The organism is Saccharopolyspora ipomoeae (assembly GCF_029952525.1).
GTDB lineage: Bacteria > Actinomycetota > Actinomycetes > Mycobacteriales > Pseudonocardiaceae > Saccharopolyspora > Saccharopolyspora ipomoeae.
Window position 1 is genome coordinate 113,726 of sequence record NZ_JASAOF010000009.1, and the last position, 108,989, is coordinate 222,714.

100 protein-coding genes and 1 pseudogene (1 of these 101 cut by a window edge) are annotated in these 108,989 nt (G+C 68.5%); 59 read left to right on the forward strand and 42 right to left on the reverse strand.

The window, feature by feature from the left end:
- Positions 1-140, reverse strand: the 5' portion of a protein-coding gene (locus QFW96_RS16250) for a nuclear transport factor 2 family protein (protein ID WP_281456492.1). It extends 361 nt beyond the left edge of the window; only the first 140 of its 501 coding nucleotides appear in the window; its start codon is at positions 138-140; its stop codon lies beyond the left edge, outside the window.
- 10 nt (positions 141-150) lie between these two features.
- Positions 151-1,260 (reverse strand): NDMA-dependent alcohol dehydrogenase, encoded by a 1,110-nt coding sequence (locus QFW96_RS16255; protein ID WP_281456493.1) that lies wholly within the window; start codon positions 1,258-1,260, stop codon positions 151-153.
- Positions 1,261-1,626: 366 nt separating this feature from the next.
- On the opposite strand from QFW96_RS16255, the gene QFW96_RS16260 reads away from it, so the two are divergent.
- From QFW96_RS16260 to QFW96_RS16295, 8 genes are all read left to right on the forward strand, one after another.
- Positions 1,627-2,490: an LLM class F420-dependent oxidoreductase gene (locus QFW96_RS16260; RefSeq protein WP_281456494.1), complete on the forward strand. Its 864-nt coding sequence runs from the start codon at positions 1,627-1,629 to the stop codon at positions 2,488-2,490.
- Between the two features lie 16 nt (positions 2,491-2,506).
- Entirely contained in the window at positions 2,507-3,382 is an 876-nt protein-coding gene (locus QFW96_RS16265; protein WP_343231392.1) for a mycofactocin-coupled SDR family oxidoreductase, read from the forward strand.
- Between the two features lie 227 nt (positions 3,383-3,609).
- Positions 3,610-5,334, forward strand: a complete 1,725-nt coding sequence (locus QFW96_RS16270) for a sigma-54-dependent Fis family transcriptional regulator (protein ID WP_281456495.1) — start codon at positions 3,610-3,612, stop codon at positions 5,332-5,334.
- A gap of 244 nt (positions 5,335-5,578) precedes the next feature.
- Positions 5,579-6,484 carry an alpha/beta hydrolase gene (locus tag QFW96_RS16275; protein ID WP_281456496.1) on the forward strand — a complete coding sequence of 302 codons (906 nt, stop codon included), beginning with the start codon at positions 5,579-5,581 and terminating at the stop codon, positions 6,482-6,484.
- A 22-nt stretch (positions 6,485-6,506) separates the two neighbouring features.
- Entirely contained in the window at positions 6,507-8,120 is a 1,614-nt protein-coding gene (locus QFW96_RS16280) for a flavin-containing monooxygenase (protein ID WP_281456497.1), read from the forward strand.
- The gene (locus QFW96_RS16285) at positions 8,120-9,604 is read left to right on the forward strand and encodes an NAD-dependent succinate-semialdehyde dehydrogenase (protein WP_281456498.1); all 1,485 of its coding nucleotides are present in this window, start codon (positions 8,120-8,122) and stop codon (positions 9,602-9,604) included. The genes QFW96_RS16280 and QFW96_RS16285 overlap by 1 nt, the downstream gene beginning before the upstream one ends.
- Positions 9,601-10,845, forward strand: coding sequence for an iron-containing alcohol dehydrogenase (locus QFW96_RS16290; protein WP_281456499.1), 1,245 nt, complete (start codon positions 9,601-9,603; stop codon positions 10,843-10,845). The genes QFW96_RS16285 and QFW96_RS16290 overlap by 4 nt, the downstream gene beginning before the upstream one ends.
- Positions 10,833-11,624, forward strand: coding sequence for an SDR family NAD(P)-dependent oxidoreductase (locus tag QFW96_RS16295; protein ID WP_281456500.1), 792 nt, complete (start codon positions 10,833-10,835; stop codon positions 11,622-11,624). Before QFW96_RS16290 ends, QFW96_RS16295 begins: the two co-directional genes overlap by 13 nt.
- Before the next feature lie 109 nt (positions 11,625-11,733).
- On the opposite strand, the gene QFW96_RS16300 is transcribed toward QFW96_RS16295, so the two are convergent.
- Positions 11,734-12,225 carry an RpiB/LacA/LacB family sugar-phosphate isomerase gene (locus tag QFW96_RS16300; protein ID WP_281456501.1) on the reverse strand — a complete coding sequence of 164 codons (492 nt, stop codon included), beginning with the start codon at positions 12,223-12,225 and terminating at the stop codon, positions 11,734-11,736.
- A gap of 113 nt (positions 12,226-12,338) precedes the next feature.
- Positions 12,339-12,461 carry a hypothetical protein gene (locus tag QFW96_RS16305; protein WP_281456502.1) on the reverse strand — a complete coding sequence of 41 codons (123 nt, stop codon included), beginning with the start codon at positions 12,459-12,461 and terminating at the stop codon, positions 12,339-12,341.
- Between the two features lie 46 nt (positions 12,462-12,507).
- Here QFW96_RS16305 and QFW96_RS16310 point away from each other — a divergent pair, with 46 nt between their 5' ends.
- The 5 genes and pseudogenes from QFW96_RS16310 (at position 12,508) to QFW96_RS16330 (ending at position 19,679) form a co-directional block, all read left to right on the forward strand.
- Complete coding sequence (locus tag QFW96_RS16310) at positions 12,508-13,722, forward strand: iron-containing alcohol dehydrogenase (RefSeq protein ID WP_281456503.1); 1,215 nt, start codon at positions 12,508-12,510, stop codon at positions 13,720-13,722.
- 10 nt (positions 13,723-13,732) lie between these two features.
- Positions 13,733-15,208 carry an NAD-dependent succinate-semialdehyde dehydrogenase gene (locus tag QFW96_RS16315; RefSeq protein WP_281456504.1) on the forward strand — a complete coding sequence of 492 codons (1,476 nt, stop codon included), beginning with the start codon at positions 13,733-13,735 and terminating at the stop codon, positions 15,206-15,208.
- A gap of 203 nt (positions 15,209-15,411) precedes the next feature.
- Positions 15,412-16,790 (forward strand): annotated as a pseudogene (locus QFW96_RS16320) (MFS transporter).
- 353 nt (positions 16,791-17,143) lie between these two features.
- Positions 17,144-17,449: a hypothetical protein gene (locus QFW96_RS16325; protein WP_281456506.1), complete on the forward strand. Its 306-nt coding sequence runs from the start codon at positions 17,144-17,146 to the stop codon at positions 17,447-17,449.
- Between the two features lie 571 nt (positions 17,450-18,020).
- Entirely contained in the window at positions 18,021-19,679 is a 1,659-nt protein-coding gene (locus QFW96_RS16330; protein WP_281456595.1) for a cation:proton antiporter, read from the forward strand.
- Between the two features lie 1,304 nt (positions 19,680-20,983).
- On the opposite strand, the gene QFW96_RS16335 is transcribed toward QFW96_RS16330, so the two are convergent.
- Positions 20,984-22,159 (reverse strand): beta-ketoacyl synthase N-terminal-like domain-containing protein, encoded by a 1,176-nt coding sequence (locus QFW96_RS16335; protein ID WP_281456507.1) that lies wholly within the window; start codon positions 22,157-22,159, stop codon positions 20,984-20,986.
- A gap of 265 nt (positions 22,160-22,424) precedes the next feature.
- Here QFW96_RS16335 and QFW96_RS16340 point away from each other — a divergent pair, with 265 nt between their 5' ends.
- Positions 22,425-24,491, forward strand: a complete 2,067-nt coding sequence (locus QFW96_RS16340; protein WP_281456508.1) for a putative bifunctional diguanylate cyclase/phosphodiesterase — start codon at positions 22,425-22,427, stop codon at positions 24,489-24,491.
- Positions 24,492-24,917: 426 nt separating this feature from the next.
- Here the strand turns inward: QFW96_RS16340 and QFW96_RS16345 are convergent, their stop codons facing one another.
- The 4 genes from QFW96_RS16345 to QFW96_RS16360 are packed head-to-tail and all read right to left on the reverse strand — an operon-like array spanning position 24,918 to position 29,290.
- Positions 24,918-25,823, reverse strand: a complete 906-nt coding sequence (locus tag QFW96_RS16345) for a 2-deoxy-5-keto-D-gluconate 6-phosphate aldolase domain-containing protein (RefSeq protein WP_281456509.1) — start codon at positions 25,821-25,823, stop codon at positions 24,918-24,920.
- Positions 25,820-26,827: a zinc-dependent alcohol dehydrogenase gene (locus QFW96_RS16350; RefSeq protein ID WP_281456510.1), complete on the reverse strand. Its 1,008-nt coding sequence runs from the start codon at positions 26,825-26,827 to the stop codon at positions 25,820-25,822. The genes QFW96_RS16345 and QFW96_RS16350 overlap by 4 nt, the downstream gene beginning before the upstream one ends.
- Before the next feature lie 52 nt (positions 26,828-26,879).
- Positions 26,880-28,010 (reverse strand): 6-phosphofructokinase, encoded by a 1,131-nt coding sequence (locus QFW96_RS16355; RefSeq protein WP_281456511.1) that lies wholly within the window; start codon positions 28,008-28,010, stop codon positions 26,880-26,882.
- Positions 28,007-29,290 carry an MFS transporter gene (locus QFW96_RS16360; RefSeq protein WP_281456512.1) on the reverse strand — a complete coding sequence of 428 codons (1,284 nt, stop codon included), beginning with the start codon at positions 29,288-29,290 and terminating at the stop codon, positions 28,007-28,009. The genes QFW96_RS16355 and QFW96_RS16360 overlap by 4 nt, the downstream gene beginning before the upstream one ends.
- 187 nt (positions 29,291-29,477) lie before the next feature.
- Here QFW96_RS16360 and QFW96_RS16365 point away from each other — a divergent pair, with 187 nt between their 5' ends.
- The 3 genes from QFW96_RS16365 to QFW96_RS16375 are packed head-to-tail and all read left to right on the forward strand — an operon-like array spanning position 29,478 to position 32,739.
- Entirely contained in the window at positions 29,478-30,137 is a 660-nt protein-coding gene (locus QFW96_RS16365; protein ID WP_281456513.1) for a GntR family transcriptional regulator, read from the forward strand.
- The gene (locus QFW96_RS16370) at positions 30,134-31,297 is read left to right on the forward strand and encodes a mandelate racemase/muconate lactonizing enzyme family protein (protein ID WP_281456514.1); all 1,164 of its coding nucleotides are present in this window, start codon (positions 30,134-30,136) and stop codon (positions 31,295-31,297) included. The genes QFW96_RS16365 and QFW96_RS16370 overlap by 4 nt, the downstream gene beginning before the upstream one ends.
- Positions 31,294-32,739, forward strand: coding sequence for an aldehyde dehydrogenase family protein (locus QFW96_RS16375; protein WP_281456515.1), 1,446 nt, complete (start codon positions 31,294-31,296; stop codon positions 32,737-32,739). The genes QFW96_RS16370 and QFW96_RS16375 overlap by 4 nt, the downstream gene beginning before the upstream one ends.
- 171 nt (positions 32,740-32,910) lie before the next feature.
- On the opposite strand, the gene QFW96_RS16380 is transcribed toward QFW96_RS16375, so the two are convergent.
- Positions 32,911-34,143: a sensor domain-containing diguanylate cyclase gene (locus QFW96_RS16380; RefSeq protein ID WP_281456516.1), complete on the reverse strand. Its 1,233-nt coding sequence runs from the start codon at positions 34,141-34,143 to the stop codon at positions 32,911-32,913.
- Positions 34,144-35,034: 891 nt separating this feature from the next.
- Complete coding sequence (locus QFW96_RS16385) at positions 35,035-35,352, reverse strand: hypothetical protein (protein ID WP_281456517.1); 318 nt, start codon at positions 35,350-35,352, stop codon at positions 35,035-35,037.
- A 46-nt stretch (positions 35,353-35,398) separates the two neighbouring features.
- Between QFW96_RS16385 and QFW96_RS16390 the strand changes: the two genes are divergently transcribed.
- From QFW96_RS16390 to QFW96_RS16430, 9 genes are all read left to right on the forward strand, one after another.
- A complete protein-coding gene (locus tag QFW96_RS16390) occupies positions 35,399-36,529 on the forward strand; it encodes an MFS transporter (protein WP_281456518.1) in 1,131 nt (376 codons plus the stop codon).
- Between the two features lie 545 nt (positions 36,530-37,074).
- Entirely contained in the window at positions 37,075-37,395 is a 321-nt protein-coding gene (locus tag QFW96_RS16395; protein WP_281456519.1) for a 2Fe-2S iron-sulfur cluster-binding protein, read from the forward strand.
- Positions 37,392-38,657: an NAD(P)/FAD-dependent oxidoreductase gene (locus tag QFW96_RS16400; RefSeq protein ID WP_281456520.1), complete on the forward strand. Its 1,266-nt coding sequence runs from the start codon at positions 37,392-37,394 to the stop codon at positions 38,655-38,657. The genes QFW96_RS16395 and QFW96_RS16400 overlap by 4 nt, the downstream gene beginning before the upstream one ends.
- Positions 38,654-39,991, forward strand: a complete 1,338-nt coding sequence (locus tag QFW96_RS16405) for an aromatic ring-hydroxylating oxygenase subunit alpha (RefSeq protein ID WP_281456521.1) — start codon at positions 38,654-38,656, stop codon at positions 39,989-39,991. Before QFW96_RS16400 ends, QFW96_RS16405 begins: the two co-directional genes overlap by 4 nt.
- Positions 39,988-40,791: an SDR family NAD(P)-dependent oxidoreductase gene (locus QFW96_RS16410; RefSeq protein ID WP_281456522.1), complete on the forward strand. Its 804-nt coding sequence runs from the start codon at positions 39,988-39,990 to the stop codon at positions 40,789-40,791. The genes QFW96_RS16405 and QFW96_RS16410 overlap by 4 nt, the downstream gene beginning before the upstream one ends.
- Positions 40,788-41,360, forward strand: a complete 573-nt coding sequence (locus QFW96_RS16415) for a 3-phenylpropionate/cinnamic acid dioxygenase subunit beta (protein ID WP_281456523.1) — start codon at positions 40,788-40,790, stop codon at positions 41,358-41,360. Before QFW96_RS16410 ends, QFW96_RS16415 begins: the two co-directional genes overlap by 4 nt.
- 11 nt (positions 41,361-41,371) lie before the next feature.
- A complete protein-coding gene (locus tag QFW96_RS16420; protein WP_281456524.1) occupies positions 41,372-41,545 on the forward strand; it encodes a hypothetical protein in 174 nt (57 codons plus the stop codon).
- Positions 41,546-41,578: 33 nt separating this feature from the next.
- Positions 41,579-42,004, forward strand: a complete 426-nt coding sequence (locus tag QFW96_RS16425; protein WP_281456525.1) for a hypothetical protein — start codon at positions 41,579-41,581, stop codon at positions 42,002-42,004.
- A 115-nt stretch (positions 42,005-42,119) separates the two neighbouring features.
- A complete protein-coding gene (locus tag QFW96_RS16430) occupies positions 42,120-42,875 on the forward strand; it encodes an IclR family transcriptional regulator (protein ID WP_281456526.1) in 756 nt (251 codons plus the stop codon).
- A gap of 159 nt (positions 42,876-43,034) precedes the next feature.
- On the opposite strand, the gene QFW96_RS16435 is transcribed toward QFW96_RS16430, so the two are convergent.
- From QFW96_RS16435 to QFW96_RS16450, 4 genes are all read right to left on the reverse strand, one after another.
- The gene (locus QFW96_RS16435) at positions 43,035-43,415 is read right to left on the reverse strand and encodes a BCCT family transporter (protein WP_281456527.1); all 381 of its coding nucleotides are present in this window, start codon (positions 43,413-43,415) and stop codon (positions 43,035-43,037) included.
- A 184-nt stretch (positions 43,416-43,599) separates the two neighbouring features.
- Positions 43,600-44,184, reverse strand: a complete 585-nt coding sequence (locus QFW96_RS16440) for an MBL fold metallo-hydrolase (RefSeq protein ID WP_281456528.1) — start codon at positions 44,182-44,184, stop codon at positions 43,600-43,602.
- Complete coding sequence (locus tag QFW96_RS16445; protein ID WP_281456529.1) at positions 44,181-44,693, reverse strand: MBL fold metallo-hydrolase; 513 nt, start codon at positions 44,691-44,693, stop codon at positions 44,181-44,183. Before QFW96_RS16445 ends, QFW96_RS16440 begins: the two co-directional genes overlap by 4 nt.
- Before the next feature lie 221 nt (positions 44,694-44,914).
- Positions 44,915-45,691, reverse strand: coding sequence for an IclR family transcriptional regulator domain-containing protein (locus QFW96_RS16450; RefSeq protein WP_281456530.1), 777 nt, complete (start codon positions 45,689-45,691; stop codon positions 44,915-44,917).
- Between the two features lie 158 nt (positions 45,692-45,849).
- Between QFW96_RS16450 and QFW96_RS16455 the strand changes: the two genes are divergently transcribed.
- The 17 genes from QFW96_RS16455 to QFW96_RS16535 all read left to right on the forward strand — a co-directional run bounded on the left by QFW96_RS16455 (position 45,850) and on the right by QFW96_RS16535 (position 62,082).
- Positions 45,850-46,401, forward strand: a complete 552-nt coding sequence (locus QFW96_RS16455) for a flavin reductase family protein (RefSeq protein WP_281456531.1) — start codon at positions 45,850-45,852, stop codon at positions 46,399-46,401.
- A 65-nt stretch (positions 46,402-46,466) separates the two neighbouring features.
- Positions 46,467-48,041: a 4-hydroxyphenylacetate 3-hydroxylase family protein gene (locus QFW96_RS16460; RefSeq protein ID WP_281456532.1), complete on the forward strand. Its 1,575-nt coding sequence runs from the start codon at positions 46,467-46,469 to the stop codon at positions 48,039-48,041.
- A gap of 26 nt (positions 48,042-48,067) precedes the next feature.
- Entirely contained in the window at positions 48,068-48,922 is an 855-nt protein-coding gene (gene catA / locus QFW96_RS16465; protein ID WP_281456533.1) for a catechol 1,2-dioxygenase, read from the forward strand.
- A 64-nt stretch (positions 48,923-48,986) separates the two neighbouring features.
- Positions 48,987-50,108, forward strand: coding sequence for a muconate/chloromuconate family cycloisomerase (locus QFW96_RS16470; protein WP_281456534.1), 1,122 nt, complete (start codon positions 48,987-48,989; stop codon positions 50,106-50,108).
- 5 nt (positions 50,109-50,113) lie between these two features.
- Positions 50,114-50,401 carry a muconolactone Delta-isomerase gene (gene catC, locus QFW96_RS16475; RefSeq protein WP_281456535.1) on the forward strand — a complete coding sequence of 96 codons (288 nt, stop codon included), beginning with the start codon at positions 50,114-50,116 and terminating at the stop codon, positions 50,399-50,401.
- On the forward strand, positions 50,398-51,201 hold the full coding sequence (locus QFW96_RS16480; protein ID WP_281456536.1) for an adenylyltransferase/cytidyltransferase family protein: 804 nt from the start codon (positions 50,398-50,400) through the stop codon (positions 51,199-51,201). Before catC (QFW96_RS16475) ends, QFW96_RS16480 begins: the two co-directional genes overlap by 4 nt.
- On the forward strand, positions 51,198-51,692 hold the full coding sequence (locus QFW96_RS16485; protein WP_281456537.1) for a nuclear transport factor 2 family protein: 495 nt from the start codon (positions 51,198-51,200) through the stop codon (positions 51,690-51,692). The genes QFW96_RS16480 and QFW96_RS16485 overlap by 4 nt, the downstream gene beginning before the upstream one ends.
- On the forward strand, positions 51,689-52,459 hold the full coding sequence (gene pcaD, locus QFW96_RS16490) for a 3-oxoadipate enol-lactonase (protein ID WP_281456538.1): 771 nt from the start codon (positions 51,689-51,691) through the stop codon (positions 52,457-52,459). Before QFW96_RS16485 ends, pcaD begins: the two co-directional genes overlap by 4 nt.
- An 8-nt stretch (positions 52,460-52,467) precedes the next feature.
- The gene (locus QFW96_RS16495) at positions 52,468-53,211 is read left to right on the forward strand and encodes a CoA transferase subunit A (protein WP_281456539.1); all 744 of its coding nucleotides are present in this window, start codon (positions 52,468-52,470) and stop codon (positions 53,209-53,211) included.
- Positions 53,211-53,867, forward strand: coding sequence for a 3-oxoacid CoA-transferase subunit B (locus QFW96_RS16500; RefSeq protein ID WP_281456540.1), 657 nt, complete (start codon positions 53,211-53,213; stop codon positions 53,865-53,867). The genes QFW96_RS16495 and QFW96_RS16500 overlap by 1 nt, the downstream gene beginning before the upstream one ends.
- Positions 53,860-55,071, forward strand: a complete 1,212-nt coding sequence (locus QFW96_RS16505) for an acetyl-CoA C-acetyltransferase (protein ID WP_281456541.1) — start codon at positions 53,860-53,862, stop codon at positions 55,069-55,071. Before QFW96_RS16500 ends, QFW96_RS16505 begins: the two co-directional genes overlap by 8 nt.
- Positions 55,071-56,297, forward strand: coding sequence for a CoA transferase (locus tag QFW96_RS16510; RefSeq protein ID WP_281456542.1), 1,227 nt, complete (start codon positions 55,071-55,073; stop codon positions 56,295-56,297). The genes QFW96_RS16505 and QFW96_RS16510 overlap by 1 nt, the downstream gene beginning before the upstream one ends.
- 79 nt (positions 56,298-56,376) lie before the next feature.
- The gene (locus QFW96_RS16515; protein ID WP_281456543.1) at positions 56,377-57,753 is read left to right on the forward strand and encodes an MFS transporter; all 1,377 of its coding nucleotides are present in this window, start codon (positions 56,377-56,379) and stop codon (positions 57,751-57,753) included.
- A 47-nt stretch (positions 57,754-57,800) separates the two neighbouring features.
- A complete protein-coding gene (locus QFW96_RS16520) occupies positions 57,801-58,997 on the forward strand; it encodes an acyl-CoA dehydrogenase family protein (RefSeq protein WP_281456544.1) in 1,197 nt (398 codons plus the stop codon).
- A gap of 52 nt (positions 58,998-59,049) precedes the next feature.
- Complete coding sequence (locus QFW96_RS16525; RefSeq protein WP_281456545.1) at positions 59,050-59,958, forward strand: HpcH/HpaI aldolase/citrate lyase family protein; 909 nt, start codon at positions 59,050-59,052, stop codon at positions 59,956-59,958.
- Positions 59,955-60,923 carry a MaoC family dehydratase gene (locus tag QFW96_RS16530; RefSeq protein WP_281456546.1) on the forward strand — a complete coding sequence of 323 codons (969 nt, stop codon included), beginning with the start codon at positions 59,955-59,957 and terminating at the stop codon, positions 60,921-60,923. Before QFW96_RS16525 ends, QFW96_RS16530 begins: the two co-directional genes overlap by 4 nt.
- Before the next feature lie 157 nt (positions 60,924-61,080).
- Entirely contained in the window at positions 61,081-62,082 is a 1,002-nt protein-coding gene (locus tag QFW96_RS16535) for a LacI family DNA-binding transcriptional regulator (RefSeq protein ID WP_281456547.1), read from the forward strand.
- A 90-nt stretch (positions 62,083-62,172) separates the two neighbouring features.
- Here the strand turns inward: QFW96_RS16535 and QFW96_RS16540 are convergent, their stop codons facing one another.
- Positions 62,173-63,708 carry a PucR family transcriptional regulator gene (locus tag QFW96_RS16540; RefSeq protein WP_281456548.1) on the reverse strand — a complete coding sequence of 512 codons (1,536 nt, stop codon included), beginning with the start codon at positions 63,706-63,708 and terminating at the stop codon, positions 62,173-62,175.
- 103 nt (positions 63,709-63,811) lie between these two features.
- On the opposite strand from QFW96_RS16540, the gene QFW96_RS16545 reads away from it, so the two are divergent.
- Together QFW96_RS16545 and QFW96_RS16550 are read left to right on the forward strand one after the other, a co-directional pair.
- Positions 63,812-65,278 (forward strand): purine-cytosine permease family protein, encoded by a 1,467-nt coding sequence (locus tag QFW96_RS16545; protein WP_281456549.1) that lies wholly within the window; start codon positions 63,812-63,814, stop codon positions 65,276-65,278.
- Positions 65,275-66,156: a polysaccharide deacetylase family protein gene (locus QFW96_RS16550; protein WP_281456550.1), complete on the forward strand. Its 882-nt coding sequence runs from the start codon at positions 65,275-65,277 to the stop codon at positions 66,154-66,156. Before QFW96_RS16545 ends, QFW96_RS16550 begins: the two co-directional genes overlap by 4 nt.
- A 41-nt stretch (positions 66,157-66,197) precedes the next feature.
- On the opposite strand, the gene QFW96_RS16555 is transcribed toward QFW96_RS16550, so the two are convergent.
- The 10 genes from QFW96_RS16555 to QFW96_RS16600 form a co-directional block, all read right to left on the reverse strand.
- Positions 66,198-66,983 (reverse strand): IclR family transcriptional regulator, encoded by a 786-nt coding sequence (locus QFW96_RS16555; protein ID WP_281456551.1) that lies wholly within the window; start codon positions 66,981-66,983, stop codon positions 66,198-66,200.
- 68 nt (positions 66,984-67,051) lie between these two features.
- Positions 67,052-68,272, reverse strand: a complete 1,221-nt coding sequence (locus QFW96_RS16560) for a M24 family metallopeptidase (RefSeq protein WP_281456552.1) — start codon at positions 68,270-68,272, stop codon at positions 67,052-67,054.
- Between the two features lie 315 nt (positions 68,273-68,587).
- Complete coding sequence (gene uidB / locus QFW96_RS16565; RefSeq protein ID WP_281456553.1) at positions 68,588-69,937, reverse strand: glucuronide transporter; 1,350 nt, start codon at positions 69,935-69,937, stop codon at positions 68,588-68,590.
- Between the two features lie 40 nt (positions 69,938-69,977).
- A complete protein-coding gene (gene uidA, locus QFW96_RS16570) occupies positions 69,978-71,765 on the reverse strand; it encodes a beta-glucuronidase (RefSeq protein ID WP_281456554.1) in 1,788 nt (595 codons plus the stop codon).
- A gap of 664 nt (positions 71,766-72,429) precedes the next feature.
- Positions 72,430-72,705, reverse strand: a complete 276-nt coding sequence (locus QFW96_RS16575; RefSeq protein ID WP_281456555.1) for a cation:proton antiporter domain-containing protein — start codon at positions 72,703-72,705, stop codon at positions 72,430-72,432.
- Between the two features lie 175 nt (positions 72,706-72,880).
- On the reverse strand, positions 72,881-74,464 hold the full coding sequence (otsB, locus tag QFW96_RS16580) for a trehalose-phosphatase (protein ID WP_281456556.1): 1,584 nt from the start codon (positions 74,462-74,464) through the stop codon (positions 72,881-72,883).
- 155 nt (positions 74,465-74,619) lie between these two features.
- Entirely contained in the window at positions 74,620-74,910 is a 291-nt protein-coding gene (locus tag QFW96_RS16585; protein ID WP_281456557.1) for a YrhK family protein, read from the reverse strand.
- A 158-nt stretch (positions 74,911-75,068) separates the two neighbouring features.
- Positions 75,069-77,489 carry a glycoside hydrolase family 65 protein gene (locus QFW96_RS16590; protein WP_281456558.1) on the reverse strand — a complete coding sequence of 807 codons (2,421 nt, stop codon included), beginning with the start codon at positions 77,487-77,489 and terminating at the stop codon, positions 75,069-75,071.
- The gene (locus tag QFW96_RS16595; RefSeq protein WP_281456559.1) at positions 77,486-77,755 is read right to left on the reverse strand and encodes a universal stress protein; all 270 of its coding nucleotides are present in this window, start codon (positions 77,753-77,755) and stop codon (positions 77,486-77,488) included. The genes QFW96_RS16590 and QFW96_RS16595 overlap by 4 nt, the downstream gene beginning before the upstream one ends.
- A gap of 72 nt (positions 77,756-77,827) precedes the next feature.
- Complete coding sequence (locus QFW96_RS16600) at positions 77,828-78,703, reverse strand: universal stress protein (protein ID WP_281456560.1); 876 nt, start codon at positions 78,701-78,703, stop codon at positions 77,828-77,830.
- 337 nt (positions 78,704-79,040) lie between these two features.
- Between QFW96_RS16600 and QFW96_RS16605 the strand changes: the two genes are divergently transcribed.
- Entirely contained in the window at positions 79,041-80,054 is a 1,014-nt protein-coding gene (locus tag QFW96_RS16605) for a zinc-binding alcohol dehydrogenase family protein (RefSeq protein ID WP_281456596.1), read from the forward strand.
- Between the two features lie 127 nt (positions 80,055-80,181).
- Here QFW96_RS16605 and QFW96_RS16610 read toward each other — a convergent pair whose 3' ends face one another.
- A complete protein-coding gene (locus tag QFW96_RS16610) occupies positions 80,182-80,373 on the reverse strand; it encodes a ubiquitin-like protein Pup (protein ID WP_281456561.1) in 192 nt (63 codons plus the stop codon).
- Between the two features lie 318 nt (positions 80,374-80,691).
- On the opposite strand from QFW96_RS16610, the gene QFW96_RS16615 reads away from it, so the two are divergent.
- From QFW96_RS16615 to QFW96_RS16625, 3 genes are all read left to right on the forward strand, one after another.
- On the forward strand, positions 80,692-81,534 hold the full coding sequence (locus QFW96_RS16615) for a universal stress protein (protein WP_281456562.1): 843 nt from the start codon (positions 80,692-80,694) through the stop codon (positions 81,532-81,534).
- A gap of 282 nt (positions 81,535-81,816) precedes the next feature.
- On the forward strand, positions 81,817-82,515 hold the full coding sequence (locus tag QFW96_RS16620) for a DUF4386 family protein (RefSeq protein WP_281456563.1): 699 nt from the start codon (positions 81,817-81,819) through the stop codon (positions 82,513-82,515).
- A gap of 42 nt (positions 82,516-82,557) precedes the next feature.
- Entirely contained in the window at positions 82,558-83,067 is a 510-nt protein-coding gene (locus tag QFW96_RS16625; RefSeq protein ID WP_281456564.1) for a universal stress protein, read from the forward strand.
- 32 nt (positions 83,068-83,099) lie between these two features.
- Here QFW96_RS16625 and QFW96_RS16630 read toward each other — a convergent pair whose 3' ends face one another.
- Positions 83,100-83,936 (reverse strand): universal stress protein, encoded by an 837-nt coding sequence (locus QFW96_RS16630; protein ID WP_281456565.1) that lies wholly within the window; start codon positions 83,934-83,936, stop codon positions 83,100-83,102.
- A gap of 630 nt (positions 83,937-84,566) precedes the next feature.
- Between QFW96_RS16630 and QFW96_RS16635 the strand changes: the two genes are divergently transcribed.
- From QFW96_RS16635 to QFW96_RS16645, 3 genes are read left to right on the forward strand one after another with little or no spacing between them, the layout of a single operon-like run.
- Positions 84,567-85,214: a hypothetical protein gene (locus tag QFW96_RS16635; RefSeq protein WP_281456566.1), complete on the forward strand. Its 648-nt coding sequence runs from the start codon at positions 84,567-84,569 to the stop codon at positions 85,212-85,214.
- Positions 85,215-85,266: 52 nt separating this feature from the next.
- Positions 85,267-85,761 carry a universal stress protein gene (locus tag QFW96_RS16640; RefSeq protein WP_281456567.1) on the forward strand — a complete coding sequence of 165 codons (495 nt, stop codon included), beginning with the start codon at positions 85,267-85,269 and terminating at the stop codon, positions 85,759-85,761.
- 11 nt (positions 85,762-85,772) lie between these two features.
- Positions 85,773-86,765, forward strand: coding sequence for an Acg family FMN-binding oxidoreductase (locus tag QFW96_RS16645; protein ID WP_281456568.1), 993 nt, complete (start codon positions 85,773-85,775; stop codon positions 86,763-86,765).
- Between the two features lie 102 nt (positions 86,766-86,867).
- Here QFW96_RS16645 and QFW96_RS16650 read toward each other — a convergent pair whose 3' ends face one another.
- Positions 86,868-87,767, reverse strand: a complete 900-nt coding sequence (locus tag QFW96_RS16650) for a universal stress protein (protein ID WP_281456569.1) — start codon at positions 87,765-87,767, stop codon at positions 86,868-86,870.
- Between the two features lie 141 nt (positions 87,768-87,908).
- Here QFW96_RS16650 and QFW96_RS16655 point away from each other — a divergent pair, with 141 nt between their 5' ends.
- Together QFW96_RS16655 and QFW96_RS16660 are read left to right on the forward strand one after the other, a co-directional pair.
- Positions 87,909-88,472 carry a ferritin gene (locus QFW96_RS16655; RefSeq protein WP_281456570.1) on the forward strand — a complete coding sequence of 188 codons (564 nt, stop codon included), beginning with the start codon at positions 87,909-87,911 and terminating at the stop codon, positions 88,470-88,472.
- Positions 88,473-88,564: 92 nt separating this feature from the next.
- Complete coding sequence (locus QFW96_RS16660) at positions 88,565-89,968, forward strand: bifunctional aminoglycoside phosphotransferase/ATP-binding protein (protein ID WP_281456571.1); 1,404 nt, start codon at positions 88,565-88,567, stop codon at positions 89,966-89,968.
- Between the two features lie 151 nt (positions 89,969-90,119).
- Here the strand turns inward: QFW96_RS16660 and QFW96_RS16665 are convergent, their stop codons facing one another.
- The 6 genes from QFW96_RS16665 to QFW96_RS16690 form a co-directional block, all read right to left on the reverse strand.
- A complete protein-coding gene (locus tag QFW96_RS16665; RefSeq protein ID WP_281456572.1) occupies positions 90,120-90,392 on the reverse strand; it encodes a DUF3040 domain-containing protein in 273 nt (90 codons plus the stop codon).
- A gap of 479 nt (positions 90,393-90,871) precedes the next feature.
- Entirely contained in the window at positions 90,872-92,140 is a 1,269-nt protein-coding gene (locus QFW96_RS16670) for an MgtC/SapB family protein (protein WP_281456573.1), read from the reverse strand.
- A 107-nt stretch (positions 92,141-92,247) separates the two neighbouring features.
- The gene (locus QFW96_RS16675) at positions 92,248-92,490 is read right to left on the reverse strand and encodes a DUF1918 domain-containing protein (RefSeq protein ID WP_281456574.1); all 243 of its coding nucleotides are present in this window, start codon (positions 92,488-92,490) and stop codon (positions 92,248-92,250) included.
- Between the two features lie 108 nt (positions 92,491-92,598).
- Positions 92,599-93,003 carry an Hsp20/alpha crystallin family protein gene (locus QFW96_RS16680; RefSeq protein ID WP_281456575.1) on the reverse strand — a complete coding sequence of 135 codons (405 nt, stop codon included), beginning with the start codon at positions 93,001-93,003 and terminating at the stop codon, positions 92,599-92,601.
- A gap of 277 nt (positions 93,004-93,280) precedes the next feature.
- Entirely contained in the window at positions 93,281-94,564 is a 1,284-nt protein-coding gene (locus QFW96_RS16685; protein WP_281456576.1) for an Nramp family divalent metal transporter, read from the reverse strand.
- Positions 94,565-94,684: 120 nt separating this feature from the next.
- Positions 94,685-95,596, reverse strand: coding sequence for a dihydrodipicolinate synthase family protein (locus tag QFW96_RS16690; RefSeq protein WP_281456577.1), 912 nt, complete (start codon positions 95,594-95,596; stop codon positions 94,685-94,687).
- Between the two features lie 118 nt (positions 95,597-95,714).
- On the opposite strand from QFW96_RS16690, the gene QFW96_RS16695 reads away from it, so the two are divergent.
- Entirely contained in the window at positions 95,715-96,692 is a 978-nt protein-coding gene (locus tag QFW96_RS16695) for a LacI family DNA-binding transcriptional regulator (protein ID WP_281456578.1), read from the forward strand.
- Positions 96,693-96,773: 81 nt separating this feature from the next.
- Here the strand turns inward: QFW96_RS16695 and QFW96_RS16700 are convergent, their stop codons facing one another.
- From QFW96_RS16700 to QFW96_RS16730, 7 genes are all read right to left on the reverse strand, one after another.
- Positions 96,774-97,247 carry a GNAT family N-acetyltransferase gene (locus QFW96_RS16700; protein ID WP_281456579.1) on the reverse strand — a complete coding sequence of 158 codons (474 nt, stop codon included), beginning with the start codon at positions 97,245-97,247 and terminating at the stop codon, positions 96,774-96,776.
- 69 nt (positions 97,248-97,316) lie between these two features.
- Complete coding sequence (locus tag QFW96_RS16705; RefSeq protein ID WP_281456580.1) at positions 97,317-97,874, reverse strand: hypothetical protein; 558 nt, start codon at positions 97,872-97,874, stop codon at positions 97,317-97,319.
- 57 nt (positions 97,875-97,931) lie between these two features.
- Positions 97,932-99,182, reverse strand: a complete 1,251-nt coding sequence (locus QFW96_RS16710) for a benzoate/H(+) symporter BenE family transporter (protein ID WP_281456581.1) — start codon at positions 99,180-99,182, stop codon at positions 97,932-97,934.
- 300 nt (positions 99,183-99,482) lie between these two features.
- Positions 99,483-99,764, reverse strand: a complete 282-nt coding sequence (gene catC, locus QFW96_RS16715) for a muconolactone Delta-isomerase (RefSeq protein ID WP_281456582.1) — start codon at positions 99,762-99,764, stop codon at positions 99,483-99,485.
- Positions 99,765-99,776: 12 nt separating this feature from the next.
- Positions 99,777-100,622, reverse strand: a complete 846-nt coding sequence (gene catA, locus QFW96_RS16720; RefSeq protein WP_281456583.1) for a catechol 1,2-dioxygenase — start codon at positions 100,620-100,622, stop codon at positions 99,777-99,779.
- A 31-nt stretch (positions 100,623-100,653) separates the two neighbouring features.
- Positions 100,654-101,757, reverse strand: coding sequence for a mandelate racemase/muconate lactonizing enzyme family protein (locus tag QFW96_RS16725; protein WP_281456584.1), 1,104 nt, complete (start codon positions 101,755-101,757; stop codon positions 100,654-100,656).
- Positions 101,757-102,662 (reverse strand): LysR substrate-binding domain-containing protein, encoded by a 906-nt coding sequence (locus QFW96_RS16730; RefSeq protein ID WP_281456585.1) that lies wholly within the window; start codon positions 102,660-102,662, stop codon positions 101,757-101,759. Before QFW96_RS16730 ends, QFW96_RS16725 begins: the two co-directional genes overlap by 1 nt.
- 232 nt (positions 102,663-102,894) lie before the next feature.
- On the opposite strand from QFW96_RS16730, the gene benA reads away from it, so the two are divergent.
- The 4 genes from benA (at position 102,895) to QFW96_RS16750 (ending at position 108,958) form a co-directional block, all read left to right on the forward strand.
- Positions 102,895-104,253, forward strand: a complete 1,359-nt coding sequence (benA, locus tag QFW96_RS16735; protein ID WP_281456586.1) for a benzoate 1,2-dioxygenase large subunit — start codon at positions 102,895-102,897, stop codon at positions 104,251-104,253.
- A gap of 26 nt (positions 104,254-104,279) precedes the next feature.
- Positions 104,280-104,786, forward strand: a complete 507-nt coding sequence (benB, locus tag QFW96_RS16740) for a benzoate 1,2-dioxygenase small subunit (RefSeq protein ID WP_281456587.1) — start codon at positions 104,280-104,282, stop codon at positions 104,784-104,786.
- Between the two features lie 11 nt (positions 104,787-104,797).
- Positions 104,798-107,494, forward strand: a complete 2,697-nt coding sequence (gene benC, locus QFW96_RS16745) for a benzoate 1,2-dioxygenase electron transfer component BenC (protein ID WP_281456588.1) — start codon at positions 104,798-104,800, stop codon at positions 107,492-107,494.
- A 120-nt stretch (positions 107,495-107,614) separates the two neighbouring features.
- Positions 107,615-108,958: an MFS transporter gene (locus QFW96_RS16750; RefSeq protein WP_281456589.1), complete on the forward strand. Its 1,344-nt coding sequence runs from the start codon at positions 107,615-107,617 to the stop codon at positions 108,956-108,958.
- The last annotated feature ends 31 nt before the right edge of the window (positions 108,959-108,989 follow it).

The following is a 108,989-nucleotide window of genomic DNA, read 5'->3' on the forward strand; positions in this document are numbered from 1 at the left end:
GCGAAGCAGCTCGCGATGCCGTCGGGGTCGTAACCGTCGTCGCAGAAGGCGGCGTAGCGGAACTTCAGTTGTTCGATCGCCCGGACGTCTTCGAGCCGGGTAATCCGGCGCGTCAGGTCGGCGAGATCGGTGTCGGTCATGCTGTCCACCTCAGTGTTCGATGTCGAGGACTCCGCGGATGTTCTTGTCGGCGAGAAGATCGTCGTAGCCCTGGTTGACGCCTTCGAGCGGGTAGCGGCTGGTGATCAGCTCGTCGAGCTTGAGCTGGCCCTTCTGGTAGAGCTGGACGATCTTCTTGATGTCGACGTGCGGTGCGCCGGAGCCGAAGAGGCTGCCCACGAGCCGCTTCTCGTAGAGGGTGAGCTCCAGGCTCGGGATCTCCAGCTTGGTCTCGGGATTGGCCAGCGCGGTCACCACGACCGTGCCCGCTTTGCGGACCAGCGCGAAGGCGTCCGAGACGACCTGCGGTTCGACGAGCCCGACGGTGACGATGCAGGAATCGGCGCCCTGTCCGCGCGTCTCGCTCCACACGAACTCGTGAGCCTCAGCGGCGTCGGCGAAGGCGTGGGTGGCTCCCAGCTTGAGCGCCATCTCCCGCTTGAACGGTGCCGGGTCGACCGCCACGACCATCTCCGCACCTGCGTGGGCGGCTCCCTGCACGGCGTTGATGCCGATCCCGCCGACCCCGTAGACGACGGTGGTGTCGCCGGGACGGGTGTCGGCCGCGTAGACCGCCGAGCCCCAGCCGGTCGGGACGCCGCAGGCCGCGATCGCCAGCACGTCGAGCGGCACGTCGGGCTCGACGACGACCAGCGACGAGTCTGGGATGACGTTCCACTGCGAGAACGTGCCCAGCACGTCGACCCCGCCCATGCCCTTGCCGCGGCCGTGCAGGCGCTGGGTGCCGTCGAGCATCGTGCCCTGCATGAGGAACGCACCGTTGTCGCACAAATTCGACTTGCCCATCAGGCAGAACCGGCATCGCCCGCACTGCGGCATCCACGAGCTGATGAAGTGGTCGCCCGGCTTGACGTGGGTGACGCCCGGGCCCACCTCCTCGACGACACCGGCACCTTCGTGGCCGCCCACCATGGGAGGTTCGATCACCAGGTCTCCGTGCCGGAGGTGCTCGTCCGAGTGGCACAACCCCGCGTGGTCGTAGCGGACGAGGACCTCGCCGGCCTTGGGCGGGTCCAGCTCCAGTTCGGTGATCTCGAAGTTCCCGGTGCTCTGCCACATCACGGCGGCTTTGGTCTTCACAGGTCCCACTCCTTCCGGTTCTCCACGCTGAGTCCCGGGCCCCCGGGGCCCGGCGTAGCGGGCGCGTACGGGCGGGCCGAGTAGCTCGAAGCTAGACGAACGGGCGCTCGTTTTTCAAGGGAATCGTCGGATGGTGTCTCGGTGCAACCGAATCGGGTCGCGTGCGAACGATTGTTCGCCTAAGTGGCGTCGGGCGGAAATCTTGACGGGGCCGGGCAGCGACCTTAAGTTCCGAACGAGCGACCGTTCTCTGGTTCCCCTCATCCACCCGGTAGCGGGTCCTCGCGTCCTGGTACGCGGACCGAGCCGGGGTTCACGCGTGCACGTATTCCGCAATCGACATCGAACGCTCGGAAGGTGACGATCATGAAGCTCGGCGGTGTCTACTTCTTCACCGACGACGGGCCCGATCCCGTCGAATTCGCGCAAGCGGCTGAGGACCGGGGATTCGACTCGCTGTTCCTGCCGGAGCACACCCACTTCCCGGTATCCCGCGAGTCGGCCTACCCGGTCGCCTACGGCGGTGGCGAGCTGCCGTCGTTCTACCTGCACACGCTCGACCAGATCGTGACGCTGTCGATGATCGCCGGGGCGACCCGGAACCTGACCCTGGGCACCGGGATCTGCCTGCTCGCTCAGCACGACCCGATCGCCAAGGCCAAGGAGCTGGCCACTCTCGATCTCCTCTCGAAGGGCAGGCTGGTCTGCGGTGTGGGGTTCGGCTGGAACCGCGAGGAGGCGGAGGCCCACGGCGTGGTGTGGAAGAAGCGGTTCAGCATCATCCGGGACAAGGTCAAGGTGATGCAGGCGCTCTGGACCCAGGAGGTGGCCAGTTACGACGGGGCCGAAGCCTCGCTCGCCCCGAGCTGGTCGTGGCCGAAGCCCGCGCAGCCGCGCGGCCCCAAGATCTACCTGGGAGGAGCGGGGCCGACCACGATGCGGCACGCCGCCCAGTGGGCCGACACCTGGTACGTGGTGCCGCCGCCGCACGACCCGACCCTGGAGGAGTCGATTCCGCAGTTCTGGAAGATCGTCGACGAGGTCGGCCGCGATCGCGATTCGATCAGCATCGCCGTGGCCTCCGCGCCGCCGGACCCGGTCGTGCTCGAGAAGTACGCGGCCCAGGGCGTCGAGCGCGCCGCGCTCTGGATCGACCCGGCCACCAGCCCGTCGCAGGGCATGGCCAACCTCGCCGCCGTCGGCGACGTGGTCGCGGCCTACAAGGGCTGAACCACTCACAGCTGGAGTGGAAGGAAACGCGCGGGTTCACCGTTCGTCACGCGAAGGGAATGCGGCAATGGGTGGCAAGCTCGAAGGCAAGGTCGCCTTCATCACCGGAGCGGCACGAGGGCAGGGGCGCAGTCACGCGATCCGGCTCGCCGAGGAGGGCGCCGACATCATCGCACTCGACCTGGTCGAGCAGATGCCGCGCGTACCCTACGACATGGCCACACCCGAGGACTTCGAGAAGACCGTTGCGGCGGTCGAAGGCCTCGGCAGGCGGATCGTCACGGGCGTCGCGGACGTGCGGGACCGCGCGGCCGTGCGTGCCGTCGTTGACGACGGGGTCGCCGAGTTCGGGCGGATCGACGTGGTGCTCGCGAACGCGGGCATCGCGCCGCACTCGGCGGAGGAGCGCGATGCCGCCGCGGTCTTCGACGACGTCATTGCCGTGAACCTCGCCGGTGTGTACAACACGGTTCACGCCGCGGTGCCGACGATGATCGAGCGGGGAGAGGGCGGCTCGGTCGTGCTCACGAGCTCGATCCAGGGACTCTCGGGGCGAGCGGGCACGGGCACGGGTTCCTGGGACGGCTACGCGGCCGCGAAGCACGGCGTCGTCGGGCTCATGCGGTCATGGGCGAACTGGCTGGCGCAGTACTCGATCCGCGTGAACTCGGTGCACCCGACCGGCGTCAATACGCCGATGATCGTCAACGAGTCGCTGCCCGCGTTCTTCGAGAAGTTCCCGGACAGCGCCGTGTCGCTGACCAATCTCCTGCCGGTGGAGATGGTCGAACCGGTCGACGTCAGCAACGCGATCGCGTGGCTGGTATCGGACGAGGCCCGCTACGTCACCGGCGTGACGCTGCCCGTCGACGCCGGCTTCACCGTTAAGTAGCGGACTCGGCCGCGTTCATCACCTCTGCCCATTCAGCGAAGAATGAAACGAATGCGTGGGTGGCGCCGCCGGAGCGTCTCACTTTGAGACAGTCGGGTTCGCCACATCTGTGCTGGTCGGGTCGCGACGCGTATCTTGCGGTCAACGACAGCGCAGTCGCCGGGCCGGGCGGATGACGGTGACCGGACGGATCTCGGCGGCGCGTTCGACGTGACGAGGAGCTGCCAGTGCCGGACAACGCTGAGTACGACCGCATCGAGAAGGCGAAGGAACTGGTGCTCTCGGCGCAGGCGGCGTCGGTGGCCGGGCAGAGCGCGCAGCTGGTGGAGTCGTGGCGGCGTTCGGGGAGCGCGCTGGGCAGGCCGGAGAACGTCGCGGACGTGCCGCGCGTCAGCGAGGAAGTGCTGGACGCGCACCTGCTGGACCTCTTCCGCGACCCGCTGACCAGGTTCGCCGAAGGGGTCTCCGGCACCGGGCTGGCCGTCCTGCTGGCCGACTCTCGCGGACGGATCCTGCACCGCTGGTGCGGGGACCGCGCCGCGTCGGCCCACCTCGACCGGATCGGTACGGTGCGGGGTGCGGTGCTTGCCGAGGACGCCGTCGGCACCAACGGGGTGGGCACCGTGGCGGCCTCCGGGCGCGAAGTGCAGATCCAGGGCGTCGAGCACTTCGCCGACATCTACCGCAACGCGATCTGCACCGGGGCTCCGGTCCGGCACCCGATGACCGGGAACCTGCTGGCGGTGGTCACGTTGTCCTGCGACGTCACGCCCAGGGCCGATTTGCTGCGACCGCTGCTGAGCACCGTGACCCAGCAGCTCGAGCAGCACGTCTTGGAGATGCAGGAACCGGCCGCCCGGCGGGCGTTCAACACGTTCCTGGAGATCACGCGGGCCCGGCCCGAGCCGGTGGTGGCGTTCGGACCTGCCGGCCTGCTGATCCAGAACCCGCAGGCGGGGCGTCTGGCGGGGGAGGACCTGCGCCAGCTGCACCGGCTGTGCGCGGACGGCATCGGTACCGGCAAGTACTCGGTGGAGCTGTCGACCGGGCTCGCGCACGTGCACGTCACCGCGGTCGACTCGGGTAACCGCGTCGCGGTCGTTCAGGAGCCGCAGGCAGGACGGCTGTTGACCGGGTCGGCGCGGAGCAGTGGCGGCGTGCTGCGCCAGCTGGTCGGCCGGGCACCGGAGTGGCTGGACGCCCGGCGCGCCGTCGAGCGGTACCGGTCGTCGGGCGAACCGCTGATCATCGCAGGCGAACCGGGGGCGGGGAAGCTCTCGCTGGCACTGGGACACCCGTCGGAACCTGACGCTCCGGTTCGGCGCGAGGTCGTCGACGCCGCGCAGCGCCACGTCGTGGGCGGTCGGCAGTGGCTGCAGGACCTCGCCGCGCGCCTGGAGAACGGGCGGGACCTGGTGGTCCGAGGGGTGCAGACCCTGGAACCGCGGATCCTCGACGGCATGCGGACCGTGCTGCGGGACTCGCCCCACCGACGCTCGGTCCTGGTGACGCTGACGACCGAAGCGCGCGAGGACGCGGACGCATTCGGGCTGAAGTACGACGTCCCGGTCGTGTGGGTGCCTCCGCTGCGGGACCGGGTCTCGGATCTGCCTGCGTTGTGGAAGCACTTCGCGCCGTTTCCGGCGGTGACGCCGGACGGGGAGGCCCTGGGGCTGCTGGGCGCCTACCAGTGGCCCGGCAACGTCAAGGAGCTGCGCACGGTCGTCGGTCAGGTCGCCGACGCGGGAAAGTCGGGCACGGTGGTTCCGGGTGATCTTCCCGCTGCGGTGCGCAACGCGCCGTCGTTGACGATGATCGAGCGGGTGGAGCTCGAGGCGATCCGCAAGGCGCTGCGGGAGACCGAGGGCAATCGCGCGAAAGCGGCGCAGATCCTCGGTCTCTCCCGCGCCACCGTCTACCGCAAGATGAAGGCATACAGGCTGATCAGCTAGCCGCTCACCAGGTCGGGAAGTCCTGTCGACGGCGGTCCGTTCGGGCCGTCGCGCTTCTGTGCGTCGTGACGGTCCTTCGCGCGCGAAACTCCTCCGCATCGCCCTCCCGGTTCGGGTGACCAGGCGTCGCCGAGCGGTGAATCACCTTGAGAATGCGGTGTTTCATTCTGCGACGGTTCGCCCAACTCCCTTCCGATTCGCGTGAGAGTGCTCCGTGGAAAGCGGAACTGCGGAGGAGGAGACGATGACGTCGATTCGCCCGACCGATGTGCTCGGGGAGCTCTACGCCAAGTGGGCGGTGGAGATGACCCGCGACCCGGAGATGTCCGTCGAGCTGCTGCGGATGGTCTTCGACGACTGGCACAACGCCACCGCAGAACCCCCGGACGTGACCTACCGCGAGACCGAGGTCGGCGGCGTGCCGGGCATCGAGGTCCTTCCCGAGGGTTGCGACGTCGAGCAGGTGCTGGTGTTCATGCACGGCGGCGGGTTCGCGCTGGGGTCGCCGTCGAGCCACCGGAAACTTGCAGGCCACCTCGCCCGCGAGTGCGGGACGAGAGCGTTCGTGGCCGACTTCCGGCTGGCGCCCGAGCACCCGTTCCCCACGGGATTGCAGGACGGCGTGGCCGTCGTCGACGGGCTGCTCGGGAAGGGGCACCGCATCGAGGACATTACGCCGGTGGGTGACAGCGCGGGCGGCAACCTCGCGATCGCGATCGTCCTATCCCTGCGGGAGGAGGGCCGAGATCTGCCGACTCAGGTGATCACCATGTCGCCCTGGCTGAACATGGAGAACACCGGTCGCACGCTGGAGTCGAACGACGCCACCGACTTCCTCATCACGCGCGAGGGGTTGCAGGCCAACATCGACCGCTATCTGGGCGGTTCCACCGCGGCGACGAACCCGTTGGCCAACCCGCTTCACGCCGATCTCACCGGATTCCCCCGCCTCTACATCGACGCGGGCTCGGCGGAGTCGCTGTTCGACGACGCCGTGCAGCTGCACGCGCTCGCCGAGAAGCACGGCGTGGACGTGACCTTCACCGTCGGCGACGGGATGCAGCACGTCTACCCGTTCATGGCCGGACGCGACCCGAGAGCCGACGTCGAGATCCGCAGGATCGCGGACTGGTACCGCGCAGGCCGCTGAACTCGACTCGAAAGGAACCACGATGAAGAACAACGCGGACTACGACGCGATCGTGATCGGGGCCGGTTTCTCCGGCCTGGCCATGCTGCACCACTGCCGCGAGATCGGGCTGCGGGCCGTCGTGCTCGACTCCGCCGACGGGGTCGGCGGGACCTGGCACTGGAACACCTACCCGGGTGCGCGCACCGACAGCGAGTTCTACTACTACTCGTTCTCCTTCTCCGAGGAGGTCCGCAACGAGTGGACGTGGTCGGAGCGCTACCCGGCCCAGCCCGAGGTGAAGGCCTACCTGGAATTCCTCGCGGAACGCCTCGACCTCCACCGGGACATTCGGCTACGCACCCGGGTCGAACGCGCCGAGCACGACGAGGCGCGCAACGTCTGGGACGTCACCACCGACGCTGGCCAGACGCTCACCGCGACCTACCTGATCAGCGGCATGGGCGTGCTGGCCGAGCCGAACCTGCCGGACATCCCCGGCGCTGCCTCGTTCGCGGGGGAGAGCTACCACACGGCCCGCTGGCCGCAGGACCGCGAGGTCGACCTGTCCGGCAAGCGCGTGGGCGTCATCGGCCTGGGCGCGTCCGGTGTGCAGATCGTCCCGGTGGTCGCCGAGATGGCCGGCGAGCTGCTGGTCTTCCAGCGCACCCCCAACTACGTCGTCGCCAGCTCGAACTACGAGGTCGACGACGAGTGGATGGCCCAGGTCCGCGAGAACTACCCGGAGAACTTCAAGCGCGCGCGGGAGCACATCTTCGCGGTGCCGTTCGAGAACCCGGCCCACGGCGCCAAGGACGTCAGCGCCGCTGAGCGCGAGCGGATCTTCGAGGAGAAGTGGCGCGAGGGCGGCTTCCACTTCATGTTGGAGACCTTCAACGACCTCGCGCTCGACGAAGAGTCGAACCACTACGCCTCGGAGTTCATCCGCAAGAAGATCCGGGAGACCGTGCACGACCCGGCGACCGCGGAACTGCTGTGCCCGAAGGACTACCCCTTCAACGGCAAGCGCCCGCCGGGCGGCCACGGCTACTACGAGACCTACAACCGCGACAACGTTCACCTGATCGACATCCGCGAGAACGGCATCGAGGAGATCACCGCCCAGGGCGTGCGGGTCGACGGCCGGCTCCACGAGCTTGACGTGCTGATCTTCGCCACCGGTTTCGACGCGATGACCGGTACGCTCACCGCCGTCGACATCGTCGGCCGGGACGGTGTGGTGCTGAGGGAGAAGTGGGCCGACGGGCTGAAGACGAACCTGGGGCTCGGGGTCCACGGGTTCCCGAACTTCTTCATGATCCTCGGACCTCAGACCCCGTACGCGAACCTGCCGGTGGCGATCGAAGCAGGCGTCGAGTGGATCACCGCTGCCCTGAAGTTCGCCGCGGACAACGGTATCGAGCGCCTGGAGTCCACCAAGGACGCCGAGGAGGAGTGGGCCGAGGAGGTCTCGCGCGCGGGCTCGTCCACGATCATGGCCCAGGGCGTGAACGCCAACGCCTGGTTCATCGGGGCCAACATCCCCGGCAAACCTGTCGAGTTCAACGTCTACATGGGCGGCGCGGACGCCTACTTCAAGCGCTGCGACGAGGTCGCCGCCGGCGGCTACCGCGAGTTCCAGGGAGGTGAGCGCTGATGAGCCGCCTGGACGACCACGTGACGTTGCGCGGGCACCGGGTGCCGGTCGGCGCCTACCTCGACGGCCGGTGGACCACCACCGATGCCGCCTTCGCCGTGATCAACCCCAGCGATGCCGACCCTCTGGCCGAGGTGGCCGAGTGCGGACCCGCCGAGGCGCTGCGCGGGCTCGACGCGGCGGCCGCGAGTCAGGAAGCCTGGCGGTCGGTACCGCCACGGCAACGCGCCGAGCTGTTCCACCACGCGCACTCCCTGATGCTGGAGCGCGTTGACGCCTTCACCGATGTCATGGTGCTGGAGTCCGGGAAACCGCGAGCCGAAGCCGAGGGGGAGTTCGGGCTGTCGGCCGGGTTCTTCCGCTGGTACGCAGAGCAGATCGCCCACCTGCACGGTACCTACTCCGACGCCACCACCGGCGGCTATCGGGTGGTGACGACCCACCAGCCGGTGGGGCCCAGCTTCCTGGTGACGCCTTGGAACTTCCCGCTGCTGATGGCCGCGCGCAAGGCCGGCGCCGCCCTGGCCGCCGGCTGCACCGTGCTGATGAAATCGGCGAAGGAAACGCCGCTGACCGCAGCGCTGTTCACCCAGGTCCTGCACGACGCCGGATTTCCGGCCGGGGTGGTCAACCTCGTGCACACCACCGATTCGGCTGCCGTGTCCGAGGCGGTCCTGCCGGACCCGCGGCTCCGCAAGATCAGCTTCACCGGATCGACGGGAGTTGGGAGCACGCTGCTGAGCGCAGCCGCACGCAACATCGTCAACTCGTCGATGGAACTGGGTGGCGACGGGCCGTTCGTCGTGCTCGACGACGCCGACATCGAGCACGCCGTGGAGCAGGCGGTGGCCTGCAAGTTCCGCAACGCCGGACAGGCGTGCGTCGCGGCGAACCGAATCATCCTGCATCGCGACATCGCTGAGGAGTTCACCGAGCGTTTCGTCGAGCGGGCCGAGGCGTTGCGCGTCGGGGACGGATTCGACGGGGTCGACGTTGGCCCGATCATCACGCAATCCCAGCTGGAGCGGGTGGGAGCGCTGGTGACCCGGTTCGTGGAGGCGGGTGCCGAAGTCCTCACCGGCGGTCGGGAATTGGATGCGAAGGGGTTCTTCTACGAACCCACTGTGCTGCGAGTGTCCGGGCGCGGCGGGGAGTTCTGCAACGAGGAGCTGTTCGCGCCGGTCGCCGCGCTGTACACGGTGGACAGTGCGGAGGAAGCCGTGGATTTCGCCAACGACACCCGCTACGGACTGGCCTCGTACGTGTTCACCCGGGACCTCAACGCGGCCTTCGCGATCTCCGAACGCCTGGATTTCGGCATGGTCGGCATCAACCGCGGCATCATGGCTGATCCCGCCGCCGCGTTCGGCGGGATCAAGGAATCCGGTCTCGGACGGGAAGGCGGGCACGAGGGCATCTACGAGTTCCTCGAACCCAAGTACCTAGCGATCACGGTCGACGAGAAGCGGGTGATGAACCGATGAGCACGCGCACCACCAACGACATCGGGCTCGGACTGTTGCGGCAGCCCAAGCACCTCGCCTTCGGCCCGGGACAACGGGCACAGCTGCCGCACCTCGTGCGGGGCATCGGCGGCCGGGCGCTGATCTGCACCGACGAGCGCATGGCGAGCAGCGAGGTGTTCGCCGAGATCGTCGCTGCCCTTCGCGACAGCGGTGTCGCCGTCGAGGTGTTCGACGGGGTCGAAGCCGAACTGCCCAGGGACAACCTGCTCGGCGTCGTCGACAGGTTCTCCGGCAGCCCGGTCGACGTCGTCATCGGAGTCGGCGGGGGCAGCTGCCTGGACTTCGCCAAGGTGGCCGCGATCCTGCTCGCCCGCGGTGGTGACGTGCGCGACCTCTACGGCGAGAACCGCGTCGCCGGCCCCGGGCTGCCGATGATCGCGGTGCCGACCACCGGCGGGACGGGCGCGGAGATCACCTGCATCTCGGTGGTTTACGACGCCGATCTCGGCATGAAGGTCGGTATCGCCAGCCCGTACCTCGAGGCGCACGCGGCCGTGGTTGACCCCGAACTCACGATCAGCTGTCCTCGGGGGCTCACCGCCGCCACCGGTGCGGACGCGCTGTCGCACCTCATCGAGTCGTTTACCGCGCGCGCCAAGAACCCCGGTACCGACCACATCGAGCAGCACCTCTACGTGGGCAAGAACCTGCTCGCCGATGTCTACGCCCGGCAGGGGCTCGGTCTGCTCAACACCTCGCTGGAACGGCTGGCCGCCGACCTGACCGACCTCGGTGCCCGCTCGGACACGATGCTGGCGGCGATGAGCGCCGGCATGGCCATCAACACCGCGGGAACCGCCGCGGCCCACGCCATCCAATCGCCAATCGGAGCCCTCACCCACACCGCGCACGGCTTCGGCGTGGGCGCGCTCCTGCCCTACGTGATGCGCTACAACCTGCCCGCACGGGAACCGGAGTTCGCCGAGATCGCCGACGTGCTCGGCGTCGGCACCGGCGCAGACCAGGTGGCTCGCGCCCGAGCCGCGATCGTCCGGGTCGAGGAGATCCTCGCCGCACTGGACGTGCCGCTGAACCTCCGCGACCTCGGGCTGCGACCCGAGCACTTCGAGGTCGTAGCCGAACAGGCGATGAAGGCGACCCGGCTGACGGCGAACAACCCCCGCGAACTCACCCACGACTCCGTCGTGGAGATCCTCAAGCGCGGCTACGCCGACGATCGAAGCTGGTGGGACCTGTGACAGCGCACGAGCACCAGGAGACGAGCAGCATGAACCCGCTCAACGGCAAGACCGCAGTAGTGACCGGCGCAGCCCAGGGCATCGGCGCGGCCGTGGCCCGCAAGCTCGCCGCGCAGGGCGCGCGTGTGATCATCGCCGACGTCCAGGCCGACGCGGCCCGGGAACGCGCATCGGAACTCGCGTCGGTGACGGGCATGGAGGTCACCGCCGAGCCGCTCGACGTCACCGACTCCCGGGCGGTCAGCGGCCTGGCTGAGAAGTCCGGTCCGGTCGACATCGTGATCAACAATGCCGGGATCGCGACCAACGCCCCGACACTCGACATGACTGACGAAGCGTGGCAGCGCACTCTGGACATCAACCTCACCGGCACTTTCCTGATGTGCCGCGAGTTCGGCCGGACGATGCGAGGACGTGGTGGCGCCATCGTCAACATCTCGTCCATCGCCGGGTTCAAGGCCACCAGGCCGGAGGTGCACGTCGGCTACGACGCGACCAAGGCCGCCATCATCGGCCTGACCAGAACCCTGGCCGCCGAATGGGCGGGCGAGGGGATCCGGGTCAACGCGGTGGCCCCGGGTTACGCCAACACCGACATCCTCAAGGCGGTGGGCGCCGAGAACCCGGAGACCCTCGCGCAGTGGAAGTCCCAGGTGCCGCAGGGCAGGCTCATGGAACCCACCGAGATCGCCGAGGTCGTCGCCTTCCTGGCCGCACCGTCGTCCAGCGCGGTGACCGGCCACGTCCTGGTCGCCGACGGAGGCTACACGGCCTGGTGACGCCTGGACCCCGGAACAGCCGGGTCACGTCACCTGTCCGGTAACGTGACCCGGCACGATGCGGTCCGAGTGGTACGGACATCAGTTCGTTGTGGCTGCGCCGGGGCGTTCACACCGACTCGTTGGAGCCGTCGCCCTCGGCGAGGAGTTCCCTCGCTGCAGCCTGTTCCATGTCGCGCAGCTTCCTGACGCGGCGTCGGGTGTCCGCGTCGTCGTCGAAGCGGGCGTTGAGGAAAGCGATGAGGGCTTCGCGGGCGGTGGCCGGCCCGATCAACCACGCTCCCATCGCGATCGTGTTGGTGTCGTCGTGTTCTACCCCCTGGTGCGCCGAGAACACGTCATGCCCCAGCCCGGGGCTGATCCCGGGGATCTTGTTGGCGGCGATGACGGCACCGACCCCGGTGCCGCAGAGCAGAACCGCTCGATCGGCCTCTCCGGTGCGAACGAGCTCGCACGTGGCCCTGGTGATGTCGGGGAAGTCGACGGGCGAGTCGTCGGGCGTGCCGCGGTCGGCGATCGTGTGGCCGAGTTCGCGGAGCACGTCGATGACGTGGCCCCTGAGCGCGACACCGGCGTGGTCATTTCCGAGGGCGATCTTCACGGTGGACTTCCTCCAGAACGGGGGCGGGCACTTCCGTTGAGGTGAGATGGCGGAGACGCTGCGCAACGGGGGAGCGGCCCGGCGGGGGAGGAACCCGCCGGGCCGGTCGCCGTTCAGGTTGTCTTGCGGTCGAGCATCGCCGCCATCTTCTCCGCGTTCATCGCGTAGGGGTGGGGGTCGACGTCGAACGCGGACTCGCAGCTCTCATCCCGCTCGATGCCCAACCGGTCGAACAACAGGCCACGAGCGATCTTGTCGTTCTCCGACTCCTGGATGGCGTAGGTGAGGCCGCCCGCGGAGGTGCTGTTCGGGAACGGTTCCCGCGCGGCGCTGCCGCGAGTGCTGGCCGATCGGGGAACACGGGTCTTCGTGTGCTCGGATCCGGTGATCGCCGAGACCGATCATTTCGCGCGATTCCTCGATGCCGCGCGCGAGCGCGGTCTCCACGTCACCGCGTACTCGGACGTGCAACCGGAGCTGCCCTTGGCGGGCGTGGCCCGCGCTACCGACGCCGCCCGCAGGTGCGAACCCGACGTCGTGGTCGGATACGGCGGTGGCAGCACCGTGGACCTTGCCAAGTTGCTGGCGATCACGCTGGTGACCGACGATCCGCTGTCGAGCTTCTACGGCGAGAACCTGGTACCGGCGGGAGTGCTGCCGGTGGTGGCGGTCCCGACCACCGCCGGGACGGGTTCCGAGGCCACCCCGGTGGCGGTGGTGTCGGATCCGTCGCGCGCGCTGAAGGTCGGGATCTCGAGTCCGCGCCTGGTCCCGGTCGCCGCGGTCGTCGACCCCGAGCTGACCCATACCTGCCCGGCGACGGTCACGGCTTTCTCCGGCATCGATGCGCTGACCCATGCGATCGAATCCGCATCAGCCCGTCGGCAGGACGTGGACCTCACCGGCGAGCTCCCGGTGTTTGTCGGCGCCAACGCGCTGAGCAGCGTTCTTGCTCGCCAGGCCGCCGCGGCGATCGCCCCGAACCTGGCCGTCGCCGTTCGCGAACCGAGCAACGGAGCGGCGCGAGCGAACCTGGCGTACGGGAGCCTGCTCGCCGGGATGGCCTTCGGCTCCGGCGGCACCCACCTCTCGCACGCGTTGCAGTACCCGATCGGCGACGTGACCCGCACTCCTCACGGACTGGGGGTGGGACTTCTGCTGCCCTACGTCATGGAGTCCTGCCTCCCGTCGTCGACACCCGTGCTGGCCGACCTCGCCAAGGTGATGGGCGCGTGCGACGCCGGTGCGGACGACGACGTAGCGGCGGTCTCGGGGATCCGGGCCGTGGTCGAGTTGCGCGCGGCGATCGGGGTCCCGCACACCCTCGCCGACATCGGGGTCGCACGAAGCGACCTCGGGCGCATCGGGGAGCTGGCGGCCGGGGTCGGCCGACTCCTGAACAACGCACCGGCAGCGGATCCGCGAGCGCTGATCGAACCGGTTCCGAGCTGCGCCTGGAGCGGCCGCAGCGACACCTTTGCCCACGCCCGAACCTGAGGAGCTCGACGTGACGATCCAGACCCACCACGGCGAAGCGCTCGCCCCACTACCCGATGTCCTGCACACCGAGCTGTTCATCGCCGGAAAGTGGCGCGGCGGGACAGCGGCCCACCGCATCCGAGTGCACGATCCCGCGACCGGGGAGGCGATCACCGAGATCGCCGGTGCCGAGACGTCCGACTGCCTCGATGCGGTGGAGGCCGCCGCAGCAGCCGGCGCGTCGTGGGCCGGGAAGGCGCCTCGCGCCCGGGCGGAGGTCCTGCGACGGGCCTGGGAGATCATGCGGGCCGAACGCGCCCAGCTCGCGGCTCTGATCAGCGCCGAGAACGGCAAGGCGACCTCGGACGCGCTGGCTGAAATCGACTACGCCGCTGAGTTCTTCCGCTGGTACGCCGAAGAGGCAGTTCGCATCACCGGCGACTTCCGGCTCGCGCCCGGGGGCGACAAGCGCATCGTGGTCAGCCCCGAGCCGGTGGGGGTGTGCGTGCTGATCACCCCGTGGAATTTCCCCGCCGCGATGGCCACCCGGAAGATCGGACCGGCCCTGGCCGCCGGGTGCACGGTCGTGCTGAAACCGGCGACCGAAACTCCGCTGACGGCGGCCGCGATCGTCGACGTGCTGGATCGTGCGGGTGTGCCTGCGGGCGTGGTCAACTTCGTGACCCCGCACCGGACGGGCGAATCGGTCAGCGCGATGCTGCACCACCCCGCGGTCCGCAAGCTCTCGTTCACGGGATCGACCGAGGTCGGGCGACTCCTGCTGCGCCAGACCGCCGACGCGGTGGTCAGCACGTCGATGGAGCTCGGCGGCAACGCTCCACTGGTGGTCCTCGAAGGAGCGGACCTCGCGCTCGCGGTGCAGGGCGTGGTGCTGGCGAAGTTGCGCAACGGGGGAGCGGCGTGCACAGCGGCGAACCGCCTCTACGTGCACCGATCCGTCGCGGAGGAGTTCTGCCGACGGCTCGCCGATGAGATGGCGAAGCTGACGACCGGGCCGGGACGGATCGAGTCCAGCTCGCTCGGCGCCCTCGTGTCCGAGGTGGAGCGCGACAAGGTCGCGGCCCTCGTGGATGGTGCGGTTGCCGAAGGCGCTCGGGTGGTCACCGGAGGCACCACACCGGACGGGCCCGGGGCGTTCTACCCACCGACGGTGCTCGCTGATGTGCGCCCGGATTCGTCGATCATCCGGCACGAGATCTTCGGCCCGGTGGCGCCGATCGTGGTGTTCGACACCGAGGACGAGGCGGTTGAGTGCAGCAACGACACCGAGATGGGGATCGCCGCCTACGTTTTCGGTGATCTCGCGGCGGCGATGCGCGTGGCGCACCGGTTGCAGACCGGGATGGTCGCGATCAACCGCGGGGTGCTGAGCGATCCCGCGGCCCCGTTCGGCGGCGTCAAGCAGAGCGGTCTGGGGCGCGAAGGAAGTTTCGAGGGGATTTCGGAGTACCTGGAGACGAAGTACATCGCTGTCGACATGTGATTCCGCTGGAAAGAACGGGTTTTCGAGAACTCAAATCCCAGCGGATCACCGCAAGAAACGCACTTCCGAACTCGCCCGACGCGTGAAACCGGGTCGTCGGCCGAGTGGCGACGTGCGCTGATCAAACAACCCGATTCGCAGGAGAGAAGAGGCGCAACGTGGCGTTCAATCCTTCCTCGTCGCCGGAGAAGGCGGACGAAGACATGCGAAAGACAGTCCGGCGCAAGATCGCGTGGCGGCTGATCCCGCTTCTCGCGCCCGCGTACTTCCTGGCCAGTCTCGAACGGGCCAACCTGGGCATCGCCTCCTTGAGCATGAACGAGTCGCTCGGCCTGAGCTCGGCGACCTTCGGCCTGGCCGCAGGCATGTTCTTCATCGGGTACTTCCTGTTCGAAGTGCCCAGCAACCTCGCGATGGCCCGCTTCGGTGCGCGCAAGTGGCTCGCTCGCATCGCGGTGACCTGGGGTGTGGCGGCGACGCTGACCGCGGCGGTGCAGGGCGAGGTCAGCCTGTACGTGATGCGCATCCTGCTCGGAATCGCCGAGGCCGGGTTGTTCCCCGGGGTGGTGTTCTACTTCATGCTGTGGTTCCCCGCCCGGGACCGCGCGAAGATGCTCTCCCTGTTCGTCCTGGGAGCCACGCTCGCGAACATGGTCGGTCCACCGCTGTCGGGGGCGATCCTGGAGCTGTGGCCGAGCGGACTCCTGGGGCTTGAAGATTGGCGTGCGCTGTTCATCATCGAGGGCCTTCCTTCGATCGTCGTCGGACTGCTGATCTTCACCGTGCTCGTCGACACCCCCGACAAGACCCGCTGGCTCACGGCGGAGGAGAAGAACTGGCTCGCCGGCGAGGTCGATGATCGGCGGCGACGCGTTCGACCTCGCCGTGGTCGTGCCGAGTGCCCAAGGTGCTCGCGTACTGAACTGGTGGAAGCGGGTTTCGCGGGGCAGAAGTGGTTCTTCGCGGACGGACCTGGCCAGGGGGAGGAGGAGCTTGCTCGCAACGTCGAGCTGGCCGCACGAGCGCGCGAGGGAGCGGGCCCGCGCGCCCAGCTGATGTTCGACGCGTTCATGGGCTGGGACCTGGCCCATGCGACGGCGTGGTGCCGGGAAGCCGAGCAGTTCCGCCCCACGTGGTTGGAGGAGCCCTTCGCACCCGCCGCGGTCGCCGCGTACGCCCAGCTACGCGGCCTAACGACCGTTCCGCTGGCGGCGGGCGAACATCTCTACGACCGCTTCGACCTGCTGCCCTTCCTGCAAGGGGCCTGCTCACGGCGCTGCAAGTGGACCCCGAGTGGTGCGGCGGGGTGACGGATCTCGTCCGGATGTGCGCCCTCGCGGAGCCGTACGGCGTGGCGGTCGTCCCGCACGGGCACGGATTGCACGCGGCCCTGCACGTGGTTGCCGCGCAGTCGCCCGCGGTGTGTCCGCGACTGGAGTACCTGTACCACCACATGCCGGAACGCCACCACTTCGAGATCGATCCCCCGCGCCCAAGGGAGGCGAGTTCAGGCTTCCCGCAGCCCCCGGGTTCGGCATCGAATTCAACACCGATCGGATCCAGTCGAGCACCGACGTGGTGAACATCGGATGAGGAGGCGCGGAACCGGCCTCGCACCCGGAAGGCTCGGGGCCGGTTCCGCGCCGTCCGAACTCGCGCGGGACGTCAGCACGGTGCAGGGAGTGGGGACCGCACATCTGGACGGTCCCCCACGTGAGGTGTGCGCGACACAGCCCTCGTACTACCACTGATCTCGTGACGTGCAAAAACTTCGGCGCGGGAGTGTGCTGGAGCTCAAAGAGCGTGTGCATCGACGTCCGTGCGCGGGGTTGGTGTGGCGAGTGCTTCGAGGCTTGGGGTGGATTGTGGAGCGCAGGACGTTCGCGTGATCGTGTTGAGGGATGTTTGCCATCGTTGTTGGAGTGCGTTGAGGAGTTGGGTTTCGACTTCTTGGGCGGCGTGGGAGTAGATGTGTTCGATTTTGTCGGGGAGGACGTGGCCCATGCGGCGGGCTTGGGCGATTTGGGGGATGGCGTCGGCGATGAGCCAGGTTTTGTGGCTGTGGCGGAGTCCGTGGAAGGTGAGTCCGGGGACGACGGGTTGGAGGTGCATGCGGGGGATGGGGTGGTGGAGGGTGCCGTCGGTGGCGGGGCGCATGGCGCGGTGGGCGTAGTTGCTGCGGCGGAGGGGCTGGGGTGGGTGGTGGGCATCGTTGGCGGGCTGACTGCTTTGTTTTTGTGATTGTTTCAGTGGTTACTGAATTTGATGTCGGATTGCTGTCTTCCTGGTCGGCTACTGGGGGAGGGGGAGAGGTCGGATCGCTCGGTTTGCTTGCGGGTCTGGAGCAGGAGTGAAACTGGAGCGCGCTTCTGTCTGTCTCTTGTGGACGGCGCTGGGGGTCAAGGGGTCGTGGGTTCGAATCCCGCCGTCCCGACGGCTGTGACCAGCGGGTTTACTGATAGGTGAACCCGCGGGTTCCGTTTTGTGGGGTGTTGTGGTCGCATCTGGATGCCGCCGCCGTGGCACGGTAACCGCTTCAGCAGTGCAACCACACCGCACCCGCCGAAACCTCACTGATCCGCTCGGGTAGCTCGTAGAGGTGGCCTGGCAGCGCTCAGTTGTATTCAGAGGGACGCGCTTTCACCACAGCAGGCTGGCGGCACACGGCTCGTTCTCCCTTGCGGCGCTAGCCTGGTAATGGGCGGAACGGTCACGCGGTCGATGTGCAGCCGGCTCTTGGCTCGGCGGCCTTGTTCGGCGTGACGTGGGCGGGGTGCGCTCGCGGCACGCGGCTTCGGGGGTGACGGTGGACATGCACGCGTTCCCGCTCATCGCGGTGGTGCTGGCCATCGGCGCAGCCGCGGGAGTGCTCGCCATCCGCCTCCATCAACCGTTGATCGTCGCCTTCATCGGCGTCGGCATCCTCGTCGGTCCAACCGGCACCGGCTGGGTGACCGGGGAGGGCACGATCGAACTGCTGGCCAGCCTGGGCATCGCGATCCTGTTGTTCCTCGTCGGCCTTCGGCTCGATCCGCACCTGATCCGCACGACAGGGTCCGTCGCGCTCGTCACCGGCCTCGGCCAAATCGTCTTCACGGCACTGCTTGGTTACCTGATCGCGAGTGCCCTGGGCATGGACCTCGTGCCAGCGCTCTACGTCGCCATCGCGCTAACCTTCTCCTCCACGATCATCGTCGTGAAGCTTCTCTCCGACAGGGGAGACCTGGAACACCTGCACGGGCGCATCGCAGTCGGCTTCCTCATCGTCCAGGACATCGTCGTGATCCTGGTGATGATCGCGCTGTCCGCATTCGGTCAGAGGACAGGCGCCGGCATGGCGCTCGACGTCGCACTTGTGCTCGGCAAGGGAATCGCGCTTCTCGCAGGTATCGCGGTGCTGATGTACTACGTCCTGCCGGTGTTGCTGCACCAGATTGCCCGTTCCCAGGAACTGCTCGTGCTCTTCGGTGTGGCCTACGCCGTCTCGATCGCCGCTGCCAGCGAACAACTCGGCTTCAACTCCGAGGTGGGGGCCTTCCTCGCCGGTATTTCCCTGGCGGGCACCCCCTACCGCGACGCGTTGGGTGCCCGCCTGGTGAGCCTGCGCGATTTCCTGCTGCTGTTCTTCTTCCTGAACCTGGGAGCCAACCTGGAGTTCGACGACGTGGGGTGGCAACTCGGCGAAGCCGCCGCGTTGTCCGCGTTCGTCCTGCTCGCGCACTCGCTCATCGTCATGGCCATCATGACGATGATGCGCTACCCGGTGCGGGTCGCTTTCCTCACCGGACTCGCGGTCTCCCAGATCTCGGAGTTCTCGCTGATCGTCGCCGCGCTCGGCCTGGAGCTCGGGCACATAGACAACACCACGGTCAGCCTCATCACCGTCGTCGGGCTCGTTACGATCGGCGGGTCGACTTATCTGATCCAGTACTCGCACCGGATCTACGACCGCCTCGAACGGGTGCTCCGCGTCTTCGAACGGGGTAGTACCCGGGCTGATCCCACCAATTCCGAGACCGAGTTCGACGGCGTGGTCTACGGTCTCGGTCGATTCGGCGGGCACGTCGCTGGCCTGCTCGGCCGTGCCGGGCACCGCGTGCTGGCCGTGGACTTCGACCCGCACCGTGTTGCGACCACCTCTGCCGAGGGGGTCACGGCGGTGCACGGCAGCGCCGAGGACGCGTACTTGCTCGAGTCGCGCTCGTTGTCACGAGCGCGATTCGTGATCAGCACCATCCCGTTGTTGGAGACGAACGCGGCGCTGCTGCACGGGCTGCGTCAGCACGACTACCCCGGCAAGATCGCGCTGACCGCGCACACCCGGCACGACTCCGAACAACTGCGCGCTGCCGGAGTCGACATCGTCCTCGAGCCGTTCACGGACGCGGCCAGGGCTGCGGCCGAGGTGCTCCACGAACTCGTTCGCGATGATGGCGAGGACGGCGCCAGCGACCGCGGAGAACAACCCTGAAGTCACCCTGCGAGCATTCACCGATCAGCAGGGCCGACTAAACACATCAGCAGGTGGGGGTCCAGCCAGAGTTCCTCGCCTCGGACGCCAGTGAACTGACGATCGACGGGGGAACGAGCATCTGAGCGATGGAGGTGGTGAGCGGGCCCGACCGCGCCCGCTCACCACCGCGGCCGGGATGGAACCGTCCACGGTCAGCGCTCGGGGCGTGCGACGTTTCGGCTTGCAAGAACCGGAAGTCGCAGCCTTACCTGCTCGACGTAGAGGTGTCGGTAACCGCGCTCGGGCCGCGGACGCGTTGGGGAGGAGAGGCGCTTGTTGCTGCGGGGTAGGTGGCCGGCGCAGGCGCGGGCGACGGCGTAGCCGAGATGGCGTTCGACCCAGGGGAAGGTGGTGCGTCGGATCCAGTGGATGCCGACCTGCTTGAAGTTCCAGTGTGGACCTCGTCCACCTCGACCGTACGTGCTGGATCCGCTCGGGTGATCAGTTCGAACACGGACAGCTGCTCGATCGGCCTAAAGCATCCCCGACGGCGTTAACGCAAGAGTGTGTTATTTGCCCGCAAGATCTACGGTGCGCCTTGCGAGGGTTCCACGTGACGTTCCATCCTCGCGATGCGCCTTGGACGTCGTTCAGGGCGTGAACAGGGCCCGACGGGGAACGGAGCCCTGCCGTTGTTCCAAGCCGTCCCCGCGCATGGGTCGAGGGCGGCGGAGCAGCAGCGAGGGGCTCCGTCTCCCGTGCCTGGCGGGGACGGGGTGCCTCGCCGCGGGCGGGGGAGTTCGGGCGCGGGCCGCCGACGGCCACCGCACCTCCGCATTCAACTCACAGGCAAGTCCCTGTGCGTAGTGGTGGGGCGGGCGACCCCCCGACTGCCGCCCGCCCCCACTAAGTGGGACCCCGACGTCCCACCCGCCACACACGCCCGGTCATCGCTGGTCAGAGGGCGTGTGTGCGAGGTGAATGCTCTGCGTCGCTGGTGTCTGCGTCAAGCTTTCACCGGGAAGTGGCTGTGATCGTGTCCGCTTGGGCCGGTGAGCCGGAACTTGTCGACCAGTGGGTGCAGGTCGTCACCTGCCGTCCTGGCGGCCTGGATGGGCGGGCGGCCGAGCGCCGGTTGCGCGCTCCCGTCCGGACAGGTGCCGGAGAGGTGCGCGGGGTGCGCAACAGGCAGAGGTCGGCTGGCGCGCCCACTGAGATCCGGCGCGGCGACCCACCGGGGTTGTCGAGGGGGAGAGCAGGCCGTCGAGAGCTTCACGCGGGGAGACCCGCTCGGCCGGGGTGAGATCGGCTGAACAGCAGGATCAGGCTGACGTGTCGAGTTGGGGTGGTTTGAGGACGACGGCGGAGTTGTGTCCGCCCATGCCGATCGAGGATTTGATCGTCAGGCCGGCAGCCGGTGGTGTGGGGCCGGAGAGCAGGCGCGGGTGCCCGTCGGCGACCAGTGGCGGTGCGGGAAGGAGCTCGTGGTCGTATCCCAGCGCGGTGGCGGCGATTTCGACGGCCGAGGCTGCGCCCTGGCAATGTCCGGCGAGTGGTTTGATCGAGTACAACTCGGCTGTGGCAGGGAACAGGGCGTCGAACACGGCTGCTTCGGCCCTGTCGCATTGTCGTGTGCCGGGGCCGTGGGCGTTGAGGTAGCGCACCTGCTCCGGGGCGATACCGGCGTTGTCCAGAGCTTGGGTGAAGCAGTGGGTGATGTCGGTCAGCTCGGGGTCGATCGAGGTGACGTGGTGGGCGTCGTGCGACATGGCTCCGCCCAGCACGTGCAGGTAGGGATGGGGCGTGCTCCGGGAGAGGACCATGGCGACCGAGCCTTCGCCCATGATGAAGCCCTGGCTGCCTTCCTGGAACGGGCGGCAGGCCTGCAATGGTTCGGTGTCGGTGATGGCGACGCCCAACTCGGCGAAGTGCCTGAGGTTCTCCGGGGTGACGGAGAGATCGGTGGCCACGAAGATCACGTCGTCGACGATGCCGCTGTCCACCCACGCCTTGGCGGTGAGCAGGCCGGCGTTGCCGGAGGCGCACATGGCGCCGACGTTCATGGCCGGCCCGTGGAAGCCGTATTCCTGCATGAGGGTCGAGATCGGTGTCGACGGCATCAGAGCGAGGTAGTTGCGCACGGACACGCGTCCGTCGTGCGCGAGGTAGAAGTCTTTCCACAGGTCGACTTCGCCGAGCACGACCGCGTGGAGCAACCCGACTCGTCGCCCGGGTTGCCACCCGCGTTGCGTGGCGTCCGCGATGGCTTCGCGGGCGGCGAATCGCATCGCCCGCTGGAATCGGCTCGGGCCGTCCGAGGGCTCGCCTCCGTCGGGAACAAGTGCCGCCCAGGCGGCCGCCTGCCCGTTCTCGCCGTAGCCCTCCTGCGGGCAAGCGGCGGGTTTCGCCGCGGCGAGTCCTTCCCACAACTGCTCCCGGCCCCAGCCGTAACCGGTGACAGCGCCCAACCCGGCGATGTCCAACTCCCGTAAGCCCATGGCGATCTCCTCGAGCTGTTTGCTAGATCACAAGTCGAAGCAGAGCGACTCTGACCTGCCTCACTCGGGAGTGTCGTTCCTCGGTCATGCAGTGCTACACACGGTGACCTCAAATACTGAAAACAATTCGAATGGGCTAATTTAGTGCTCTGGATGACCCTTTCATGATCACAAATAGTAGTATCGCCACGATGGTTCATGTCTGTGTGCACGGCGCTATGAGGGGATAGTTGCCGTGGGTCATCAGCGGTCGGAGAGGGAGCGGATGTCACGGGAGCAGGAAGCGGGCGACCGAGGCGTCGTCATGTCCGGTTCGCGGATGGATCGCGCCGTGCTGGACCTGACGCTCGCCATTCACGGGGCCGTGGCGTGGCGCTATCGCTTCGCTGACGACACGCTCACATGCTCCGGCGACGGGCTCGACCGGCTCTTGGGCATGCCCGGCGCCGGCGTGGAGTCATTGCAGGCCCGGCTGCGGGAGCTGCTGGAGCCGGTGATCGTTTCCGCTGCGACGACATCGGTGTGGCGCGATCTCGAACTCGAGCAGCCGTTGGAGGACCAGCACGGAGTGGCCCGCAGGCTCCACGTCCGAGCGCGCCCGGTCGGCCAGGGGCGTTCAACGGAGCTCGTCGGAATCGCCACGGACGCGCGGGCATGCGGGGAAGAGGCCAGGCAACTGGCCATCTTGGCTGATCGGTACCGGCTGCTGGCCGAGCTGAGCCCCGATGCGATCTGCGTGCATCAGGACGGCCTGCTCACCTACGTCAACCCCGCCACGGTGCGATTGGTGCGAGCTGAGTCCGATGAGCAACTGCTCGGGCACCCCATCAGCGAGTTCGTCGCCGAACCGTCGCTGCGCGACTTGCGCCAACGGGTGGCCAGATTGACCGAACCGGGCATGGCCTCCGAGTCGACCGAGGTGCGGCTGCGCTGCATGGACGGCGACACCGTGCTCATCGAGTCCGTCTCAGTGCGCACCGAATGGAACGGTCACCCGGCCTTCCAGGTCCTCATGCACGACATCACCGCCCAGCGCAGGGCGGAACACGCGCTTCGCGAGCAGGCCACCCACGACGATTTGACGGGGCTGCTCAACCGCCGCGGGATGAACGAGATCCTCACCTGGCTGACCTCAGGTGAATCGAAGCAGCTCGGACTCGTGTTCTGCGACATCGACAACTTCAAGCGCATCAACGACTCGCTCGGTCACGAAGCCGGTGACGAACTCCTGATCGCCCTGGCCCGGCAGCTTTCCGCATCCGTACCGCAGGAGTGCACGGTCGGGCGGCTCTCCGGAGACGAGTTCCTCGTCATCACAGCAGACCTCGACGCGGTCGGCGGACTCCAGGCGCTGACCCGGCGCATCTCCGAAGCACTGCGCATCATGGTTCCCATTCGAGATCAAATGGTCAGCGTCTCCGCCTCCACCGGCGGGGCGCTGCTGACCGGGTCCATGACCGGACAGGATCTCCTGCGCTACGCCGATGTGGCCATGTTCCACGCGAAGAGCCGCGGTCCCGGACGCATTTCCTTGGCCGACAGTCGGATCATCTCCGCTGCGGAAGGGCAGCTGCAACTCGAAGGTGAACTCCGCCACGCCATTCGCAGCGACGCGCTGACCTTGCACTACCAGCCGATCGTCGATGGTGATGGCACCACCGTGGTCGGTGAAGCCCTACTCCGGTGGTCGCACCCCGAGCGGGGCCTGCTGGATCCCGGGACCATTCTCGCGGCTGCCGAGCAAGGCGATCTGATGCGTGAACTCGACCAGTGGGTGCTGCGCACCGCGTTGGCCGACGCGGCACGTTGGCCATCGTGCAATGACACGCCTCCGGCTGTCGCAGTAAACCTCGGCGGACTCCTTCCGGGCGATCCCGATTTCCTCGATGCCGTCACCGAGATCATCGCGAATTCCGGGGTGCCGTTCGACCGGGTCGTGCTCGAAGTCGTCGAAACAGCCCTGGTGGACTTGAGTCCGCAAACGCATCAGGCCATGAGCGACCTCGCCGATCTCGGGGTGCGCTTCGCCCTCGATGACTTCGGCACTGGTTATTCCACGCTGTCCCGTCTCAAAGAGCTTCCGGTCCACATCCTCAAACTCGACCGCACCTTCGTCACAAAGATCGACACGGACCAGGTCGATCACGCGATCGCCCGCGCGGTCGTCACCATGACCCACGCCATGGACCGCATCTGCGTCGCCGAAGGAGTCGAAACCCACGAACAGCTCCAGGTGTTGCGGAGCCTGGAAGTCGACCAGTACCAGGGCTACCTGGTGGCCCATCCGCAACCGGCCGCAGCCTTCCGCGCCCGTCTCGCCACGCGTCCGTGAATGGAAGTGGCCGTGGATCGAGGTCGACCGGCCGACGCGTTGGTCGGCATCGTCGAGGAAACGTCCGACCGCGCCGCATTGCCGGAACGGTTGTGCGACGTGTTTGGCTGCGCTTCCGGTGAATGGAGTTGGGCCGCCGTTGATGGGTGGGAACCACGTCGCGCGGCGCGCTTTGCCGGGAGCGAGCGACCCGACTGGGACTCGGCTTGAAGAGCTGCAGTTCAAGGTTTGAGGAAGGCGGTGTCGATCTACGAGCATGAGAAGGTCCCCCGCCCCCTCCACCTCCGGAGTTGAAGGCCCAGCCGCGTCCTGGGGGAGACGTCGATCTAGGGTCCAAGGGATGTGGTTCGGCCCGGGGCATCCATGCGGACGCCCCGGACCGCTGTGCCGTGAGCCGAGGCTCCTGGTTTGGCGAGAACTCGTTGCTCAGGGAAGTGCGGGGAGCCCCAACGCTTCGGTCATGATCCGGCAGTAGGCGGCGTAGGTCCGCGCGATCGAGTCCGCGGCGTTGTCCCGGCTGATGCGGTGGGCGCGGAAGTCCTGCACCGCGCTCCACCAGATGCTGCGCCCGATGGCGAATCCGATGAAGCCGGCTTCGGCGGCGTTGCGCAACCACCGCTCCACCACGTCCTGGCCGGCGTTCTTGCCCAGGACCACCGCGTCGACCGGGTGTTGTGCGCCGGCCCTGCAGCGCTGGAGCAGTTCGGCGAAGCGCTCGGTGTCGGGCATGCCCTCCAGCTTCCAGATGTCGACCCTCGCCCCGGTCTCCTTGATGTGGTCGATCGCGGTGAGCGTCAGTTCGGGTAGCAGCTCGGCGTCGAATCGTGCGGTCGACCCCAGGTCGCTGAGCTGCTCCCGGGTCGGCGGAACGATGATCTCGACCAGCAGCGGTGCCCCGGTCTGCCGGACGCGATCCGATGTGGACTTGAGGTCGAGCAGCTGCTTGCGTGCGAGGTCGTCGGCGGCCTCCGGGTTGTACCGGACCAGCACCTTGGGGATCTGCGGCCGGTGCGCCAGGAGGAGTTGTCCGCTTACCGAGCGGGGTTCCTCCTCGTAGACCGACGGTTGGGACTTCTCCAGCGCCATCGACAGCCGGATCCCGGCGTTCTTGATCCGGGCCGGGCTCTCGCCCCCGAGCTCCTCATCGACGAGCACCGCAGCCGCCTCCGGGGCCACGCCGTGGTCGCGGACCGCGCGGATCGCGCCGTCGGCGATCAACTCCTTGATCGCCACCAGCTCCTCGGTCTGCGCCGTCGTGAGCTCGGTGGTGCCGAACACGGCCTCCTTGAGCCACAGCCGCTGGTCCATGGCCAGCATGAACAAGGGAGTCATCGGGGATCTCCGTTCTCCGAGGTGGGGATTCGCACCAGCGGTTTGAGCTGTTCACCGGACCCGAACGTCCGGTAGGTCTGTTCCAGGTCCGCGAAATCCGTTCGCACGCAGAGGGTGCGGGACAGGTTCGCGCCGATCGAGCGCAGGAGCGCCCAGTTGGCATCGACCTCGTGCAGCGGGAAGTAGAACGAGCGCACCATCGTCATGTCCGTGCGCCGCCAGCGAGGCCCCATCGGGAACGACAGGTCCGTCGCGCCTTCACCGAGCAGCAGCAGGACGCCGCCGGGCTCGACCAGTTCCCAGGCGAGCCGGCGCCCGGCTTCCGAACCGGATGCCTCGACGACGAGCGGGTGATCGTTGCGAGGCAGGTCGTCGGGCATCGGTTCGGCGCCGACTTCGGTCGCGGCGGCCAGCCGGGTCGCGGACAGGTCTCCGGCCAGCACCCGGCAGCCGAACAGGTGGGCGCTGACGGCCGCGGCACCCACGCCCAACGGCCCGCACCCGACGACGACCACGTGGTCGGGATCAGCGGTGAGGCCGCGCCGGGCCATGCGCAGCCCGTGGCCTGCGGTGCCCACGGTGTCGAGCGCGAGGACGGCGACGTCGGAGGGCACGTCGTCGGGCACGGGGATGAGGTTGCGTGGAGGCAGGTCCAGGAACTCGCGGAATCCGCCGTCGGCGTGCCACCCGACGAGGCTGTCCAGGTGCAGGCATCGGTTGGTGTCCTGCCGCAGGCACGCGCGGCACCGCCCGCAGAACAGCGGGATGTAGACCAGGACCCGGTCGCCGGGCGCGACATCGGCGGTGGCGGAACCGGTGTCGGTGACCCTGGCGACGATCTCGTGGCCCGGCACGAATCGCGCGCCGTCCTTGAGCAGCCGCTTGTCCGAGCCGCACAGCCCGACGAGCTCCGCGCGCACTCGGACCAGTCCGCGTTCCAACGCCGGGACCGGCCGCCGTTCGAAGCGAACGGCTCCCTCTCCCGGGAACCGTGCGACGGTCATCGTGGTCAAAACTGTCTCCTTCGCTCTCAACGGTCTGCGCCGGTCGTGGCCTTCAACCGACCGGGCTGAGCCGGTTCCACCAGCTGCGGAAGTCCGCGGGGATGTCCGGGCAACCGGGGATCAGGGGGTACGGCACCGAGCGAGTGCGCCCGGCGACCTCGTCGAGCGGCACCGCCGAGCACGCGCTCGGGGAACGGTCGTCCTCGAGCGGGTCGAGGCTCACCATGAGCCCCGACGCACCCTGGTGCAGCAGGCGCGCGGCATGGGCGCCGACCTGCCAGGCATCGGTCCGGTCCCGCTCGGGCGCCATCCACGACGCGGCGCGCTGGACCATGCCCAGCACTTCCGGCCGGGTCCGCAGGCCGAGGGCATCCGAGGTGCGGTCGGCGAGATCGCGGACGGCTCCGTTGCGCAGCAACCGGCCGTGGTGGGAGGCGTCGAACTCGGTGCCGGTGAGTTCCGGAGCGGCTCCCTCGGCGACGACGACGAGGACGTGGCCGTGCCGGGTGAGGGCGCGGTCGACCGCCGGGAGGAAGCCGGCCAGCGTCAGCGGGGCCTCCGGCGCGTACACGAGGTGCGGTGCGTCGTGCTCACCGTTGCGCGCCAGCGCTGCTGCCAAGGCGAGCCAGCCCACGCCGCGGCCGAGCACCTCGACCAGCCGGACCTGCTCCAGCGGCGCCATGGCGCGCAGATCGGCGCCGAGCGCGTGCACAGCTCGCATCGCGTAGGTGCCCGCGGTGAGGAAGCCGGGGGAGCGGTCGGTGCCGAGCAGATCGTTGTCGACGGTCTTGGGAACACCGACGACTTGCAGGCGCAGCTCCATCCGCGCGGCGGCCTCGGCGAGCCCCGCGGCCAGGGCCATCGACCCGTTGCCGCCGGTGACCGCGATGCCCCGCACACCGGCGCCGGTCAGGTGCTCGACGCTGCGTTGAAGCTCGTCGGCATCGGGAGGCCGCCGCCCGGCACCGAGCACCGCACCGGGCTCGGCCGCCAAGGTCAGCAGGTCGGGGCGATCGGTGCGCAGGGTGGAGAAGTCCTTGTCCACCAGGCCGTTGGCGCCGCCCTGCACTCCCACCACTTCCGCTTCGCCCTGCTCGGCGGCTTGCCGCAGGAATCCCGCGACGCTGGCGTTGATGACGGGGCTGGGGGCGCCGGCCTGCACGATCGCGTAGCGGGTGGTCACGTCGCGCTCCTCGCAGGTGCGGGGAAGTTCTCCGCGGCGGTGCCGCCCGATGCGGCGCCCAACTCGCGCTTCGCCGTCTCTCCCACGTAGGCGATGCACACCAGCGTGATCACGCACAGCACCAGCAGGTAGGTGCTCACCGGCCAGGACGCGCCCCCGGCCCATGCCGCGAGTCCGGTCGCGATGGCCGGGGTGGGCGCTCCGGCGATCAGCCCGGATGCCTGGTAGCCGATGGAGATCCCGGAATAGCGCACCGAGGTGCCGAACAGTTCGGAGAAGAACGCCGACTGGATGCTGAACATCAGTCCGGTGCCGACGGCGTGCATGAGGATGATGGCGGCCCACACGATCGGCACGGATCCTTGCTCCAGCGCCCAGAAGTAGCCGAAGACGCCGACGCCGCAGATGACGGCTCCCGCGGCGTAGACCGGCCGCCGGCCGATCTGATCGGAGAGCTTGCCGAACAGCGGGATCAGCACGATCTGCACGGCGGAGGAGACCATGAAACCGGTGAGCACGACGTTGCCGCCGAGTCCGAGGGTGTGCGCGGCGTACGAGATGGCGAAGACGTTGATGACGTTGAACGTCGCGGCGTCCGCGAGCCGGGCTCCCAGCGCGAGCAGCGTCTGGCGCCAGTGGGTGCGCAGCAGTTCGACGACGGGGATGGAGGTGTGCGGGACGGCGGTGGCTCGCGCGGCTTTGAACGCCTCGGTCTCCCCGACGCTCATCCGGACCCACATGCCCGCGAGCAGCAACAAACCGCTGAACAGGAACGGAACGCGCCAGCCCCAGGACATCATGTCCTGCTGCGGCAGCTGCGAGACCAGCGCGAAGGCACCCGCCGACAGCAGCAGACCGATGGGCGCGCCCAGTTGCGGCACGGAGCCGAAGAAGCCGCGCCGGCCGTTCGGCGCGTTCTCGACCGTCAGCAGCGTGGCGCCACCCCACTCGCCGCCGATCGCCACGCCCTGCAGCAGCCGCAGCACCACCAGGAGCGCCGGAGCCCAGACGCCCCAGGACTCGTAGGCGGGGAGCAGGCCGATCGCGAACGTCGACAGGCCCATGATCATCATGGTGGTCACGAGCATCGACTTCCGGCCGACGCGGTCGCCGAAGTGGCCGAACACGACGGCGCCCAGCGGGCGCGTGATGAAGCCACCGGCGAAGGACAACAGCGCCAGCAGCGTCTCGGTCGACGGGTCCGACGCGGGGAAGTAGAGCTTGCCCAGGACGAGCGCGGCGGCGGTGCCGTAGAGGTAGAAGTCGTACCACTCGAGCACTGAGCCCACCAGGCTTGCCGCGCTCACTCGGCGCATGTGTCTTGTCGCGCTCATCTGATCTCCATTGATCGGGAAGCCTCGGAGTTCGAATTGCATGTAGATTGAACCAACTGCATGTAACGTGTCAAGATGTCATCGAACCGAACACCACACGGGGCCGTGCAGGCCGGGGCCGGGAGGAATGACGATGAAGGTTTCATCCGCGGAGCGGATCGCGGACGCCGTCTACCAGCACCTGCGGGAGCAGATCTTCTCCGGCGAACTGCCGCCCGGCACGCGGTTGAGCGTCCCTGCGCTCGCCGATGAGCTGGAGGTCAGCCGCAGCCCGGTCCGGGACGCGGTGCTGCGGCTGACGCAGGAACGGCTGGCGCGCGAGGAACCTCGGCGAGGTGCGGTGGTGTCCCGGGTGGGGCCTGAAGAGCTCGCCACCCTCTACCAGGTTCGCGAAGTGCTCGAAGGCCTCGCCGCTCGGCTGGCGGTGGAGAACGCCGGACGCCGACTCGTCGACCGGCTCAGGGAGGTGATCGAGGAGCACGAATCCGCCGTCGAGTCGGCCGATCTGGACCGGCACCTGGAGACCGACATGCGCTTCCACGCCCTGATCCGCGAGGCCGGGGGGAACGAGGAGGTGGTGCGGCTGCTCGACGACATTCAGACGCAGATCCGGCTCGCGATGCGCACGACCACCGTCACCGGCGGTCCAAGGCACGCCCTGCACGACCACCACAAGATCCTGAGCGCCATCGAATCCGGAGACCCGGCAGCGGCGGAGCAGGCCGCGCGGGCCCACATCGCCCGGCTTCGGCTCGCATTGCTGGAGTCGGCGGAGGAGGTGGACCACCGGTGAGCGCCACGGCCCCGAACACCATCGTCGAGGCTCGGTTGCGCGTGCTGCGCGCCGCCACCCGGGACGGCGTCGCGATGTCGTTCGCGCCGCTGACGCACCGCTCGATGGTGCTGGTGGAGTTGGAGACCGGGGACGGCCGGATCGGTTACGGGGAGAGCTGGACCAATTACCCGTCCTGGGCGACGGTCGAGCGGGTCGCGACCCTGCGGGAGGGGGTGTTCCCGCTCGTGATCGGCCAGGATTCGCGTCACATCACCGAGCTGCAGCGACGACTGGTCGCCGAGCTCACGCCCATCGGCCGCCAGTGGGGCGCCCAAGGCCCCATCATGCAGGCGATCAGCGCGGTCGACATCGCCCTGTGGGACTTGCACGGCAGGGCCAGCGGCCGGTCGATCGCATCGCTGGTCGGCGGCCGGGTCCGAGAATCGAGCGCGCTCTACGCCAGCAGCCTCGGTCCGGAAGACGTTGTGCGGCAGGCCCGGCACTGCGCCGCCGAGGGCTACACGGCGGTCAAGGTGAAGCTGGGATTCGGCCGGGAGCACGACGAGCGCATCCTCGTCGAGGCGCGCGGAGCGCTCGGGGCCGACGTCGCGCTGTACGCCGACGCGAACCAGGCGTGGGGCGTCGACGAAGCGGTGGCGATGGCGGCGCTGTTGAGCGAGTACGACGTGGCGTGGCTGGAAGAGCCGCTCCGCGGCAACCGGCTGGACGAGCTCGAAGAGCTGCACCGGCGCACCGGGCTGGTGATCGCGACCGGCGAGAACGTCTACGGACGCGAGGAGTTCCACCGCTACGCCGCATCCCCGGCGGTCGCGATCCTGCAGCCCGACATCGCCAAGACGGGCGGGTTCACCGAAGCGCTCGCCATCTGCCAGCTCGCAGAAGCTCATCGGAAACCCGTGCTGCCGCACCTCTACGGCGGTGCGATCGCCTTCGCCGCCACCCTCCAGCTGGCCGCTTGCGCCCCAGCGGTGCACGGCATCGAGTACGACATCCGCGACAACCCGCTGCGGGACCCGCTGCTGATCGACGGACCGAGCCCGCGGCAGGGGCGGATCGCCCTCCCCGATGGTTGCGGGCTGGGTGTCGACCTGGACCTGCACGCCGCGCAGCGGCACCTCCACCCCGCACAGCAGTCCGAAGAGGAGCTCACCGCATGACCACGACCGGCACCGAAGTCGAGGCGCTCGTCGGCGCCCGCATCAACGGTCAGCCCGTGCGACCGGCGCGACCGTGGCGCACCACCGTGATCGAGCCCGCGACGGGGGACCCCCTGTTCGAGCTGGTCGGTGGCGGTGCGACCGAGGCGCGGGTCGTCCTGGACGAGGCCGAGCGCGCGGAGCGCGGCTGGGCCGAGACCGCGCCGGCGGCGAGGGCCGAAGCGCTGCGGGGAATTGCCTCCGCGCTGCGCAGCGATCCCGAGGCCGAAGGGCTCGCAGTGCTGATCAGCCGGGAGACCGGCAAGCGGATCGCCGAGTCCCGCGCTGAAGTCGGCCTGTCGGCGGCGTTCTTCGAGTGGTTCGCCGATGCGATTCGCAGCCGAAGCGGCGCGTCCCATTCGGTGGTGCCCGGCTTGCGGCACGAGGTGATCCAGCGCCCGCTCGGAATCGTCGCCGTGCTCACCCCGTGGAACTTCCCGGTGTCCATCCCGGCTCGCAAGATCGCTCCCGCCCTCGCCGCAGGTTGCCCGGTGCTGTTCAAGCCGTCCGAGGTGGCACCCGCATCCGCGCTGCGCCTGGCCGAGATCATCGAAGCCCACGTCCCCGCAGGGGTGGTGGGCACCGTGCTGGGCGACCCCGCCGAGGTGTCCGGTACCTGGCTCGACGACCCGCGGGTGCGGGGGTTGACCTTCACCGGTTCGACACGCGTCGGAAAGCTGCTGGCGGCGCAGACCGCGGCGAACTTCACCCGCAACGTGTTCGAGCTCGGTGGGAACGCGCCGTTCGTCGTGCTCGACGACGCCGACCCGGTGCGGGCAGCCGACGTGCTGGCCGTCGCCAAGTACCGCAACAACGGACAGTCCTGCATCGCCGCCCAGCAGGTGTGGGTGCCGCAGCACCTCGTCGACGACTTCACCGCGGCCTTCCTCCGCGTGACCGGCGAACTCGTCCTGGGCGATCCGCTCGACCCGGACACCACGCTCGGACCGCTCGCGCTCCCCGGTGACCCCGCCCGCATCGCCGAGATCGCCCAGGACGCGGCCCGGTCCGGTGCCGATGTCGTCACCAGCGATGTCACGTTGCCGGACCGAGGGCACTACGCGCGGCCCGTGCTGTGCGTCAATCCGGCCGGCGGCCGCGCGGTCGAAGAGGAGGTCTTCGGGCCGTTGGCAACCGTCCGGAGCTACACCGACCTCGGCGAGGTGCTCGCCGCGACCAGCGCGGACCGATGCGGGCTCGGTGGTTACGTCATCGGGGAGCCCGTCCGCGCCACAGCCGTCGCGCAGGCGCTCGACGTGGGAATCGTCGGGGTCAACAACGCCACCCCGAACGCACCGGTTGTGCCCTTCGGCGGGCTCAAGCAGAGCGGGCTCGGGTGGGAAGGCGGTCAGATCGGCCTCGACGCCTTTCTGACCTGGCACACCACCGCGGTCGGAGCGTGAACCGCGGGCGGACGGTCAGGTAGAGCGCTGAACAGGACTGGCTCGAGGCGATGAGCGCGTTGGCGAGTCAGCAACCTCGCCGCAAAGCTCGCGGCGAAGGGCCTCATCATCGAAGAATTGAGCCGCCGGTCGCAGGAAACCGGGAATTCCCTGCAACCGGACGTGCGTTTGCTATCGGCGGTCGGTCTGCTTGTGGGTGTACATGTCCAGATCTGCGTTGTGCAGCAAGTCCGAGGCTGAGGTGGAGGGGCTCTGCGTGGTGGCGAGCCCGATGCTGGCGGAGAGCCTCGTTCTGCGACCGCCGATGACGATGTCGGTGTCCAAGCTCTTCGCCACGCGAGCGCGGAAAGCTGTTGCCGCGTGCTGGTTCGGCATGCGGGTGAGGACGACGAATTCGTCGCCGCCCAGACGGGCCACCGTGTCACCGGGCCGGACCGTTCGCAGCAGCTCGTCCGCTGCGGCGATCAGGAGTTGGTCGCCGCAGCGGTGCCCGCAGGTGTCGTTGATGAGTTTGAGGCCGTTGAGGTCGGCCAGCAGCACGGTGACGACTCCACCCCGTTGGGACAGCGCGGCGAGTTCTTGGTCGAGCCGGTCCAGGAGCAGGGCGCGGTTGGCCAGACCGGTCAAGGGATCGTGCAGGGCCAGGTGCGCGATGTGGTTGTCGCGCGTCTCCCGGTCACCGATGGCCTCGTACTGCCCGATGAGGTAGGCGGGCCGGCCGTCGGGTCCGGCAACGGAGCTGGCTCGCAGGAGGATCCAGATCGGGTGCCCGTCCTTGTGGCGGTAGCGCTTCTCCAAGCTACCGGTGTCCCGTCGGCCGGCGACAAGGTCGGCCAGCAGCTCCAGCCCTGTGTTGTCGGGGTAGGTCAGGTCGGTGAAGCGCATGGTCAGCATTTCGTCGCGGGTGTATCCGACGATGTCGCAGAGCTTGTCGTTCACCTCCAGCCAGCGGCCGTTGAGGTCGAGCCGGGCTATCCCGATGGGGGCGTGGGTGAAGGTTTGGCGCCAACGCAGCTCGGCTTCTCGTCGCTCTGTGATGTCGTGGTGCTGGGCCAGGATGCACCGCGGTCGGCCGTCGGAATCTCTGATGAGCGCGTAGCTGATGAGCACCCAGACGATCTGGCCGTCGGATCGCACGGCGCGCTTTTCCACCTGGAGCTTGTCGGTGCCGTTGGCGACCATGTCGTTGATCGACTCGTCCAGCATGGGGTCATCGGGATGGTTGAAGTCACGGGCTGAGCGCCCCACCAGTTCCGTGAGGTCGTAACCGAGGAGATCAGCTAGGGCCGAGTTGGCGTAGACGATGCGTCCCTGCAGGTCGGTCACCGTTATCGAGGCGGCGGCCTGCTCCACGATCGTCTGCCATGCCAAGCCCTGCGGCATGGCGGGCCCGAGCGCCGACATGAGGCCAAGGGTAGACGTGTCGGGCGGTGCTCCGTGAACGTCGCTCAATCGGGGCAGCGGGACGTGCACCATCGCTGCAGACGGCAGCACGAGTCACGTGCAACATGACCGCCGCCGGTCGACAAGTTGTTCGGGTGACGACAGGGTCCGTCTCCCTGCTATCGGTGAACGTCCGTTCATCCTCGGCGTCTCGATCCGACCGGAGCCGCGTGAACCGCGCAGCACCGCGATAGACGTGTCGCGTGGTCAGCGCGTCCGTGCTGATCGCGACTACTTCCTCCATGACCCGGCATCGCACGCCCATCGAATCGAGTCGACCGAGTGCTGAGCCCGTGATGTAGAGGCCCAGCAACGGTGCGGGTGCACATCGGAGGTGGATCAGATGGCCGTTGGTGCAGCGGATTCCGACTCCGTTGGAGCCGGCGGCGACGGCCTTCCGTGCGTGGAATCCCGTCGTGCTGAGCGAGATTGGGTCGAACCCGGCCCGTGATCACCCAATGGTCCTCTGTGGAGCGGGTGTTGAGTGTCCGCTCCCCGCTCGGGGAGGTCGATCGGGCAGCTCCTCGTGCGCATGAAGTGGATCTGTCGTGCTCTGTCGACCCTGGGGTGGCCGCGGGGAGCCCTTCTCTTGACGCTCGCTGAAACTGGGCTTATGGTACCGAAACCATAGTGCGATATGACAATATCGCATAGTGATAGTAATCGAGTGTGACACCGTGGCGAGGGAGGTCTCCGGCGCAGCGAGAGCTGACGCTCTGCCGGCCGTCTTCAAGGCAAGAGCGAAGGCCCACCTGGATTTTCCGTCCTCGGTTCGGCGCTCCGGGTTCTCGGCTGTGAATCGGGTGGTTCGGTGGCGGCGTCGACTCACCACTGCCATCTCCTGCTCCACGATCACAACGAGTGGCTCAGCCGCGTGAACCGCGCGCGGAGAGCTGAAACTTGCCGGATTCCGGTGCTGTTGGTGAGAAGTTCACGGCACCGCCCTGCTGACGGGCCCTGCGGCTGGCGCGCCACATCGTTGCCGAAGGCTGCCCGCTCGAACGCCTCGTCCTCAATCGCAGAGCCCGGCATCTGAGCCGGGTTCTTCCTCGCGAGCAGTGCGTCCCACCGTGGAGGTTCAACGATGAACACCAAACCAGCCGGAACGAAGACCAGAGCGGGGAATCCGTACAGATGGGTCGTCCTCTTCGCCTGCTGGGCTTCCTTCACCCTCACTTCGATCGATCGCTCGACGTGGGGTCCGGCTTCGGTCTTCGTGGGCGATAGCCTCGCCGTCCCGATCGCGAGCCTCGGGGTCTTCGCCACTGCCTACTACATCGGTTACGTGGTCTCGAACGCGCTGGGCGGGATCGGAACGGATCGGTTCGGTGGTCGATCGATGCTGTCGATCTCATTGCTGGGAGCCGGTGGGTTCATGGCCCTCTTCGGCTCCACCACCTCGGCCACGGTGGGCATCGCTGTGCAGGCGCTGGTCGGCTTGTTCGCCGGTGCTGACTACTCGGCCGGCGTGCGTTTGATCGCGAGTTGGTTCAAGCCGTCGGAACTCGGTCTCCCCATGGGGATCTTCACCACGGCCACTTCGTTGGGAACCGCCATCGCCAACGCCGTGGTGCCTGCCCTCATCGCTCAACACGGTTGGGAGGCCTCCTACCACCTGTTCGGCATCATCTCGATGGTGTTGGCAGTGGTGTTGTTCTTCCTCCTGCGTCCCGGTCCGATGTTGGACGACGCATCGGAGTCGCAGCCCGCAACGGGGAAGCGGGGTTTCGCGGCGATGGCCCGCAACCGGAACCTGATCCTCGCCAGTCTTGCCGGGTTCGGTGCGTTCTGGGGGCTGTACGGCTTCGTGGTCTGGGCGAACGCACTGATGATCAAGGGTTACAAGATCTCCCCGTCCACCGCGGGTTTCGTGGTCGCGATCTTCGCGATCTCCGCGGTCGTGGTGAAACCCATCGTCGGTTTCGCGGCCGACCGCTTCTTCGGTGGCGCGCGCAAGGTGCCCGCCGTGGTCATCATGGGGATCTTCTCCCTGACCTTGGTCGCATTCGGCAACCTCAGCTCGCCCACCGCGTTCATGTGGCTGGCCCCGTTGCTCGGGGCTGCCGCGTACGGCTGGAGCCCGCTGATCGTCGCTCTGGTGCCGCGACTCGTTCCGGCCTCGGTCACCGGTGCCGCCTCTGGATTCGCCAACGCCACCTGGCAGCTCGGTAGCGTCGTGGTTCCCGTCGTGGTCGGTGCGGTCTTCTCCGCTACGAACTCGTTCAGCGCCGCCTTCGTGACGCTCGCCGCCGGTCCACTGGTCGGGCTGCTGATCATGCTCGCCGTCCGGGAGGAGAAGCCGACCTCCGAGCCCGTCGTGAACGAGCGCAGCGCTGCTCAGGGATGACGCAGGAGTAGTGCGGAGCCGCTCGATCGCAGCGGGTCGGCTCAGCGACTGGCGTGGTCGTGGTGCGGGCGTCCTCCTCCGCGAAGAGCGGCACGATCGGGAAGTCCAGGTCGAAGGTCGCCTCGTGGAGGAGGCTCTGCCCGAATGCGCGTCTGTTCCTGTGCTTTGGTCGAACCTGCTGAGCACTTCGCTCGGGTTTGGCCTGACTGGTTGCTCATTGCACGGGGGTAGAAGCCTGCTCCGGAGATCAGGATGGCCGCAGGCCGGGTGTTCGGCGGGGCTTCCGGTGCTGATGAGGGTGCCGACGCTGCGCCCCCGCGATGAAGCCCCACGCAGCCAGAGCGTTGAGGCTTGACGGCCTGCTGGCAGCCGCTTAATCTCAGTATCACTAGTTGATTCAATGCTATCGCAGAGTGATTTAAATGATCGAAATGCGCCGGTCCGAGAACCCGGTACCGGTGCGCACGGGTGAGCGTGGTGATCACGCGGGTCTTGCCGCAGATCGCGTTCCGCTCAACCCGGAGTGCGGAAGGAGCCAGCCTCTGATGCCCAGGGTTTCGTTCGTTCATCCGAAGGGTGAGTCGCAGGAGGTCGAGGCTGCTGAGGGATCGACCGCCATGCGGGCGGCGCTGCTCGGTGGCATCAGCGGGATCACCGCCGATTGCGGTGGCGAGGCCTCGTGCGCGACCTGCCACGTGTACGTCGCGGAGCCGTGGATCGAGCGGGTCGGCGCTCCGGGCCCGGACGAGGACGACATGCTCGACTTCGCCGAGTGCGAGCGCCGGCCCAGCAGTCGGCTGTCGTGCCAGATCAAGATCACCGACGAGCTCGACGGCCTCGTTCTCACCCTCCCGGAGTCGCAGTGAGCGCGGGTGTCGTCATCGTCGGGGCGGGGCAGGCCGGCGCGCAGCTGGCCATGTCGCTGCGCGAGATGGGACATGCGGGCAGCGTCACGGTGATCGGGGACGAGCACCATCCGCCGTACCACCGGCCTCCGCTGTCGAAGGACTTCCTGGACGGCGGTCTCGCGGAGTCCGAACTCGCGCTGCGGACCGAGGAGTACTACCGCGACCGCGGGATCGAGCTCGTCGCCGGAACGGCGGTGACGTCGATCGACCGCGGGCGCAACGAGGTTCTGCTGTCCTCGGGTCGCGTCGTGGCCTATGCCCACCTGGTGCTTGCCACGGGAGCGCGAAACCGGCAGTTGCCGATCGCAGACGGCGGAGCGGACAACGTCCATTACTTGCGGACGATGGAGGACGCTCGTCGGGTTCGGCACGCACTCGAGCGCGCGCAGAACGTGCTGATCGTCGGTGCCGGATTCATCGGGCTGGAGTTCGCGTCGGCGGCCGCACGGCGCGGTGCGCGAGTCACCGTCGTGGAAGCGGCCCCGCGGGTGCTGGGGCGTGCGGTCGCGGAGGAGACCTCCGCGTACTTCGCCCACCGGCACGCGGTGGAGGGCTCCACGGTGCTCTGCGGTTGTGCTGTCGACGAATTCCGGACGGATTCCCGCGGACGGGTCACCGAGGTCCGCATCGGGGACCGGGTTCAGCCCGTGGACCTGGTCCTGGTGGGGATCGGGGTCGCGCCCAACTCCGAACTCGCCGAGGAAGCGGGACTCGTGGTCAACGACGGCATCGTCGTCGACGCGCAGCTGGTGACGTCGGATCCCGCCATCTCCGCGATCGGGGACTGCGCTCGTTTTCCGCGCGCCGGCGCCGCGTCGATTCGTCTCGAATCCGTGCAGAACGCGTCGGATCAAGCCAGGTACGCGGCTCGGCGAATCTGCCGGGCCGACGAGCCGATCGCCGACTACGGCGAAGTGCCGTGGTTCTGGAGCCATCAGGCGGGAGACAAGCTCCAGATCGCGGGGCTGGCGCTGCCCACCGATTCCGCGGTCTTCCTCGGTGATCCGTCGAGCGGGCGGTTCTCGGTCTGCCGATTCCGGGACGGGTTTCTCTCCGCCGTCGAATCGGTGAACAGCCCAGGAGACCACCTGTCGGCCCGCAAGCTCTTCGCGCGCGGTGCGCGCGTCACCGAGGAGCAGCTGCGAGCGCCTGAATTCTCCCTGCGGTCGGCCGCGGCCGGCGGAACAACCCAGGCACAGCAAGAAAGGACGTCAGCATGAGCAAGTTGACCGGTGAGGCGCTCGACGGGCTCGTCGACACGGACAAGGGCTTCATCAGCCGCGAACTGTTCGTCGACGAGGACCTGTACCGCCGCGAGCTCGAATCCGTGTTCACCCGGGCCTGGCTGTTCGTGGGTCACGAGAGCCAGATCCCCAATCCCGGGGACTTCTTCACCTCCCGCATGGGGGAGGAGTCGGTGATCCTCTGCCGCGACAAGCGCGGCGAGATCCACGTGTTCCTGAACTCGTGCCGGCACCGGGGGATGAAGGTCTGCCGCTACGAGTCGGGCAACACGTCGCTGTTCACGTGCCCGTACCACTCCTGGACCTACACCACGGACGGCAAGCTGCAGGGCGTTCCGCAGTACCGGAGCCTGTACGACGGCGTGCTCGACCGCGAGGCCAACTCGCTCGCGCAGGTCGGCAAGATCGCCAACTACAAGGGCACGATCTGGGCGACCTGGGATCCGGAAGCCCCGGACTTCCTGACCTACCTCGGTGACGCGAAGGTCCACCTCGATCAAGCTCTCGACTGCCGCGATGGGCGGGAGGGCGGTTCCGAGGTGATCGGCATCCACAAGTGGGTCTTCCCTGCGAACTGGAAGTTCGCCGCCGAGAACTTCCTCGGCGACACCTACCACAACCCCAGTCACCGCTCGGTCGACCTGATCGGAATCGGACCCAGCGCGGAAGCGGGCAAGAAGGGCCGTCGCGACGACGAGCTGGAGAAGGCCCAGCACATCTGGGTCAGCTTCCCCGAAGGGCACGGCGTGCACTCCGCGGTGCAGCCCACGGCCAACGAGTACGTGGAGTCGTTCCTGGACAACCCGGTTCTGGAGGAGTACTTCCGGCACTGCTACGAGGAGCGCAAGCGGCGCCTCGGTGACCAGGCGCGGTTGCTGCCGTTCGTCGGTTCGATCTTCCCGAACACCTCGTACCACGGGCGGCAGCCGCGAGGGCTGTGCGCGTGGCACCCGCATTCGCCGACCAGCACCGAGGCGTGGCGCTTCTTCCTCGTCGACAAGGACGCGCCCGACGAGGTCAAGGACTACCTGCGCCGGTACTACATGCGGTACTCGGGCCCGGCCGGGATGACCGAGCAGGACGACATGGAGAACTGGCTCTACGCGACCAGGGCGAGCGTGGGCACGGTCGCCCGCCGGTACCCGTTCAACTACCAGCAGTCGCTCGGCAAGGCCACGGACTCCTACGACTACCCGGGTTCGGTGACGCTGCAGCCGACGGAGCAGATGGCGCGCGGCTACTACCGCACCTGGATGAAGTACATGCGGGGCGAATCGTGGGACGCGCTGCTGGGCGAGGGGGAGCGGTGACCGGATCCAAGGTCGTGATCGTCACCGGCGGCACGTTCGGGATCGGGCACGACATCACCCTCGGCCTGGCCGAGCGCGGTCACCACGTGGTGGCCTTCGGGCTCGACGCCCGCCAGATCTCGAGCACCGCGGACGGCTCGGTCACGCGTCTTCGCGACGAGGTGGCGCAGCGCGAACTCCCGGTGGACGTGCTGGAGGCCGACGTCGCCGACGCCGAGGCCGTGGCGTCGGTCGTCGACTTCACCGCCACGCGCCACGGCCGGATCGACGCGTTGGTCAACAACGCGGCGATCGGACCGCTGGGCACGATCCTCGACACCGATGAGGAGACCTTCGACCGGATCCTCGCGGTCAACCTGAAAGGACCGTACCTGTGCTCGCGCGCCGTCGTGCCCCACCTGCGGCAGGTGGGTGGCGGCTCGATCGTGAACATCGGATCCGGGTCGGGTTGGGGAAAGCCGAACATGGCGGCCTACTCGGCCAGCAAGGGCGGGATGTTCGCGCTCAGCGCCGCGACCGCCTACGACTTCTTCCACGACCGCATTCGGGTCAACACCGTCGTGCCGGGCGGCGGAGGTATCGCGTCGGGCATCACGGCAGGGCGGCTCGGCGGCAACAACCCCATGGCCGGAGCCGGCGCGCACGGGTCGGCCGCGGGGCGCCCCGTGACGGGAACCGACGTCGCGAACGTGGTCGGCTTCCTCATCAGCGACGCGGCCGAAACGGTCTCCGGCACGGTCGTCGACGTCGGCTGCTTCTCCCATCAAGGCGGACCGGTGCAAAGGAGAGAAAGCGCATGAGCAGCGGAACCATCAGCGGAACCAACCGGAAGCTCGTCCGGGACGAGGCCTACTACCGGCTCAAGTCCGACGTCGAGGACTTCCTCCACGCCGAAGCGGACCTGCTCGACGACAGGCGGTTCAAGGACTGGCTGGAGCTGTTCACCGAGGACGTCACCTATTTCATGCCGATCCGGCACAACGTCAAGTTCGGCCAGCACGCCGAGCGGGAGAACACCAGGTCGGGAGAGGGGATCAGCTGGTTCGACGAGGACAAGTGGACGCTGGGCAAGCGGGTCGACCAGATCCTGACCGGCGTGCACTACGCGGAAGAACCCCTGTCCCGGGTCTGCCACCTCGTGTCCAACGTTCAGCTCCTCGCGGTCCGCGAGCACGACGGACAGCGCGAGGTCGACGTCCGATCCCGGTTCCTGGTCTACCAGAACCGCGTCGAGTACGAGACCTACCTCTTCGTGGGAAAGCGGACCGACACGCTGCGGCAGTCCGAACAGGACTGGATGATCGCCCGCCGGGAGATCATCCTCGACCAGAACGTCCTGCTGGCAAAGAACCTGACAACGTTCTTCTGAGGAGGAATCCTGTGATCAACGTGTTTCAGCTGGCCGCGGGGGCGCGCATCGAACTCGTCGACGGGCGCCGGATGACGGTCGAGGAGAACATGGGCGACGGCCAGTGGGTCCAGGCCCGAGAAGAGGGAGCTTCGGACGGCGAGCTGGTCCACGCAGAAGACATCCGGCAGCTCGCCCAGGACTGACGGGAGGCCCGAACCGTGCTCCGCTTCGACCACATGCCCAGCGACTTCCACCCGCTGTTCCTCTTCCTCGGCAACAGCGCTGATCTGGCAGCCCTTGCGGACCTCCTTCATCGGTTCGCCGACGAGCCGCGCCGCGTCGAGGTCCGCCGGTCACTGCCCGAGGCCGGCGGGCGTTCGCAGTTGACGATCGTTCCCGGCGAAGGCCCCGACGCCCCTTACGGTGTGCGGGAAACACCTGACGGGGAGAGCTTCACCTGGATGCTCAACGCGTGGCAGGCCGATCAGATCGCCACGCGCATCGAATCGCTGACCGCGAGCGGTCTCAAGTCCGGCAACGACATCATCGAGCTCGGGCTGGAAGGGGAGATCCCGGTCAAGGTGTCCAAAGGAGAATTCACCGACAACTTCCTCACGCCCAGCCATCACCTGGATCCCGATTACGAAGGCCCCGTCATCTGATCGTGCACCTGCTGGGCGCCGCTGGGTTGGACCAGCATGGCGATAGGTTGCTATCGTTGTGTGATACTGGAGCGCCCAGGGTGTTCGTGCAAACGGGTTGACGGAGGGAACGGCGATGGCCGCAGCCAAGACCGGAGCCGACAGCGGTCGGCGGGCGCTGGAAATCCTGCTCTCCTTCACGGAGCAGCGCCCGCTGCTCACCGTTCGTCAACTCGCCGAAGACCTCGACATCCCGGTGCCGTCGGTGCACCGCTACGTCGCTCTGCTGCGCGACATGGGCCTGATCGAGGAGCGAGGCCGCGGCCAGTACCACTTGACCATGCGAGTCACGCAGCTCAGCCGGGCGGCCAGGCAGGCCACGCCGCTGGTCGACCTGGCGGAGCCGTACATGCGGGAACTCGTGGACCAGACCGGAGAATCGGCGCTGCTCGTGCGCCTGGTGCACGACCGCCCGGTCTGCATGCACCGCGTCGAGAGCGCACAGCGGTTCCGGCTCTCCTTCGAGATCGGCCAGCAGATGCCGCCACTTCGGGGCGCCAGCGCGCGGCTCCTGCTCTCAGGCCTCGATCCGGCGGACCGGGAGCGCTACGTCGACCAGGCTCTGGAGCAGGGCGCCCGGCCGCCGTTGAAGGGACGCGATCGGTTCCTGCACGACGCCGAGCGCGACGGGGCGCGCGGCTGGGCCGTGTCGAACGAAGAGATCGACGACGGCATCTGGGCGGCCGCAGCCCCGGTCACCGACGGCAGCAAGGTGGTGGCGAGCCTGTCCGCGCCCTGCCCGGCCTTCCGCCTCGACAAGACCAAGCGCGAAACCATCATCGATCTGGTTCGCAAAACCGCCGCAGACATCTCCCACGCACTGGGAACGTGATACACGTTCGACCGGCCGGCCGCGCTGTGGCGGTCGTCGGCCGGGTTGTCGACGACGGCTGCACACGAACGCGCTGGGACACCGAGATTTCCACCCGACTCCGCCGGTTCGCGTCGACCAACAGACGCTGGTCGACGCGAACCGACTCGTGGAGGAACCTCAGGCCTTGACCGCGTCCTGGGCCTTGTCGCTGGTGTCGGAGTCGTAGCTTCCGGAGTCGCTGCTCGTGGCGTCGTTGCCTTCGGTAGGTGGCTCTGCCGGAGCGGTGACGAGTTGGAAATCGCCGTCGTGCTCGTCTTTACCGGTGATGACGGCTTGTTCCAGGATTTCGGAGCTCTTGGCTTCCAGCAGGGTGATGTCGTCGTTGCGCAGGTCCTTCAGCAGCGCGAAGCACATGAGCACCACGATCACCCCGAACGGCAGTGCTCCGACGAAGGTGAAGTTCTGGATGCCGGTGAGTGCGCTGTCCCCTCCGCCGCCGACGATCAGCATGAGAGCTGCGACGGCACCGGTGGCGGCAGGCCATCTCGCCGAACTCACTGATGTAGGCACCGATCGAGGTCGGTACCAGCCTCAAGATCAGCAAGTGGAACAGGTGGGCCCGGCACCAGAGCTCGGCGACGCGGTTGGCCAACCGGAGCACCTTGTAGTGCCCCCCCGAGATCATCAGCCGTGGAACGTCGCTCACGGGAACGGGGCAGTGATGCGGTGTGCCCGCCTGCGGTCAGGCGAGCACGAAGGTTTGCAGGTCCGCACCTACGACGACCTCGCCGTCGTAGCCTTGCTGGGCCCAGTTCTTCCAGGCATTCTCGTCGATCGGGTTCTGCGCGAGGTCTGAGATGTGCGAGAGGACGAGCTTGCGCGCGTTGGCGGCCTGAGCGACGTGGCCGGTCTCCTGGACCAGGACGTGTGACTGGAGCATGTGATCGAGAACGGCGGGAGGAGTGTCGGCGCCCTGCACGCTGATCGCTTCGTGCACCAGGATGTCGGTGTCCTGGGCCAGCTCGATCAGGTTCGGTGTTCTCGCGGTGTCCCCGGAGAAGGTGACCGAGCCGTAGGCGGTGTCGAAGCGGAACGCGAATGCGGGGAAGACCGGTCCGTGCGGGACGAGGGTGGCGGAAACGCGCACCCGGTCGTCCTGCATCACCTGGAACGGCCGCATCGGCGGCGCGGTGTTGTGGGAGTTCGCGCCCACGTCCGGCACGTCGATCTCGTGGACCTGCGCCAACGTCCGGATATCGCGGATATTCATGTCGCGCAGGAAGATGTTGTGGCTGTAGGAATAGGACGCGTGCAGTCTTTCGGTCATCTCGCTGGTACCGGGCGATGGTCCTTCGGGGTGGACGGTGGGAGCTTCACCTCCGCCGAACTTCGGCGGTAGTCCTCCTGCCGAGCCGGGACCGTGGACGTTGAGCGGGCCGTGGAGGTTGTCCCCGTGTGGGTTGGGGATGTGCCCGGCGAGCAGGAGAAGTTGTAGTAATCGGCGAGGTGATCAGCGTGCAGGTGGGTGAGGAAGATCGAGTTCAGGTTTCGGAAATGCAAGCCGGCACGCAGGTATTGCGTCGTCGCCGAGCGTCCGCAGTCGATGATGTAGACGCGTCCGTCGACGACCAGAGCGGATGCGATTCCGGTGCGGTCTGCCACCACCGGAGGCCCGGCTTGCGTTCCTAACAGGACCAACGCGAACTTCGAGTCGCCGATCGCCTGACCGGTTCCCGTCGCTGCCGCGTCACGGCGTTGGTCCCCCGGTGCGCAGGCGGACAACCCGGCGAGTGCGGCTGCGCCGCCGATACCGCCGAGGACGGCGCGTCGGTTCACGGCGGGCTCGGTTCCGTCCGATGAGGACGGTCCGGCTGATGAGTTGCACGGGGAGCACATCGCAGCTCTCCTTCATTGAGTTGTCCGCGTGGATCTCGCTGCAGATCGGGCAGTGATCGTTGCACGAACGGACCCGACTTCAGAAATACACGCTGCTTATCAATGATTCGTCGCGACGTCTCAATGCTCTCTGCGACAACGTTTTTGGAGTTGAGGGTTAATCAGGCCCCGAGCTCTTCGCTGATCTCGTCGGCGATGCGGACCAGCACGGGGACGAGGTCGCGTTCGACCCGGTCGGGGCTCATGCGTCCGGTGGAGGTGGACGTCGACAGCGCGGCGATCACCTGTCCCGTGTGGTTGCGGATCGGAGCGGAGGCGGCGATCAGGCCGATCTCGCGTTCCTCGGAGACCAGCGCCCACCCCTGCTCGCGGACCCGGTCCAGGGTGTTGCGGAACTGATCCGGGTTGGTGATGGTGTGGCGGGTGAGAGGCCGAAGTCCGTGGTCGGACAGGTACTGCTCGACGAACTCGGTCGGCTGCGCGGCCAGCAGCACGCGGCCCATCGAGGTCGCGTGGGCCGATACGCGGGTGCCCGCGGTGGCGTTGATGTTGAGCACGTGCTTGGCGGGTACGCGGGCGATGTAGACGACGTCGCTGCCGTCCATCGCGGAGAGCGAAGCGGATTCCTGGGTCTCCTCGACCAAGCGGCTCATGTGCGGCTCGGCGATCGCCACGACCGCGCTCGACGCGGTGAAGTGCTGGCCGATGGTCAGCACCCGCGGCGTGAGCTCCCAGCGACTCCCACCCGTGGGGCGGACGTAACCGAGGTGCTGCAGCGTCAGCAGGATTCGACGTACGGCGGGCCGGGACAGGTCAGTCGCCTTCGCTATCTCGATCAGGCTCGGGTTCCGCCGCTCGGCGTCGAAAACCATGAGCACTGCGAAGCCGCGCTCGATGCTTTGGATTCGGTCCTGGGCTCCGATCTGCACGTCGTTCACCTGCACATCTTCCCACAAGGCCGACCCCGCACAGCGGCCCGTCCGCGCGGAGAGGTCGGTCCGAACTGTTGACGGCCGGGCCACACCATGCCAGTCTGCGTGCACGCTTTACGTACAAGTTGCACGCACAGCGTGCACAAAGCGTGGAGGTGAGGTCAATGGCGATCGATCCGGGGAAGCTCCGCCGGTGTCTCGGCCACTTCACGACCGGGGTCACCGTCATCACCTGCAACGGTGACGACGGGACGCCGCACGGAGCCACGGTGAACGCCTTCACGGCGGTGTCCTTGGACCCGCCGCTGGTGCTCGTGTCCCTGGATCGACGCTCCCGCCTGTGCGGGTTGCTCGACTCGCGGCCGTTCACCGTCAACGTGCTCGAGTCGAACCAGAAGGAACTCGCGCTGCACTTCGCGGGCAAGCCCAGTCAGGAGGTGCAGTGGGCTCCGGACAGCGCTTGCGGCACCCCGCGGCTAGAGGGAACCCTCGCGCACGTCGCCTGCACGCCCTGGCGGTCCTACGACGGTGGCGACCACGTCCTCTACCTGGGAGAAGTGCAGGAATTCCTCTTCCACGACGGGCGACCCCTGTTGTTCCACACCGGGAAGTTCCACCACCTCGGCAGCGGCCACGCGCCCCTGCTGTGGGACGACTCCGTCGACGGGCCGGCCGGCGTCACCTTCGTCGCCGGATCCATCACCGGCTCCGGCTGAGTCGGTTCACCCGTTCACTTCGAAGTCCTTTTCACATCCAGTTCACGACAGGTGAGGAGGCAGCAATGACGCTGCAGCAGGATGCCGAGAACGCGTCGCCCACGACGAACGGTCGCGTCAACAAGCCCATGACCGGGGACGAGTACATCGAGAGTCTCAAGGACGGCCGCGAGGTCCACCTCTACGGGGAGAAGGTCAAGGACGTCACCACGCACCCGGCGTTCCGGAACGCGGTGCGGATGACCGCTCGCCTCTACGACGCCTTGCACGACCCCGCCAAGCAGGACGTGCTGACCGTGCCCACCGACACCGGCAACGGCGGCTTCACCCACCCGTTCTTCCGGGCCCCGCACTCGGCCGAGGACATGAAGAAGGACCAGGCGGCCATCGCCGAGTGGGCTCGGATGACCTACGGCTTCATGGGCCGGTCGCCTGACTACAAGGCGAGCTTCCTCGGCACCCTCGGTGCGAACCCGGACTTCTGGGACCCCTACGCCGACAACGCGCGGCGCTGGTACACCGAGTCCCAGGAGAAGGTCCTCTACTGGAACCACGCCATCGTGAACCCCCCGGTGGACCGCCACCGGGGTCCGGACGAGGTGGCGGACGTGTTCATGCACGTCGAGGAGGAGAACGACAAGGGACTCGTGGTGTCCGGGGCGAAGGTCGTGGCCACCGGCTCGGCGATCACCCACTTCAACTTCCTGGCCCACTACGGTCTGCCGATCAAGAAGCGCGAGTACTCACTGGTCTGCACCGTGCCGATGGGCGCGCCGGGCATGAAGTTGATCTGCCGACCGTCCTACTCGCAGCAGTCCGGTGCCATGGGCAGCCCGTTCGATTACCCGCTCTCCAGTCGCCTCGACGAGAACGACACCATCTTCGTGCTCGACAAGACGCTGATCCCCTGGGAGAACGTCTTCGTCTACGGCGACCCGGAGAAGGCGTCGAGCTTCGTTCCCGCATCGGGCTTCCTGCACCGCTTCACCTTCCAGGGCGTGACCCGGCTTGCGGTGAAGCTGGACTTCCTCGCCGGCCTGCTGATGAAGGGCCTCGAAGCCACCGGCACCAAGGACTTCCGCGGTGTGCAGACGCGCGTCGGCGAGGTGCTCGCGTGGCGCAACCTGTTCTGGGGCCTGTCGGACGCAATGGCGGCCAACCCCGAGGAATGGCTCGGCGGGACCGTCCTGCCCAAGCACGAGTACGGCATGGCCTACCGCTGGTTCATGACCGTCGGCTACCCCCGGGTGCGCGAGATCATCATGCAGGACCTCGGTTCCTCGCTGATCTACCTCCCGAGCCACGCCACGGACTTCCTGGACCCGAGCGTGCGTCCGTACCTGGACAAGTACGTGCGCGGTTCGAACGACTACTCCGCGGTGGACCGCGTCAAGCTGATGAAGCTGATCTGGGACTCGATCGGCTCCGAGTTCGGTTCCCGCCACGAGCTCTACGAGCGCAACTACGCCGGCAACCACGAAGGGGTGCGGGCCGAGATGGTCGCCGACGCCGACATGTCGGGCACCAGCGACTACTTGAAGGACTTCGCCCAGCAGTGCATGAACGAGTACGACCTCGAGGGCTGGCAGGTCCCCGACCTGATCAACCCGAACGACGTGTCCATCATCGGCAAGCGCTGACGCGCCGCTCGTCCGAGGAGCACATCATGACCGCCACGCACGGCTCACCGACCGCCGCAGGTTCGGGCGACTCGGCCACCAAGGCCTTCCGCGCCAGCCGGTCCACCGCGTCCACCGGTCCCGCCGTCTCCCAGGAGAGGGTCTCGGAGGTCGTGACCGAACTGCTGGCCGGGATCCACGCCACGATCCGGTTGAAGAAGGTCAGCTACGACGAGTTCCAGGCCGCCAAGCAGTACCTGATCGACGTGGGGGAGGGCGGCGAGTGGCCGCTGATCCTCGACGTTTTCGTCGAGCACGTCGTCGAGGACGTCGCCGCGGAGAGTCAGGAGGGCACCAAGGGATCGATCCTCGGCCCGTACTACCTGCCCGACCAGGTGCGGCTCAACACCCCGGCGAGGTTGCAGCGCCGGTCCGATGAGAAGGGCACCGAGCTGCTGTTCGCCGGGCAGGTCCGGGACACCGAGGGCAACCCGGTGCCCGGCGCGGAGCTCGACATCTGGCACGCCGACGACGAGGGCTACTACTCGGGGTTCGCCCCGCACGTTCCGGACGGCAACCTGCGCGGTGTCGTCGCCGCCGACGACCAGGGCAAGTTCGAGATCCACACGATCGAACCCTCTCCTTACCAGATCCCGACCGACGGGCCGACCGGTGCGCTGATCGAGGCCGCGGGCTGGCACCCGTGGCGTCCGGCGCACCTGCACCTGATGGTTCGCGCGCCGGGGTACCGGACGATCACCACGCAGCTCTACTTCCGCGGCGGTGAGTGGCTCGACAGCGATGTCGCGTCCGCGACCAAACCGGACCTGATCCTCGACCCGACCGATACCGGGGACGGGAAGCGCGCGGTGACCTACGACTTCACGCTCGAGCCCGGGTGAGACCGACTCCGAGCCGGGCCGATCTCACCCGGCTCGGAGTTCCCGTTGGAAAGGAGTGGACTAGATGACCGACATGCGGATCGACGGCGTCGAGACGGTGATCGTCGACATCCCCATGCGCCGGGCGCACCGCTTCGCCAGGGCGGGTATGAGCGCCCAGCCCGTGCTCTACGTCTTCGTCCGCACCTCTGGTGGGGTCACGGGCGTTGGCGAAGGCGTGGTCCCCGGAGGCCCGTGGTGGGGTGGGGAGTCCGTCGAGACGATGCAGGTCATCGTCGAGAAGTACCTCGCGCCGGTGATGCTCGGCCGTCGGGTCGACGAGGTTCCCGCGATCCTGCGCGACTGCGCGGACGTCGTCGCGGCCAACCTGTTCGCCAAGAACGCCGTCGACACCGCCCTGCACGACGCCTGGGCGCGCCATCTCGACGCCCCGGTGCACACCCTGCTCGGCGGGGCGCTCCGGAGCAGCGTTCCGGTGACCTGGGCGCTGGGTGCGGAGACGGCCGATGTCGTCGCCGACGAAGCGCTGGAGAAGCTGGATTCCGGGCTGCACGCGTCGTTCAAGCTGAAGATGGGGGCGCTGGATCCCGCCGCCGACGTCGCCCGGGTCGTCAGCGTCACCGAGAAGCTCGCCAGCGTCGCGGGGGTCCGGGTCGACATCAACGCCCGCTGGGACCGGCTGACGTCGTTGACCCATCTCCCAGCCCTGGCCGAGGCCGGCGTGGAGATGGTCGAGCAGCCGGTGCCGGGGGACGACGTCGACGCGATGGCCGCGATCTCCGCTGCGCTGCCGATCCCGGTGATGGCCGACGAGAGCCTGCGCACCCCCGCCGACGCGTTGCGACTCGCCCGCACCGGTGCCGCCGGGATCTTCGCGGTCAAGACGACCAAGTCCGGCGGGTTGCGCGCGTGCCGGGCGATCGGTGAGGTCGCCGCCGCGGCCGGGATTCCCTGCTACGCGGCGACGTCGATCGAGAGCCCGATCGGTACGGCCGCTTCGCTGCAGACCGCGTGCACCAACCCGGCGACGGCGTGGGGGAGCGAGTTGTTCGGTCCGCTGCTGCTGGCCGAGGAGATGCTCGTGGAACCGCTCGTCTACGACACCGACGGGCTGCACCTGCCCACCGGCCCCGGGCTGGGCGTCGAACTGGATCCGGCCAAGGTCCGGGCCTTCCGAAGGAGCTGATCACGATGCTTTTCCACGTCCACATGGATGTCGCGATCCCCCACGACCTCGCTCCCGACCGTCGCGCGGCCCTCGTCGCCGAGGAGAAAGCGCGCGCGCTCGAACTGCAGCGCTCCGGAGTCTGGCCGCATCTCTGGAGGATCGTCGGGGAGTACGCGAACATCAGCGTCTTCGACGTCGATTCCGGTGATGACCTGCATGCGTTGTTGTCGTCGTTGCCGCTGTTCCCGTACATGAAGATCAAGGTCACGCCGCTCGCGATCCACCCCTCGGACCTGAAGGCGCAGTCATGAGCGCCGCGGTGCGCACCCTCCCGGCGCGGGCGGAGGTGTGGCGCGGACTCGACGACGTCCCCACGGATCTGGGCCCGACGGTGCTGACGGTCGGGGTGTTCGACGGGTTGCACCGCGGCCACCGCAGCCTGATCGAGAGGGCCCGCAGGAGGGCCGACGACCGAGCGCTGCCCCTGGTCATGGTGACGTTCGACCCGCACCCGGCGAGGGTGCTGGGGCTGTCCAAGGACACAGCGGTGCTGTCCACGATCTCGCACCGCGCCGAACTCGCCGCGGACGCAGGGGTGGACGCGGTGTGCGTGCTGCGTTTCACCCGCGATCTGGCTCAGCAGAGCCCGGAGGACTTCGTCGCGCACCACCTCGCCGGTCGGCTCAGGGGGAGTGAAATCGTCGTCGGTGCCAACTTCACCTTCGGCGCCGGGGCAGCGGGCGACGTGGGCACCCTGCACGAGCTCGGTGCGCAGCACGGGTTCTCCGTCGAGAGCGTGCCGCTGCTGCCCGCCAAAGGCGGCACCTGCTCGTCCACCTACACCCGGGGCTGTCTGCGCTCGGGCGATCTGCAGGAGGTGGCCCGGGTGCTGGGCCGCCCGCACCGGGTCGACGGGCTCCGCGCGGTAGACCGGATCACCGTCGCCGCGGATACCGCCCTGCCACCGGCCGGTCGCTACCGAGCGATGCTGAGCACCGTAGCCGTGCTCGTCGACGTCCTCGACGACGGTTCGCTGCGCGTGGTGGACGCCCCGCCGGGAGACGGCGTCGTCACCGTCACCTTCCTCGAACGAGCGGAGGCCGTGTCGTGACCGACGATCTGCTGCGCAGGCTCAGCCGACTGGAAGCCCTCGAAGCCATCCGCGATCTGGACGCCCGCTACTGCCGCGCGCTCGACGACGGTGACTGGGACGCCTTGGTCTCGTTGTTCACCGAGGACGGCCAGTTCGTCGGCCTGTCCCGCGCGACTGGCCCCGCCGAGCTCCGGGCGTTCTTCACGGGCCTCGCCGACTCGGGGCTGACCGCGTTCTGGCATCACGTGACCAACCTCGAAATCACCCTCGACGGCGAGGAGACCGCGCGGGCGCGGTCGTTCCTGTGGCAGCCCTGCGTGCAGGACGGCGTCGCGCACATCGCCGCGGGTCGGTACGTCGACTCGCTTCGGCGGGTGGACGGGAGCTGGCGCTACGCCAGGAAGCAGGTGTCCTTCGACTACTTCGTCCCGCTCACCGAGGGCTGGGACCACGGCCGGTTCACCGTCGCGTCCGCCGCGGCGACCTACCCAGGGAGGCCTTTCGCGTGACCACCGAAACCACGCTGCACCACCGGATCGACGGCCCGGAGTCGGCACCCGTCCTGGTCCTCGGACCATCGCTGGGCACCGACCTGCACCTGTTCGACGCGCAGGTGCAGGCGCTGGCCGACCGGTACCGCGTGCTGCGCTTCGACCTGCCGGGGCACGGTGGGAGCCCGGCGCCCGGCAGCCCTCAGACGATGTCGGGCATGGCCGCGGCGGTCATCGCGCTGCTGGATCGGCTGGGCGTGGAGCGCTTCCACTACGCCGGGGTTTCCATCGGGGGCGCGATCGGCCAGCAACTCGCGCTCGACCACTCGCGCCGGGTGCTGAGCCTCGCGGTGCTGGCGTCCGCCGCCCGGTTCGCCGATCCCGGCAGCTGGCCGGAGCGCGCCGCCATCGTCCGGGCGAACGGGACGGAGGCGATGGTCGCCAGCCGCCCCGGCACCTGGTTCGTCCGTTCCTTCGCCAGGACCGACGAGGCGCGGCGGTTGCTGGAGATGCTGCGCGCCACCACGGCCGAGGGATACGCCGGCTGCTGCGAGGCGATCTCGACCTTCGACGTCCGCGAGCGGCTGGGCGAGGTCGAGGTGCCGGTCCTGGCCATCGCGGGTGCGGAAGATCCGGCGACCCCGCCTGAGATGGTCCGGCTCATCGCCGACACCGTCGCCAACGGCCGGTTCGAGGTCGTCGAGGACTCCGCGCACCTGCTCAACGCCGAGAAGCCCGAGCGGGTCACGGAGTTGCTCGCAGCCCACCTCGCCGCCACCGAGTAGGAGCCGACGTGGACAAGACAGTGCGAACCGCGGCCGAGGCCGTCGCGGACATCGGTGACGGGTCGTCGATCGCGGTCGGTGGTTTCGGGATGTGCGGGGTACCGACCGCTCTCATCGCCGCCCTGCTGGAGCAGGGCGCGACGGACCTGGAGACGATCTCGAACAACCTGGGCGTGGACGGTTTCGGCCTGGGCACCTTGCTCCCCGCCGGGCGGATCCGGCGGACGATCGGTTCCTACATCGGCAACAACAAGGAGATGGCTAGGCAGTACCTCGCCGGAGAGCTCGAGGTCGAGCTGACACCGCAGGGCACCCTGGCCGAGCGGCTGCGCGCCGGGGGAGCGGGCATCCCGGCCTTCTACACGCCCGCCGGTGTCGGGACGCTCGTGGCCGAGGGCGGATTGCCGTGGAGGTACGCGCCGGACGGATCGGTCGCGGTGATGTCGCCGACCAAGGAGGTCCGGGAGTTCGACGGCGTCGACCACGTCCTCGAACACGCGTTGGTTCCCGATTTCGCGCTGGTGCACGCCTGGAAGGGGGACCGGCACGGCAATCTCGTCTACCGGCGCTCCGCTCGCAACTTCAACCCCGATGCCGCCTCAGCGGGGCGGATCACGATCGCTCAGGTCGAGCAGCTCGTCGAACCGGGTGAGATGGACCCCGATTCGGTGCACACACCCGGCATTCACGTCGATCGGGTCCTGCACGTGCCCGACGCCGACAAACCGATCGAGTTCAGGACGGTGCGCTGATGGCACTCACGCGGAACGAGATGGCTGCCAAGGTCGCCCGGGACCTCCCGGACGGTGCTTACGTCAACCTCGGCATCGGCATGCCGACGCTGGTGCCCGGGCACATCCCGGAAGGGCGGACGGTGATCCTGCACGCGGAGAACGGCATCCTCGGCGTCGGCCCGTACCCGGGGGAGGACGAGGTCGACGCCGACCTCATCAACGCGGGCAAGGAGACCGTCACCGTCAAATCGGGAGCGGCCTTCTTCGAGTCCTCGTCGTCGTTCGGCCAGATCCGCGCGGGCAAGCTCGACGTCGCCGTGCTCGGCGCGTTGCAGGTCGCGGCGAACGGCGACCTGGCCAACTGGGCCGTGCCCGGAAAGATGATCAAGGGCATGGGCGGGGCGATGGACCTCGTCCACGGAGCGAAGAAGGTCGTCGTGATGATGGATCACGTCGCCAAGGACGGTTCGCCGAAGATCGTCGAGAAGTGCGATCTGCCGATCACCGGGCTCGGCTGCGTCACCCGCATCGTCACCGATCTCGCCGTCATCGAGGTCACCGCGCGAGGGCTCGAACTGGTCGAGATCGCGCCCGGTGTCACCGCGGCCGAGATCCGCGCCAAGACCGCTGCCCCGTTGCACGGGTGTGAGGAAGAGGAGACCGATCGTGCGTGACGCTGTCATCTGCGAACCACTGCGCACACCGGTCGGGGGCTTCGGGGGTGGAATGCGCGACGTTCCCGCGCACGCCCTCGCCACCGCGGTGATCCGCGCTGTCATCGAACGGACCGGGTTGGACCCCGCCTCCGTCGACGACGTGCTGCTGGGCAACTGCTACCCGACCATGGACGCCCCCGCCATCGGCCGGGTAGCCGCGCTCGACGCGGGGTTGCCGGTCAGTGCGACGGGCATGCAGATCGATCGACGCTGCGGATCGGGTCTGCAAGCGGTGCTCTACGCCGCGCTGCAGGTCCAGTCCGGCGCGGCGGAGGTCTTGCTGGCCGGCGGGGCGGAATCCATGTCCAACGCGCCGTTCTACTCCACCGGGATGCGCTGGGGTGTGAAGGGCGGTCCCGGCGTGATGCTGCAGGACGCCCTGGCCCGCGGCCGGGTGACGGCCGGCGGGGAGAACCACCCCGTCCCCGGCGGCATGATCGAGACTGCTGAGAACCTGCGCCGGGAGTACGCGATCCCGCGGGCCGAGCAGGACGAGTTCTCGGCGCGCTCGCACCAGCGGGCCGCCGCCGCGCAGGCCGAGGGCCGGTTCGACGACGAGCTCGTGCCCGTCGTCGTCCCCGGGCGCAAGGGCGACACCGTCGTTGACGCTGACGAGCACATCCGCCCCGAGTCGACCGCGGACAAGCTGTCCGGGTTGCGGCCGATTCTGGGGCGCAGCGACAGCGAGGCGACGGTGACCGCGGGCAACGCCTCCGGGCAGAACGACGGCGCCGCGATCTGCGTCGTCACCAGCCCGGAGAAGGCCGTCGAACTGGGCTTGCGTCCTTTGGTGCGACTCGTCTCCTGGGGACTGGGCGGGGTGGCGCCCGCGACGATGGGGATCGGACCGGTTCCCGCGACGGCCAAGGCCCTCGCGGCTGCGGGCCTGACGTTGTCCGACATCGACCTCATCGAGCTCAACGAGGCGTTCGCCGCGCAGGTGCTGGCGTGCACTCGCGAGTGGAAGTTCACCGAAGCCGACTTCGACCGACTCAACGTCAGCGGCTCCGGGATCTCCCTGGGACACCCGGTCGGTGCCACGGGCGGACGCATCCTGGCCACCCTCTCCAGGGAGATGCACCGGCGAGACGCGAGGTACGGCCTGGAGACCATGTGCATCGGCGGCGGACAGGGGCTCGCCGCGATCGTGGAGCGGATCTGATGGGCGGGCCGCTGAAGGACCTGCGCGTCGTGGAATGCGCCAGCTTCGTCGCGGGCCCCACCGCGGGGATGACGTTGGCGCAGCTCGGAGCCTCGGTGATCAGGATCGACCCGATCGGCGGTGGACCGGACCACGCCCGCTGGCCCGCGGCCGGCGGCGGTGCCGGCGACTCGTACTACTGGGCCTCGTTGAACAAGGGGAAGCGGTCGATCACCGTGGACATGCGCAGCGAGCGGGGGCGGGAACTGGTCCTGGCGCTCGTGACCGCGCCGGGCGAGGATCGCGGGGTGCTGGTCGACAACGTGGTGGGCAGGCGGTGGATGGCCAACGACGTCCTCATCGCCCGCCGGCCCGATCTGATCCACGTCAAGGTGCAGGGTTACCCCGACGGGAGACCGGCCGTGGACTACACGGTGAACGCGGAGGTGGGGATCCCGGCCATCACCGGTGGTGAGGACAGCGGTGCTCCGGTCAACCACGTGCTGCCGGCCTGGGACCTGCTCACCGGGTTGAGCGTGTCGACCGCCGTGCTCGCGGCCCTGCACCAGCGCCAACGCACCGGCGAGGGCGTCTACAGCGAGATCGCGCTCTCCGACGTAGCGCTGGCCGGTGTGGCGAACCTGGGTTGGCTTTCCGAAGCGGCGGAGAACGGGAGGGACCGGCCGCGGCACGGCAACCACGTCTACGGCAGCTTCGGCGTGGACTTCGCCTGTTCGGACGGGAAGCGGGTGATGGTCGTCGCGCTTACCCCCGCGCAGTGGAAGGCGCTTGTCACCGTCACCGGAACCGAATCAGTCTTCGCAGCGCTCGAGAAGTCCTACGGCACGGACCTGAACGACGAGACCGAGCGCTACCGGTTGCGCGACGTCCTCGCCGCGGTGCTCAAACCATGGTTCCTGGAGCGTGATTCGGAAGCCGTTGCCGAGGAACTCAACCAGGCCAGGGCGCTGTGGGGTCGTTACCGGGGAATGGCCGAGCTGGTCACCGCGCACCGGGGTGGTGAACACCCGTTGCTCGCCGACCTGCCGATGCCCGGCGGTGCTGCGGGGATCACCGCGCGTTCCCCGCTGCGCTGGAACGGCGAACGCGGTGAACCCGGCTCGGCACCGGTGCTCGGTGCCGACACCGACCAGGTCCTCGCCGAGGTTCTCGGGCTCAGCGATTCCGAGATCGGGGAGCTGCACGACCAACGCGTCGTCGGCGAACCGCGCGACTCGCAGCGGTGAGCCCGTTCCGCAACGACCAATCCGTCAGCACAGTCCTGCGGGAGATCCGTCCGGGTCCCGCTGAACGAGGAGAAGTTCGATGTCCGACGAACTGGAACCACCATCCGCTAGCTCCGCCTCCGGTGGGCCGGACCGGGCGGTGCTCCGCCGGGTCGCCGGTGCCGCGCTGCTCGGTTCCGCGCTGGAGTGGTACGACTACTTCCTCTTCGGCGCGGCCGCCGCGCTGGTGTTCGGTGAGGTGTTCTTCCCCTCGCAGGACCCGACCGTTGCGGTGCTTCTGTCCTTGGCCACGTTCGGCGCCGGGTTCGTCGCACGACCCGTCGGCGCGGTCGTCTTCGGGCGCATCGGTGACAAGTACGGTCGCCGCCCGGCCCTCGTGGCCACCGTGTTGGTGATGGGGTTGGCGACCACGGCCATGGCGCTCATCCCGTCCCACGCCGCCATCGGCCTCGGCGCCCCGATCTTGCTCGTCGTCACGAGGTTGTTGCAGGGCATGGGGTCGGGAGCGGAGTACAGCGGGGCGTCGGTCTTCGCTGTCGAGTACGCGCCCCAGAACCGGCGTGGTCTCTACGGCTCCCTCTCGGCGGCCGGTGTGTACCTCGGCATGGTCCTGTCCTCGGCCGCGGTGCTGCTCGTGACCGCGCTGACCACGGATGAGCAGTTCGTGTCGTGGGGCTGGCGCCTCCCGTTCCTGGCGAGCCTGGTGCTGGTCGCGCTCGGCCTGTGGATCCGCGCGAGGCTGGACGAGACCCCGGAGTTCGAGCGTGAGGTCGCCGGAGATCACAACCCCGGCCCGGTGCGCACGGTGCTGCGCACGCAGTGGCGCAGCATGGTCCTCGTCGCCGCGCTGGTCGCGGCACCGCTCGCGCTGAGCCACTTGTACCAGGTGTTCGCGCTGTCCTACATGGCCAAGAAGGGCTACTCGTCGGATCTCGGCACGCTGGGTCTGGTGATCGCCGGAGTCGTGGTCATGGCCACGGCACCGCTGGCCGGCCTGGCGTCGGACCGCTTCGGCCGTCGACCGGTCCTGATGACCGGAGCCGGGTTCGCCATCGCCTTCGCGTTCCCCTTCTTCTGGCTCGTCGACACGGGACAGCCCGTGCTCGCCGTTCTCGCGATGGCGATCGCGCAGGGAGGCAGCGTCGGCATCGCGTTCGGCGTCCAGGGCGTGCTGCTCTCCGAGCTGTTCAGCACCGAGGCCCGCTACAGCGGCGCCGCCATCAGCCGCGAGGCCGCAGCCGTGGTCTTCGGCGGATTCGCGCCGTTCCTCGCCGTCGCGCTGTCCACGACCGCCGGCGGCGAACCGTGGCCCGTGGCGCTGTACGTCATCGGTCTCGGCCTCGTGACGCTGATCGGCGGCTGGTTCTCGCCGGAGACGGCTCGTCGCGGCTTGGCGCGTTCGCTTCCCCCGACGAGCGGGTCCATCGAAGACGAGGCCGCGTCGCCCGCGCGGTAGCAGACCGGTGCGACGAGCAGAACAGAGGAATCTCGCCAGGAGGAAGCATGGCCAAGCTCGCCCAGACGTCCGGGCTCACCGATGTGCAGTCGGAGATCCTGTCCACGGTCCGGTCCTTCGTGGACAAGGAGATCATCCCGCACGCGCAGGAGCTGGAGAGCTCTGACGCGTACCCCGCGGAAATCGTCGAAGGCATGAAGGAAATGGGGCTCTTCGGGATCACCGTTCCCGAGGAGTTCGGGGGTCTGGGCGAATCGCTGCTGACCTACGCGCTGGTCGTGGAGGAGATCGCCCGCGGGTGGATGAGCGTCTCGGGCGTGATCAACACGCATTTCATCGTGGCGCACATGATCTCCAGGCACGGGACACCGGCGCAGAAGCAGCACTACCTGCCCAGGATGGCCACCGGGGAGGTCCGAGGCTCGTTCTCTATGTCGGAGCCCGACACGGGGTCCGATGTGGCGGCGATCAAGACCCGGGCGAAGCGCTCCGCCGACTCCTACGCGATCGACGGGTCGAAGATGTGGCTGACGAACGGTGGTTCGTCGAACTTGATCGCGCTGCTGGCGAAGACCGACGAGGGCGCGGAGAAGCCGCACGAGAACCTGACGACGTTCCTGGTGGACAAGCCCGCCGGTTTCGGCGAGGTGGCGCCGGGCCTGACGATCCCGGGGAAGATCGACAAGATGGGCTACAAGGGCGTCGACACGACCGAGGCCGTGTTCGACGGCTTCGAGATCTCCGCCGATCAGGTGCTCGGCGGAGAGTCCGGCAAGGGCTTCGCGCACATGATGGACGGCATCGAGGTCGGTCGGGTGAACGTGTCGGCGCGAGCCTGCGGCATCGCGATCCGGGCGTTCGAGCTGGCCGTCGACTACGCGCAGCAGCGCCGGACGTTCGGCAAGCCGATCGCTCAGCACCAGGCGATCTCGTTCAAGCTCGCCGAGATGGGGACGAAGGTCGAGGCGGCGCACCTGATGATGGTCAACGCCGCGCGGTTGAAGGACTCCGGTGCGCGCAACGACGTCGAGGCCGGGATGGCGAAGCTGCTCTCCAGCGAGTACTGCGCGGAGGTGACGCAGGAGGCGTTCCGCATCCACGGGGGCTACGGCTACTCCAAGGAGTACGAGATCGAACGGTTGATGCGGGAGGCACCTTTCCTGCTCATCGGCGAGGGGACCAGCGAGATCCAGAAGACGATCATCAGCCGAGGGTTGTTGCGCGAGTACGAGAACCGCGGTTGACCAGCTGTTCGCGGATCGACGCGAGACCGCCGGTTCGGCGGAAGCGGCAGCGGTGACGACCTGGAGGAGTGAGGACTTGGACGAAACAACTGGTGACAGGCCGCGGCGCTGCTGCTTGTCGGTTCCGGGCACGGATCCCGGCATGATCGACAAGGCTGTTCGCGCCGGTGCCGACGAGGTGGTGGTCGACCTGGAGGACTCCGTCCCGCCGCAAGGCAAGGAGGCCGCCAGGAAGCGGGTGATGGAGTGGCTGGCCGCGGCCGACGCCCCGGGCGTGTCCCTCGCTGTTCGGGTCAACCCGCCCGGTTCACCTTGGTGCCACGCCGATCTCGAATCCTGCGCGCACGTCCGCGGTGTGTCGTTCTCGGTGGTCCTGCCCAAGGTCGAGACAGTCGGAGACCTCGCCTTTGCGGACCGGTTGCTGAGCGGTGCCGAAGCGGCGGCGGGCAGAGCGGAACCGCTCGCGCTGCAGGCGCTGGTCGAGACGGCGGCGGGGCTGAGCCGCGCCACCGAGATCGCGGCGGGTTCGGTCCGCCTGCGCGCGATGATCCTCGGCTACGCTGACCTCGCCGCATCCCTGGGGCGCGGTGCCGAATCTGTCCCGGGCGCGTGGTTGCCCTCGCAGCACGCCGTGCTGACCGCGGCCCGCGCCGCCGGGATCGCGGCGCTCGACGGGCCGCACCTCGGCGTCGGAACCGGCGATGACTTCTCGTCGGAGGTGAAGTGCGTGGCCGGGCTCGGTTTCGACGGCAAGTGGGTCATCCACCCCCGGCAGGTCTCACCGGTCATCGCGGCGTTCACCCCGGACGCCGACGAGGTCCGGAACGCGCGGCAGGTGCTCGACGCGCTCGCGACCGCGCACCGCGACGCGAGCGGAGCGGTCGAACTCGACGGGCGGATGATCGACGAGGCCGTCGCCGTCGCCGCTCGACGCACTCTGGCGAAAGCGGGTGTGGCGTGATCGCCGAGGGACCGTACTTCGATGAGCTGAGCGTCGGACAGGTCTTCGACTCAGCGCCCGGATTGACCCTCACCTCCGGGCTGGCCCAAGCGCACCGGTCCATCCTCGGCGAACGCCTGGCCCTGCCGCTGGACGACGGACTGTCGGCCTCGGTGACCGGCGCGCCCGGTCTTGCCTCGCCGGCGCTGGTGTGGGACGTGGCGATCGGCCAGTCCACCGCAGCCACGCACCACGTGAAGGCCAACCTGTTCTACCGCGGATTGGTGTTCCACCGCGCGCCGCACCTCGGTGACACGCTCCGCAGCCGAACGGAAGTCGTCGGCCTGCGCCAGAACCGCGCGCGCGAAGGGCGCTGGCCCACGGGGCTCGCCGCCCTGCGGATCACCACCGCCGACCAGCGCGGCGAACCGGTGCTGGACTTCTGGCGCTGCGCCATGCTCCCGCTGCGCGACCCGGAAGCGGTGACCGGCCACGCCGACGACCTCGACGCAGTCGGTGCGGCGGTGTCCGACGCATCGCTGGCGAAGGTGGCGGAGAGGTGGGACCTCGAACCGTTGCGCGGTCCCGGCGCGGCGCTGACCGAGGGCGAGGTGATCGAGATCGGCGGGGGAGACGTCGTCTCCAGCGCGCCCGAACTGGCCCGGCTCACGCTCAACATCGCGAAGGTGCACCACGATGCCGTGGCTGGCGGCGGTACGCGGCTGGTCTACGGAGGCCACACAATCGGCCTGGCGCTGGCCCAGGCGACGCGCGCCCTGCCCGGAATCGCGACCGTGACCGGCTGGCACAGCTGCGACCACCTCGGCCCGGTCGTCGAAGGGGACACGCTGCGCAGCGCGCTCACCGTCGAGCGGTGCGAACCGACGCGCGGGGGAAGGCTGGTGCACCTGCGCTCGCGCGTCACCGCGGACGCCCCGGTGCCACGTGACGTCCTCGACTGGCGGTTCGCGGCCCTCGTTCCCTGATGCCCCGGGTTGTGTTGGGAGGGGAGGTGTCGCGCGAAGGTGAGGTCTTAGAGCGCACTCGGCGGCACCTCAACATCCCTCCACTGAGCTCAAATCCGCGGAACATGGCCCCCGGATCGTCCATCAGTTGTGAGGCCGAAAGCGCGAGGAGTGTCGAGTGGAGGAGGACCGACCGACGATCTACGACGTGGCGCGGCAGTGCGGTGTGGCGGCGTCGACGGTGTCGCGGACGTTCAGCAACCCAACCCGAGTCAGCGCCGTCACGAGGGAACGAGTCCGGGAAGCCGCCCGCGAGGTCGGGTACGAGCCGCGTCCGCTGGCCCGAGCGGAAGCCCCGGGACGTATTCGGGTGCTGACGCTCGTGGTCACCGACATCTCGAATCCGTACTACTCGACGGTGATCAAGGCGGCTCAGGACAGGGCGATCGAGCGCGGCTACACCTTGGCACTCACCGACAGCGACGAGTCGGCTCGAGTGGAGGCGAGCAACCTGCGGCAGCTGCTGGCCACCACCAGCGGCGGGATTCTGGCGACTTCTCGTCTCTCGGACGAGACCGTCCAGCAGATCGCCGCGCACCGGCCCCTGGTGATGGTCAACCGTCGAATCGAGGGGGTGCCGAGCCTGGTCATCGACACCGCAGCCGGGATGCGCAAGGCCGTGCGGCACTTGGCCGTCCTCGGGCACCACCGCATCGCCTACTTGTCGGGGCCGCGGAACTCGTGGATCAACGGCCAGCGCTGGCAAGCGGTGCGCGAGGAATCCTGCGCGCTCGGCCTGGAGGTGTCGTTCCTGGGACCGTTCGCGCCGAACCGGCGCGGCGGTCAGGAAGCGGCGGACGCCCTGGTCCTGGAGAAGGTGACAGCTGCGATCGGGTACAACGACCTGATCGCGATCGGTGTGCTGCAACGACTGCAGGTCATCGGGGTTCGGGTTCCCGACGATCTCAGCCTGATCGGATGTGACGACGTCTTCGGCGCCGACCTCACCGTTCCCGGGCTGACGACGATCGCGGGCCCGGCCGACAAGCTCGGCTCCTACGCCGTTGACGTCCTGCACGCGCGGCTCACCGGGAACGGCGAGGGGCCGGGGTCGCTCACCTTGGACGCGCACATGGTGCTCAGGGCTTCCACCGGGGCAGCCCCGCGCGTCGCGAGCTGACCTGGCGAGGCCGCCGGTCACGGGCCGGGAACGCCACCTCCACGAGAGCGTGCGCGATCTTCCGGTGATCAGTCCGCACGGGACGCCGCCCTACTCGCCGAGGATCTGCCGTTCGCCGGACCCTGCGTCGTTGCTGGTCACCCCGGACCAACGTGCTGGGTCAGGTTCCATCGCCTGCCACAGTCGTACCGCGACCTGAAGACCGGCTGCGGTCCGCTCGTCGGTGATCTCCCGGCCCAGAGCGCGGGAGATCTGGTCCAGCCGGTGGTAGAGGGTCTGCCGCTGGAGGTGCAGGCGGTTCGCGGTGGCGGTGCGGTTGGCATCGCAGTCCAAGTAGGCGACGAGGGTTTCGAGGAGCCGCCGCGCCGTGTCTCCTCGCTGCTCCAGGAGCCCGCCGAGCTGCTCGGCCACGAAGTCGTGGAGCACGTCCTGGGCGTCCAGCCGGTGCACGAGCCGACGAACGGCGAACTCGGTCGCGTCGATGACGTGAGTTCGGGGCCGGGGCCGCAGCAGGAGGCAGCGTCGGGCTTCCGCGACGCTGTGGCGGATGCGGTGCGGGTTCCGTACGAGCGGCCCGATCACGACGGAACCTTCGAGTGACGACGTGTGGGCGCCAACGTCCTCGATGAGCAGGTCTCGCGCTCGCTCGGGCGAGTCTCCTGGTACGGCGACGACGGAAAGGTGCTCGTGGGCTCGGACGCGGCTGACCGCCAACCGCCCGCGATGGCGCAGAGCGTGCTCCACCCAGCCGAGTTGCTCGTCGGTGGACACAACTGCGAGGTAACCGCACGCCTCGCTGAGCGACGTCGACCCGATCAGATCGGTGAGAGTCGCCGGAGTGGTGTCGGGCCGCTCGAGGGCTTCGAAGAAGGCGTGGGCGGCCGCTTCATCGGGGCCGACCAGGTGGGACCGCTGCAGCGTTAGAGCCAGCGATGACGGAGCACGGTCGAGCGCGGCGTCCAGGAGATCTGGGTCGGTCGAGGGGAGGGGCTGGATCCGCAGCGTGGCCGCGACGACGCCGTGCACGGCGATCGGCGTCTCGCGGCTTCGGACGGCCACCTCGGATGCCGGAGAGGCGTCTGCCTCGGTTGCCGCGAGGATGCTCCCCGCCGGGTCCTGGACCGACACTCGTGCGTTGAGCCGGCGAGCCAGGCTGTCCACCAGCGCGTGCACGTCTCCGCCTGAAAGCAGCTGCTCCGAGAGCTGATCGGACAGCGAGTCGGCCAGGCGCAGCCGGGCGACCGATGCGTGGATCAACACGCCGTTGATCGCCTCGGTGACTTCGACGAACGGGACGGTCCGGCGAAGTTGCACGAGCGCGAAGTCCCGCTTCCTGGCTTCGTCCACCAGCGCGGCAGGGAGTTGTCCCGGGTGTTCCACGGCGACGGCCGTGACGTCGTGCTCGACGAGCTCCGCGACGTAGCGGCGCTGCTGATCGTCGGAGGCGGCGGTCAACACCATCGCAGCGGTGAGGACGAGCTCACCTCCGCGGAGCAGGTGCGCCAGCTCGACGACCTCGCTGGAGTGAACCCACCTGACCGGCCGCGATGCGTCACCGGCGATCAGGACGGGGCGTGCAGGCCCGAGCGCGGGATGACGCAGAACCTCCGCCAGCGGGATGGACATGCGACGTTCCGTCCAATCAAACCTGGTGGATGTTTGACAGAACGTACCTTGTTCCTCAGGGCCTCCGCCACAAGTATGGCTGGATGGCAATGCGGAGACGCACATGAGGACAGTTCCGACGAGCAACAGCGCGCATCAACAGGACCTCGAGAGGGAATTGCAGCCGATCCCGGAGGAGGCCCGCACTCGTGCCGTGTCCGGGCAGTTCTGGATCTGGGCAGGCGCCAACATTGCTCCGATCAACTGGGTCTTGGGAGCGCTGGGGATCAAACTCGGGCTGGGGCTCACCGACGCGGTGTTCGTGCTCGTGGCCGGGAATCTGGTCGGCATGGCCCTGTTCGGGCTGTTCGTGCTGCTTGGTCAGCGCACCGGCGCCACCGGAATGGTGTTGTCCAGGGCGGCGTTCGGTCGGCGTGGCAACTACCTTCCGGCAGCTATCCAGGCGGCGTTGGCGGTCGGGTGGTGCGCGGTGAACACCTGGATCATCCTCGATCTCGTCATGGCACTGCTGGGCGAGCTCGGCCTCGTCGATCCGGCGATGCACAACTATCCCGCCAAGATCGCGGTGTCCGGGATGATCATGGTCGTGCAGGTGGTGATCTCCTGGATCGGGTACCGGGCCATCGCCGGCTTCGAGAAGTGGACGGTGCCGCCGACGGTCGTGGTCCTGGTGGCGATGTCGGTCGTCGCGTGGACGAAGCTCGACATCGACTGGAGTTACGCGGGGCCACCGGGTGCGCTGTTGTCCGGGTGGGATCGCTTCGCGGCGATGTCCGGCGTCATGACCGCCATCGGGATCGGTTGGGGCATCACGTGGTTCACCTACGCGGCCGACTACTCCCGATTCGTGAGCCGGGAGGTTCCTCGCCGCAAGCTCTACCTGGCCAGTGCGCTCGGCCAGTTCCTCCCGGTGGTGTGGCTCGGCGTCCTAGGCGCTTCGCTGGCCACGAAGAACGGCGAGGCCGATCCCGGGCAGCTGATCGTGAGCTCCTACGGTTCCCTCGCCGTGCCGGTCCTGCTCCTGGTGGTTCACGGGCCGATCGCGACGAACATCCTCAACATCTACACGTGCGGCGTCGCGGTGCAGGCGCTGGACCTGCGGATCTCGCGGCGCGGGCTGAGCGTGGTGGTCGGCGCGTTCGCGATGGCGTGCGTGATCTTCTTCGTCTACCAGGGCGACTTCGCGACGGTGCTGGACTCCTGGCTGGTCTCGCTGGTGGCGTGGGTGGCCGCTTGGGGTGCGATCATGCTGGTGCACTTCTACTGGTTCGAGCGCGGCACCGCCGGTGTGCAGCGGTTGTTCGATCCCGTCGGGAGCTCCCGGCTGCCCGACGTCAACTCCGCGGCGTTGCTCGCTTTCGGCGCGGGGATCGTCGGGACCTGGTTGTTCATGCACGGCACCGTGGACGTCTTCCGAGGTCCATTGGCCGAGGCGCTCGGGGGTGTCGACCTGTCCTGGTTGGTCGGTGGCCTCGTGGCCGGTGCCCTGTACGCCCTGTTGGGATCGCGCGGTCGTCGCGGGCAGGACGGCCTGTCCGCGGAATCGGATGAGCGGAGGAGCAGCGAGTGACCGAAGAACGCGGTGTTGAATTCCCGTGGCCCGACGGCTATCGCGCGGCGAGCGCGTTCACCTTCGACGTGGACGCCGAGTCGTGCGTTCTGGCGAACGATCCGGCTGCTGCGGATCGGATGTCCTTGATGGGGCACCAGTCCTACGGCCCTCGCTTGGGAGTGCCCCGCTTGCTGAGGATGCTGGCGCGGCAGGACGTTCGGGCGACGTTCTTCGTCCCCGGGTTCACCGCCGACTGCTACCCCGACGTGGTGAGGTCCATCGTGGATCACGGGCACGAGATCGCTCATCACGGTTATCTGCACGAACCGATGCGCGGGATCAGCGCGGAGGTCGAAGCCGAGTACCTGGATCGCGGGTTGGAGGCGCTGGACCGGGTCGCGGGCGTGCGGCCGGTCGGCTACCGGGCACCGTGGTGGGAGACGAACTGGCACACCCCTCGTCTGCTCGCCGAGAGGGGCTTCGCGTACGACTCCAGCCTGCTCGACGAGGACGTGCCGTACCGCATCGCTACGAGCGCACCGGGATCGCCGTCGTTGATCGAGATCCCGGTGGACTGGGCGCTCGACGACTGGGAGCAGTACGCGTTCTACCCGGGCTGGACCGGCAGCGGGGTGATCGAGAGTCCGCTGAAGGTGTTGGAGATGTGGTGGTTGGAGGCACGCGCGCGGCACGCCGAGGCCGGCTGCTTCGTGCTCACCAACCACCCGTTCCTGTCCGGACGTCCGGCCAAGGCCCACGCGTTGGAAGAGCTCGTGGAGCGGGTGAAGGGACTGGACGGGATGTGGGTGACAACGTTGCAGGAGATCGCCGAACGCGCCGATGAGGTGTGCGGGGCCGGGAAGGTGCACCAACGGCCCGAGGTGCAGCAGCTCTGACGCCAGCGGTGCCCCGCGCAACACGCGGGGCACCGGCACTACTACTCCGGGGCGCCTAGCCGTTGGGAGATGTCGTCGGCTGTCGCCCGGACGACCTCGGCGAGCTGCTCGCGCAGGGATTCCGACACCCGGAAGCTCGGTGCGGACAGCAGCACCGCGGCGGTCGTCCGACCGCGGTGGTCGCGGACCGGGGCGCTGATCCCGATCTCTTCGACGGAGGTCTCCCCGGCGTTGATGGCGAAGCCGTCGGCTCGCACCTGGGCGAGGCGGTCGAGGTAGCGCTGCTTGGTGTGCTCGTCGTCGTGTCCTCCACCGAGCAGCCGCCGATCCAGCAGGTCCCGCACGTGCGCGGTGGGCAGCTCGGCGAGGAAGACCTGCACGGATGCGCTCGCCGAGGTCGTGTAGCGGGTGCCGATCGGGGTGGTGTGCTTGACCTGCATCGGGCTGGGCACCTGTTCGACCGAGACGGACTCGTTGTCGCTCCACACCACCAGGGCTGAGGTCTCCTTGGTGCGCGCCGTGAGCTCTTCCAGCGCCGGGTAGGCGATGCGGCGCACGTCCAGGTCGGCCAGCAGCGGACCGGCGAGCCCGATCAGGCCCAAGCCCAGCCGGAACCGTCCGCTCTCCGGATCGCGGGCCACCAGGTTGAGCTGCTCCAGCTGCCCGAGGATGCGGGACGCGGTGCTCTTGTGGAGCTGGACCCGCCGGGAGATCTCGGTGACACCCAGCGCGGGCTCCCCGATCGAGAAGGCGCGCAGGACGCTGATGCCGTTCTGCAGCGCGGAAGGCGCGCTGGTGGTGTTCTCGTCGTCGGCGCGGCCGGTCATGCGGATGCTCCTTCACACCGCCGGTGCCCGGTGCGGGACGGAGACCCGCACCGGGCACCGAATGCTGCTCAGTTCTTGATGATGTTGTGCTCGGCGCCGTAGGGGAAGCCGGTGATGTTCTCGGCGCCATCCTCGGTGATCACGAGGATGTCATGCTCGCGGTACCCACCGGCTCCGGCCCGGCCCTCCGGAATGGTGATCATCGGCTCCATGGAGACGACCATGCCGGGTTCGAGCACTGTGGTGATGTCCTCCCGCAGTTCGAGCCCGGCCTCACGGCCGTAGTAGTGCGAGAGCACGCCGAAGGAGTGCCCGTAGCCGAAGGTGCGGTTCGGCAGCAGGCCTTCGGCTTCGTAGATCGTGTTGAGCTCGGTGGCGATCTCACCGCACACCGCGCCGGGGCGGATGAGTTCGAGGCCGCGCTCGTGCACCGCGGTGTTGACTTGCCAGTACCGCAGGTGCTCGACGGAAGGCTCGCCGTAGAACAGCGTCCGTTCTAGAGCGGTGTAGTAGCCGGCGATCATGGGGAAGCAGTTCAGGCTCAGGATGTCGCCGTCGCGGACCTGACGACTGGTCGCCCAGTTGTGCGCGCCGTCGGTGTTGATCCCGGACTGGAACCACACCCAGGTGTCGCGCAGTTCGGCGTGCGGGAAGGTGCGGGCGATTTCCCGCACCATGGCCTGGGTCCCGGCGAGCGCCACCTCGTACTCCGGTACGCCTTCGGCGATCGCTTCGACCACGGCGGCACCGCCGAGATCAGCGATCCGGGCGCCGTGCTTGATCAGCTCGATCTCCTCGGCGGACTTGATCATCCGCTGGCGCATGGTCGCTGCGGAGACATCGACGAGGTCGAGCGAGGGGAGGGCATCGGCCAGCTGCGCGCGCAGCATCGGCGGGATGTGGTCGTCCTCGACTCCGAGCGTGCCCGATGTGACGCCCGAGCGCGCCAGCACGGTGCTGACGGCGTGCAGGAAATTGTCGCGCCGCCAATCGGTGTAGACGATGTTGTCGCCGAAGCTGCGGCGCCAGGGTTGCCCGGCGTCGATGTTGGCCGAGACGGTGACGTGCTCGTTCGCGGTCACCACGAGGGCGTAGTTGCGGCCGAACGCGGTGTAGAGGAAGTCGCTGTAGTAGTTGATGTTGTGGTAGCTGGTGAACACGACCGCGTTGATGCCGGCGTCGGCCATGTGCTCGCGCAGCGCGGCCACCCTGCGGTTCATCTCGGTGTCGGAGAACGTCGGCTGGACCCGCTCGCCGTTGTGGATCTCCTTGAGCCGTTCGAGGTTCATCGGACACGTCCTTTCTCGTTGGCGTCCCGCAGTGGCTGCCAGTACCGGGTGATGCACTCCTGGACCGATGCGCTGGCCATAAAGGTGCAACAGAGTTGCGCTCAGAGAAACGTATGAGGTCGACCGAGGGGTGTCAACCCAGGTGGAAACGCGATAAATAGCCGCGTGATCCTGACTCTGCTGCCTTTGCGAGGCGCCAAGGTGATGTCAAGTGCGCAACGTATGTGCGTTCACTGCAACAATCAGTGATGCTCGAACGAGAGCCGGCGCATCCCCGGGGGACGGAGATCGCCGGCTCTCGTTCGTGGCTCAGCTTCAGGAGGTGTGCGGATCCACCACGCGTGAACGTCGATCGGCGACCTCGGCCGTGATCTCCCGGAAGCGGCTCTCGGTGAGCGGGTAGGAAAGCATGATCACGATCGCGATGATCACGCAGCCCGCCGGGACGACACCGGCCGCGGCGCGAATGCCCCACACCGCCACCTCGGTCTGCGCGGAGGTGCCGCTGACGTAACCGGCCAGCCCGATCGTGTAAGCCGCCGTCGCCCCGCCGACGGCTTGGCCGAGCTTGCGGACGAACGAGAAGACCGCGTAGGTCGCGCCTTCCATGCGGACCCCGGTCTGCCACTCGCCGTACTCGACGGTGTCGGCCTCCAGCGACCACATGAGCGTGTTCACCAGTCCGAGCCCCATCCCTACGAGCACGAAGAACCCGAGCGAGACCCAGGGCAGGGACGAGGGTGCGAACATGACGCCCGCCGAGCCGGTGATCATGACCATCCCTGCCCCGATGTAGCCGGACTTCTTGCCGAACCTGCGCACGACGAACGGGGCCAGGGGTGCCAGCAGGAACATCAGTCCCACCTGAGCCACGGTGATGAAGATGTAGAAGTTGGCGTTTCCCAGCACGTCGCGGGCGTAGTACACGCCGATCGTCTGCAGCGAGAACATCGCGGTGAGGAAGAACAGGGAACTGGCGCACAGCAGGATCAACGGCCGGTTGCGCCTGAGGGTGGCCAGGCTCTCCTTCAGGCTGACCTTCTGGACTTCGCGTTCGACCGTCTCGCGGGCGGTGAAGAAGGTGAACAGGTACAGCGCGCCCCCGATGACCACCACCGCGAGGGTGGTCAGCAGCATCGAGTGCTGCAGGTTCGCTGCGCTCTTGATCTGCGGCGACACCACCAGGCTCAGCAGCAGGATGGTCGCGGCGGCACCCATCGACCGGGCGCTGGCCAGCTTCGAGCGCTCGACCGGGTCTTGGGTCATGGCCGCCGCCAGCGAACCGTAGGGGATGTTGACCAGGCTGTAGGCCGTGCCGACCGCCGCGTAGGTCACCACGGCGTAGACCAGCTTGCCGGTCAGGCTCCAGTCTGGGACGGAGAACGTCGCCACGTTGAGCAGCAGCAGCGGGAGGGAGGCGAACAGCAGCCACGGGCGGAACTTGCCCCAGCGGGTGGAGGTCTTGTCGACCAGGCCGCCGGCGACGAGATCGGCGAGCGCGTCCCAGACGCGCACGACCAGCAAGATCGTTCCCGCGGCCGCGGCCGGGATTCCGGCGACGTCGGTGTAGTAGAGCAGCAGGAACATCGACGCCATGGAGAAGGCCAGGTTGTTGGCCATGTCCCCGGCGCCGTAGCCGAGGAGCTGGGTGATCCGGAGTTTCATGGAATTCCTCCTCGATGAGGAATCAGCGGGCAACGCGGTCTCAGATGTCCTTGCGCCAGCGCTTGCGCAGGCTGAACGCGGCGGCCTTCGGGTGGCGCTCCCGGGTGAACACGCCCTTCTTGTTGCCCTGCACGCGGGCGAAGCCGGCGGCGGTGGCGAAGTCGGCGAAGTTCCACACCTGCTCGCCGACGACGGCCGGGATCCGGTCGAACACGCGGTGGTACATCTCCAGGAACTCGACCTGGTACTCCTCGGTCCACGGCTGCGCCACCACCGAATGCAGTCCTGCGACCGTGTCGGCCCCGTACTCGGTAATGATGATCGGCTTCCCGTGGCGGTCGGCCCACCCCGTGAGCTCGTCCTCCAGAGCGCGCTCGGCGTTCGCGAGATCCCCCGGGTTGACGTACCAGCCGTAGTAGCGGTTCACCATGATCACGTCGGCGAGGTCGGAGACCAGGCACTTGTCGACCGGCGCGAGCATGACGTTGACGAACCCCACCGGCCGGGACGGGTCCAGCTCGCGCGTCGCGGTGAACAGCGGCTCGAAGTACTCGCGCGAGGCTTCGGTGTCCGACTCCGGCTCGTTGGCGACGCTCCAGAGCACGACGCTCGGGTGGTTCTTGTCCCGAGCCACCAGTTCCCGGATCGCCTGCAGATGAGTGCGCTGCGTCGCCTCGCCGATCGTCTCCTCGGAGAAGGTCTTCTTCGTCTCGGCGTTCATGATGCCCCCGGCCAAACCGAGGTTCATGCCCACCGCTGCGGTCTCGTCGATGACCACGATCCCGTGGCGGTCGGCGTAGTCGAGCACCTCCTCGGCGTAGGGGTAGTGGGAGGTTCGCAGCGAGTTGGCGCCGATCCAGTCCAGCAGCGCGAAGTCGTGGACCATCGACGCGTCGTCATGGCCCTTGCCGCGCACCGAGTGGTCCTCGTGCATCCCGAACCCGGTGAAGTAGAACGGCTCCCCGTTGATCAGGAACTCGTTGCCGCGCACCTCCACCGTGCGGATCCCGACGTCGAGCGAGTACGCGTCGACGGGGGTGCCGGTGCTGTCCTGCAGCTGAGCCTCGAGCCGGTAGAGGTAGCCCTCGCCAGGCTGCCACGGGTGCACTTGGTCCACGACCAGGGTTCCTGACGTCCCCGCGCTGCGGGCGACCTCGCGCCCCTCGGCGTCGCGCAGCATGACGTGCGAGGTGAGGCCCTCGGCTTCCGAGGAGGCGGCGATCTCGTAACCGACCGTCCCCGTGGTGCCCTCGATCCCGGGAACGACCGTGATGTCGCTGATGTGAGCCGGCGGCGTGGTGTGCAGCCACACCGGTCGGTGCAGCCCGGAGTAGTTGAAGAAGTCGTGGTAGTAGCGCTGCCGCGGGCCGTCCGGGGTCTGCTCCACGTAGCCGGGCGGCACCGATTCCCAGGACAGCCGGTTGTCGACGACCACGGTGATGCGGTTTTCCTCCCCGACCGCCACGACCTCGGTGACATCGGCTTCGAAGGGCGTGTACCCGCCCTCGTGCTCGGCCACCTGCGCGTCACCGACCCACACCACCGCTCGGTGCGTGGCCGCGTCGAACCGCAGCACGATCCGCTGCCCGCCCCACGCGGCCGGGACGTGCACCGACGTCTGGTACCAGACGTCGCCGACGTGATCCCGCACGGAGGAATCGGCGAATAGATCGTTGTAACTCGCCGGAACCGCGACCTCCGTCCGGCCGGGCAACGGGGCCTTCCACCACTGCTCTTCGCGGCCGACGCCGTCGTGATCGACGGCGAAGCGCCAGAGTCCGTCGAGGCGTCGGCGATCGCGCGAGGTGTTGGCACTGGGTCGAAGCATCGTCGCTTCCCTTCCTGAGCAGGTCGTCCGGACGCCGTGGCGATCCGTTGACGGCTGAAGCTACGACCGCTTCGACCGGCAGAACAACTTGTTGCCGATAGTTGTCGTGCTGGACCGTGCGCCGGCGGCCGCCCGAAAAGCGAGGACGAGCCGCATGGCTTTTGCAGGCTCGAGCAGAAAGGACATGCGGCCAAACTGACGCATTCGTCGCGAGACCCAGAGTCCGGTGGGCGAGCAGGATTTGAGCGGGCTCACGGTCCCGTGCATCCCGGCGCAGTTCGGAACGTGGGGATCAGGTGGCACCGCACGTGTGCAAGTGCGTCGAAATTGCTGCACGTCGCAGGTGGCCGAAAGAGCGTCGAGGTCAGGAGTGGCTTGTTGGGCGCAGCTACTTTCACTGATGGCGTGTAGGGACGTCCACGTCGCCCAAGAAGTCGAAACCCAACTCCGCCACGCACTCCAACACGAGGGCAAGCGATTCTTGGCCAGCATCTTCGTGGGTCGGGAAGGCAGGTGGGGCCTTGACTCTTGTGTGTGCGGGATCAGCGTGCAATGGTCGTCCGCCAGGAACTTGACGCGCCCCCGGACCTCGGGGGCGGACGGCTCGTCGTGGTCCCGCAGGTGTCGGACGATCGAGATCGATTGGGAGGGAGCAATAGTCAGATTATCCCGCGATCAGCCACTCCTCACGGCTCACGCGGTCCCCAGGCGAAGCCGCCGCAGCAGGGGTGGTGATCAGCGCCATGCGGGCCAGCATCGTGGACAGGCGGGGTGACAGGACGCCGAGGGACAGTCCGATCTGGAGTACGACGAGCTCGGTGACGCCCCGGCAGTTCATCATTAGACCCGAACCGGCCGACGGCCGCCACCCGTGCCCCAGGACCCGGGCGAAAACCGCCGCGCTCACGATCTTTCCCGCCACCGCCAGCAGGGTGATCAACCCTCGACCTTACCGAGGACCTCGCGGACCGTCGGGGAACCGCGCGGAACTGCGAGAACGGCCAGGTGGCGCCGAATATGCCGTGGGCGCCGATGGTCTCGGTGATCCACGCAGAGGTGAGCAGAGGAGATGAAAGGATCGTGTGGGGTGGCGGGTGCCCCTCGCGGGCGGTTCTTCAGACGTGGTCGGCATTCGGGCCCTTCCCCATGGGGGATGTGAGGCGTGTGAGCAAGGCGGTCAGTGAGCTCGGGTCGTCCACGGCGTAGTGGGCCCAGGTCAGGCGGTCGCCGTGCTCGGTGCTGCGCACGACGATGCCGATACCGTCGTCGTGGATTTCGCGCAGGGCGTCTTCGTCGGTGTAGTCATCCCCGGCGAAGACAGGCACCACGTCCGTGCCGGACAGACCCATGCGGTCCAGCAGCCATCGCAGAGCCCTGCCCTTGTTCCATTGGACGTTGGGCAGGAGCTCGATCACCCTCCGCCCGTGCGCCGGGCGGAGGGTGGTGAACCCGCGACCGATGCGGGCCACGGTGGACATCACGTCTTCGGTGCGATCCGTCCGGACGTTGCGGTAGTGCACCGCGAGGGCGAATCGCTTCCGGTCGACGAGCGCGCCCGGGACGCCTGCCAGCTCGTCGCGGAGGAGCCGCTCGGCGTTGTCGAGGTCGGACGATGCCGTTTCGCCGGCATGTTGCGTGATCAGTTCGCCCTCGGGGTCCGCCAGTTCGAAACCGTGGCTGCCCGCGTACCAGAGGTTTTCGATGCGGATCCTGCACCGCAAGTCTTGCAGGTCTCGGCCGCTGAGTATCGCCACCGGGCTGTGCCTGGCGAGCCGCTGCAGGACGTTCCTCGTGCGCCAGGGCATGGTGACCTTGGTGGGATCATCGCGAATCTGCGCGAGCGTCCCGTCGAAGTCCAGGAGCAGTACCGGGTTGTGGTCTCGGATCCGGTCGGCGATCTCGTTCCAGCAGTGGTGGGCGTCGGGAACTTCGGACAGGCGGCGCTCCGGCGAGGGCCCTACGGAGATGTCGTTGAGCGTCGACACGACCGCATCTGCGCCGGATTCCAGCAAGCGGTTCGGCGGGCCGGTGCGCGCGATTCCGATGGTGAGTCCGAGGAATCCTGCTCTGGAGGCTTGGACTCCGGCCTTGGCGTCTTCGATGACCACGCATGCCGAGGCCGGGGTGCTGAGGCGGTGCGCAGCTTCGAGGAAGATCGCGGGTGCGGGTTTGCCGGGCAGACCGAGTCGGTCCGCGAGCACCCCGTCGACGCGGACGTCGAACAGCTGCGCCGCACCCGCTCGTTCCAGGACCTGGGCGCAGTTGCGGCTGGCCGAGATGACTGCGGTCCGGATGCCTCGGCTGCGCAGAGATTCGATCAGCGGTACCACGTCGTGGAACAGCAACGTTCTCGTCGCAGCCAGCGCATCCAGGAAGTACCGATCCTTGAGCTCGCCCAGTCCGTGGGCGGTTTCGAAGCCGGCTTCGTCGACCGCAGCTCCTCCCGGAACCGAGATGCCCCGTGACCGCAGGAAGTCCACCACCCCGTCGATACGTCGTTTCCCGTCGACGTAGTCGGCGTAGTCCGCTTCCCGGAACGGTTGGTGATCTTCGCTTGAGCTGCGCTGGCGCGAGGCCAGGTACTGGTCGAAGAGGCGCTTCCACGCTGCGAAGTGCACCGCGGCGGTATCGGTGATCACGCCATCCATGTCGAACAAGACCGCGCGATAGCGGCGAGGGTCGATGTTCGTGGTGACCATGTCAACTCCGACCGTCCACCGAGTAGCGCTGCTCCATCAAGTACCCGGATCTGCGCGTGGTATTCATCGCCGTTCGGGACCGGGCCGAGGCGGTGCCGGTCGGGAGCCTGCCGTCGCGGTTCGGCCGCACCCACACCTGCGGCACCGGGGCACGACTAGAAGTCGTGGTCGGATTCGGGTGGACCGGCCGCCTGGATTCGGCGGAGGTGGAAGTGTCGGATGAGGCGGATGCTCGGACGAATCGCCAGTTCGATGCTGCCGAAGAGGAACATCCAAGTGCCGAGCGTGGATGTGGACGGCTGGAAGAACATGATGCTGCCGGCGATGAACCAGGCAGCGATGAGGATGTCGTTGACGATGCTCGCGGTCTCGTAGCGGTGGCGGAGGAGGAGTTCTCCATGACCGATGCGCCACCTTCGAGGAGGTGAGGTGGTTGAGTCATCCATGTTCCCATCCTCGATGCTGTTGCCCGCGCTGTGGAGAGGACTTCGTCATGCAGTTCTGCGCGACACCCCGTCCAACGATTCAGGATCACGGGCGTGACCGCCGGATTCGCCGCAGCCCGCCCGGCTCGGTCTGCCACGCCGTGGTCAACCGCGTCCGATCACAGCGGTTCACCGGTGGGATCCGTCGTGGGGAGCGCGCCCAGCGAGAACCGCGCGGTTTCACCTGGGCCCAGGCGCTCGTGGTGCGGTCCGCAAACGCAGGTGATGCCCGCTGCCGGTGCCCCGGGGGCTGTGCGCACGGCGACCGTTCGTCCGGAGACGCGGATGGTCAGGGGCAGGCCGTGGTACTGCAGCGTCAGCTCCAGGGGCCCGAGTCCGGTCGGCCATTGGGGGTTGAGGTGCAGGCCGTCGGGGCGGACCTCGATCCCGGTGAAGCAGCGTTGCACCAGGTCGAGCGTTCCGGTCATGGCCGCCAGGTGGATGCCTTCGGCCGTCGTGCCGTGCTGGGTGTCGTGCAGGTCGCTGACCAGGGCTTCGTCGAAGAACTCGAGTGCGCGGCGACGGTTGCCGCGTGCCAGCACCCATGCGTGGACGACGGCGCTGAGCGTCGAGCCGTGGCTGGTACGTGCCAGGTAGTGCTCGACGTTGGCGGGGATGTCGACCATGGGATAGCCGAGGCGGCCGAGGACTTCGGCGAGTTCTTCGGCGGAGAGCAGGTAGAACAGCATGAGCACGTCGGCCTGCTTGCTGATCTGGTAGCGGTTGGGGTCGTCTCCTTCGGTTTCGAGGATGCGATCGAGGCGTTGGATGTCGCCGTAGCGGCGTCGGTAGGCCTCCCAGTCGAGTTCGGCGAGCTTGTGGTAGCCCTCGAACTGGCTGAGCAGACCGCGGTCGTGGAAGGGGACGAACAGGCGGTGCGCGAGTCGGTCCCACCGGTCGATCTCGTGGTGGCGCAGGTCCAGCTGGTCGACGAGCTCGCGTCGTCGCCGGTCCGGCAGTTCGCGCAGGACGCGGGTCGCCGTCGCGCAGAGCCAGGCGGTCATGACGTTGGTGTAGGCGTTGTTGTCGATGCCCGGTGCCTCGCTTCCCGGGTAGGCGGTGTGGTACTCGTCCGGGCCGACGACGCTGCGGATGGTGTAGCGGTCGATGCTGCGGTCGTAGGTGGCCAGGGACGAGAAGAACCGGGCGATCTCGCAGATCAGTTCGGCGCCCTCGGTGTTGAGGTAGTCGTCGTCGCCGGTGGCGAGGTGGTGGTGGCGTGCGCTGTGGGCGACGGCGAGGCCGACGTGGCGCTGCAGGTAGGTGTGATCGGGCAGCCAGCGCCCCGAGCGCGGGTTGAGGTGCCAGGACTGGCTCTCTTCGCGCCCGTTGCTGCCGCTCTGCCACGGGAACATCGCTCCGGCCAGCCCGGCCTGCCGGGCAGCGCTGCGCGCGCGGGGGAGCCTCCGGTAGCGGTAGTGCAGCAGCGCACGCGATAGCCGCGGCATCCGCAGGTCGAGCACGGGAAGCACGAACAGCTCGTCCCAGAAGACGTGCCCCCGGTAGGCCTCGCCGTGCAAGCCGCGCGCGGGCAGTCCGACGTCGAGATCGGTGATGTTCGGTGAAACGGTCTGCAGCAGGTGGAACCGGTGCAGCAGCATGGTTCGTCGAGCCGGCTCGCTCAGCGAGGTGGTGGTGGAGAAGTGCCGGTGCAGCCGAGACCACGCCACGGCCTGGGTCCGGCAGAGCTCGTCGAATCCGGGTGCGTCGCGGGCGCTGTCCACGGCTTCGGACGCGGCTTCGGTGCTCGCCGGGTCGCGCGAGGTGTGCAGGGAGATGATCTTTTCCACCTGGACCGGAGAGTCAGGAGCGACTTCGGTGGTGGACTCGTGGTCCACGCGCGTGTCACCGATGACGGTGGTCGGCACCTGGTGGGGTTCCCCATCGGCGAAGAACCGGTTGCGTTGCGCCACGGCGATGCGCACGTGCGACTGCGAGGTGAGCGCGTCCAGCACCGAGAGTCCCGGGCCTGCTTCGGTGATGTGGTGGTCGACGAGGTGGTGCGCGGCGAGGTCGCGGTAACGGGCGACACCGGTGTTTGCCACGGCGCCATCCAGGCCGCTGCGGATCGTGACGGTTCCCGACCAGTCCTCGGGCTGCAGGGTGGTGTCCAGCCCGGCGAGGTGCGGGTGAGCGAGGTGCACGAGGCGCTGCTGCACAAGGCGAGTGGTGCGCCGCTGCTGATCGCGGAAGCGCAGCCGACGCACCAGGATCCCGCGCTCGAGGTCCAGTTCCTGCTCGGCTTCGAGGAGTTCCACCTGCTCCATGTCGAACCACGCACCGTCGATGCGGAAGGCCAGCGGCAACCAGTTCGGCGCGTTGACGATCGATTCGTCCTCCAGCCTGTGGCCGGCGACCTCGGTGGTGAGCCGGTTGAAGCAGCCGGCGACGTAGGTCCCGGGGTAGTGCGTGCCGTCGGCGACCGACTCGGGCGCCGCACCCCGGGTGGCGAAGTAGCCGTTGCCGAGCGTGCACAGCGCTTCCCGGCGTCCTTCGTCCTCGGCGTCGAAGCCGCGGAACACGAGCCGCCGCGCCGTCATCGTGCGTAGTCGCGGATGACGACGACCGGGCAGCGCGCGTGGTGCACGACGTGCTGGCTGACCGAGCCGAGCAGGGCTTCGGTGATCCCGCCGCGTCCGCGGTTGCCGACCGCGATCAGGTCCGTCAGCGGGACCTCCCAGGCCATGAGGGTGGCGAGCGTGCCGCCGAGCTGTTCGGCGTGCCAGGCCGCCCAGCGCAGCGCCGACTTCGAGGCCGGTGAGCCGTCCACGCCGACCACGATCGTGTACTGGTGCCGTTGGTTCATCGCAGCCTCCCAGACGTATCCGATGCCCTGGCCCGCGTTGTCGGCAAGAACCAGTTCAGCCCGAGCAGGTGGTCACGTGGTGCGGCGGTGCCCGTGGATGACGAGCACAGGGCATCTGGCGTGGTGCAGGAGCGCTTGGCTGGTCGATCCGAGCAGCATGCCGCGGAACCCGCCCCTGCCCCGGGTTCCGACCACCACGAGTTGCGCGCGGTCGCTCCAGTCGAGCAGCACGCTCGGTGGCTGACCGTCAACCGCGACCCGCTCGACATCGACCTCGGGGTAGCGCTCCCTCCAGCCCGCGAGGCTTTCGGCCAAGATTCGCTCCATATCACCGGGTTGCTGATGAGCTCGGCCGACGCCGAGCTCTCTGATCGAAGGGGTCTCGCCGACGTGCACCGCGACCAAGCGCACCTTTCGCCGCGAGGCCTCGTCGAACGCCGAGCCGAGCGCGGCCGTGCTGGTCTCGCTGCCGTCGACGCCGACGACCACTGGCCCGTTCGGCACGTTGGGGTCCCGCACGATGGCCACCGGGCAGGACGCGTGCGCCGCGACGGCGGTGGCCGTGGACCCCAGCAGCATTCCGCTGAATCCACCACGCCCGGAGGCGCCGAGCGCGATCAGGCGTGCTGTCTTCGACATCCGCAGCAACAGCGAGATCGGCGGTTCCCGCAGGTATTCGGTGTGCACCGGCATGTCGGGGTCAACGGCCCTTGCGCGGTTGAGGCCGTCGCGAAGCTGCACGCGGGCCAACTGATCGATTTGTTCGAACACATCCGGCAGGTACGGGAATTGTTGTCCGTAGAAGCCGCGCACGTAAGGTTCGGTCGACGTCACGACGCGCAGCGCGAGGTTGCGCGAGGACACTTCGGCCGCTGCCCAGTCGACCGCGTTGAGCGCCTGTTCGGAGCCGTCGATGCCGACCACGATCGTGTCAGTCAGGTCAGTCATCCGCGCTCCCCTCGGTTGGGCTCAGAGTGCGAACCGTGACGACCAGGAGATGTGGAGCCGTGGTCAGCAACTAGCGCAGCACCCTCGTCGCTCCCCGGCCCCCAAGCCGTGCCCGGGTGCTCTCGAACACCGGATCGGTGTCTGGAACGAAGTCCTTCGTTTCCTGTCGATTTCCCCGTTCGCGGAACGGGCCAAACTCAAATCCGCTCGATGAACACCCGTCTCGGCGGTCGATGACCGAAGCGGGCGGCCGGGAATTCGCGGAGCTAAGGCCGCTCGGCCCTACAACCGACGTGGGTCAAGCGGGTCGACTGGTGTCATGACGAGGAACGAGGAGATGCGTGCGTGGGTCGTTGGTGAACCTGGCACGTTGGAGAGCGGGCCGCTGTCGCTGGGTTTTCGATCGCGCCCAAGACCAGAGGCGGATGAGCTCGTCGTCCGTGTGCTGGTGTGCGGGGTGTGCCGCACGGACCTGCACGTCGTTGGAGGCGACCTCTCCGTGCACGCGGCCGGGGTGGTGCCCGGCCACGAGGTCGTCGGAGAAGTGGTCGGCAAGGGCCCCGATGCGTCGGGGTTCGAGGAGGGCGACCGCGTCGGGATCGCGTGGTTGCGGCGAACATGCGGGTACTGCCGGTACTGCCGAGGTGGTCGGGAGAACCTCTGCCCGGATTCGCGCTACACGGGCTGGGACGCGGACGGAGGTTACGCCGAGTACGCCACCGTGCCCTCGGAGTACGCCTATCACCTGCCGGCCGGGTACTCCGACGACGAGCTCGCGCCGCTGCTGTGCGCCGGCCTCATCGGTTACCGGGCGTTCAAGCGCGCCCAGGTTCCCGAAGGCGGTCGGCTCGGCATCTACGGCTTCGGCGCCAGCGCTCACCTGACCGCTCAGGTCGCCATGGCGCGCGGAGCGACGGTGCACGTCCTGACGCGCTCGGTGCTGGCGCGGAAGCTCGCCCTGGAGCTGGGGGCCGCCTCGGCCGGAGGTGCTGCGGACCGTCCCCCCGAGCCGCTCGACTCGGCGGTGCTGTTCGCCCCGGTCGGAGAGCTCGTTCCGGTCGCGCTGGAGGCGCTGGACCGCGGTGGCACGTTGGCGATCGCCGGGATCCACCTCACCGATGTGCCTGCGCTGAACTACCAGCGGCACCTGTTCTACGAACGCACCCTGTGCAGCGTCACGGCGAACACGCGCCTGGACGGTCAGGAGTTCTTCCGCTTCGCCGCCGGCAACCCCCTCCGCGTCGCGACGACCCCGTACCGCTTCGAGGAAGCTGATCGCGCCCTGGCGGACCTGGCGGCCGATCGCGTGCACGGCGCGGCCGTCCTCCGCGTGGGCTCCCGCACCTCGTGAAGCGGCCTGACCGAAGTGGACCTGTCCACACCACCTCGCGCGTCATGATCGACCGCTGTCGCTCGTGGTGCGGTAGAGGAAGCTGTGATCGTGCCTGTCCGTTGAGAGGCTTGCGCGGGCCGCGATTTTACTGGCCGCCCTTTTGCACGTACGAGCGGACGAATTCCGCTGCGTTCTCCTCCAGGACGTCGTCGATCTCGTCCAGCAGGGATTCTGTGCCGTCATCGAGCTGTTCCCGCCGTTCTCGCCCGGCAGCGGTGATGTCGGCCGGTTCGTCGTCAGTGCGCTGCTGGGTGCGTTGTGCCCTTTCCTGCCGCATGTCCTGCCCCCTTCGCCTGTCGGTCGTGGCCCGCTCGGATTGAAGACTGCGAGGAGCAAGTGTCACGAGATGTCGTTGGGCACCGACAGAGGACTACGGCCTGTTCGGTCTCGCGGCGCCGGAGAGCCCCGATTGGCACCCAGGTTCCTCCGTTCTCCACAAACTCGGGCGAGCTCACCCGAACGCGACGCTGTTCCCGAGCGGGGGACGAACGGCGCGCAGGAGCGGGGACATGTGCGGTCCCGATGGTCGTGTCACAGTGCGACTGTGGGCAGCTCGCCGTGCGCGGAGCGAGACGGGCGGAGAGGGGGTGGCGGGATGACGGCGAAGCAGGATCTGCCGGTGTTGGTGGGGTTGGATGGGTCCGAGCCGTCGTTGGCGGCTGCGGTGTGGGCGGCGACGGAAGCCGATCTCCGGCACGCTCGCATGCGCCTCATGGCTGTCGGCAACGATTCGGCACAGGACGAGGAGCTCCGGGCCTCGCTGTCGAACGCAGCTGAGCACTGCCGCGAGAAGTGCCCCCAGGTCGAGGTCGTCGAAGCCGTCGAGCACGGGCGTCCCTCCGAGGCGCTGGTCCGGTCCTCCGCGGAGGCATGCCTGCTCGTGGTCGGATCACGTGGCCGCGGAAACCTGGCAGAGGCCGTGCTCGGCTCGGTGAGCACGGCGGTAGCGATGCTCGCCCGTTGCCCGGTCGCGGTCATTCGTGAACGCCGCACGAGCTTCTCGGTCGGTCCGGTCGTGGTGGGCGTGGACGGTTCGCCGGCGAGCCGCTCGGCCCTGCGATTCGCGTTCGACGCGGCCACCGCACGGCAGACGGATCTCGTGGCGATCTTGGTCTGGCAGCCGGCACATTCAGGGCGTTCCGGACGTGAGACGCTTCCAGGGGCCGTCTGGTTCGGCCTGGATGACGCGCAGCGGGAGTTGGCTGCGCAGCTCGAAGAGTGGCGCGCAAGCCACCCGGAGGTCCTGGTCCGCGAGTCGGTGCGGTTCGGACACCCGGTCGAAGAGCTGGTGTCATCAGCCTCGCACGCCCAGTTGTTGGTGGTCGGGCATAAGGGGGCGGGCGGGTTCGAGCGGTTGCTCCCGGGATCGGTGGCCCACGGGGTGCTGCACCACGCCGAGTGTCCTGTGGTTGTCGTGCGTCCCGGTCAGACGACCTGAAGTTCCGGAACCTCAGGTCCTCGTTCAGCTAGCGCGTTCCGCGGTCCTTCCCCAGCAGGCCCCGCACGTTCAGCACTGCGGGGGCTGGATTCCTCGGGTTGATTCGAGTGCGGGCAGCACAGCCACGCTTCGTGTGAAGGTCGGGGGAGGCTTTCGGCCCTGCCAGCACCGCCCTTTGCCGCGCATTCTCGAGTCGCCAGTTGCTCGGGCTGGCGCAACGCGTCATGTGAGAAGAAGGGGCTCGTGCGCTCGAGGCGCACTGATGCGCACGCGGAGGAAGCCGTGAACGAGAGGATCTGGGAACGACTGGGCGCGGGCAGCGGTCTGCTCGCCGCCGTGGCGCTCCTCGTGGGGATGTTGCTGGTGCCCATGCCGGTCGGTCTCGCCGAAGACCCGCTGGCCATCGCGACCTACTTCGCCGAGCACCGAGTGGCGATCCAGATCGCGGTGCTGCTGGTGTCGCTGGGCGCGGTGGTGGCCTTGTGGTTCGTCGCCCACCTGCGCCACGTGCTGCAGCGGGCCGAAGGCGGTGAGGAAGCGTTCGCACCCGTGGTGCTGCTCGCCGGGGCGAGCCTGGCGGTGGCCGCGTTGTTCGCCATGGTCCCCGCTGCCGTGCTGGCCGTTCTCACCACGCGGACCGCATCGCTGAACGGACCGGCGGTTCTCACCCTCTACACGCTGCACCAGCAGGCCGGGGGAGCGATCGGCCTGCTGATCGCCTTGTTCGCGGCCACTGCCGGTGCTGCGATGGTGCGCCGCGAGATCACCGGACCGTGGCTGGGATGGGTGGGTGTCCTCGTGGCCGTACTCGGCCTGGCGGCAGCGATCTCGGTCTTCTTCGACGCGGGCATGCTGATGACGGTGCTGATGTTCGCTGCGGGTCTCGCGTTCGTCCTGTGGATCGGCGCGGTCTCGGTCGTCATGGTCACCCGGCCGGAAGTCGATCGAGCACGAGCAGCGCGCACCGTCTTCGCGCACTGACGCTCCTGTTCGCGTCCCGCATCGCGGGAAGGGAGGCGCGCCGTGCGAACCGCACTGGGTTTCGTCGTGGGAGTGGACGGCTCGGAGGCGAGTCAACGTGCGCTTCAGTGGGCGTTGTGCGAGGCGCGTGCACGTGGGGCTTCGGTCGCCGCCATCATGGTCTGGCGGTCGCACGCGGTGCTGTCCGGTCCGGCTCCGCTGATGATGAATCCTGGGCTGGCACCGCACGAAGTGCGCGATCTGCGTTGGCAGGAGCTGAACCGGGTCGTCGCCGAGTGCCTCGCGGGCGCGTCCACGCCCCAGCTGCATGAGGAACTCGTAGAAGGGCGCCCGGAGGAGGTTCTGGCCGCGAAGTCGGCCCACGCCGGGATGCTCGTCCTGGGCGACCGGGGACGTGGTCGCGTCGCCGATGCGGTGCTGGGCAGCACGGCGCTGCGCTGCATCCGCCACGCGCGGTGCCCGGTCGTGATCATTCCCAGCGGCTTCGAGGCCGGAGATGTCGGCCCGGGAACGGCGCAGTCTTCGCAGGCCGCGGATCCCGTCCTCGGCTGATCCGCGTCACCCACCGGGCGGGTTCGTGCGGATCACTTGGCTCGGTCATCCCCGTTGCGGACGACCACGACCGGGCAAGGCGCGTGGTGCAGGACGCCGGCGGCGACCGACCCCAGGAACAACCCGCCGAATCCGCCACGTCCGCGGTGCCCGACGACGAGCAGCTGCGCGTTCCGGCCCGCGTCGGTCAGCGTCGCCACAGGGTGGCCGCGCTGTGCCAGCTGCCGACTGCGGACGTTCGGGAACTCCTCCTGCAAGGAGGAAACTTGGTCGGCGAGCGACTGCTCGACCTCCCGCTGCACGCGGTCACGTTCGTCGGACGGCAGTGGTCCAGCGAGCAGATCCCCTTCGTGCCACACCTCCATCACGAGCAACTCGGCAGCGGCGCCGCGGGCCTCTTCGAACGCGAACCGCAGCGCGTTGGTGCTGGATTCGGAGCCGTCCACTCCGACCAGCACCGGCCCGACCGTCGTCGGAACGCCCCGGCGGACCACGACGACCGGACATGAGCCGTGGGTGGCCACGGCTGCGCTGACCCCGCCGATCAGGGCGTCCGCGAATCCGCCGTGCCCGCGTCCGCCGAGCACCACCAGCTGGGCCTTCCGGCTCTGCCGCAGGAGTTCCTCGACCGGTCGTCCGCTCGCGGTCTCCACGTCCACCGCGAGGTGGGGGGCCATGGCCCGGCACTTCTCGGCGGTCTTGCGCACCGCGTCCTCGGCGTAGGACGCGCGGGCCGGGTCGTCGTTGACGATCACCAGCAGCAGAGCTGCCCCGCGGTGGTCTGCTTCGGCCACGGCCCAGTTGGCCGCGCGCACGGCGTCTTCGGAGCCGTCGATGCCTACGACGATGGGTTTGTCCGGTGTCACCATGTCGGCCTCCCAACCCGCTTGCACGGCGAACTCGGCGATTCCCGCTCCGTGTCGCCGATAACGGCGCACCGGCTGCGTTCGCTCGTGCGTCCGAAGCTCTGCCGGCCCAGCTCACCACCGGCAACACGACTCATCTAGGCATACCCGCGGCGAGTACCGCCACGCGAGGCCGGAAGACCTGTCCGGGTGACCCTCTTCGCGGTGCTGCTGGCGGCCGGGTGGCGGCCGGGGCGGACGTATCGGAGAACGCGGTGCTCCACCACGCCTACCTGGAGGCGACAACCGTGACCCTCCTGGGCATCGGCTGCCGTTCCCGGTGCTCGTGTGGGGCGCCGATGAGCTCTACCGACACTTGTCGCGTGGTCGGATCTGAGAATGCTCGATCGGGAGTCGTCGAGCAGGAAGCCGCCGAACGTCCTGCCCTGCAGCCGTTGCGATTTCGCGATCTGTCCGAGGCCGGACACCGGTGCTTCGTGCGTCCGGGCGTGGCTCCGGTTCCTCGATGCGCCATGCTCCCGTCGCCGGAACTCGTGCGAGAGGGCGTATAGCCCACTGCTGGTCGTGGTACCCGAGGACTGGTGCGCGGTGACGTCATCGGCCAGCAGAACTCGTGCGCGAGGAGGAGGTTCGATGAACAAGAAGACCGGGGAGACCGACGCGATATCGGAATCGGAGCGGAAGAACACGGCCTCGGCGTCGTGGGAGGTTACAGGCAGGTCCGTGACGATCGATGATTTCGCCGCCGAGTGCGATTTCAGCGCCGTCGAACACCTCGTGGTCAACAGGCCACCGGAGGCGGTGTATTCCGCAGTCCGGAACCTGGATCTGCTCACGATCCAGTCACGCACGGCGGACATGGCGATGTGGGTGCGAGGCTTGCCCGAGCGCCTGAGGAGGCGGGTCCCACCGAGGCGGCCGACGAGGCTGACCTTCGACGATCTCGTCGCGAGTGGTGACTGGGTGCTGCTCGGCGAGCAGCCCGGGAGAGAGGTCATCTTCGGGGCGGCAGGCCGGTTCTGGACTCCGATCGTGCGTTGGGAGCAGGTCGAGCCCGAGCAGTTCGTCCAGTATGGCAAGCCGGGGCGCGGCAAGATCGTTTCTTCGTTGTCGGTGCGACCGTACGGGCGGAACAGCAGCCTGGTGACCTACGACATCCGCACCGTTCTCAACGACCCGATCACGCACCGGATCTTCAAGCTGTACTGGTTGGTGGTCAAGCCGTTCGTGCGGGCCCTCATGCGGGCCACCGTCCGCGCTGTCGCCAAGCAGGGGGCGTAGTTCGTGCGAACACGACGGCGGACGTGCTCGGTGATTCGAGGAGGGCGGGGCCATGAGTGAGAACGGGCCGCGAATCGTCGTCGGAGTCGACGGCTCACCGGGCTCGCGAGCGGCATTGCGGTGGGCGGTGCGCTACGCCGAGCAGTTCCGCGGGGAGGTCACCGCGGTACTGGCGTGGGCGCCGCCGAGCTTCACCGAGGTAGCACCCGTGCCGCCGCCGATATCCGATGACGAGTCGAAAACCCGTGCGGAGAAAGGGCTCCGGGAGATCGTCGACGAGGTCACGGGGATGCCGGTGACATCGGTGCGCGTCCGCCGAGAGGTCGTCCGCGGTCATGCCGCGCGCGCCCTGCTGGACCGGGCCGAGAATGCGGAGCTCCTGGTGGTCGGCAGTCGCGGGCACGGCGGATTCGTGGGCGCCCTGCTGGGGTCGGTGAGTCAGCACTGCGTCACCCACGCGTCGTGCCCGGTCGTCGTCGTTCGGTCACCGGCTGAAGAACAGCGCGGGTGCCGGGGTGATGTTGTCGGCGACGCGCGAGGATTCTGAGGGTGAATGCGATGGCTAGATGGGGTCCGTCGCAGGCGACGGTGCGCGCGGCGTTGGCGCTGGCGTGCCGGGCGCCGTCGGTGCACAACAGCCAGCCCTGGCTGTGGAGGGTGGCCGAGCATTCGGCGCACCTCTACCTGGATCGTTCTCGCGCGTTGCCCGTTGCTGATCCGACCGGCCGCGAGATGGTGATGAGTTGTGGTGCTGCGTTGAACCACCTGCGCATCGCCTTGGCTGCCGAGGGATGGCAGGCCCGGGTGCACCGGCTGCCGAACCCGGATCAGCCGGACCACCTGGCCTCGATCGAGTTCAGCAGGCTCGACGACGTCGACGAGCACGTGCTGACCTTGGCCGCCGCGGCTGCTGACCGGCGCACCGATCGGCGGCCTTTCGTGACTGACCCGGTGCCGGAGGAGGTGCTCGCCCCGTTGCGCGAGGTCGCGGGGGCCGAGGGTTGCCGACTCGTCCTCGCATCGGACGAGCGGTTGCGTGGAGAGCTGGAAGTGGCCATCGAGCGGGCGAATTCGGAGCTGCGCCAGCGGCCCGCGTACCGGCAAGAACTCGCCGCGTGGGCAGGGCGTCACGCTGCCGCTGAAGGGGTACCGGCTCGCAGCCTCCCGGCGGAGCACCTGCGCGGTGTGCCGGAGCGCAACTTCGCGCTCGTTGCCGAGGGGGAGATGGAGGTGCCGGTCCTGGCGGACGGGGCGGTCTTGGCGGTGCTGGCGACGCCGGGCGACGACCAGGCGAGTTGGCTGGCGGCGGGCGAGGCGCTGAGCGCTGTCCTGCTCTGCGCGACGGAACAGGGGCTGGCGACGTGTCCGCTCAGTCAGATCGGTGAGTCGGCCGTGTCCCGCGACCAGGTCCGGGAGCAGGTTCTCGGGGGAGAAGGACTTCCTCAGCTGGCGCTGCGGATCGGGTGGCCGGTGACGCACGAGTTCCCCGGACCGTTGACACCACGTCGAGCCGTGTCGGACGTCGTCCAAGGGTTGTTCCCCGAAGGGTGAAGGTGTGCCGGCGCATCGTTCCGATCGACCCCTCGCCCGCTGCGCTCGTTGCTCCTCTCGGGTTGCTCACGGGGTGGATGGCGGGCGTGGCGAGCTCGCGGTTCAGCGGACGACCGCTACGGGGCAGGCTGCGTAGTGCACGACGGCGTGGCTGACCGAACCGAGCAAGGCCGAGCGGATGACGCCGCGCCCGCGGGTGCCGACGACGAGGAGATCGGCATCGACGGCAGCGGTGAGCAGCGCATCGGTCGGGCCTTCGGTGGGGATCACATCGTGGTGCGCGACGACGTCCGGGTACTGCTCGGCGCATCCGGCTACGGACTCGGCCAAGAGGCGGCGGTGAGCGTCGACGACATCGGAGTCGAGGGTCCATCCGCGGTTCGGTGGCAGCGGGTCCGGTGCGTGCTCGGCGATGGCCAGCAGCGCGGTGAGCTCCGCGCCGTGGCGGAACGCGACGTCGTAGGCGAAGTCCGCCGCCCGCGCGCTGCACGCGGAGCCATCGACGCCCACGATGACACGCTCGATCCCCGCGGCCGGTTCGGTGGAGCCGGACCAGCGCCGGCCGCGCACGATGACGACCGGAGCGGGCGCTGAGCGCACCAGCTCGCCTGCGGTCGAGCCGAGCAGGAGCTGATGCACCCGGCCAGTCCTGGGCGGGCCGAGCACGAGAACGCACGCGCGGGCGGCGGCATCGCGCAGGATGCTCGCCGGGTCGCCCATGCGCGCCCGCGTCCGCACGTCCAGTCCGGGGTGTTCACGGCGGCATTCGGCGGCGATGTCCGCCAGCGCTCGTTGCGCGGAACTGCGCAGCGGTTCGAACGAAACGGTCTCGCTGGGCAGGTGTATCCGCGTCAGCTCCTCCAGCGGGATGGGTATGGCGTGAACGACCTCCAGGGGCCGCCCGCGGGTCGTGGCTTCGAGCGCCGCCCACCGCACCGCCGTCCGGGATTCCGCAGAAGCGTCGAATCCGACGACGACCCCGTCGTTGTGGACCGTCGACATCGCGCTCAACCTCCGTGCTCGGACTCCCGCAAGCGTCGCTCAATCGGTGCTGCTCCGCAGCCCGCCGACCGCATGGGGTGATGGCCTCACCTGGCTTCGTGCGAGGTCGCGTTCATGGGCACCCGGTCGTAGCGTTTGGCCATGGATGCAGTCGTGAAGACGATCTCGCCGCGCACTTCCCGAGCCCAGAACTTGATGGAAGCGCAGGTGGGGAACGGGCTCAACGCATCGCAGCAGAACCTGGCGTTCGCGGTGTGGTTCGACCAGCGGGATCTACCGCGTCTGGCCTCGTACTTCTACCGGCAGTCGTTGCGCAAGCGGGATCACGCGATGCGGATCGTGCAGTACATGATCGACAACAATGTCGCCGTGGAAGTGCCCGGTCTGCAGACCGTCCGCAATGACTTCTCGGATCCTCGCGAGCTGATCGCGCTCGCCGTCGAGCAGGAACGCGTGGTCACCGATGAGGTCACGACGCTGTCCCGGGTGCTGCGCGAGGAGGAGGACTACCTCGGTGAGCAGTTCATGCGCTGGTTCTTGTCGGAGCAAGTCGACGAAGTCGCGCAGATGACGACGATGCTCAACGTCACCGATCGCTCCCAGGGCAACATGTTCGACCTGGAGGACTACCTCAAGCGGGATCCGGTGGAGAACGAGAGGTATGAATCGACAGCCCCGCGGGCCGCAGGCGGAAAGCTGCGATGACGGTTCCCGCAGCACCCGGCGGTGGCGCCGGGGGCGGCAGGCGCAGCCGACAGCCCGAGGGCGCGGCCGTGGCGGAAAGCCACACGGCCGTCGTGGTGTTCATCGGTGACAGGGCGTACAAGGTCAAGAAGCCGGTGGACTTCGGTTTCTTGAACTTCACCTCCGCTGAGGCCCGCAGGGTGGCCTGCGTCCGTGAGGTGGAGCTCAACCGGCGGCTGACGCCGGACGTGTATCTCGACCTCTCCGAGGTGCTCGACGGCGAGGGCCGGAGCTGCGACTGGATCGTGGTCATGCGGCGAATGCCCCCGGAGAGCCGGTTGGCGACGTTGGTGGAACGAGGCGTGGACGTGCGCGCGGACCTCGAGCAGCTCGCCCGGAAGCTGGCGTCGTTCCACAGCACCGCGAAGCGGGGCCCTGATGTCGAATCGGCAGGCCGGTCCGCCGCGTTGCGCAGGCGATGGGTCGACAACTTCGCCGGGGCTGAGCCGTTCGCGGGCATCGTTCTCGACCGCGACACGTTCGACGACATCGCCCGGCTGGCGTTGGACTACGTCGACGGCCGTGGACGGCTGCTGGAGGATCGGGTGCGCCGCGGGTACGTGGTGGACGGCCATGGCGACCTTCAGGCGGAGGACATCTTCTGCCTGTCCGACGGGCCGCGAGTGCTGGACTGCTTGGAGTTCGACGACGAGCTGCGCTACGTGGACGGCCTCGACGATGCGGCTTTCCTGGCGATGGACCTCGAACGCCTCGGCGCGCCGGTGCTAGGGCGGGAATTCCTCGACTGGTATGCGGTTTTGTCAGGCGCTCAAGTGGCCCGATCGCTCGCCGATCACTACATCGCATACCGTGCGTTCGTGCGGTCCAAGGTCGCGTGCCTGCGCCACGAGCAGGGCGTGGCAGCAGCGGCAGACGACGCGCGGATCCTCGCGGCGATGGCGCTGGAACACCTGCGCTCGGCCCAGGTCCGGCTGGTCCTGGTGGGCGGACTGCCAGGTGTGGGCAAGTCCACGGTGGCGGGCGCCCTCGCTGACCGGATGGGCGGGGTGTTGCTTCGGACGGATCAGATTCGCAGGGAACTGCCGCACGCAGCCGGCCTCGACCCGGGAGCGGGCTACGGGCGGGGCTTGTACGAAGGCGCGCAGGTCCACGACACCTACGGAGAGATGTTCGCGCGGTGTCGCCGGTTGCTGGAGCACGGCGAGAGCGTCGTGCTGGACGCGAGCTGGAGCAACGCCGACGAGCGGGATGCGGCCCGAGTTCTCGCGCGGGAGACGCGGGCTGCGATCACCGAGCTCCGGTGCGAGGCGCCGAAGGAGGTCGCGGTGGCTCGCCTCGCCGCCCGCGCGGATGATCCTTCGGACGCCACCGCCGAGATCGCCGAGGAGATGGCGGGCCGGTTCGCCGCATGGCCCGAAGGTGACACGGTGGACACTGCCGGGACACCGGAATCGGCTGGGGCTGCAGCCTGGAAGGTGCTGCAAGCACGCCGGTGAGCTGTCCGTTCGTCCCCGGTCACCGGTGTGGTGCAACTAGTGGGGTGCGTTGCAGGCATCGGCAGACGCTGTCCGGATCCGATTGCGGCCTGCTCCCGACGCATGCGGGGAGCGGAGGGCGCCGACGGCCGAAGTGGGCCGGTAGCGGGTCTCACGTTCGGCGATTGTGCTCGTGCCACCAAGCGTAGGTCAGAAGCGCGGCGGAGGTGAGGGATGCGACGAAGAACTCCGTCCCCTGGCCGAGGACCAAGCTCAGGACGGCGAACAGCGCCGCCAGCACCCCCAGCGCTCGCCACAAGGTCATCCATCTCATGACCTTCGTGATCGGTCGAGGTGTCGTCATCCTGTGGGCGAATTCGGGATCATCGGAACTGAGCTGGCGTTCGATCTTCTTGAGGCGGCGGCGTTCGCGTCCGCGGGACATGACTTCTCCCCTGTTCGGGCGGAACGTAGGGGCATTCGATCAGTTTTTCCGGTTGGTGAATGGAACGTTCCGCTGTGCAGTACGGGTCTTCCGCTGGCCGGGGTGGGCGCTCGGATCGAGCGGCGGAAAGCTTGATGCGCGGGTTGGTCACCGGGGGACGCTTCAAGTCTAGGGCGACGTGGGCCCCCGGGCGCCGGGACGACGGGCGCTCAGGAGGACTCTGGAGGCGATCGTGCTGTGGTACCGGTGTTTTCGGTTGCCGTGGGCACGGCGAACGACGCACGTGAGCGCCTTCGGTCACGGCGCGCTTTCGTGGGTGCGGCACAGCGGCGGCCACGTCGACCCCCGCCAGTGCGCGCAGATTGCGCCCGGGCCACACCGAGCGAAGGCGGAACTCGCTACCAGCAGCGTGGCGATCGCAGAGGTGCGAGAGCCAACTTCCCCCGGCTGTTCGACAAGCCGCTCTTGCTGGCGCCGCATCACATCACGAGCACGATCCCGCCGGCGACGGCGGTCGCGGGCAGGATGAGCAGCACGGCGAGTCGCGTCGCGAAGGCTAGACCACCTGCGACGCCGGCCAGCACGATCTTGATCAGGGTGTTGCTCAGCAGAGCCATGCCGACGCCGAGCAACGCCACGCTGATCGGAACGACCGTGCCGCCCAGCGAGGCCGTGGCCACCGCTGCGGAGTGCGCGTCGGCGAGTCCTCCCACGAATGCGGCCGCGAGGACACCCCGTGTGCCGAGCAGCGCTGCCGCGGCTCGGGTGGCGGTAAGCAGCAGCATCAGCAACAACGTCAGCGAGAGCGTGACGCGCAGGGACAGCGGGCGCTGGAACGCCGAAGGCGTATCGGTGGCGTTCGTTCCCTCCGCTTCGGAACCACCCACAGTGCTCCGAGTGCGCCAGGCGAGCCATCCGGCCTCGCCCAGCAGAACGGCCGCACCGGCAACCGAAGCCGGTAGTAGCCGGAGTGCGATGGTCGGATTGGCGACTGCGGTCAGCGCGATGAGCTGAACCAAGGTCGCGACACTTGCCGTGAGAACTGCAGGCAGGACCACGTCTCGCACGCCCGCGCCGGACCGTCGTGCCAGCACGACCGTGGTTGCTGAGGCAGAGACGAAACCACCCAGGAATCCGACGAGCACCAGTCCTTGTCGTTCGCCGAGCGCGCGCACGGCCACGTAGCCGGCCCAGCCGATGATGGTGATCGCGATGACCAGCAACCAGATCCGGGACGGGTTGAGCACTCCGTAGGGGCCCAGCGGTCGATCCGGCAGTAGTGGGAAGATCACGAACGCAACGACGAACAACCTGATGGCATCGGCGATGTCGTCGTCGGTGACCAGGTGGGTGGCGAATCGGTGAAGCGGTCGTTTAGCAGCCAGCAGGGCCACCACGGCTACGGCGATGGGCACCGCCCACGTCGGTTGTGACCAGGCCAGCGCTCCCAGCAGCACGGCTGCGACCGCAGCGACCTCGGTGGTGGCGCCCAGGTCGGCCTCCGGAGAGGCCCGCGCGCCCAGCACGTACCAGGCGACCACGAGAACACCGGCTGTGCCGACCGTGACGATCAGCATCGCCGGGGACAGTGCAGCAGCGATCGCCCCCACCAGGCTCAGCAAGGAGAACGTCCGTGAGCCGGCTGGGCGTACGGGCTGTCCGGCCGTGCTGTGCTCCCGCTCCAAGCCCAGCAGCAGCCCGATCGCCAGCGCGGTGGCGAAGTGAACGAGGGCCGTCGTGGTCTCCACCCGGAATCCTCAGCCTAGAACCTCGCTCGAAGCGAACCGCATGGATCGCGCGTGTGCGTGGTGCGAGTTTTGGCGATCACTCGTGTCACGAGCGGTCACCTCACGACTCACCCTTCCGGGTCTGCGTCGTGCTGGGGCGCAACACCGAGCTTCAGGTGGTGCGGGAGGCTGTGCTCGCAGTGGGCGTCCGGTCCCGGGTACACCAGGCTCAGGTGGTCGTCCTCGAGCCACCGCACGAGGTAGGGCGGCTCTCCGTCCGAGCCGCGCACCTCGATGATCTGTCCCTTGTATCGGTGGTCGCCCAGGTGGGCACCCTCGACGATAAGCCACTCGCCGACTTCCGCGTGCATGATCGAACTCCGTGCCGGTGGTCCGCTACCTCCGAGTTTCGGCGCGGAGCTGGGGGAGCAGCAGGGGCCAAGGACTCCGATCAGCTAGCGACCTGCGAACGGCGGAACCTACTTGCCCTTGCGCGCGACGGGGATTTCCTTGGCTTCTGGCGCCTCCTTCTGAGGCATGTGGATGGTCAAGATGCCGTTGTCGTAGTCGGCCTTGATGTTGTCGACGTCGCAGCCCGAGGGCAGCAGCATCGTGCGGCTGTAGGAGCCGTAGTAGAACTCGCTGTGCGCTTCAGCTCGATCTTCCTGCCTGCGCTCGGCGTCGATCCTGAGCTGGTCGCCCTCGACGTTGATGTGGATGTCGTCGGGGTCGACGCCGGGAAGCTCGCAGCGAACCACGAAGCTGCCTTCTTCGGTGAACGCTTCGATCCGCATCGAGTGCCGCTCGCCGAACGGCCATTCGCTCTCCAACATGCGCAACAGATCCGGCAGTCCCCTGTTCGGCCGAGGCAGCAAGCTGCTCATGGTGTCCCTCCTAGCGATGACGGCTTCCCCGTCCAGCATGGGACAAACACCGAGCTCCGGCAGGGTCGAGAAGTCCTCGGTGACACCAGACGAGGGGTCGTGGGTTCGAGGCTCCCTCTTTGACCGAACGCGCAAAGGGGGTCGCGTTCGCCGGTCACCCTCTGTGGTGACGCCCGGCCTGTTCCTGAAGGGGACGTTGTTCAGCGGGACTGCCCGGCTTCTTCTGAAGCCGGGCAGCCCCGGTATGCGGTGTTGGCGGCGGACCTGCCAGTCGCGGTCAGGTGAAGCTGGTGACCGCCAGCTGGTAGCAGACCGCGGCGATGGCGACCAGCCCGATGGCGGCCAGCGCGTTCTGCCACCACTTGTTGCGCAGGTCGCCCATCAGGCCGGGCCGGTTGGCCAGGACGACGAGCAGCACGGCCAGGACGGGAGCGACGACGACCGTCAACGCCTGCGCCGCGATGATCAGCTGGACCGGTGATTGCCCGCGCGCCAGGACGGTGACGAGGGCGCCGAAGCCGAGCACGCCCAGGATCCCGGCGCGGACCCGCCACGAGGCGAGCCTGTTGCCGAAACCGAGGCCGTCGGAGAGCAGGGTGCCGCCCGCGGTGGCGTTGGCGATCATCGCCGAGATCGCGGCTCCGGTGAAGCCCAGCGAGAAGATGGTCCGCCCGGCTTCTCCGGCGATCGGGGTGAGCACGGCCGAGAACTGCTTGAGCGTGGCGCCCTCCTCGCCGCCGACCCCGGGCAGGACCGCGGCGGCGGCCATGATGACCAGCGCTGTCATGATCCCGGGCGCGACGATGCCGGGGATGGTGTCGGCGATGGTCGTCTCGCGGTACTGCTCGCGGCGGAGCCCGCGCTCGCGCGAGGCGTAACCGGCGTAGAAGGCGGCGTTGACCGAGAAGTTGGTGCCCACCAGGGCGACGATCAGCAGCCCGACTCCGGAGGGAACGACCGGGACCACGGACCCGACGGCGGCGGCTCCCCAGTCGGGCCGGGTCACGATCGCGGTGGCGACGAACGACGCGGCCATGATCGCGACGATGACCAGTACGAGCTTCTCGATGAGCGTGTAGAGGCGTCGCGCGAAGAGGATCCCGACCACCACGGCCGTGCAGGCCAGCGTCCACCACATGGGCGAGCCGCCGAACACCAGCGACAGGCCCAGCCCCGAGCCGACGGCGTTGCCGACGGAGAACATCAGGGTGATGGCGAAGACGCCGAACCCGGCCAGGCCACCGACCCGGCGGCCCAGGTGCTCCTTGATCGTCTGGACGACAGAGCCCTTCGAGACGAGCGCGATGCGGATGCTCATGTCGGCGTAGATGAGCATCAGCGCGGTCGAGACGGCGATGACCCAGATCAGGGAGTACCCGAATCGGCTCCCGGCCTGCACCGCCGAGGTGAGGTTGCCGGGCCCGAACTGCCAGGCGCCGACGATGAAGGCCGGCCCCATCAGGGCCAGCATCCGCAGGATTCGGCGTCCACGGCCGACCGGGGCGGAACCGGAGGTGTCGCTGGGCCCGTTGTTCATCCGGGCGGGTGCTGCATCGGACATCGTGCTTCCTCACCCCCACGCGGCATTGTCGCGGGGTCGTTCGGGGACGGCATTGTCACCGGACCGGCCGGGTGGCCGGCAAGGGCCGGATGCGATCGCGCACCCGGCCCGCGGGTCGGCTCAGACGAGCCGCGCGCTGCGCAGCGCCTGGACGATCTCCTGCTCGGCCTCGGCGGAGAGGTCGAGCAGGGGAGAGCGCACGGTCGCGTTCTCCAGCACGCCGAGCGCCTTGAGCGCCAGCTTGAGGGCCACCGTGCCCTCCATGTGCGAGCCGCGGTGGTAGACGGCCTTGGTGACCGGCAGCAGGCGGTCGTGCACCGCGCGGGCCGCCGCGTAGTCCCGGGCCTTGCCTGCGGCGATCAGTTCGAGCAGCGGTGCGGGGGCGATGTTGCCGTACCCGACCAGCAGGCCGTCCACGTCGAACATGGTGTGCAGCAGGTACTCGTCGTGGCACGACAGGATCTGCAGATCGGGGTTCTCCCGCCGCAGGACGGGGATCTCGGTGTCCCAGCGGCGCATGTTGCGCACGCCGTTCTTGGTGGCGAACACACCCGGCTGGGCGGCGATCTCGAGCTGGGTGTCGAGGTCGTAGTTCGCCTTGGTGACGTCCGGGTACTGGAAGAGGATGCAGGGCAGGCCCGCCTCCTCGTAGATCGCTCGGTAGCGCTCCTGCGGGGCGCCCTGCTGGTAGCCGAACCGCAGCCAGCCGTGCGAGGGGTACACCAGCGCCGCCTGGGCGCCTGCGGCGACCGCGCGCTTGGCCTCCTCGACGGCCACGTGCGTGCCTTCGCCGGTGATCCCGGCGATGACCGGGACGTCGACGGCTTCGACCAGCTGGGAGACGGTGGCGACCTGCTCGTCCTGGGTCAGGAAGGTCCCCTCGCCGGCGTGGCCGAGCACCACGAGGCTCTTGACGCCGTCGTGGCCGGCCAGCCACTGGCCGAGCTTGGCCATCGCCTGGTGGTCGACCTCGCCGTCCGGCGTGAACGGGGTGACCGGGGCGGGGTTGAGGCCGCGGAGATCGAGAGACATGCCTGGGACTCCATTTCTGGGAACGGTCGCGGGAACGTTCCCAGAACGATGCGCCACGACTCGCCGGGTGTCAAGACCGATCCCGGGAACGTTCCCAACTTCCGGTAGGCTCCGGGGTGTGGTGACGATTCTCGATGTGGCCCGAGCGGCCGGGGTCAGCAAGTCCACGGTCTCCCGCGTGCTCGACGAACGCCTTCCGCGCTCCACCAACGCGACCGCGGAGCGCGTGCGCGAGGTCGCGGCCGAACTCGGCTACGTCCGCGACCCGCTCGCTTCCGGGCTGCGCCGCTCCGGGACCAGCACGGTGGGGGTGATCGTCCCCAGGCTCACCGACACGGTCATGGCGATGCTCTACGAGGCGATCACCGAGGTCGCGGCCGGACGCGACCTGTTCACGGTCGTGGCCACCACCGAGGACCTGCCGGAGGCGCAGGACAAGGCCGTGGAGTCGCTGCGGAGGCGCCGGGTCGACGGGCTCATCCTCACCACGGCGCGCGTCGGCGAGCCCGTCGACGTCGGCGGGACCCCCTACGCGCTCGCCCTGCGCACCGACGGAGCCGGCCCGGCCGCCATCGGGGACGACCGCCTCGGAGCGCAACTGGCCACCCGGCACCTCATCGACCTGGGGCACCGCAGGATCGGCCTGGTCGGCGGACCCGAGTACGCGTCGAGCGCACGTGGGCGCGCGGAGGGCTACCGGGAAGCGCTGGATAGCGGCGGGATCGGGTTCGACCCGGCGTTGGTCGCCGGTGATGCGTTCTCGATCGAGGCCGGTGAGATCGCGGGGCGTGCGCTGCTGGATCGCCCGGACCGGCCGAGCGCGGTGTTCGCGGTCAACGACAACACGGCGATCGGTGTGCTCGCCGCCGCGCACGCGCTGGGCCTGGAGGTGCCGAGGGACGTGTCGATCGTCGGCTACAACGACATCCCGGTGGTCAGCAGGCTGCCGGTGCCGCTGACCACCGTGCGGGTGCCGTTCCGGCAGATCGCCGCCGACGCGTTGCGCCTCGTCCTCGACGACGGGACGGCGAGGGGTGAAACCGCGGTGAGCGCCCCGACTCTCATCCCGCGAGCCTCCACGGCACCGCCGCGTTGATGGTGCGGTACTCCGGGCTTCGTTCGGGGTCTGGACCGGCGTGCTCGGCACCGCGCCCAGGCCGCCGTGCGATGCGGATGCCTATCGCGTAGCGGTGAGAGCGGCGACGTAAATCGCTGCGGGGTTTCCCGGTTGCCAGCCCGGCAAGGGGTCGATCATGTCGATCTGAACGAAACCGCGGCGTTCCCAGAAGGCACGCGTGGCCAGGTACGGCTCGTACCCGGCACCAGCGTCGAGCGTCTTCACTTCGACCACCGCACGGCCGCTCTCGGTCAGATCGCGCACCACGCGATCCAGCAGCAGCGTGCCCACGCCCCTGCCGCGCAGCTGCGGCGCGACAGCCATCCACAGAATCTCGGCAGCACGCGCCGACCGGTGGTCCACGATCACGAACCCGACAAGGACACCGCTTTTCGTGGCGACCCACGCCGGATGGGCCGACAGATCGGTCACGACCTTCTCGGGGACGTCATCGGTGAAGTAATCGGGCAGTTCCCGCACGATCGCAGCACAATCCACGGCATCGCCGGGTTCTCCCGGCCGGACGGCGAACACGTCCTGACGATCGCGCGGTCAGCACCGAACGTCAAACGCTTTTCGGCTGCCCGCAGCTGCGACCGTCCTTCAGCCGATCAGGTCGGGTCGGACCCGGGCGATCTCCTGGGCGAGTTGCCGGACGGTGGTGCTGTTCGGCAGTCGCAACCGGACTTCCGGATCGGCCGTGGGCAGCTGGTTCAGCAGCGCTTGGTGGCGGGTGACGAAGCGGCGGTCGACCGGCGTGAACACCAGGGCCGGCGGCAGGGCTTTGGAGTTCGGGTCGTCCTCGACCGGCGGGCGCGCTTCCTGGCCGCGGACGGCGCGCACCTCCTCCCACGCGATCAGGTCGGACTTGCGGCCGGCCTGCCACCGGAGTCCGCGCTCGTCGACCGCGAAGCGGTGGGTGCGGGGGAACGTGTTGAGCATCAGCAGCAGGCCGCCCAGCGCGAGCGCGCCGAAGAGGAACATGGCGAAGCTGTCGGGAATGTCGCCGCGCGCCGTGTGGGACGGGTTCCCGACGTCCGGGAAGAGGGCGGCGAGGCCGAAGAACACGAACATGGCCAACCCGAGGATGCACAACGTCCGGCCGGAGCGGTATTCGATGACCGGAGTCCCGGGGGCGGGGGACCACGCTTGTTCGGACATGACGGGCAGCGTAGTCGATCCCCGCCGCAAATCCGGGCTTTCAGCCAGAACGTGATCTCAGCCGGTGCGATGGCCGCGGCTTTCCAGAGCGAGGGAGGTGAGGACTCCTGCCAGCAGACCCCAGAAGGCCGAGTTGATGTTGAGCGGGTGAACGCCGGAGACGGTGACGAGGAAGGCCACGAGGGCCCCGAGGGTGAAGGTCGTCTGGAAGGCGGTGACGAACGCGCCCTGCAGCGCTCTGAGCATGGCGAGGCCGCCGAGGACGGCGATGAACGCCGGGGGAGTGGCCAGCATGAACCGGACGAACGCGGGGGCCAACAGGCCCACGACGACCGCGCCCGCGCCGCAGACGATGCCCGCCGTGTACTGGCGCGAGCGCTCGGTGGAGGCGACCAGCAGGGCGTTGGTCGGCCCCGTCAGGCACGTCGACACCGCGCCCACCGCGGCCGCCGGCAACGACCACAGCCCGCACAGCACGGCCGCCACGTTCGTCGGCGGCCGGTGACCGGCCTGCTTGAGAACCGCTGTGCCCTGGCCGTTCTGGACCACCAGCACCGTGATCGCCAGCGGCACGACCAGCTCGGTGATCGCTCGCCACGAGAACTCCGGCACCTGCAGCATCGGCTCGGCCAGCCATCCGGACCCGGCCACCGCGAACCGGCCCGAGGCGGCGACCGCGATCGCTCCGGCGACCAGCGCGCCGAGGATCGGCGGCACCGCACGACCTGCTCCGGGGAAGGCGCTGAGCAGCACGAACACCGCGATCATGGGTACGGCGACCAGGGCGTCCGAGCCGGTGGCGGTGACGAGGTCGAGGCCGAAGCGCAGGAACACCCCCGCCACCATCGCCATCACGATCGGCATCGGCAGCGCCGCCATGATCGTCCGCACCCAGCCGGTGAGGCCGATCGCGAGGATCAGCAGCGCGGTCACCACGAACGCGCCCAGCACCTCCGGCCAGCTCAGGTGGTCGAGCGACGCCCCGACCACGACCGTGCCGGGGATCGTCCAGAAGAACGCCAGCGGCTGCCGGTACACCCACGAGGCGATCGCGGTGAGGATGCCGTTGAGGAAGAACACCCCGAACACCCACGACGCCAGCTGGCCGGAGCTCAACCCGCCCTGGGTCCCGGCGCTCAGGATCACGGCGATCGGTCCGGTCGCGGAGAACACGAGCCCGACCACGCCACCGGCGACCGAGGATCCGCTCAGATCCCGCAGCACCTGGCGCGGACGCGCAGGTGACGGGCGTTCGAAGCGGTCGCGGTGAGACGGACTTTCGGTTTCGGTGGTGAGAGTACTGGTCACGATCTCCCCTCGGTGGTGGGGGAAGTTTTCATGAAAACTTCCCCCACGCCACGAACAGAAGGTTTTCATGAAAACTTCCCCACCACCAACCCCCTCAGAATCCAAAAGTCCTGGTGAAACCACCAATTCGTGAACCCCTGCCGGGATCTCCCAGGGTCCCGTTCGGTGGTGGGGGAGGGAAGTTTTCATGAAAACTTTGTCTACGTAGTGGGAGGGAGGTTTTCATGAAAACTTTCCTCCCACCGCTGAAGACAGGAGAACGCCGGGTGTCCGGTGTGGACACCCGGCGTTCGCGGAGTCCTACTGGTCGATCTTGTTGGGATGCACCGCCAGCGGCGTGACCTCGATGTCCATGTAGGCGAACAGCGGAAGCCCGGACAGCAGCGCGTGCAGCTCGTCGTGGTCGGCGACGTCGACGACCGAGACGTTCGCGAACTCACCGGCGACCCGCCACAGGTGCGGCCACCGGCCCTCGCGCTGCGCCTTCTGGCTGTAGGCCCGCTCTCGCGCCAGCAGGTCGGCGCGCACCTCCGGATCCATGTCCGCAGGCAGGTTCACGTCCATCCGGATGTGGTAGAGCACGAGACCTCCTGATCAGGCGGGGTCGAGGACGAAGCCGTACTCGATGGCCTCGCCACCGGCCACCGGCTTCGGGGCCAGCATCAGCTCCGGCTTGACCGCCGAGGCGATGTCGTCGTCGTTGTGCTCGTCGCCGGGGAAGTACAGCTGCGCGGTCAGCAGCTCGTGGCCCGGGGCCGAGACCTTGACGTGCAGGTGCGCCGGTCGCCACGCGTGCCACCCGGCCGCGGCGATGAGCTTGCCGCACGCCCCGTCGGTGGGGATCTGGTACGGAGCCGGGCGAACCGTGCGGATCTCGAAGTTGCCCTCGGCGTCGGTGGTGAACGACGCGCGCAGGTTCCACTCCGGCAGGTTCGGCGCGAACTGCGAGTAGAAGCCGTCGGCGTCGGCGTGCCACAGCTCCACCTTCGCGCCCGCCAGCGCGGACCCGTTGGTGGAGGTGACCTTCCCGGTCCAGGTCAGCGGCGTGCCCGGCTCGTCGTCGCGCATCGGGACCGAGCCGCTGGAGCCCTGCTCGGGGGCGTCGGGCACGTAGTAGGGGCCCTCGATGGTGCCCTTGTTGCCCTTGCGGTGTTCGGTGGCGACCTCTTCGACGACGTGCTCGACCCAGACGTCGAGGAACAGCGGCCACTCGCCGTCCTCGCCGACGCTGATCAGCCACGCCTTGAGCGCGTTGTACTCGTCGTAGGTGACCTTGTGCTTGCGGATCGTGCTGTGCACGGCCTCGATCACCTCGCGGGCCAGGGTGCTGACCCGCTCGGGCGGCGTGCCCTCGACGCCGAGGAACTTGTCGCTCTTGAACCGCTCGGTGGCGCTCGCGCCGGAGGCGGCGGCGGTGGCCTCGTCGTGTGCCGTGGTCATGGGAATCCTCCTTGATTCGTGGTGGGTGGTGTCAGCGGTCCTGGCGGTAGTGCCGGAGCTTGTCGGGATCGATCTCGGCGCCGAGCCCGGCGCCGGGGCGGACGGCGAGCTCGCCGTCGCTGATCGTCAGCGGTTCGGTCAGCAGGTCGTCGCTCATGTCCAGGAAGTTCGACAGCTCGCCTGCCCGGTGGGAGGTCAGCGCGTGCGCGGCGCCGAAGGCCACGGTGCCCAGCGTCCCGATCTGGCCGTCGATCTGGTTGCCCATCACGACCTCCAGGCCGAGTCCTTCGGCGAGGTGGTGGGTGCGCTGGGACCGGGTGAAGCCGGTGCGGGCGGTCTTGATGCTCACCGCCGTGGCCGAGCCGCCGAGGATCTCGCGGGTGACGTCGGCCGGGGTGACGGCGGATTCGTCGGCGATGAACGGCACGTCGAGCTGCTGCACCAGCCAGCGCCGCCCCAGCACGTCGTCGGCCGGGCACAGCTCCTCGGCGAAGAGCAGGTCGAGGTCGGCCATCTCCTTCATGGCCCGCGCCGACTCGGCGGCCGTCCAGCCGCGGTTGCCGTCGACGTAGAGCTCCACGGCGTCGCCGAGCCCCTCGCGCAGCGCGCGGACCACGGCGGTGTCCAGCGAGACCGGGCGGCGCCCGACCTTGACCTTGAAGGTGGTGATCCCGCAGGTGTCGCGCATCTTCTCGGCCTCGGCGACCATCGCGGCCGGCTCGTCGAAGCCGAGCATGTGCGAGACGCGCATCCGGTCGGTGTAGCCGCCGAGCAGCTCGGTCACCGACACGTCGAGGCTGCGCCCCAGGGCGTCCCACATCGCCATGTCCACAGCGGACTTCGCGGTCGGGTTGCCGACCGTGCGCGCCATCCGGGCGTGGGCGACCTCGCGCTCCAGCAGGCTCAGACCCGTGACCTGCGGTGCGAAGAGCGAGTCGATGACGGCGACGATCCCGGCCTGGGTCTCGCCGTAGGTGAACGGCCGCGGCGGTGCTTCGGCGACGCCGACGACCCCGTCGTCGGTGTGCACCCGCACCAGCACGTGCTCGGCCGCGTGGACCTCGCCGGAGGCGAAGCGCAGCGGCTTGCGGTAGGGGATGGCGAACGGGATCGCGTCCACCTGGGTGATCTTCATCAGCCGGCCTCCGCGGCGGGTCGTGCGGACGGGAAGACGTCCTCCAGCTCGGTGAGGACGGTGTTGACCAGGGGAGAGCTCGTGTCGCGGTGCCAGGCCACGGCCAGCTCCACCGACGCCGCCCCGGACAGGTCGCGGAACACGACCCCGGCCAGCGGCAGCGCCCGCGCCGACGCGGGAACCACCCCGACGCCCAACCCACCGGCGACCAGCGCCAGCAGCGCGGCGGTGCCCGGGGCCTGGTGCTGCTGGACGGGGGTGAACCCGGCGTCGCGGCAGCTGCGCAGCACCGCGTCGTGCACCACGGAGTGGCGGCCGTCGTAGGTCACCAGCGGTTCGGTGCGCAGGTCGGCGGTGGAGACCACGGGCTCCACCGCCAGCCGGTGATCGGCCGGAACCGCCAGGATCAGCGGTTCGACCTCGATGACCCGGTAGTCGATGTCGTCGGCGGTCACCGGTGGCCGCAGCACGCCGACGCCCAGCGAGCCGTCGCGCAGCTGCGCGCACTGGTCGGCGGTGAGCAGCTCGGCCCGCACCTCCAGCTCGACCTGCGGTACCCGCTGGGCCAGCGCCCGCGCCAGGTGCGGCAGGTGGGAGAAGGCGGCGGTGCCGGTGAACCCGACGCGCACCAGTCCCGACCGGCCCTCGCCGATGCGCTGCACCCCGCGCACCCCGGCGTCCACGGCGGCCAGCACCCGCTGGGCCTCGCCCAGGAAGAACTCGCCCGCCGGGGTCACCCGCACCTGCCTGGTCGTGCGCTCCAGCAGCGCCACCCCGAGCTCGTCCTCCAGCTGCCGGACGGTGTGCGACAGGGCGGGCTGGGCGATGTGCAGCTGCTCGGCGGCCCGGCCGAAGTGGCACGTCTCGGCGACGGTGGCGAAGTAGCGCAGGTGTCGAAGTTCCACGACGGTCCTCCTCCCACGTCCTCGTCGCCGATTTCTCTCACGGTAGGCACCGCGCTGATCGAAGACAAAGACCTGGTTTCGCGTGATTGATAAGCGGCATCGATGAATAGCACCCTAGGTCAGGTCTAGGTCTTTGTCCGGTGTGACCGGAACCACGGGCTGTCATCGTCCTGGGTCAACGCCACGGCGGCCCCGAGTCGCCGCGATCAGAGTCGATCCGGCTGGAGGATCCATGACCGAGATGCTGAACCACGCCGCCGCCGTCGTCGCGGACGCCGTCGTCGAGGACCGCGAGGCCGGGGTCTACCGGGCCAACCGGCAGATCTTCACCGACGAGGAGATCTTCGAACTCGAGATGAAGCACATCTTCGAGGGCAACTGGATCTACCTCGCCCACGAGAGCCAGCTGCCGAATCCCGGGGACTACTTCACCACCTACATCGGTCGCCAGCCGGTCGTGATCACCCGCGCCAAGGACGGCGAGCTGCACTGCCTGATCAACGCCTGCGCCCACCGCGGCGCGATGATCTGCCGCCGCAAGGCCGACAACCGCACCACGCTGACCTGCCCGTTCCACGGCTGGACGTTCCGCAACGACGGCAAGCTGCTCAAGGTCAAGGACCCCGACGGCGCCGGCTACCCGGAGACCTTCGACCGCGACGGCTCGCACGACATGACCAAGGTCGCCCGCTTCGACTCCTACCGCGGGTTCCTGTTCGGCAGCCTCAACCCCGACGTGGCGCCGCTGGCCGAGCACCTGGGCGACACCACCAAGGTCATCGACATGCTCGTCGACCAGTCGCCGGAGGGGCTGGAGGTGCTGCGCGGCGCTTCCACCTACACCTTCGACGGGAACTGGAAGGTGCAGGCCGAGAACGGTGCCGACGGCTACCACGTCACCGCCACGCACTGGAACTACGCGGCCACCACCGCGCGCCGCAACACCGGCGAGTCCAAGAACAGCACCAAGACCCTCGACGCGGGCAGCTGGGGCAAGTCCGGCGGCGGCTACTGGTCCTACCCCAACGGGCACCTGTGCCTGTGGACGTGGGCGGGCAACCCGCAGGACCGCCCGCTGTGGCCGCAGTTGGACGAGCTGAAGGAGAAGTTCGGCGAGGCCAAGGGCGAGTTCATGGTGCGCGGCTCCCGGAACCTGTGCCTGTACCCGAACGTCTACCTGATGGACCAGTTCTCCACGCAGATCCGGCACTTCCGGCCGATCGCGCCGGACAAGACCGAGGTCACCATCTACTGCATCGCCCCCAAGGGCGAGAGCGCCGAGGCGCGGGCGTGGCGGATCCGCCAGTACGAGGACTTCTTCAACGCCTCCGGCATGGCCACCCCCGACGACCTGGAGGAGTTCCGCTCCTGCCAGCTGACCTTCCGCGCCACCGCCGCGCCCTGGAACGACATGAGCCGCGGCGCCGAGCACTGGCTCACCGGGCCCGACGAGGTCGCCGAGGCGCTGGACATGCACGGCGTCATCTCGGCCGGTCAGAAGAACGAGGACGAGGGCCTGTACCCGGTGCAGCACGGCTACTGGCAGGAGACCATGCGCGCCGCCATCGCCGCCGAACGCGCCGGCCAGTGACCGCCTCGACCACCAGGAGAGTCCCGATGACCACCGCCACCCAGCAGATCACCCAGCAGGACATCGAGCAGTTCCTCTACCGCGAGGCCCGCTACCTCGACGACCGCGAGTTCGAGAAGTGGCTGGAGTGCTACGCCGACGACGTCGTCTACTGGATGCCCTCGTGGGGCGACGACGACCTGCTCACCGAGGACCCGCAGACCGACATCTCGCTCATCTACTACCCGAACAAGGGCGGGCTGGAGGACCGGGTGTTCCGGATCCGCACCGAGCGCTCCAGCGCCACCTCCATCCCCGAGCCGCGCACCAGCCACAACATCAGCAACGTGGAGCTCATCGAGCGGCGCGGCGACATCGTGGACGTGCGGTTCAACTGGCACACCATGTACTTCCGGTACAAGACCGTGGACCCCTACTACGGGACGTCGTTCTACACCATCGACTTCTCCGGGCCGTCGCCGCTGATCCGCCGGAAGACCGTGGTGCTCAAGAACGACTACATCCACCACGTCGTCGACGTGTACCACATCTGAGCGGGGCCGCTATGAATCACCAAGTAGCGCTCTCCTTCGAGGACGGTGTCACGCGCTTCATCGAGTGCTCGCCGGATCAGACCGTGGCCGACGCGTCCTACCGGCAGCGGATCAACATCCCGCTGGACTGCCGCGACGGCGCGTGCGGGACGTGCAAGGCGTTCTGCGAGTCCGGCGACTACGACGGCGGCACCTACATCGACGACGCGCTCACCGCGGACGAGGCCGACCGCGGCTACGTGCTGCCGTGCAGCATGACGCCCAAGTCCGACCTGGTGCTGCGGATCGCCAGCACCTCGGCGGTGGCCAAGACGCAGGCGGCGACGTTCCCGGCGACGTTGACCGCGCTGGAACGGCTCTCGCCGACGACGGTGTCGGTGACGCTGAAGACCCCGGAGCGGGACAAGCTGGCGTTCCTGCCCGGCCAGTACGTCAACATCGCCGTGCCCGGCACCGACGAGACGCGGTCGTACTCCTTCAGCAGCGCGCCCGACGACGAGCACCTGAGCTTCCTGGTCAAGCTCACCCCGGGCGGGGTGATGTCGGACTACCTCACCGACCGCGCGAAGCCCGGCGACGAGCTGACGTTCACCGGACCGCACGGCAGCTTCTTCCTGCGCGAGACCGACCGGCCGGTGCTGCTGCTGGCCGGCGGCACCGGCCTCGCCCCGATCCTGTCGATCCTGCGCACCATGCGGGCGAGCGGGACCAAGCGTCCCGCGCACCTGATCTACGGCGTGACCACCGACGACGACCTCGTCGAGCTCGACACCGTGGCCGAGCTGGCCTCCGGCATCGCGAACCTGACCTGGGACTACTGCGTCGCCGATCCCGCCAGCTCGGCACCGAACAAGGGCTACGTCACCAGGTTCCTCCGCGACGAGCACCTGCACGGCGGGGACGTGGCGGTGTACCTGTGCGGTCCACCGCCGATGGTGGAGGCGGTGCGCGGGCACTTCGCCGACGGCGGAGTCGAGCCGACCGGTTTCTACTACGAGAAGTTCGCCCTCGCCGCGACCCCGGAACCGGCCCCGGAACCGGTGGCTGTCGAACCGGCGGCTGGTCTCGAGGAGGAGGGAAGTTTTCATGAAAACTTCCCCACCCCCACCCCCACCACCCAACCCGACCCGGTCACGGAGAGTGGTGCGGAGTTGGAAACCCCGTCTGAACTGGAGGAAAACCCCGACGGGGGGCGGAAGTTGGCCGGTCAGAGCATCTTCCCGGAGTGTTCCGTTACCGCATCGGGTGGTGGGGTTGTGCGTTCGGTAGCTGAGGAGATCGCTACGGCGAGTTCCATTGCCGGACAACGCATTTGGGACGGCTCTGGGAGCGGTGTCCGGGAACTCGACGGTGGCGGGGTCTTGCGGGAGAACGTCGAGGCTCGGTGCGTCGCCGGCCAGGAGGTGCTGGCCGCGCGGTCCTTCGAACCGGTGGTGCCGCCCGCTCCGGGCGGGTACGAGATCGGCGAGGAGCACCCGTCGGTGCACGAGTCGGACGCCGTGTTCGAGGCGCGGCAGGCACTGGAGCTGGGCGCGCTCGAACTCACCATCGGCCGGCTCAGCTCGCAGCAGCTCGCCGGGTACCGGCTGCTCGCCGAGTCCGCCGTGCCCTACGTCGAGGGGGACCGGTTCGTCGACGCCGCCGCCTACACCGAGGCCAACGCGGCGTTCCACGACTACCTGTTCACCCTCACCGGCAACGAGCACCTCCTGCAGGCCTACCGCGCGCTCGGCGTGAAGGGCCACATGGAGACCACGCTGCGCAACGCCACCTGGTGCGATCCGCGCTGCACCCAGGACCACCTCGACATCGTCGAGGCCTTCGAGTCCGGTGACCGCACCGCGGCCCGGCGGCTCGTCGCCGAGCACGCCGAGCGCTCGAAGGTCACCACCCGGCGCGCGATGGCCGACGCCGAGGCCGCCAAGCGACCGCGGTTCGTCACCCCGGGCCGCTTCGACGGCAAGGTCGTCGTGGTCACCGGAGCAGCCCAGGGCATCGGCGAGCAGACCGCCCGCCGGATCGCCGCCGAAGGCGGCGACCTCGTGCTGGCCGACCGATCATCGCTGGTCGAAGGTCTGGCCGAGGAGCTCGCGGGCGAGCCCGTGGTGGCCGACCTGGAGACCTGGGAGGGCGCGCAGGCCGTGGTCGACGCGGCGCTGTCCCGGCACGGCCGCATCGACGTGCTGATCAACAACGTCGGCGGGGCGATCTGGTTCAAGCCGTTCACGGAGTTCACCCCGCAGCAGATCGAGACCGAACTGCGCCGGTCGCTGATGACCACGCTGTTCACCTGCCGGGCCGCGCTGCCGTCGATGAGCGAGCGCGGCAGCGGGGTGATCGTCAACGTCTCGTCCGCCGCCACCCGGGGCGTCCACCGCATCCCGTACTCGGCCGCGAAGGGCGGGATCAACGCGGTCACCGCCTCGCTCGCCCTGGAGTGCGCCGACTCCGGCATCCGCGTGGTCGCCACGGCTCCCGGCGGAACCGAAGCACCGCCGCGCCGGATCTCCCGCGGGGGCTCGGCGCTCGAGACCGAGCAGGAGAAGGCCTGGTTCCAGGCCCACATCGACCAGACCGTGAGCACGTCGCTGATGAAGCGCTACGGCACGCTGGACGAACAGGCCGCCGCGATCACCTTCCTGGCCTCCGACGAGGCGTCCTACATCACCGGCACCGTCCTGCCGGTCGCAGGCGGCGACCTCGGTTGACGCCGGCCGGGACGGGGGTCGAAGCACCCCCGTCCCGCATCCCAGTCGTGCGGCCGCGCGCCGCCGGTCCGGCCTGATCAGGCCAAACACCCTCCCCACACCCACTTCCGGGAGCCCCTCATGTCCGAAACCGACTCAACGACGCGTCGGCGCCAGCGCACCGTGTCCTGGGTGGTCGCGCTGTCGACCATCGTGCTCATCTTCGACGGCTACGACCTCGTCGTCTACGGAACCGTCCTGCCCACCCTGCTCAAGGACCCGTCCCAGCTCGGAGCGATCACGCCGGGCCAGGCGGGCACGCTCGGCAGCTACGCGCTGATCGGCGTCCTCGTGGGAGCCCTGGCCGCCGGCACCTTCGGCGACCTGATCGGCAGGCGCCGGATCATGCTGATCAACCTCGCCTGGTTCTCGATCGGGATGGGTGCGACAGCGCTCACCCAGAGCGTCACCGCCTTCGGCATCGGACGGTTCTTCACCGGCATCGGGGTCGGCGCGCTGGTGGCGACCGTCGGGCCGCTGGTGGCGGAGTTCGCCGACCCCGGTCGGCGGAACCGGCTCAACGCCATCGTGTACAGCGGTGTGCCCGCCGGTGGAGTCCTGGCGGCGCTGCTCGCGCTCGTGCTCGACGATCTGGTCGGGTGGCGCGGGCTGTTCTGGATCGGTGCCCTGCCGCTGGTGCTCGTGCTGCCGCTCGCGGCGGTCAAGCTGCCGGAATCGCCGAAGTGGCTCGCTTCGCGCGGTGAGGTCGAGCGAGCGACCGAGCTCGCCGAGCGCACCGGGATCGAGCTGCGCGCCGAACCGGTGCGGGCATCGGGCACCGCCCGCGCCGGATTCCCGGCGCTGGCGTCGAAGGAGCTCGCGTGGCCGACCGCGCTGCTGGGCCTGATGAGCTTCGCGGGACTGCTGCTGACCTACGGGCTCAACACCTGGTTGCCGCAGATCATGGCCAACAACGGCTTCGGCAAGAGCGACTCGCTGGCGTTCCTGCTGGTGCTCAACGTCGGTGCCATCGTGGGCGGTGTGCTCGCGTCGCTGTGGGCGGACCGGGTCGGGGCCAAGCGCGTGGTCGCCACGACCTTCGTCCTCGCAGCGGCCACTCTCGTGCTGCTGCCGCTGAAGCTCCCGCTGCTCGTGCTGCTGTCAGCGGTCGCGGTCGCGGGGACCGGCACGATCGGCACGCAGGTGCTCATCTACGGTCTCGTGTCGAACTACTACCCCACGAGGGCTCGGGCGGCCGGTGTCGCCTGGTGCGCGGGATTCGGCCGGATCGGCGGCATCGTGGGCCCCGTGGTGGGCGGCGTGCTCGTCGGTGCGGGGCTGGGCGGCACCACCGCGTTCTACCTGTTCGCCGGCATCGCGGCGAGTGCGGCGTTGGTGACGTTGCTGGTGCCGCGTTCGCACGAGGAAGCAGCGGACGAAACGCCGACGGCCGTGCCGACGGCCGGCAGCACGCACGCCGTTTAAGCTGGTCGGCGCCCGTCGACGACGCGTCGGA

Coding starts and splice junctions, on each gene's coding strand:
- QFW96_RS16610 (WP_281456561.1), bottom strand. CDS start 80,373: ATGCGGCAGGAAAGGGCACAACGCACCCAGCAGCGCACTGACGACGAA.
- QFW96_RS16405 (WP_281456521.1), top strand. CDS start 38,654: ATGAGCAAGTTGACCGGTGAGGCGCTCGACGGGCTCGTCGACACGGAC.
- QFW96_RS16545 (WP_281456549.1), top strand. CDS start 63,812: ATGAGGACAGTTCCGACGAGCAACAGCGCGCATCAACAGGACCTCGAG.
- QFW96_RS16590 (WP_281456558.1), bottom strand. CDS start 77,489: ATGACGGCGCGGCGGCTCGTGTTCCGCGGCTTCGACGCCGAGGACGAA.
- QFW96_RS16455 (WP_281456531.1), top strand. CDS start 45,850: ATGGCGATCGATCCGGGGAAGCTCCGCCGGTGTCTCGGCCACTTCACG.
- QFW96_RS16595 (WP_281456559.1), bottom strand. CDS start 77,755: ATGAACCAACGGCACCAGTACACGATCGTGGTCGGCGTGGACGGCTCA.
- QFW96_RS16585 (WP_281456557.1), bottom strand. CDS start 74,910: ATGGATGACTCAACCACCTCACCTCCTCGAAGGTGGCGCATCGGTCAT.
- QFW96_RS16275 (WP_281456496.1), top strand. CDS start 5,579: ATGACGTCGATTCGCCCGACCGATGTGCTCGGGGAGCTCTACGCCAAG.
- QFW96_RS16640 (WP_281456567.1), top strand. CDS start 85,267: ATGAGTGAGAACGGGCCGCGAATCGTCGTCGGAGTCGACGGCTCACCG.
- QFW96_RS16685 (WP_281456576.1), bottom strand. CDS start 94,564: ATGTCCGATGCAGCACCCGCCCGGATGAACAACGGGCCCAGCGACACC.
- QFW96_RS16515 (WP_281456543.1), top strand. CDS start 56,377: ATGTCCGACGAACTGGAACCACCATCCGCTAGCTCCGCCTCCGGTGGG.
- QFW96_RS16345 (WP_281456509.1), bottom strand. CDS start 25,823: ATGACTCCCTTGTTCATGCTGGCCATGGACCAGCGGCTGTGGCTCAAG.
- QFW96_RS16280 (WP_281456497.1), top strand. CDS start 6,507: ATGAAGAACAACGCGGACTACGACGCGATCGTGATCGGGGCCGGTTTC.
- QFW96_RS16415 (WP_281456523.1), top strand. CDS start 40,788: ATGAGCAGCGGAACCATCAGCGGAACCAACCGGAAGCTCGTCCGGGAC.
- uidB (WP_281456553.1), bottom strand. CDS start 69,937: ATGAAACTCCGGATCACCCAGCTCCTCGGCTACGGCGCCGGGGACATG.
- otsB (WP_281456556.1), bottom strand. CDS start 74,464: ATGGTCACCACGAACATCGACCCTCGCCGCTATCGCGCGGTCTTGTTC.
- QFW96_RS16605 (WP_281456596.1), top strand. CDS start 79,041: ATGCGTGCGTGGGTCGTTGGTGAACCTGGCACGTTGGAGAGCGGGCCG.
- QFW96_RS16285 (WP_281456498.1), top strand. CDS start 8,120: ATGAGCCGCCTGGACGACCACGTGACGTTGCGCGGGCACCGGGTGCCG.
- QFW96_RS16615 (WP_281456562.1), top strand. CDS start 80,692: ATGACGGCGAAGCAGGATCTGCCGGTGTTGGTGGGGTTGGATGGGTCC.
- QFW96_RS16500 (WP_281456540.1), top strand. CDS start 53,211: ATGGCACTCACGCGGAACGAGATGGCTGCCAAGGTCGCCCGGGACCTC.
- QFW96_RS16705 (WP_281456580.1), bottom strand. CDS start 97,874: ATGTCCGAACAAGCGTGGTCCCCCGCCCCCGGGACTCCGGTCATCGAA.
- QFW96_RS16260 (WP_281456494.1), top strand. CDS start 1,627: ATGAAGCTCGGCGGTGTCTACTTCTTCACCGACGACGGGCCCGATCCC.
- QFW96_RS16690 (WP_281456577.1), bottom strand. CDS start 95,596: ATGTCTCTCGATCTCCGCGGCCTCAACCCCGCCCCGGTCACCCCGTTC.
- QFW96_RS16340 (WP_281456508.1), top strand. CDS start 22,425: ATGTCACGGGAGCAGGAAGCGGGCGACCGAGGCGTCGTCATGTCCGGT.
- catA (WP_281456583.1), bottom strand. CDS start 100,622: ATGACCACGGCACACGACGAGGCCACCGCCGCCGCCTCCGGCGCGAGC.
- QFW96_RS16555 (WP_281456551.1), bottom strand. CDS start 66,983: ATGACCGGCCGCGCCGACGACGAGAACACCACCAGCGCGCCTTCCGCG.
- QFW96_RS16645 (WP_281456568.1), top strand. CDS start 85,773: ATGGCTAGATGGGGTCCGTCGCAGGCGACGGTGCGCGCGGCGTTGGCG.
- uidA (WP_281456554.1), bottom strand. CDS start 71,765: ATGCTTCGACCCAGTGCCAACACCTCGCGCGATCGCCGACGCCTCGAC.
- QFW96_RS16510 (WP_281456542.1), top strand. CDS start 55,071: ATGGGCGGGCCGCTGAAGGACCTGCGCGTCGTGGAATGCGCCAGCTTC.
- QFW96_RS16440 (WP_281456528.1), bottom strand. CDS start 44,184: ATGACCGAAAGACTGCACGCGTCCTATTCCTACAGCCACAACATCTTC.
- QFW96_RS16630 (WP_281456565.1), bottom strand. CDS start 83,936: ATGGTGACACCGGACAAACCCATCGTCGTAGGCATCGACGGCTCCGAA.
- QFW96_RS16540 (WP_281456548.1), bottom strand. CDS start 63,708: ATGTCCATCCCGCTGGCGGAGGTTCTGCGTCATCCCGCGCTCGGGCCT.
- QFW96_RS16430 (WP_281456526.1), top strand. CDS start 42,120: ATGGCCGCAGCCAAGACCGGAGCCGACAGCGGTCGGCGGGCGCTGGAA.
- QFW96_RS16380 (WP_281456516.1), bottom strand. CDS start 34,143: ATGTCGGCGCTCGGGCCCGCCATGCCGCAGGGCTTGGCATGGCAGACG.
- QFW96_RS16680 (WP_281456575.1), bottom strand. CDS start 93,003: ATGAGCAGCTTGCTGCCTCGGCCGAACAGGGGACTGCCGGATCTGTTG.
- catA (WP_281456533.1), top strand. CDS start 48,068: ATGACCGCCACGCACGGCTCACCGACCGCCGCAGGTTCGGGCGACTCG.
- QFW96_RS16375 (WP_281456515.1), top strand. CDS start 31,294: ATGACCACGACCGGCACCGAAGTCGAGGCGCTCGTCGGCGCCCGCATC.
- QFW96_RS16750 (WP_281456589.1), top strand. CDS start 107,615: ATGTCCGAAACCGACTCAACGACGCGTCGGCGCCAGCGCACCGTGTCC.
- benB (WP_281456587.1), top strand. CDS start 104,280: ATGACCACCGCCACCCAGCAGATCACCCAGCAGGACATCGAGCAGTTC.
- QFW96_RS16350 (WP_281456510.1), bottom strand. CDS start 26,827: ATGACCGTCGCACGGTTCCCGGGAGAGGGAGCCGTTCGCTTCGAACGG.
- QFW96_RS16635 (WP_281456566.1), top strand. CDS start 84,567: ATGAACAAGAAGACCGGGGAGACCGACGCGATATCGGAATCGGAGCGG.
- benA (WP_281456586.1), top strand. CDS start 102,895: ATGACCGAGATGCTGAACCACGCCGCCGCCGTCGTCGCGGACGCCGTC.
- QFW96_RS16335 (WP_281456507.1), bottom strand. CDS start 22,159: ATGGGCTTACGGGAGTTGGACATCGCCGGGTTGGGCGCTGTCACCGGT.
- QFW96_RS16480 (WP_281456536.1), top strand. CDS start 50,398: ATGAGCGCCGCGGTGCGCACCCTCCCGGCGCGGGCGGAGGTGTGGCGC.
- QFW96_RS16520 (WP_281456544.1), top strand. CDS start 57,801: ATGGCCAAGCTCGCCCAGACGTCCGGGCTCACCGATGTGCAGTCGGAG.
- QFW96_RS16655 (WP_281456570.1), top strand. CDS start 87,909: ATGGATGCAGTCGTGAAGACGATCTCGCCGCGCACTTCCCGAGCCCAG.
- QFW96_RS16600 (WP_281456560.1), bottom strand. CDS start 78,703: ATGACTGACCTGACTGACACGATCGTGGTCGGCATCGACGGCTCCGAA.
- QFW96_RS16675 (WP_281456574.1), bottom strand. CDS start 92,490: ATGCACGCGGAAGTCGGCGAGTGGCTTATCGTCGAGGGTGCCCACCTG.
- QFW96_RS16365 (WP_281456513.1), top strand. CDS start 29,478: ATGAAGGTTTCATCCGCGGAGCGGATCGCGGACGCCGTCTACCAGCAC.
- QFW96_RS16470 (WP_281456534.1), top strand. CDS start 48,987: ATGACCGACATGCGGATCGACGGCGTCGAGACGGTGATCGTCGACATC.
- QFW96_RS16725 (WP_281456584.1), bottom strand. CDS start 101,757: ATGAAGATCACCCAGGTGGACGCGATCCCGTTCGCCATCCCCTACCGC.
- QFW96_RS16560 (WP_281456552.1), bottom strand. CDS start 68,272: ATGAACCTCGAACGGCTCAAGGAGATCCACAACGGCGAGCGGGTCCAG.
- catC (WP_281456535.1), top strand. CDS start 50,114: ATGCTTTTCCACGTCCACATGGATGTCGCGATCCCCCACGACCTCGCT.
- benC (WP_281456588.1), top strand. CDS start 104,798: ATGAATCACCAAGTAGCGCTCTCCTTCGAGGACGGTGTCACGCGCTTC.
- QFW96_RS16290 (WP_281456499.1), top strand. CDS start 9,601: ATGAGCACGCGCACCACCAACGACATCGGGCTCGGACTGTTGCGGCAG.
- QFW96_RS16665 (WP_281456572.1), bottom strand. CDS start 90,392: ATGTCCCGCGGACGCGAACGCCGCCGCCTCAAGAAGATCGAACGCCAG.
- QFW96_RS16330 (WP_281456595.1), top strand. CDS start 18,021: ATGCACGCGTTCCCGCTCATCGCGGTGGTGCTGGCCATCGGCGCAGCC.
- QFW96_RS16650 (WP_281456569.1), bottom strand. CDS start 87,767: ATGTCGACGGTCCACAACGACGGGGTCGTCGTCGGATTCGACGCTTCT.
- QFW96_RS16395 (WP_281456519.1), top strand. CDS start 37,075: ATGCCCAGGGTTTCGTTCGTTCATCCGAAGGGTGAGTCGCAGGAGGTC.
- QFW96_RS16460 (WP_281456532.1), top strand. CDS start 46,467: ATGACGCTGCAGCAGGATGCCGAGAACGCGTCGCCCACGACGAACGGT.
- QFW96_RS16425 (WP_281456525.1), top strand. CDS start 41,579: ATGCCCAGCGACTTCCACCCGCTGTTCCTCTTCCTCGGCAACAGCGCT.